The following is a 111,547-nucleotide window of genomic DNA, read 5'->3' on the forward strand; positions in this document are numbered from 1 at the left end:
AATCAATAGTCAAAAAAAGGGCCAAAACTGGCCAGGTCCTTTAAATCAAAAAGTAGGCGGTAAAAGTTCGGAGGGGTCCATGGGTTTGGCGTCGCTGTCGCCGCGCACGAACTTCTGCACGCTGGCGCCCATGCGCAACACCTTTTCAAGTGTGGTGGGCGACAGCCGCAGCATCTCGTCGGCCCACAAGCCCAGGGATTCCATCAGGCGAAGCGTTTCCCGCACCCGGTCCTGGGCATCGGCGGACTCGGCCTCAAAGCCGTCTTCCTTCACCAGCTCCCGCAGCATGCGCACGGTCGGGTCAAACTCGCGCTCCTTGCGTTCGCGCACCACGGTGCGAAAGAGTTCCCAGACGTCGAGCGAGGTTTCGTAATAGTCGCGCCTGTCGCCCAGCACATGGGTCGCACGGATCAGGTTCCAGTTCAGCAGCTCCTTGAGGCTGGTGCTGACGTTGGAGCGCGCCACTTCCAGCGTATCGGCGATGTCTTCGGCATGCAGCGGGCGGCCGTGGAAGAAAAGCAGAGCGTGGATTTGTGAAACGGTGCGGTTCACGCCCCAGGCGGTGCCCATTTCTCCCCAGTGGACGACGAATTTGCGGGCGACGGGGCTGAGTTCCATGGCTTTGAATATACGCCGTCTGAAATTTCTGTCAATACAGAAATAAAAGATTCTGAAAAGAAACAACAGCCAAGGCCCAAGCCCGAGAATACGGCGCATGACAGACATCAAGACCTACGGCATGTCCGAGCGGGCCGACCACCTCGACTTCGACATCCGGTCCCAGCTGGTGCGGCCGCCGCTGGTACGTCCGCACCGGCATGAGTATTTCCAGGTCCAGATCAGCCTGCAGGGCGACACTGAACAGAATGTAGCCGGCACGGTGCGGCCTTTCCGGCGCGGCTATTTGAGTTTTATCCTGCCTTACCGCGTGCATGTGATCCCGCATCCCGAGGGCTCGCGCTACGTCATCATTAACATGTCGCAGCAGTTCCTGCGCCCCGGCCTCGATGTGGATCCGCTGGATCTGGAAGACGTGCCCTTGAGCCGCGCGCCCGAACTCGCGCCCTTCCTGTTCCAGGAATACGCTGACTTCTATTTTTCCGAGGAAGAGTTTCCGGAGATCGAAGTGCTGCTGGAAAAACTTGCGTTGGAGAACGCGCATCGCCGCTTCGGCTCCATCGAGATGATCCGCGGCCTGATGCTGCAGCTGATCGGCATGGTCTGCCGCAAGTACGAAGCCGACTTGCTGCGTTTTTCGGCCAGCCAGGCGCAGCAGGGCAGCCGGCGTGCCAGCCTGCAGCGCGCGGTGCGTTACATCCGTGAGCACCTGGCCGGTGAGGTCACGCTGGCCGACGCGGCAGCGGCCGCTTTCCTCTCGCCCAACTACCTGGCGCACCTTCTGAAGAAAGAAACCGGCAAGACTTTCACCGACCTGGTGACAGAGCGGCGCCTGGAGTTTGCGCAGGAACAGCTGGCGCACAGCAGCCAGCGCATCGCCAGCATCGCCCATGCCTCGGGCTTTGCCGATGAGGCCTATTTCGCACGGCGCTTCCGTCAGCGCTTCGGACAGACGCCCAAGGCCTACCGCGACAGCGTGCGAGCAAAAATCTCCGGCGCCTGATCCATCCGCATCTGCTGCGGTGCAGCAGCACTGCATTGAATCGTCCGGTTAATGCGTAATTGCGTCCTCCCATAGAAGCCATGCCCGTCCTAAGCTTGATGGTTGGAGAAAAAACGCTGACAACAAGCTCCAGCTTTTATCAATCCCAGGAGACACACATGACACAACCAGACATGAGCAAACGCGGAATTCTGCAAACAGGCGCCCTGATGGCGACAGGCGCTGTCGTCGGCTGCGCCACGCCGGGCACGGCGGCCAATGCGCCGGCCACGCCTTTCACGGTGGCTGAGACCTACATCCCCATTGCGGGCAGCGCCGAAATGTTTCCGGTGCGCCGCATTTACTGCATAGGCCGCAACTACGCAGCACATGCAATCGAGATGGGTTCGGATCCGAGCCGTGAACCGCCGTTCTTCTTTCAGAAGCCGACGGACGCCATTCAGGTGGTGCCGCCCGGCAAGGTCGCAGACCACCCGTACCCCACGCTGACCAAAAACTACCACTACGAAGTCGAACTTGTGGCGGCGCTGGCCAAAGGTGGGCGCAACATCCCGATGAGCGAGGCGCTGGATCGTGTTTACGGTTACGCACTGGGCCTGGACATGACGCGCCGCGACCTGCAGCGCGGCATGGGCGACCAGAAAAAGCCCTGGGAAATCGGCAAGAGCTTTGACATGTCGGCTCCCATCGGTCCCATTCACAAGGTTGCGCAGACAGGCCACTACACCAAGGGCGCAATCTGGCTCAAGGTCAACGGCCAGGTCAAGCAGAACGCCACGCTCAACCACATGATCTGGTCGGTGGCCGAGCAGATCTCCAAGCTGTCTGAAGCGTTTGAGCTCTTTCCCGGCGACATCATTTACTCGGGCACGCCTGAAAACGTCGGCCCGGTGGTCAAGGGCGATGTCATCGAATGCCATATCGACGGCCTGCCGGAGCTCAGTGTCAAGATCGTTTGAGTTTGAGTTTGAGTGTGGGGCAGGGCGGTGGGCAAGGGAAAACACCAGCGTCATTGCCTTGCGGTGGCAAGAACTTCCGGGGCCGCATAGACTCCGACTGTTTGCCTTTTGACAACCTCCCACAATCTACCGAGGAAACCGCCATGCTTGAACACGACCAGAAGAAAGACTTCGACGCCCTGCTGCCCGGGCGGTCCACCGAAGCCGGCGCCAGCCGCCGCACCGCGCTCAAAACGGCCCTGGGGGTCGGGTATGCCGCCACCGCCATGCCCATCATGGCGCAGACAGCCATCAAAACTTCCTCAGAAGGCCTGAAGACCGGCGAAACCACCTATGAAGTCAATGGCTTCAAGGTGCCCGCGTTTTTCGCGGCGCCGGCCGGCAAGACCAACCTGCCGGTGGTGCTGGTGATCCAGGAAATTTTTGGCGTGCACGAATACATCGCCGACACGGCCCGGCGCTTTGCCAAAGCCGGCTACCTGGCGATTGCCCCCGAGCTCTATGCGCGCCAGGGCGACCCGAGCAAGTACAACGAAATGGCCAAGCTCATGGCCGAAGTGGTGTCCAAAGTGCCTGACGAACAGGTCATGGCCGACCTGGACGGCGCCGTGAAGTGGGCAGCCGCTAACGGTGGAAACGCCAAAAAGGTCGGCATCACCGGTTTTTGCTGGGGTGGCCGCATCACCTGGCTGTATGCCGAACAAAGCAAGAACGTCAAAGCCGGCGTGGCCTGGTACGGCCGCCTGGTCGGCCAGCCATCAGCGCTGACGCCCAAGCACCCGCTGGACCTGGCAGCCAACCTCAAGGCGCCCGTACTGGGTCTCTACGGCGGGCAGGACGGCGGCATCCCGCTGACCACCGTCAACCAGATGAAAGACGCCCTGGCCGAGGCTGGCGCCAAGGGCAACAAGGCCGCGGCCGCCTCCGAGTTTGTGGTCTATCCGCAAGCTCCCCACGCCTTCCATGCCGACTACCGCCCGAGCTACCGCAAGGATGCGGCTGACGACGGCTTCAAGCGTGCGCTGGAGTGGTTCAAGGGCCACGGCGTAGCCTGACTCCCCGCCTGCAGGCCGCAAGCCGCCAAGCCCGAAAGGGCCGGCGGCTTTTTTATTACGGCCCCACCAGTTGCGCCCAAAGAATTCTTCAAGCCAGCATGAGCCCCGGAACCGGCTTTGCCGGGCCGTAGGGCGGGCGGCCCCCTCGGGGGCAGGGAGTTACGCGAAGCGAACGACCGTGGGGCTCAAGTTCTGCGGCCCCCTCGGGGGGCAGGGAGCTACACGCAGTGAGCGACCGTGGGGGCTAACCACTTGACAGGCTTGATAAGATTGAAACAACCCCGGCCGCAGGCATTGGATGCCGCGCCCGGGGTTTTGTCATCTGTGGTGTAACCTCTGCGGATAATTTTGAGTGATTTCGGGCCTTAGCCCAATAAATACGAGCGCAAGCAGCTATGACTTTGATAGCAATCCTGGTGGGAACCCTGGCCGCCGGCATCGGCAGCGTGTGGCTGGCGGCGCTGCTCAGCTTTGGCGTGCTGGCCCGCTATACCCAGCACATGCTCAGCCTGGCGGCAGGTGCGTTACTGGCCACGGCCTTCATGCATTTGCTGCCCGAGGCCTTTGAAAGCCAGGCGGGTGCGAAAGAACTGTTTGCTACCCTGCTGGTGGGGCTGGTGTTTTTCTTCCTGCTCGACAAGGCCGAGCTGTGGCACCACGGCCATGAGCACCATGGCGGCGAGCACCATGGCCCCGAGGTGGCTGCGCATGCGCAGCATGACCATGCGGAGCACGTCCATGCCGCACACAGCCACCACGGCCACCACAACCATGCGCATGGCGAAGCCAAAAGCGGCAGCTGGGCCGTGCTGGCCGGTGACAGCGTGCACGCTTTCGGCGACGGCATCCTGATTGCGTCGGCTTTCATGGCCGATTTGCGGCTGGGCGTGGTCGCAGCCCTGGCGGTGCTGGTGCATGAAGTGCCCCACCACATGGGCGACCTGGTGGTGCTGCGCCAGACCTCCAACAACCGCCGCGCCGCCTTCATCAAGGTGTCGCTGGCCGGTGCCGTCACCGCGCTGGGCGGCGTGGTCGGCTATGCGCTGGTCGACCAGCTGTATGACTACCTGCCGTTTTTCCTGATCATGGCGTCCAGCAGCTTTATCTATGTCGCGTTGGCCGACCTGATTCCCCAGTTGCAAAAGCGCGTCACTGCCCGGGAAACCATGGCGCAAATCGCCTGGCTGGGCATCGGCATCGGCCTGGTCACGCTGATCAGCGGCCTTGCGCACCACCATTGAGCGGCAAGGCGCAGCTGCGGTTGCGGCTGCTGTCAGACGGCGCCTGACAAGTACAAGGCCTGGCGACCTATAGGCGGGTTTCGGGCGGAGCGGGAAGATAAGGCCAGGCATCTTCCTGATGCCCCGTTGCGTTGTGCAAAACACTGTGCAAAAGGCAGGCCCGCCATGAACTTCCATTCAGACTCCACCACGGTTTCCAGCGCCTTCCGCCCCTCGGCCTACGATGTCAGCGGCGAGTTGGCTCATGAAGCACCACAGCGCAAGCCGCGAAGCTTTCGCCGCCCGCGCGCAGCCGCGTACATCGCCTTTCTCATTACCGTTTTCGCCAGCATGGCGGCCGCCGCTGCGCTGGCAATCCATGACATGCCTTTGATGGTGGTGGGCCTGTGATGAGCGGCACGCGCAAGCGGCCAGGCAATGAAGAGCCCGAACCGACATCGGAGGCGGACCTGCCGTCCGACGGCCGGGACGAAAAAGGTGAAGCAATGATCCGCGACTTGCCCAGACGGGTGGAGCCGCCGCAGTCTCTGCAGTCGCCTGGCAGGGGCCCAACGACGCCGGAAAAGGAAAGCAGGAAGTAGCCATGGCCACCAATCCGAACGTTCCGCCACCCGAGCCGCTGCCGCCCCTGGACACCCCGCCGGACCCGGGCGAAGTGCAGACCACCCCCATGCCAATGACGCTGAAATAGGCGAAAACAGCTCCCCAAGAGATGTTGACGGGTCTGGGCGGTGGCTGCCCCGCCTGGAGCTTGCAAGGGCCATCCAGCCTGGATATGGTCGGAGGATTTTCATCCCCGGGGAGACACCATGGCCGACGTAATGAATGTCCGCTGCTGCATCGCAGGCGGAGGCCCGGCCGGCATGATGCTGGGCCTGTTGCTGGCACGCGCCGGGGTACAGGTGCTTGTGCTGGAAAAGCACGCCGATTTCCTGCGTGACTTTCGCGGCGACACCGTGCATCCCTCCACACTCGAAGTGATCCACGAGCTGGGCCTGCTGGAGAAATTTCTGGCGCGCCCGCACGATGAAGTAAGCGAGTTGCGCGCCGTGGTCGGCAACACCGAACTCGTGCTGGCCAGCTTCAGGCATTTACGCCTGCGCTGTAAATTCATCGCGATGATGCCCCAGTGGGAGTTCCTGGATTTTGTGCGCGATGAGGCGGAGCTGTACCCCGGTTTTCGCCTGATCCAGAACGCCGAAGTGACCGGCGTGATCCAGCAGGGCGGCGTTGTGACTGGCGTGGAGGTCGCCACGCCCGGGGGCGCCTTGCAGGTGATGACGGACCTCGTGATCGGCGCCGATGGCAGGCGGTCCACGGTGCGCAGTTCGGCGGGGCTGGTCGTGCGCGATCTGGGCACGCCTATCGATGTGCTGTGGATGCGCCTGCCCAAGATGCCGGGCGATCCTTCCACGACGGGTGGGCGCATTACCAACGGCATCTTCCTTGCCATGATTGACCGCCGTACCTACTGGCAGTGCGCCTATGTGATTCCCAAGGGCGGCATCGAGGCCGTTCGCTCGCAGGGGCTGGAGGCTTTCCGAACAGACGTGGTGAAAGTGGCGCCACTCTTTGCCGACCGTATCGCCACCCTGGCCAGCTGGGACGACATCAAGCTGCTGAGTGTCACGGTCGACCGGCTGGAGCACTGGTACAAGCCCGGCCTGCTGTGCATCGGCGACGCTGCACATGCCATGTCGCCCGTGGGCGGCGTGGGCATCAATCTGGCGGTGCAGGATGCCGTGGCGGCGGCCAACGTCCTGGCCGCGCCCCTGGCAAATCCGCAGCTTGACCGCGCCGCGCTGACACCCTTTCTGGCGCAGGTGCAAAAACGCCGGCTGTTTCCCACGCGTGTCACGCAGGCGGTTCAGGTCGCGATCCAGAACCGCCTGCTCAGCCCGGTACTGGCGGCGCGGGGGCGCGACGGCCCGCCCATGGCGCTGCCCTGGCCGCTGAAGCTGATGCGGCGCTGGCCCCTGCTGCAGGCGCTACCGGCCTATGCGGTCGGCGTGGGCGTGCGGCCCGAGCATGTGCGCTCGCCTGCGCAGCCGGTGGCTGCCGATACGGACTGAATGGTCGTAGTTGCTATTGATTTGATAGCTGGTTGCGCTCGTCCCATAAGGACGAATGGCAGTTTTTATTTGAATTTGTGAGGATTTTCGGGACGCCCGGCCTTTTCCCTACCTGTCCTTCTTTTTCTACCTTCCATTTTCCAGTGGGGATTTGAACGCTGGTGTCCGAGCGGAAAAGACGGAAGAAGATGGTTTGTAGGTTTGTTCCTACGCAATCCACAGGCATTGCCTACATTCCCGGGCAGGAGCGGTGCCTACAGTGAATAGGGCAGGCACAGGTGCGTAGCAGGTGTGCAAGCGCCGCAAACCACCCCCAATCCCACTCAACAGTCTGCACCTCGCTACGGCTTTCCTGCCGCACGCAGAGGTGACCTTCAGGAGACCGTCATGAAAACCACCGCAGAGACACTTCACTCCCACAGGCCCGAACCCAGCCCTTCGAAAGGACGCCTGGGTGACAGGCCCGACAACGGCTCGCGGAGCAGTCGCGGTGCCGGCCCTTCGTCGGGTTCACGGCTTGACAACCCGCACAAGCGCATCCGGCTGTCCGGCCACGCACGCGCGCATTGATGCGGGTGCTTTTTCATCAAACGTTCGCGTACGTATCAGGCGAAAAACGCTTACAGCCCTGTGGGACACCGTCTCATGGGGTAAGCCCGATGTACCGGGCTAAATTGAATTCCGGCTGACGTTCAGCCACTCACCGTTCAGCCATTTCATCTTCAAAAAAGGAAACCGACATGCACGCATCCAAATTCAAACCTGCTGCCCTTACCGCCGTTGCCCTGGCCGCTTTGCTGGCACTGGGAGCCTGTGGCAAAAAGGTGGAAGACACCGGCGCGTCGCCTTCGACACCAGCCGCTTCACCTTCGACCACACCTTCGCCGTCGACCACGCCATCCCCAACAGGCAGCAGCTCTTCGATGGGTACGTCCACAACCGGTAGCACCCCAATGGGGACCAGCACAGCCCCAATGACGGGTGATGCGGCGACACCTGGTACGGCAGCAAGCGCTCCGGCCAAATAACAGACAGGGAAAGCCGGCAATGGGCCGGCGCTTTTTGAGCGGGTCTTGCGCGGCCGCTTCAACATGAAAAAAACCTGCATGCCGGAAAGCATGCAGGTTTTTGTGTTTCTGGCGGGGCCGTGAAGCAGGGTGGCCTCAGCCCTGCGCGACCGGATGCGCAGGGTCGCTGCACCAGTCGCTCCAACTGCCGGCGTAGAGCCCGCTTCTTCCGAGGCCGGCCAGCTCCATGGCAATCAGGTTGGGAACGGCGCTGACGCCGCTGCCGCAGTGGTGCACCACGGTGGCCGGGTTGCGGCCCGCCAGCAGGGCTTCAAACTCGGCCTTGAGTTGCGCTGCCGGCTTGAACTTTCCGTCGGGCCCGAGGTTCTGGCCGAAGGGGCGGTTCAATGCGCCGGGGATGTGGCCGGCCACCGGATCCAGTGGTTCCACCTCGCCCTTGAAGCGTGGCGTGGCGCGTGCATCAACCAGTGTTTGTGCCGGGCGGCCCAACTGGCTCGCCACGGTCTGGGCCGACACCAATGTGGCTTTTTCCGGCGCCAGGAGGAAGCTGGCCTGGAAATGCGCAGGTTCTTCGCCGCTGTTGACGGCGCCGCCGGCGGCCTGCCAGGCTTGGAGCCCACCGTCGAGCACCGCCACGTTTTCATGACCGGCCCACTTGAGCATCCACCACAGGCGCCCGCAGTAGTTGGCGCCGTTGCGGTCATACACCACCGCCTGCATGTTGTTGGCAAAGCCGACGCTGGAAAGCCAGGTGGCGAACTTCTCGCGGTTGGGCAGCGGGTGGCGTCCACCTGACGCCGGTGCATCAGCGCCGCTGGCCGTGATCACGCCATGGGCGCCCGCCACGCCATGCTTGGCACTCAATGCGGTGTCCAGGTTGGCATACACGGCGCCCGGAATGTGCGAGGCCAGGTACTGCTCCTGGCCGGCGTTGGGCTTCATCAGGTCGAAGGTGCAGTCGAAGATACGCAGGGGCTTGGCCGATGCCATCAGGGCTTGCAGTTGTTCGGCAGAAATCAGGGTGGTGTAGCTCATGGAAAGCTCCTTAGTGTTCTTCGGCGGGGGCATTGGGCGCAGCGCGGGCGCGCAAAACAGTTGCGGCAATCGCGCTGACGATGATGAGGCCCATGCCGGCCCAGCCGATCAGGGGGATATTGTCGCCAAACAGGATCAGGCTGTAGATAGCCGCGAACACAATGCCCGAGTACTGCAGGTTGGCCACCATCAGCGTGCCGCCATGGTTTTCAGACATGGAATAAGCCTTGGTCATGGACAGCTGGCCCAGCGAAGCCAGGATGCCGATGGGCGGCAGCCATAGCGCGTGTTCCCAATTCCAGGGTGTGATGCCCATGACGCACATGCCGAGCGCGCCGGCAACCGCCGTGCCCACGGCAAAATAAAACACGGTGCGCGTTTCGGGCTCGCCCATGCGTGAAATCGCCATGACCTGCATGTAGGCAAAGGCCGCACCCAGGCCCGACATCAGGCCCACCAGCCCGGCAAAGGTCTGGTTCTGGTCGATGGCAGGGCGCAGCAACATGACGACGCCGGCAAAGCTGGCGAGGATGGCCATGACGAGAGGCCCCTGGCTGGGCCCTTTCTGGCCGGCCTTGCCCAGCATCAGCGCGCCACCAACCAGGAAGGCCGCAATCCACACGCTGCTCATGTAGTTGAGCGTCATGGCGGTCGCCAGCGGCAAATGGGCAATCGCATAAAACCAGGCCGACAGCGACATCACGCCGATCACGCTGCGCCAAGCGTGCATGGCCGGGTAGCGGGTGGCCAGGGTGATGCCGCGGGCGCGGGCGTAGGCGGCCATGAAGACGATGCCCAGGATGCCGCGGTAGAACACCAGTTCGGCGCTGTTGAAGTGTTCTGACGCGTACTTGACGCAGACCCCCATCGTGGCAAACAGGAGCGAGGAAAGGACCATCCAGACGGCTTGCATTTTTTTCAGGCAGTTATTTTTGGGTAAAAAGTGGCCGTAGCCCAATGAGTACGTGCGCGAGCAGCTATCAAATTAATAGCATGCGGGCACCCTCAGATCATCTGGGTGGTTTTGCTGGCGCCCATTTCGCGGCGGTACCACTCGTGAAAGTGCTGCATGCCGTCTTCCATGGGGCTTTGGTAGGGGCCGAACTCGTTGTCGCCGCGAACCATCAGGGCCTTGCGGCCGGCGTCCATGCGCAGGGCGATTTCGTCGTCTTCCACGCAGGTTTCCATGTAGGCGGCTTGTTGCGCTTCGATGAATTCACGCTCGAAGGCGCAGATTTCTTCGGGGTAAAAAAACTCGACCACGTTGAGCGTCTTGTCGGGGCCCTGTGGATGCAGCGTGCTGACCACCAGCACATGCGGGTACCACTCAACCATGACGTGCGGGTAGTAGGTGAGCCAGATGGCGCCGTATTTGGGCGGTACGCCCTTGCGGTACTGCAGCACCACGTCATGCCATTTCTTGTAGGTGTCGGTGCCGGGCTTGCCCAGCTTGTCTGACACGCCCACGGTCTGCACTGAATAGTTTGGTTCAAGTTGCCAGCGCAGATCGTCGGTGGTGACAAAGCCGCCCAGGCCGGGGTGGAAGGGGCCGACGTGGTAGTCCTCCAGGTAGACCTCGATGAAGGTCTTCCAGTTGTAGTGGCACTCATGCAGGTGCACCTTGTCGAGCTGGTAGCCGGAAAAGTCGAGGTCGGCGTAGGTGGCCAGCTGCGACATCTCGGCCGCCACGTCGCGGCCGGTGTCCTCGAACACCAGGCCATTCCAGGTCGTGGTCTTGTAGCGGTTCAGGTTCAGGCAGGGGTCGATCTCGAAGTGCGGTGCGCCTATGAGTTCGCCTGAGGTGTTGTAGGTCCAGCGGTGCAGCGGGCAGACGATGTTGCTGCCGGTATTGCCGCGGCCCTGCAGCATGGTGGATTGGCGGTGCCGGCAGACGTTGGAGATCAGCTCGATGCCTGAGGCGTTGCGCACCAGTGCCCGGCCTTCGCCCTCATGCGGCAGGGCGTAATAGTCGCCCAAGTGGGGCACGGCCAGTTCATGGCCCAGGTAGCGCGGCCCGCGGGCAAACAGCTTTTGCTGCTCCCGCTGGTACAGGCCCGCATCAAAATAGCTGGAGATGGGGAGCTGGCTGGTGGCCTGCAGGAGACGGAGGCTGAGATCAGACATGCAAATTTCGGTGAACATGCCTCCGCGCCAGGGCGGTGGAGGCTGTTGACAAGCGGGTAGGCAGGCTGAGCGACAGCCCACGGAGAAAACAAGGCCGGATATCCCGCAGCAGGGGCACTGCTGTTATCGAGAACTGTTATCAATTGTACCCGCGCAGGCTTTTTTACGGGTCTTCGCGCGCTGCCACCGGATAATAGAGATGTATGGATTCGTAGCCTCGGGCGCCGAGGCCGCAACCTGCCTGCAACGGCCTAAAATCAGCCTTCATCCAAATCACCATGGCCAAAAGTCCTTCGTCCACCGCTGCTGCTTCCGCTTCCGTTGTTCCGGCATTGCCCGCCAGCTATGAGGCCGCATTGCAGGAACTCGAAGGGCTGGTTGACAGCCTGGAATCCGGGCAGCTGCCGCTGGACCAACTGCTTACCGGCTACCAGCGCGGTGCACAGCTGCTGAAGTTCTGCAGGGACAAGCTTGAGGCCGTGGAAACCCAGATCAAGGTGCTGGAAGGCACGGAACTCAAACCGTGGGTGCAGGAATAACCGGCGCAGCCGACGCCCGGCGCATTGCAGGCAGAACATTCCTTCACCCCCTAAAAAAGAGACCCACGATTGAACGCCCCTGAAAAACTGCCCCTGTTTACCTTGAGCGCCTGGAGTGCCGGGCAGCTTGCCAATGTCGAGAGCGCTTTGTCGCGCTGGGTTGCCTGTCCCAGCGATGCGCCTGCGCCTGCGGGCCTTGGCGACGCCATGCGTTATGCCGTGCTCGACGGTGGAAAACGCCTGCGGCCGCTGCTGGTCATGGCGGCCTGTGAGGCCGTGCAGGGTAATGCGCAAGCCGCCCTGCGGGCTGCCTGCGCGGTAGAACTGATCCACGCCTATTCGCTGGTGCACGACGACATGCCCTGCATGGACAACGATGTGCTGCGCCGCGGCAAGCCTACGGTGCATGTCAAGTTCGGCCAGGCTCAGGCACTGCTTGCCGGCGACGCCCTGCAGGCGCTGGCATTTGAATTCCTCACGCCCCCCGACGATTCAGTTGATGCGGCCACGCAGGCGCGCCTGTGCCGCATGCTGGCCCAGGCGGCCGGTTTTCAGGGCATGGCCGGTGGCCAGGCCATTGATCTGGCCAGTGTGGGCCTGCCGCTGACGTCCGTCCAGCTGCATGAAATGCACCGGCTCAAAACCGGTGCGCTGCTGCAGGCCAGCGTGATGATGGGCGCGGCCTGTGGCGCTGCGACGCTGGCCGCTCAAGACGCCTTGCGCGATTACGGCGCTGCTGTCGGCCTGGCTTTCCAGGTAGTAGACGACATCCTCGACGTCACCGCCGATTCCGCCACACTGGGCAAGACGGCCGGCAAGGACGCTGCCCAGGACAAACCCACCTTTGTATCGCTGATGGGGCTGGAAGACTCCAAAGCCTATGCGCAGCAACTGCTGGGCAAGGCACTGCGCAGCCTGGACGCCAGCGGGCTGGGCCACACCGATGCCCTGCGCGCACTGGCGGACATGCTTGTGAACCGTCATCATTGAAGCCGTCATCAGGATTGAATACCGCGGACCGGGAAACCGGCCTTGCCATAAACAGCGACACCACGATGTACCCATTGCTTGAAACCATCAACAGCCCCGCCGACCTGCGGAGCCTGCCCCGAGTTGACCTGAAACCCCTGGCTGACGAACTGCGTGCCTACGTGCTTGACAGCGTTTCAAAAACCGGCGGCCATCTGAGCTCGAACCTGGGCACCGTGGAGCTGACGGTGGCTCTGCATTACGTCTTTAACACCCCCGAAGACCGCCTGGTGTGGGACGTAGGCCACCAGACCTATCCGCACAAAATCCTCACGGGCCGGCGCGAGCGCATGGACAGCCTGCGGCAGTTTGGCGGCCTGTCGGGGTTTCCGCGCCGCGACGAAAGCCCCTACGACACCTTCGGCACGGCCCACTCATCGACCTCGATTTCCGCTGCACTGGGCATGGCGCTGGCTGCCCAGCAAAAAGGCGAAGACCGCCATGCGGTGGCCATCATTGGCGACGGTGCCATGAGCGCCGGCATGGCCTTCGAGGCCCTGAACAATGCGGGTGTGCACGACCATTGCAAGCTGCTGGTGGTGCTTAACGACAACGACATGAGCATCAGCCCGCCGGTGGGCGCGCTGAACCGTTACCTGGCCCAGCTGATGAGCGGACGTTTTTATGCATCCGCCAGGCACATGGGCAAGCAGGTGCTGCGCGTGGCGCCGCCGCTGCTCGAGCTGGCCAAGCGCCTGGAGTCGCATGCCAAGGGCATGGTCGTGCCTGCCACGCTGTTTGAAAACTTCGGCTTCAATTACATCGGCCCCATCGACGGCCATGACCTGGAGTCGCTGGTCCCTACGCTTGAGAACATCAAACACCTGATGGATACCAAGGGCGGCCCGCAGTTCCTGCATGTGGTCACCAAAAAAGGCCAGGGCTACAAGCTCGCCGAAGCAGACCCGATCGCCTACCACGGCCCTGGCAAGTTCGATCCGGCCATGGGGCTGCAAAAATCCACCGCACCGGCCAAGCAGACCTTCACCCAGGTGTTCGGCCAGTGGCTGTGCGACATGGCCGAACACGACAGCCGGCTCGTCGGCATCACCCCGGCCATGCGAGAGGGCTCGGGCATGGTTGAGTTTCACAGGCGCTTTCCCGAGCGCTACCACGACGTCGGCATCGCCGAGCAGCATGCGGTAACCTTTGCCGCCGGCATGGCCTGCGAAGGGCTCAAGCCCGTGGTTGCGATTTACTCCACCTTTTTGCAGCGCGGCTACGACCAGTTGATCCACGATGTGGCCCTGCAAAACCTGCCAGTCGTGTTTGCGCTGGACCGCGCCGGACTGGTTGGCGCCGACGGCGCCACGCATGCGGGTGCCTATGACATTCCTTACCTGCGCTGCATTCCCAACATGAGCGTAGCCTGCCCCGCCGATGAAAATGAATGCCGCATGCTGCTGAGCTCGGCTTTCGAGCAAAACCATCCGGTGGCTGTGCGCTACCCGCGCGGCGCCGGCGCGGGTATCCAGCCGGGAACCGGCCTTGAGGCGCTGCCCTTCGGCAAGGGCGAAGTCCGCCGTGAAGGCGCGGGCGTTGCCATCCTGGCTTTCGGCACCTTGCTATACCCGGCCCTGCAAGCCGCAGAAAAACTCGGCGCCACCGTCGTCAACATGCGCTGGGCCAAACCGCTGGACACCGAACTGCTGCTCAAAGTAGCAGCCAGCCATGAAGCCCTCGTCACGGTCGAAGAAGGCGCCATCATGGGCGGTGCCGGCAGCGCGGTCAGCGAAGCGCTGCAAGCCGCAGGCATCAACAAGCCCGTACTGCACCTGGGCCTCAAAGACGAATTCATTGAACACGGCGACCCGGCCAAACTGCTGGCCTTGCAAGGCCTGGACGCCGCCGGCATTGAAGCGTCCATCACGGCACGTTTTGCCTCACTGCTGCAGTCTGGCAAATCCCCCAAGCCCGCACTCAAATCCGTCGCTTGATCACGGATTCAGTCAGACCCTGAAAGGCGCTTAAATCAAGCAGGGGCCGCGGGACTGGCTTTGCCAGACCGCAGGCGCAGCGGCCCCCTCGGGGGGCAGGGAGCGACACGAAGTGCGCGACCGTGGGGGCCACATAGACAGCTTCCCGTCAGCTCTTCAAGGGTAAACCCGGCCGGGTCCCTCTCCCCTCATTTTTAGAATTCCCAAAGACCTGCAAAACGGTCTGGCTGGTGCCTGAGCCCAGTGGAATTTTCATTTTTACCTTTCGGAGTCAACCTGATGGATCGTCGTTCACTCATCAAACACGCCGGCATTGCCGGCGTTTTGGCAGCAGGCGTTGCGCCTGCTGTTCACGCACAGGCCGCTGTTCGCTGGCGCCTGGCATCCAGCTTCCCCAAGTCGCTGGACACGATCTATGGAGGTGCTGAAACATTTGCCAAGCATGTCAAGGCGATTTCAGGCGGCAAGTTTGAGATTTCAGTCCATGCCGCAGGCGAACTGATGCCCGCGTTTGGTGTGGTCGACGGCGTGCAGCAAGGCTCCATCGAGGCAGCCCATACGGCGCCTTACTATTTCTTCGGCAAGGACGAAACCTTTGCCATCGGCGGCGCCATTCCTTTTGGCCTGAACAGCCGCCAGATGAGCGCCTGGACCTTTGAGGGCAACGGCTTGAAGCTGATGCGCGAGTTCTACGCCAAATACAACATGATCAGCTTTCCGTGCGGCAATACCGGCGCGCAAATGGGTGGCTGGTTCCGCAAGGAGATCAAGTCCATTGCCGACATGAAGGGCCTCAAATTCCGCGTCGGCGGTTTTGCCGGCAAGGTCATCGAGCGGCTGGGCGGCGTGCCGCAGAACATCCCCGGCGGCGAGATCTACCAGGCGCTGGAAAAAGGCACCATCGATGCCGCCGAATGGATAGGTCCCTACGATGACCAGAAGCTGGGCTTCAACAAGGTGGCACCCAACTACTACTACCCCGGCTGGTGGGAAGGTGGCCTGCAGCTGGACCTGTACATCAACCAGAAAGCCTACGACGCGTTGTCGCCCGAATACAAGGCGATTGTGGAAGCGGCCAGCGCCGCCGCACACGTCGACATGCAGGCCAAATACGACACCAAGAATCCGACGGCCCTGAAGCAGCTGGTGGGTGCTGGCGCCAAGCTCCGGCCGTTCCCCGCCGATGTCATGAATGCCGCTTTCAAGGAGTCGATGAAGCTGTATGAAGAGCTGTCGGCCAAAAATGAAAACTGGCGCAAGGTCTATGCGGACTATTCGAAATTCCGCGGTGACCAAAACCTGTGGTTCCGTTTTACCGAGGCGACCTTCGACCGTTTTATGCAGAGCCAGAAGCTGTAAAGCCATCAGCTTGATCAGATGGGGGCGAGCGGCTTGCAACTGGCAAGCCGCTCGCTGAAACGTTTTCGTCAAAAAGCCGCCTGCCCAGGCGGCTTTTTTGTGCGCGATCTACGGGTAAAAACGGGGTGTTTTTATGCAAAAGAGTGACAAAGTATCCATGCTCCGCCGATTCAATCTAGGCAATGCAATTCAACTGTTGTAGCAGGCCTAACCGATCTGGCAGATCAACGCAAAATTCGATAACTTCAGGAGAGAGTTTTATGGATCGTCGCTCACTTATCAAAAACGCCGGTATTGCCGGTGTGCTGGCGGCAGGTGTAGCACCTGCTGTTCATGCGCAGGCTGCCGTTCGTTGGCGCCTGGCCTCCAGCTTCCCCAAGTCCCTTGACACCATTTTTGGGGCCGCCGAAGTATTTGCCAAAGCCGTCAAGGCCATGTCGGGCGGCAAGTTCGAAGTGTCGGTTCATGCCGCTGGGGAATTGATGCCCGCTTTTGGCGTGGTCGACGGCGTACAGCAAGGCTCTGTCGAGGCGTGCCACACGGCCCCTTACTATTTCTTCGGCAAGGATGAGACCTTTGCCCTTGGCTGTGCCATTCCCTTCGGCCTGAACAGCCGTCAGATGAGCGCATGGATGTACGAAGGCAACGGCCTGAAGCTGATGCGCGAGTTCTATGGAAAATACAACATCGTCAATTTCCCCGGCGGCAACACCGGCGCGCAGATGGGCGGCTGGTACCGCAAGGAAATCAAGTCGCTGAAAGACATCAAGGGCCTGAAAATGCGCATTGGCGGATTCGGCGGCAAGGTTCTGGAGCGTATCGGCGGTGTGCCGCAGAACATTCCCGGTGGTGAGATTTACCAGGCCCTCGAAAAAGGCACGATTGACGCCGCCGAATGGGTGGGACCTTACGACGACCTGAAACTGGGCTTTAACAAGGTGGCCCCGTTTTACTACTACCCCGGCTGGTGGGAAGGCGGCCCCGAACTGGACTTCTTCATCAACAACAAGGCTTTTGACGCCCTCACCCCTGAGAACAAGGCCATTGTCGAAGCAGCTGCGGCCCAGGCCCATGGCGATATGCAGGCCAAATACGACGCAAAAAACCCGGGTGCGCTCAAGCAGCTCGTGGGTGCGGGTACCAAGCTCCGTCCATTCCCGACCGACGTGATGAACGCTGCTTTCAAGGAGTCCATGGCGCTTTACGAAGAGATCAGCGCGAGGAACGAAAACTGGAAGAAGATCTACGCCGACTACTCCAAGTTCCGCGCCGAGCAGAACCTGTGGTTCCGCTTCACGGAAGCCACGTTTGACCGCTTCATGCAAGCCCAGAAGCTCTGAACCCGGCCCATCGGTCATCCAGAAAGCCGCCTCTTGCAGGCGGCTTTTTTACGTCCGTCCCGATACGGTAAAAACGGGTTGGGCAAGCGGTGGGAAATGCTGACAAAATAGGTCTCTGCCCTCTTGCTCAAAACCGCGGCTTGCAGCCGTCGATTGCCAGCTGGGCGCCCGCAGGTCCATTCGGACCGCAAACCCGACCACCCTTCAGGAGATAGCATTTAATGGATCGTCGTTCACTTATCAAAAACGCCGGCATTGCCGGTGTACTGGCCGCCGGTGTGGCACCTGCTGTTCACGCGCAAGCTGCCATCCGCTGGCGCCTGGCTTCCAGTTTTCCCAAGCCGCTTGACACCATTTACGGCGGTGCCGAAGTGTTCGCCAAGAAGGTCAGCGAAATGACTGGCGGCAAGTTCCAGATCAGCGTCCACGCCGCCGGCGAATTGATGCCTGCCTTTGGTGTGGTCGACGGCGTCGGCCAGGGTTCCGTGGAAATGTGCCACACCGTGCCTTACTACTACTTCGGCAAGAACGAAGCGTTTGCCATCGGCGCAGCGATTCCCTTCGGCATGAACTCGCGCCAGATGTCGGCCTGGATGTACGAAGGCAATGGCCGCAAGCTCATGAATGAGTTCTACGCCAAATACAACCTGGTGAGCTTTCCTGGCGGCAACACGGGCACCCAGATGGGTGGCTGGTTCCGCAAGGAAATCAAGACCGTGGCCGACCTGAAAGGCCTGAAGTTCCGTATTGGCGGCTTTGCCGGCAAGGTGGTGGAGCGTCTCGGCGTGGTTCCGCAGAACCTGCCTGGCGGCGAGATTTACCAGGCCCTTGAAAAAGGCACGCTGGATGCCGCCGAGTGGGTGGGCCCTTACGACGACCAGAAACTGGGCTTCAACAAGGTGGCCCCGTTTTACTACTACCCCGGCTGGTGGGAAGGTGGCCCTGAGATTGATTTTTTCGTCAACAACAAGGCGCTGGAAGCCCTGCCCGCAGAGTACCGCGCGATCATTGACGCAGCCGCCTCACACGCCCATATCGACATGCAAGCCAAGTACGACGCACGCAACCCGACCGCATTGAAACAGCTGGTGGGCGCCAAAACCAAGGTCTTGCCCTTTCCCAAGCCCGTGCTCGATGCCTCGTTCAAGGCGTCGATGGAGTTGTATGCCGAGCTGGCCGAGAAAAACCCTGACTGGAAGAAGATCTACAGCGACTACCGTGCTTTCCAGAAGGACCAGATCCTCTGGTTCCGTTTCGCCGAGTCGCGCTTCGACACCTACATGCAGGGCGTAACTCTGTAAGAGTGGCCCGCGCAAGAAAAAACCGCGATATGTCGCGGTTTTTTTTCGCCTGAAGCAGGTGTCGGAGCTCAGTGCAAGCAGGGTGCCGCGGGACTGGCTTTGCCAGACCGCAGGCACCGCCCCCTGCAAGGGGGGAGGAGGCTACACGAAGTGAGCCTCAACAGGGGTGTGCCAATTATTTACCGCGGGACTGGCTTTGCCAGACCGCAGGCACCGCCCCCTGCAAGGGGGGAGGAGGCTACACGAAGTGAGCCTCAACAGGGGTGTGCCAATTATTTACCGCGGGACTGGCTTTGCCAGACCGCAGGCGCCGCCCTGCAAGGGGGGGAGGCTACACGCAGTGAGCCTCAACGGGGGTGTGCTTACCGCTGGCTGCGAAAGGTCTTTAGTTCGCTGACAAGCCGTTCAAATTCCGCGACCATCTCGGGCGAGGCGGCGTAGAACACCGCGAACTTCCCCATCAAGGTACGCACATACAGACGTGGCGCGATCAGCCATTCGAGTCCGCGTACGCGAATCAGCTTGCCGTAGGCGAGTTCGCGCAGCTCCATGTGCTTGTCCCAGACCCAGCTCTGGTAGAGGCCTTGCTCGTCGAGGCGCGTGACGCTGCGCAGGATGTGCCACCACGTGTAGCCCACCATCAGCAGCCCGGCGATGAACCACCCCCCGCCCGCAGCCGCGCCTGAGGCCCTCCCAGCCAGCCAGGCCTGGACAAAAGCTGCGGCCAGGGCCAGCACGATGGTGGTGGCCAACACCTTGAAGGGCACGGAAAACGCCTGCCCAGAGATGCTCCCACCTGTCGGGGTGAACTTGAAGGGCGGCGGGCCGAAATAGGTGCTGGGGGCGGGTACGGGGTCCATGGAGTGCTCGCGGTATGAAAAGGAAAAACTGACAGTATGGGCTGCCAATAAAAACGCCCCTCGCGAAAGGGGCGTTGGACGCTGGCCTGGAAGGCTGCGATCGGTTATTTGGTCTTGAACAGTTCGTCGAGTTTTTTCTGTTCGTCATCGGCATTCGGCTCCGCTGGCGGGGCCAGCGGGTCTGTGCCTGCTGCACCGCTGGCCCCGCCCGCGGGCGGGGTCGCGCTCTCGTCGACGGGTATCTCGATCTTGACCTTGTCCAGGTCAACCACCTCGGGTTTGTCGAGGAAGATCGTCACCGTTTGCGGCACGAAGATGACGATCGCTACCAGAATCAGCTGCATCGCCACCCAGGGGATGGCGCCCAGATAAATGTCGTTGGACTTGATCGGCTTGGGAATGCGTCCTTCCTTGAACAGGGTGTCGGCGATCCCTCGCAGGTAGAACAGCGCAAAGCCGAAGGGCGGGTGCATGAAGCTGGTCTGCATGTTCACGCACAGCAGCACGCCGAACCAGATCAGGTCAATGCCCAGCTTGTCGGCGACGGGGCCCAGCATGGGCAGGATGATGAAAGCAATCTCGAAGAAGTCGAGGAAAAAAGCCAGGAAGAAGATGAACAGGTTGACGGCGATCAGGAAGCCGGTCTGGCCGCCGGGCAGGCCGCTGAGCATGTGCTCGACCCACTTGGCGCCGTCCACGCCCTGAAATACCATCGAGAAGACGCGTGCACCTATCAGGATGAAGACCACCATGGCTGTCAGGCGCATCGTGCCGCTCATGGCTTCCCAGATCAACGCCGGGGTCAGGCGTTTGTGCATGGCCGCCAGGATCAGCGCACCCACCACGCCCATGGCGCCGGCTTCGGTTGGCGTGGCAATGGCGGTGTTGATGCCGGGCAGGCCACCCATGGAGCCGAGCACGGCAAAAATCAGGATGGCCGACGGGATGATGCCGCGCAGGCATTTACCCCACAGTGCCCAGCCGTTGAGCGTGCGCGCGGTTTTCGGAACGCCGGGAACATGGTGCGGCTTGAACACGCCAAGCATGAAGGTGTAGCCCGCGAAGATCAGCACCTGCAGGATGGAGGGGCCCCAGGCGCCCTTGTACATGTCACCGACGGAGCGGCCCAGCTGGTCGGCCATGACGATCAGCACGAGTGACGGTGGCACCAGCTGGGTGATGGTGCCGGAGGCCGCCAGCACGCCGGTGGCGTAGCGCATGTTGTAGCCATAGCGGATCATCACGGGCAGCGAGATCAGCGCCATGGCGATCACCTGGCCAGCCACCGTGCCGGTGATCGCGCCCAGGATGAAGCCGACGATGATCACCGAGTAGCCGAGGCCGCCCTTGGCGGGGCCGAACAGCTGGCCCATGGAGTCCAGCATGTCTTCGGCCAGGCCGCACTTTTCAAGGATGGCGCCCATGAAGGTGAAGAATGGAATGGCCAGCAGCAGCTCGTTCGACAAAATGCCGAACATGTTGAGCGGCAGGTTGGACATGAAGCTGGCAGGAAACCAGCCCATCTCGATGGCCAGGAAGCCCGAGGCCAGCCCGAGGGCGGCCAGCGAGAAAGCTACGGGAAAGCCGATCAGCATGATCAGCACGAGGCCCGCGAACATGATCGGGGCAAAATTTTCCATCTGCATGGGGTAGTCCTGAAAGTATTTTTATGGGAACGAGCGATGCAAACGGATCACTGAACCGGTTTTTCGTAGTGCGTATCCATCTCGAATTTGCCCTGGAGATAGCAGATGCGCTTGATGATTTCCGAGAGGCCCTGTACGAACATCAGACCGAAGCCCAGCGGCAGCAGCAGCATCGCCGGCCAGCGGATCAGGCCGCCGGCGTTGCCTGAGACTTCACCTGAGCGCAGCATGCTCACGAACAGCGGCCAGCTCAGGTAGGCCAGCAGGCCCATGACCGGGAGCAGGAAGACGGCCAGGCCGAAGATATCCACATACACCGGCCCGTTGCCCTTGAGCTTGCCGTAAATGATGTCGACCCGCACATGCTCGTTGAGCTTGAGGACCACAGGTGCGCCCAGCATCACGGTGGCGGCGAACAGGTACCACTGGATTTCAAGCCAGCCGTTGGAACTGATGTCCAGGCCGTAGCGCACAAAGGCGTTGCCGGCGGAAATCATCGCGGCGAGCAACACCGTCCAGGCGGCGATCTTGCCAAGTCGCGTGGTCAGCCAGTCGTAGGCCAGTGCGAGTTTGAGGAGTGCGGACACGGGATGTCTCCGATAAGTTCTTTTGAATGAGAAAGTACCCACCCGGGTACGTCGAGGCATGAATGGTACGACGGATGCCCGCTCCCGCACTGAATAAAGACTGACAAAAAATTTCCGGGTTTACCCTAGGGTTTTACGGCTTGTACCAGACTCTCGCGCATTTTTTTCAGCGTACGGCCAGCCCGTAGCCGGCGGTGACCTCCCCGATGACCGCTGCCTCGGCAAAGCCCTGGGCGTGGAAAATTGCCAGAACCTCGGCGGCGCTGTCTGCATTGCAGGACACCAGCAGGCCTCCGGAGGTTTGCGGGTCACTGAGCAGGGCTTTGTCTACGTCGGCAAAGGCGGCGGGCAAACGCACTTCATTTCCATAGCTGGCCCAGTTGCGCCCCGAGGCGCCCGTCACACAGCCTTGTGCCGCGAGTTCGCGCGCGCCACTGACCAGCGGCACGCGATGCCAGTCGATACGCAGCTGGACGCCGGCCCCGCGGGCCAGTTCCAGGCCGTGGCCTGCCAGGCCAAAGCCGGTGATGTCGGTGAGTGCATGCACGCCTTCCATGCGTGCCAGCTCGATACCCGGCTTGTTGAGCTGTGTGGTGAGCGCGATCATGCGGGCATAGCCCTCGGCATCCAGCTGTTCTTTTTTCAGCGCCGCTGACAGGATGCCGATGCCCAGTGGCTTGCCCAGCACCAGCACGTCACCGGCGCGCGCGCCGGAATTCTTCTTGACCCGCGAAGGGTGCACCAGGCCCAGCACCACCAGGCCGTAAATCGGCTCGACCGAGTCGATGGTGTGGCCACCCGCAATCGGAATGCCCGCATCGCGGCAAACGTCCTGCCCGCCGCGCAGGATGGCGCCTATGGTCTCCAGCGGCAGCACATTGATGGGCATGCCCACCAGTCCCAGCGCCATGATGGGCGTGCCGCCCATGGCGTAGACGTCGCTGATCGCATTGGTGGCGGCGATGCGGCCGAAGTCGTAGGGATCGTCGACGATGGGCATGAAGAAATCGGTCGTCGCGATCAGCGCCTGCTCGTCATTGAGCAGGTAAACAGCCGCGTCGTCGGCGGTTTCAATGCCCACCAGCAGCTGCGGCGGAATCGGGAGGTTGCTGGAGTTTTTGAGAATTTCACTCAGCACGCCAGGCGCAATCTTGCAGCCGCAACCGCCGCCATGCGACAGGCTGGTGAGCCGGGGTGGGGTGCCCGGAAGTGTTTCAGGGGCGTTCATGGCTTGCTTTCAATGGCGTTCCCGCGGTACCGGCGGTGCGCGAGGCAGCCAGTTTAAAACAAGGGTGTTTTCTCGGGCATTTCACCTGCTGCCCTCAGGCGCAGTCCCGGCCGCGCTCCTGGCGGTTCAGTTGTCCTTGTCTGCCTTCAGTTCGCCTTTCACCGCGTCGTACACAAACAGCTTTTTGGCCAGGCCGGGCTGGTAATTGAGCATGTCAATCAGGAAGCTCAAGGCTCCGAGGTTATTGCCGAGGCGATCGACCGATCCTGCCATGTGGGCCTGCTGCTCATTGGCACCAGGTTTGAGCATCTGTTCCACGAGTTCGCGCATGTGCATTACCGCCAGGGCTGCCTGGTCTACCCCCAGCATGGACAGCACGCCCTGCATCTGCGCGAGTTGCCCTGGTACCACGGCCAGGGGTTTTTTGTCCTCCGGCGTGCGGAAAAAGCTGTCGAGGGATTTTTCCAGCACACCCAGGGCCACGCGCAGTTCACCCACCACGCTTCCCATGGTCTGTTTGTCGTTGACGCGTTGATACAGCTCCTCCATCCACGATTCCGGTGGTTGTGGCTGTCCGCCCGTCCTGGCGCTTTCGAGCCGCTCCGCAAGCCGGGCTGTCCGGGCCCACAGGCGCGGGTCGTTGGGGTCGAAATCGTCAAACACGGCTTCCAGGTACAGCACGGCGGTTGCCACCTCCAGCGCCAGTTCGGGGCTGGGGGCCTGACCCGAACTGACCGTCGAGGCGATCACGCGCGTCAGCGACCGCGCCATCGGCTCGCTCGGCGGATGCAGTTTGACCAGTGAATCCGTCACCAGGCTGAACTGGTCGTTCAAGAATTTGAACTTGCTCAGGTCTCCAGCGGTGGCTGCAGACCATGTTTCCTTTGCCGAGCTGATGCGCTTGCGGGCCTGCGCGATCAGGGCCGGGGCGAAGCGGCCGAACTGGACCGACTCATAGTCAACTGGCTTGAACCGCGTGAGGCCATAACTCGAGCGCACTGCCGACAACACCGGCGCGTCGCTGGAGCGTGGGACTTTCGCCTGGGAACACAGGAAAAGCAGATCTTCCGCAAGCCGGGCCGACGCCTCCGTACCCTTGGCCAGCCAGACATACTGCAGCAGGATGCGCAGGGTTGCACGCTTTACATAGAGATCGATCTTCAGCAGGCCTTTTGCCAGTGCTTCGAAATACGCCGCTGCAATTTTCCAGAAGGTCCTGGGCTCAATGCCGGTCTGACCCTGGGCGAACCCCAGGCACACATCGCTGAGGCTCTGCGCGGCTTCTGCATCACCGGTCCGGATGAGGGTCAGCATCAGCCGGTCCAGCAGTTGCCGGGATTCCCCGCCGTACGCCCTGGCATCGACGGTGATATTGAGGACCGGCTCTATCCAGCGCCACTGGAACACCCAGAGATCCGCCGGATGGACGCGGTCGGCGCCAACCAGGCCCTGGATGTCGCGGTACTGGGGGAAAAGTGACACCGCAGACACCGGTTTGCCGGCCAGCACGTCTTCGAGGTAATGCGTCAGGGAAAAACCGGCCAGTTCGATTTTGGTCGCAGCGTCCTGTGTGCATTGCCCCGGTGTCTGGATGAATTTTTGCACCGCCGTTTCCATGGCCCGCAGCACCAGCGCAGGCGCGCTCATGCCGACCATCTCCAGCGCGCCAACCGCCTGGTGCAACTGCTGGCGGGCGGTGCGTAACTGGCCGGCATCCAGCGCGGCAAGGTCGGAGTTGCTGACACCTTCAGCCTCCCGCAAAAAGCGTTTCAGGGCTTTGTTGGAGCCTTCCAGCGACTTGCGCAGTTCTTCCAGCACCCACGCCAGGGGCCCGAGGTCCAGGAGCGTCATGTCGAGCTCGGCGGGCGATGAGTTCAGATCGTGTGGTTGCATAAGTGGCGTGCTGGTGAGTGAGTCAAGGGGCGGGGTCAAGGGGCAGTCGATGCGTCCTCCAGACACCTGCAGGCATTCTCAAGATACGGGGCGACTGGCCGGAGTCTATCCGTGTACTTGTTGTTACAAAAGGGGGTAAGTCGCCGTGGCGCGACACCTTGCCATCAATATTTCGTCGGGTTGGCAGGCCCCTTGTTTGTCCTGGAGCCCAGTATGCAACCTAAACACTTATGCGCGCCAGCCGGTCGTCCGTCTGCTATTCTGGCCTCAATCGGCGCGCGGCTTTGATGGTGTCTTGTTTGTGTCCATTCGTGTCAGTGCTTGTCAGACTTTGTGCGGGTTCAAGACGCTACACCTTTTCATTACTCCCGCCAGCAATCATTTTTTTCGCGATGGACCGCCAGATCGATTCGCCCCTCATGCGCAGCGCCGGCCGTGACGTCCTGTCGCTGGCGCTGATGGATGCCCGCAATCACACCTTGCGGATTTTTGGCCAGTACCAGCAGGCGCTGGAATCCGTTGGTTTTGCCGTGCCGGCCTCCCCACTGCTGAGCCCTCCGCTGTGGATGCTCGGCCATATCGGCTGGTTCCAGGAATGGTGGATCGGCCGCAATGTGCAGCGTGCACAGGGAATACGCTGCGCACCGGGGCACACCCGCCTCGCTTCGATGGAACCCGATGCCGACCGCTGGTGGGACCCTGCGAGTGTTCCGCACAGCCAGCGCTGGTCGCTTGGCCTGCCCGATGTGGAAGTTTGCCGTGCCTATCTGCTCGACACGCTGGAAAGCACGCTGGAATTGCTGGGCAAAGCCGGGGAGGACGGCGACGCGCTCTACTTCTACCGCCTGTGCCTCTTTTATGAGGACATGCAGGCCGAAGCCTTGACCCATGCGGCACAAATGCTGGGTGTGCCCATGGACAAGGATTTGCTGCAAGCCTTCACACCCCCGCCCATGGCACTGCGGGGCGCGCTGTTGATCCCGGCTACCACCTGGAAAATGGGCTCTGCCGCACCGTCGGACACTGCAGGCTTTGCCTTCGACAACGAACTGGCGCAGCATGACATCAGCGTGCCCGAGTTCGAGATCGACGCGCAGCCGGTGAGCTGGGCGCAGTTCGTGGAGTTTGTCGATGACGGCGGCTATGACCGGCCCGAGTTCTGGCAGCCCGAAGGATGGGGGTGGTTGCAGGCCACCGTGAAAAGTGAAGGCAGGCGCGGCCCGCGTTACGTTGAGCAGATTGGCGTGGCCAGTGGCGCCGTGATGCTGACCCGCTTTGGCAAGGCCATGCGCATGCTCGGCAACCAGCCGGCCATGCACATGAGCTGGTGGGAGGCTGACGCCTGGTGCCGCTGGGCCGGGCGCCGTTTGCCTGCGGAGGTGGAATGGGAAACCGCTGCGTGCACGGCCGCCCACAGGGGCTTTCGCTGGGGCGACGTGTGGGAGTGGACGGGCACCACCTTTCGCGCTTACCCGGGTTTTGTGCCCGGCCCTTTCGCGGCCTATTCCGAACCCTGGTTCGGCAGCCACAAGGTTCTGCGCGGCGGCTCGTTCGCCACGCGTGCGCGCCTGAAGCATCCCCGGTTCCGCAACTTCTGCCTGCCTGGCCGGGATGATATTTTCTGTGGCTTCAGGTCCTGCGCGCTATAAAAAGAATAGCTGCTTGCGCTCGTTCATAAAGGGTTTCAGGCACTTTTCGCCAATTTTTCCTTGCGGTACGTCCACCAGGGCAAGGTGGCGCGCAGGGACAGCACCTTGCCGCTCTGGGCCGTTTCGCCGCTGTAGCCGGGCAACTCTTCCAGCGTGGCCTGCCAGTCGCTGCTCTGGAGCTCCTTGAGCAATGCCTGCACCTGCGGTGTGGGCAGTTCGGACTTCAGGCACACCAGGTGGTAGCGCTCCTGCGCCAAGGGGACGAAGCCCAGGCCTTTCTCGCGCGCTGCCGTTTCAATGCCAAGGCCGGCATCGGCGACGTTGCTGGCAATCGCCTGGGCTACGGCCGTATGGGATGGCTCCTGGCTCTGGTAGCCCTGGATATCTGAAGTCGCCACACCGGCTTTGCCCAGCAGTTCGTCCAGCAACACGCGCGTGCCGGTGCCTTCCGCCCGGTTCACGTAACGCACGCCCGGCCTTGCCAGGTCGGTGATGCCGGCGATCTGCAGCGGGTTGTTTTTTGCCACGATCAGGCCCTGCTTGCGATGGGCGAAACCGATCAGCTTGTGCAGTCCGGGCTTGAGCAGGTTGCGGTAGGTCAGGGCTGTCACGGACTGGCTGCCAGGCTGGTCCAGCGTGTGAAATCCGGCCATCATGCAGCGCCCCGCGTTCAGGGCGGCAATGGCGTCCACGCTGCCCATGAAGCGGATGTCCAGATGCAGCCCGCGCGGGCTGGCCTGCTCCCGCAATGCAGAAAGTGCTGCGTCGTGGCTGGCGTAAAGCGTGAGCACATGGGCGTCGTCGTCAAAGGCGGTGGAAAAAGCCCGCTCGATGTCGCCCCGCAGCGCTTCGATCTGGGGCGCCAGCCGAGCCTGTGCCTGCCGTTCGGCCCAAAGCAGTTTCTCGCCGAATTCCGTGAGCCGTGCCCGCTGGCCCTTGTCCCAGACGATCAGTGTTCGTCCCAGGGTCTGCTCCCAGTCTTTGAGTGCACCCCACACGTGGCGGTACGACAGGTCGAGCGCCTTGGCGGCTTTGGAGATGGAGCCCTGCTCACGCACCGCATGGAGCATGTCCATCAGCGGATTGCGTATCAGGGCATTTTTGCCGCGCTGTGGCGTGAGCAGGTAAGAGAGTTCGACTTTATGCATGGCAGGGCGGAGGGTGCATGGATTATCAGTGCATCGGCTAGGGGAGAAAGATGGCGCGGCGCGCATGGCGGCTCGCCTGGTCAACCTATGCAAATCAATTCATAGCGATGATTCCTGATGCAAATCAAGGACTTAGGCCCTAGGCTAGAGTGCCGCACAGCTTTGACATGAACACCTTCTCAGACAGCGCCGCCACGGCATTCACGCTCATCACCTCGCTCGATCCCATGCTGGCCAGCATCGTGGCCCGTTCATTGGCCGTGAGCGCTTGTGCCTGCCTGATTGCCTGCAGCGGCGGCCTGCTGCTCGGTGCCTGGCTGGGCGTGTCGCGCTTTCGCGGCCGGGGTGCGGTTCTGGCTGTGCTCAACACCGCGCTGGCCCTGCCCTCGGTGGTGGTCGGGCTGGTGGTGTACCTGTTGCTTTCGCGAACCGGGCCGCTCGGTTTCCTGGGCTGGCTGTTTTCCTTCAAGGCCATGGTGCTGGCGCAGGCCGTGCTGGTGCTGCCGGTCGTCACCGCGCTGGTTCGCCAGGCCATTGAAGATGCCGACCGTTCCCATGGCGAGCAATTCCAGTCGCTGGGCGCAGGCCGCTTCGCGCGAGGCCTCATTCTTTTGTGGGACGAGCGTTATGCGTTGCTGACGGTGCTGATCGCCGCGTTCGGCCGGGCAATCTCGGAGGTCGGTGCGGTGATGGTGGTGGGCGGCAACATTGACGGCTTCACGCGCGTGATGACGACCGCGATCGCGCTGGAGACCAGCAAGGGCGATTTGCCGCTGGCGCTTGCGCTCGGTATCGTGCTGCTGGGGGTGGTGCTTCTGCTCAACATCCTGATAGCGCTGGTGCGGCGCTGGCGCGAGCAGTTCGACGACCGCCTGCCGGATGTGGCGCTGGCCGCCGGGGGTGCGCAGCCATGACGCAGGTTTTCAACCTGCATGCCATCGGTGTGCAGTTCGGCCAGGTGCAGGCGCTCAGCGGCTGCAGCCTGCGTATCAAGGCCGGCGAAAGACTGGCGCTGGTGGGCGCCAACGGCAGCGGAAAGAGCACGCTGCTGCGAACCCTCAACGGCCTGGTCCGGCCTTCTACCGGCAGCTTTCAGCACGATGTGCAATTGCGGCAGGCCATGCTGTTCCAGCGGCCCTACATGTTGCGCGCCAGCGTGCTGAACAACGTGGCGCTGGGACTGTGGCTGGGTGGTGTGCGCTGGCAAGAGGCCAAAGTCCAGGCCCTGGCCGCCCTGGAACGGGTGGGGCTGGAAGACCTGGCTACACGCAATGCCAAGGCGCTGTCGGGTGGGCAGCAGCAGCGTGTGGCGCTGGCGCGCGCCTGGGCGCTCAAGCCGCAGGTTCTGCTGCTCGACGAACCCACGGCCAGCCTGGACCCCACGGCCAAGCGCGAGGTCGAGCGCCTGATGGCGGAGTTTGCCGATGCCGGCATGACGCTTATTTTCAGCAGCCACAACCTGGGGCAGGTCAAGCGGCTGGCCAGCCGGGTGATTTACCTGGAGCACGGCCGGCTGGTAGCCGACTTGCCGACTGCAGCCTTTTTCACCGGTCCTGTCCCCGCAGCGGCAGAAGCATTTTTAAAAGGAGAACTTGCATGAACAGCTTGAGCATGGTGTCGGGAATTTTCGGGTCGATCAGGGCTTTGGCGCTTGTCCCGCTTGCGCTGGCAGCTACTGTTTCGATAGCGCAAACCAGCACTATCGTGATGGCGTCAACCACCTCGACCGAGCAGTCAGGCCTGTTTCCCTACCTGCTGCCCGAGTTCAAAAAAGCCACGGGCATTGACGTGAAAGTGGTGGCCGTGGGCACCGGCCAGGCCATCGATATGGGCCGCCGGGGCGACGCCGACGTGCTGTTTGTGCACGACCAGGTGGCGGAAGAAAAAGTCGTGGCTGAGGGCTTTGCCATCAAGCGTTTTCCCGTGATGTACAACGATTTCGTGCTGATCGGCCCCGCAGCTGATCCGGCCAAAACCAGGGGCAGGGACATTGTCGAAGCGCTGAAAAAACTCAGCGCCGCCAATGCCGGTTTTATCTCGCGCGGTGACAAGAGCGGCACGCACGCCGCCGAACTTCGCTACTGGAAAGCCGCAGGCGTCGAGACACCGGCCGACAAGCCCGCCTTCACAAATTACAAAGCCTGCGGCTGCGGCATGGGCCCGGCGCTCAACATCGCGGCCAGCAGCGGCGGCTATGTGCTGGCCGACCGCGGCACCTGGCTGTCCTTCAAAAACCGCGGCGACCTGGTCGTGCTGGTGGAAGGCGATACCAAGCTGTTTAACCAGTACGGCGTGATGGTGGTGAACCCCGCCAAGCATCCGCAGACCAAGGCTGCCGAGGCACAGAAGTTTGTGGACTGGGTGATTTCACCAGCCGGCCAGAACGTGATTGCCGGCTACAGGATCAACGGCGAGCAGCTGTTCTTCCCCAACGCAACCAAATGAGTACCCCCCTGTCCAAGCTCACCGCGTGTAGCTTGTTCTCCCCTCCAGGGGACGGCGCCTGCGGCCCGGCAAAGCCGGTTCCGCGGCGCCTGCTGGTATGGGCTGCTGCGGCGGTGGTTGTTTTTTCAGGAGGCCTGAATATGGCTCATGCCCAGTCGCCCGCAGCATCTGCTGAAGGCGCCGCGCCGCTGCGCGTTTATGCGGCGGGCAGCCTTCGTGAAGCGCTCACTGAAGCGGCACGCGCGTATGAAGCCCGCACAGGCGTGAAAACCCAGCTGACCTTTGGCGCCTCTGGCCTGCTGCGCGAACGCATCGAGAAGGGCGAGCCGGCGCAGGTGTTCGCATCGGCCGACACGCAGCATCCCCTGCGCCTGCATGCCGCAGGGAGAAGTTCATGGGCGCAACCCACGCTGTTTGTGCGCAACCAGCTGTGCGCGTTGGCCGTGCCGCAGCTCAATGCCGATTCGGGAAAGTTGCTCGACCTGATGCTGGACCCCGCCGTCAAACTCGGTACCTCCACACCGAAGGCGGACCCGTCGGGCGACTATGCGTGGGAAGTGTTCCGCAAGGCGGAAGCACTCAAGCCCGGTGCTTACACGGCACTGGACGCCAAGGCACTCAAGCTCACCGGTTCACCCGAAGCGCCCCAGCCTCCAGCAGGCCGGGGGGTTTATGAGTGGCTGGTTTCGGAAGGGCGTGCTGATCTGTTTCTGACTTATTGCACCAATGCTGTGGCGGTTCGCAAAGAAGTGCCGTGGATGAACGTGGTGCAGATGCCGCCGGCCCTGCAGGTGAGTGCTGCCTACGGGCTGACTGCGCGAAGCGGGGATGCTGCTGCTGGGCAGTTTGCTGCCTACTTGTTGACGCCGGAAGCGCAGGAGGTGTTTCGGCGGTTTGGGTTTGGGGCGCCCTAGCAAGACACCCACCCCCGTCCAGTCTCACTGCGTGTAGCCTGTTCCCTCCTCGAGGGGGCGGCGCCTGCGGTCTGGCAAAGCCAGTCCCGCGGCTGCCCGCTTGCACTCATTAATCCAGCATGAGCCGCGGAACCGGCTTTGCCGGGCCGCAGGGCGGGCGGCCCCCTCGGGGGGCAGCGACCCACACGAAGTGGGGGAGCGTGGGGGCTACATATAATCACCCCGTGCCCCACCACCCCGTATCCCGCCCGACCCTTCCCGTATGGGAACGCCTTGCCGCCTGGCTGGCTTTCCTGGCCGTGGCGGCGGCGTTGTGGGCACCGGTGTCCATGCTGGCCCAGGACGTGCGCAGCGGCAAGCTGAGCGGCATTTGCAGCGTCAACACCGCTTCGTCTGATGCCGGCATGGACTCCACCGATGGCAATGCAGCCTCCCCAGGCCAGCGCTGCGACCTGTGCGGCTCAGCAGGGCTGGTGCTGCCACCTCTACCGGTAGCAAGCGTTTCCTGTGTCACCGGTACCACGGTTGCGGTGGCGGATATTCCGGCAACCACCGGCACTGCCATCTCCGGGCTGCCTTTCAGCCGCGCACCTCCCGCACTTTGAACTGAACCGCCTCTCGCTGGAGGCCTCAGGCATCCCGCGCACGGGCCTTGCGGCCGGCGCCGTGCCATCGTTCATTTCAGCGTGCACTTTCACGAGCCTTTTCTGCGCACCCGTGCGCTCCGTTCGGCATGGCGCTCGCTGCGCTGGCTGGCCCTAATTTCAGCCGCAAATCCTGCTGCCTTTAATTTTCAATCCTGTAAGAATCAATCATGAAATACCCAAATGCTATTAAAACCATAGCTGCTTGCGCTCGTCCCTATTGGGCTGGAGCTATCTTTATTGCTGTATCCCTGCCTGCCACCGCACACGTCACCCTGGAATACCAGGTCGCCAATGCAGGCAGCTACTACAAGGGCACATTCAAGGTCGGGCATGGTTGCGGGAATTCGCCCGTTAAACAGATCGTGGTCACCATCCCGGCCGGTGTGCAGGGTGCCAAGCCCATGCCCAAAGCAGGCTGGACGCTGGAGGTCACACGTGAGAAGTTGGCGCAGCCGCTGCTGGACCACGGTAAAACCATCACGGAAGATGTGTCGCGAATCAGCTGGACCGCAAAAACCCCCGCCGACTATCTGCAGAACGACTGGTACGACGAATTTGTGCTGCAGGCCAAACTGCCCGCAAAAGCGGGCGTGCTGTATTGGCCGGTAAGCCAGGTTTGCGAGACCGGCAAGGTTGACTGGGCCGAAGTGCCTCAGCCGGGCCAAAAATTGTCCGACCTCAAAAACCCTGCTGCCGCGCTGGAGCTGATGCCTGCGGGCGGCGGTGAACACAATCACTGAGCGAGCCTCGGCGGCTTTATTTCCGATTCAATTTACTGCTTCAAGGAGCATTTACACATGACATCCGCAAAATTCTCAAAAGCCGTGTTGGCCTTTTCGATGGCACTGGCCAGCATGGCCGCCATGGCCCAGACGGCCGCCGTCAAGGTCGATGGGGCATGGGCGCGCGCCACTGTGCAAGGGCAAAAAGGCACGGGGGCTTTTATGAGCCTCACCGCCAAAGATGGGGCCCAGCTGGTCGGCGTGTCGTCGCCGGTGGCGGGCGTGGCTGAAGTGCATGAAATGAAAATGGACGGTGACGTCATGAAAATGCGCGCCGTGCCGTCGCTTGATTTGCCTGCCGGCAAAAAGGTCGAGCTCAAGCCAGGGGGTTACCACGTCATGCTGATGGACCTCAAGGCGCCGCTGGCCAAAGACAGCACGGTGCCCGTGACCCTGCTGTTCAAGGACGCCAAAGGTGTGGAAAGCAAGCTTGAGCTGAGGCTGCCGGTTGCCACTGCCGCGCCGGGAGCAGCCGGTGCCACGGCCGAGCACAAGCACTGATTTGTGTTTGCCGGGCTAGCTGCGTTTGCCCGAGCCCAGGCGGCGGTAAACCGTGGCCCGGCTGACGCCGAGCGCTTTTGCGGCCTGCAGCACATTGCCGCGTGAATCGGTCACCGCCTTGCGGATCAAGGCGGTTTCGAGTTCCTTCAGCGTTCGCGACGCGGCGCCTGAAGGCGGCAGGCTGGTTGCCGGGGGCGGAGAGTCCCGGCCGGGCAACTGCGGCAGCACATGCAGGCGCAGGCCCGTCCAGAGCGGCACCTCCAGGATGCCGCCATTCACCGGCGCCTGGCGCTGCGCCGCGTCAAACAGCATTTCGAAGGGCATGGCAAAGAGGTCGTTGCAATGCGGCGCCATGCCTGCGGTGAAGCCCATCTGCGAAATCATCTGCCGCGCCGCCTGGTTGGCGCCAGTGACGCAACCATCGGTATCCACGCACACAAGTCCATCGGTTTCATCTCCCAGCGTGCGGCCCGGCCAATTCAGCCGGATCAGCAATGCATGGGGCTTGCCCAAAGTGAGCGCGTTCTCTATGCTGCGCGCGGATTGCGCGACGAGGTGTTTGAGCTCGGGTCTCTCGACCACTTCGATGCCCGTCAGGTCCAGCATGCCGGCGCAGCGGCCGTCGGGGCCGAACAAGGGCGCACCGGCGCAGCTGTAGACCGAGGTGGCATCAAAAAAATGCTCGCCCCGGTGCAGCCACACCGGTTGCAGTTCGGTCAGTGCTGCGCCGATGGCGGTAGTGCCCACTTGTTGTTCCGAAAGGTCCGTGCCGATGCGTGTGATCATGTCGGCACGGCGGTCGCGCCGGTCGATGGGGCCATTCACATTGATGACCACGCCGGCCTGGTTGGTCAGGATGGCGAAGTAACGCGTGTCGGCAATGGCCCGGCCCAGCTTTTCCAGCACAGGTGCCGCAGCCTGCACCAGCCGATGGTTGGCTTCCAGGGTGCGCCTCAGCGCGGCGGCAGAAACCATGTCGAAGGAGGGAGCCTGCTCCGGCCGATGGCCCTGGGCCAGGCACCGTATCCAGGACCGTTCTATCCAGTTCTCAACCAGCGGCGCGGTGCCTGCAGGTAGCGGATCGCCGTGAAGAACTGCCTGGCGAGCGTGTCCGATGCGCGCCAACCGGTCCTGCCCGCCCGTCGCCGGGGCGGAGTGAAAAGGGGTCATGGATGCCATGCTGCATTGTGGCCAATTCCCGCGGCGCGTGCAGCGTGCGATGCGGATGGCCCGTGCCATTGCCGTGCGGGCGGGCAAGCTTGTGCTTTGCCGCTTTTTCTGGCTAAAAAATAGCTTTAACCGGCTCTCAGCGTGCGCCAGCAGCTATAAAAAACATAGCGGTTTTGAGGCCGGCCACGGTCATCAACAGCGATCCCAGCACGTGCACGGTGGCCGTAAGCGCGGCCAGCCCGTAGCGCGCTTCCATCAGGAAAATCACCACTTCGGCCGAAAACGAGGAAAACGTGGTGAGGCCGCCCAGGAACCCCGTCACCAGCGCCAGCCGCCACACCGGGTCCAGCTGGGGCATGGACTGGAAGCCCGCGATGCAGATACCGATCAGGTAGCCGCCAATCAGGTTGGCCGCAAGGGTGCCCCAGGGAATGAGGCCGCCCGGCGTCAGCCACAGGCCGAGGCCCCAGCGCGCCAGCGCACCGATTGAGGCTCCAATGGAAATCGCGATGACGTTCAGCATGACGGTGGTGGCGGCGGTGAGTTGGTTGTTTGGCGGGAGAATAGAGCCATGACTTTAACCTCAGCACCCGCTTTCAGCGAGCCTTCGGGCTTTCTGGGGGTGGTAATGCTCGACACGCGCTTTCCGCGGCTGCCGGGTGACATCGGCCATCCCCATGCCTTCGGCGTTCCGGTTCGCCAGTACGTGGTGCAGGGCGCCTGGCCCGGCAAGGTTGTGCAGAGCGGTGCCGGTTTGCGGGCTGCAGGCGTGGTGCCGGCTTTTGTGCAGGCGGTGCAGGCCCTGGCGAGCGAGGGCGCGCTGGCCATCACCACCAGCTGCGGTTTTCTGGTGCTGTTGCAGGACGAATTGCAGGCGGCCGTGCAGATTCCTGTTGTCACGTCCAGCCTGCTTCAATTGCCGGTACTGCTTGCGCGCCACGCCAGGGTGGGCGTACTGACCATCAGTTCAACTGCGCTGGGCGCGGAGCATTTGCGCGCGGCGGGTGTGGCCCATGAGCGTCTGGCGGATGTGGTGGTGCAGGGGGTGGATCCTGAAAGTGAATTTGCTACTGCCATTCTGGGTAACCGCCCGACCATGGACAGGGAGAAGGCGTGCGGCGATGTAGTGGCGGCCGCGGTGGCCCTGAGGCAGCGAGAGCCTTCGTTACAGGCGGTGGTGCTTGAATGCACCAACTTGCCGCCATACCGCCAGGCGATTGAAGAGGCCACCGCCTTTGAGACCTGGGCGCTGACTGACGATGAGAGACTCCTGTCGCCCTGGCGCGTCCGCTGAGCCGCTATCTATTTATCTTTGCCCATGACGAGATCAGGCAAGCTCGTCACGATCTGCGGGAACACCGTGATCAGCACAATGCACACCACCAGGCAGGCGAAGAAGGGAATGGCCGCGCGCGCAATGGTGTTGCTGTCTTTGCCCGTCATGTTTTGCAGCACAAAAAGATTGAAGCCCACCGGCGGCGTGACCTCGGCAATCTCGACCAGCAGGATGATGAAGATGCCGAACCAGATCAAATCGAACCCGGCCTTCTGGATCATCGGCAGCACTACGGCACTGGTCAGCACGATCATGGAGATGCCGTCGAGCGCGGTGCCCAGGATCAGATAGACGATGGTCAGCACACCGATCAGCGCAAACGGTGAGAGGTTCATGCTGTTGACCCACTCGGCCAGCTCACGCGGAATACCGGTGAACGCCATGGTCTTGGTGAGGAACGCCGCGCCAGCCAGGATGAACATGATCATGCAGCTGGTGCGCGTCGTGCCCATCAGGCCCTCTTTGAAGTTTTGCCATGTCAGTGACCGGCTCCACAGTGCCAGGCCCAGCGAACCGGCCACACCGTAAGCCGCGCATTCGGTGGCCGTGGCATAGCCGCTGATCAGCACCCAGCAGATGAAAACGATCAGCGCAGCGCATGGCAGCAGGTTGCCCGACTGCCTGATTTTCTGCATGAACGTGGAAGGCGGGTCGGCGGCGGGCACCTTGTCGGGATGGCGCAGGCTCCACCAGATGATGTAGCCCGAGAACAGCGCCATCAGCAGAAAGCCCGGGAAAAAACCCGCCAGAAAGATGCGGATGATGGACGCGTCGGCCGCGACGGCATACACCACCATGGTGATGGACGGGGGAATCAAAATACCCAGCGTGCCGGCGGTGGCGAGAGAGCCCAGGGCGATCTTCTCGTCGTAGCCGCGCTTGAGCAGCTCAGGCAGCGCAACTTTGGAAATCGTGGCGCAAGTGGCAGCCGACGAACCCGAGACCGAGCCGAATATGCCGCAGCCCAGGATGGTGGTATGCATGAGGCGACCGGGCACGCGGTTGAGCCAGGGGCGCAGGCCCTCAAACATCTCCTCGCTGAGTTTGGTGCGAAACAGAATCTCGCCCATCCAGATAAAGAGGGGCAGGGCCGCCAGCTCCCAGCTGGCATTGCTTTCCCAGAAAGCACTGAAGAGATTCTTGCCCGGTTGGGTTGTTGTGAAAAAGGCCTGTCCGACCCAGCCGCAAATGGCCAGGGTCATCGCAATCCACACGCCGCCCGAGAGCAGCAGCATCATGAGCAGCAGCAAGATGCCGCCCACCATCAGGATATCCATGTCGTTGTCTTTGTAGTCTGGAAAATAAACGGGAATGAAAGAGACGCAGGCTGCAGCTCAAACTTCCGAAGAGAAGTCGCCGCGCGCATGGCGTTCTTCGACTTCACGGACAAAGGTCGGAACCCCGCCCCGTATCACGATGATGAATTCATCGACCACGGCGACCAGCAGCAGGATGGAGCCCAGCGCAAAGCTCAACTGCGGAATCCACATCGGCATGGGCAAGAGGCCTTGCGAGATGTCGTTGAACTCCCAGCTTTCATAGGTGAAGAGGCATGCCGACCATGCCAGGTAGGCCACCGCCACGCTACCGATAAAAAGCGAGGCCAGCTCCAGCACGCGGCGGGTCTTTGCATTCACCGAATCGAGCAGCAAAGTCACCCGCACAAAGTCGCCGTGCTTGAAGGCATGCGCCATGGCAAAGAAAGCGGCCGCCGCGCAAAACCAGGCCACCACGTCGTTCACGGCTCCGGTGTTGACACGGAACTCGCGCAATATGCTTTGCGCGATCATCAGCACCGCGATGAGGGCGATGAAGGCGGCGCCCAAGGCGCCGCCTGCCAGATAAAGTTTGTCGAGAAATTTGCGCACGGCCTGCCTTGTTGTATGCCTTACTTCTTCGCGGCTCTGAGCTTGTTGAAGTTGGCGATGATGGCTTCGCCGTCAGGGCCGGCCTTTTTCACCCAGTCGGCCTGCATGATGGTGCCGACCTGCTTCATGTCGGAGACCAGCTTGGCCGGCGGCGTGACGATCTTCATGCCTTTGTCGGCCAGGGCCTTTTTGTACCACTCGTTCTTTTCCTCGCTGAGCTTCCAGCCGCGCACTTCGGCATCCGCCGCCGCCTTGGTGAGGGCCGCCTGTGTGGCGGGGTCGAGCGCATCAAAGGCTTTTTTGTTCACGATGACGGCATTCTTGGGCAGCCAGGCCTGGGTGTCGTACCAGTACTTGATGCTTTCATAGGTCTTGGAGTCATAGCCGGTCGAGCCCGAGCTCATGTAGCTTTCCACCACACCAGTGGCCAGCGCTTGCGAGAGTTCAGCCGCCTGGATGGTGACCGGCTGCGCGCCGATCAACTCGGCAATCTTGGCGGTGGCGGGGCTGTAGGCGCGCCATTTGATGCCGCGCAGGTCAGCGACCGAGGCCAGCTCTTTCTTGCTGTAAATGCCTTGCGGTGGCCATGCCACGGTATAGAGCAGCTTCATGCCCTGAGTGCCCAGCAATTTGTCGAGCACGGGCTTTTGGGCTTCGTAGAGTTTTTTGGAGTCAGCGTAGGAGGTGGCCAAGAAGGGAATGCCATCGACCCCGTAAATCGGGTTTTCGTTTTCAAAATTGACCAGCAGCACCTCGCCGATCTGGGCCTGGCCGCCTTGGACCGCACGCTTGATTTCGTTGGCCTTGAAGAGCGAGGCGTTGGCGTGCACCGTGATCTTGAGTTTGCCGCCGCTGGCTTTGTCGACGTCTGCCGCGAACTGCGTCAGCGTTTCCGTGTGGAAGTTGCTGGCCGGGTAGGCCGCGGGCAAATCCCACTTGGTCTGGGCGAAGGCGTTGGCGCCGAAGGCGAGAGCGGCGGCCACCAGGGTGACTTTGAATTTCATGAAAAGCTCCAGGACAAGGAATTAGTAAGTAGTAATAGGATAGACGCAAATCCCGCGCCAGTTCACCGGGCATACCCCGAAAATCCGGCGCCTATCTGTTTTGCGACCTTGAGGCCCCGCCATGAACCTGCGTTTTGTTGAAGCTTTCTATTGGGTTGCCTCGCTCAAAAGTATCTCGCGCGCCGCGGAGAAGCTCTACCTGACGCAGTCGGCCATGTCGAGCCGCATTGCCACCCTGGAAGAAGAACTGGGCATCCTGCTGCTGGACCGGCGCGACAAGCAGTTCAAGCTCACCGTCGCGGGGGCGCGTTTTCTGGTCTACGCGCAAAAGCTGCTGGAGCTACAGCGCGAGGTCAAGCATGAGATGGGTTCCGGTGCGGCCATGGCGGTATCGATGCGCATAGGCGCCATCGAATCGGTGCTGCATTCCTGGCTGATCCCGTGGCTCGAAAAACTCCGGGTAGACCATCCGGGCCTGGAGCTGGAGCTGACGGTGGAAACCACCCCCATCCTGATGGACCAGGTGCAACGCGGCACGCTGGACTTGGTGTTTGCCGCATTGCCCGCGTCGGCGGACGGTGTGCGCAACCAGGCCTTGCCGCCCATGGACATGGCGTTTGTGGGAAATCCGGCACTGCATAAAAAGAGAAATTACCGGCTGGATGAACTCGCGGAAATGGAGTTACTGACGTTCCAGAAAGGCTCGCAGCCTCATGTCACGCTGGTTGACCTGTTCAAGCAGAACCGCATGGAGCCCAAAAAGGTGCATGCCATTTCATCCATTTCCGCGATGGTCCAGCTGGTGCAGGGCGGCTTTGGCGTGGCCCTTCTGCCGCGCATCGCAGTGCAGCGCCTGACGGGGTTCGCCAGCCTGAAATTGCTCACCTGCGACACCCGTGTGAAGTCGTTGCCGATCCACGCGAGCTACCGCACCGACCCGACTTCATCGGTTGTCGAGACGGTGGTCAGGTCGGCCGTGCAGTTTGCCGCGGAGAGCACGGGAGCCGGCACCAAAACGGGTCGCAAGCCGGCGGCCAGGGTTGCAAAAACAGGCAAAAAAGGTGCATCAGGGTAAATACCAATCATCGAAAAAATCGATGACGTAAGCAAAAAATTACTTGTTTGATTTCGTCATTTGCTAATCGCACACTTCGTCACATGTCATCCAACCGTCATGTTTTTACGAGGAGTGCGTCATGAAGAAATCTTGGTGGGCCAAAGTGGCCGCAGTGTTGCTATCAACCGGCATGGCCTTTGGCGTGCATGCACAGCAAGAGATAAAAATCGGTGTGCTTTATCCGCTCACCGGGCCTGCCGCATCCGTGGGTGCCGAGCTGCGCAGCGCGCTGGAACTCGCCGCCGACATCATCAATAACGGTGCGCCCGGTGTTTCCGAGCTGCCGCTGTCTGCCGGCAAAGGCTTGCCCAACCTCAAGGGCGCAAAAATCAAGCTGGTGTTTGCCGACCACCAGGCCAACCCGCAGACTGGCGCTACGGAAGCCGAGCGCCTGATCACGCAGGAAAAAGTCGTGGCACTCGTGGGCGCCTATAACAGCGCCGTCACCGCCACGGCCAGCCAGATCGCCGAGCGCGCCGGCATCCCTTTCCTGAACCCCGAGTCGTCGTCGGCGTCGCTCACGCAGCGCAACTTCAAGTGGTTCTTTCGCACCACGCCGCACGACGACCTGTTTGTGCACAACGCCTTTGATTTCCTGAAAGAACTCGAAGCAAAAAAAGGCATCAAGGCGGGCGTGGTCGCCAGCCTCAACGAGAACGGCTTGTGGGGCACGGAAACCACCAAACTGCAGACCAAACTCGCGCCCGAGTTCAAGCAGAACCTGGTCAAGCAGGTGATGTACCCGGCCAAGACCACGCAACTGACTTCGGAAGTGCAGACGCTCAAGGCCGCCAATCCCAACCTGGTGCTGCAGTCGTCCTACACGGCCGATGCCATCCTGTCGATCAAGACCTACAAGGAACTGGGCTTTTCGCCGGACATGATCCTGGCGAACAACGCGGGCTTCACCGATACCGATTTCATCAGGACACTGGGCAAGGACGCCGACTACATCATCACGCGTGAAGTCTGGGCGCTGGACCTGGCCAACCGCAATCCGCTGATCAAGCAGGTCAACGACCTGTTCAACAGCCGCTACAAGATCAACTTCACCGGCAATTCCTCGCGCACTTTCACCGGCCTGATGGTGATGGCGGACGCTATCAACCGCGCTGGCTCCACCGAGCCCGAAGCCATCCGCAAGGCATTGGCCGCCACCGACATGCCCGGCAGCAAGCTGATCATGCCGTGGAAAGGTGTGAAGTTCGATGCGACCGGCCAGAACACCCTGGGCCAGGGCATCCTGGTGCAGATCATCGGCGGCAAATACAACACGGTCTGGCCTTTCGACATGGCCTCGCGTGAAGTGACCTGGCCCATGCCCAAGTGGGACCAGCGCAAATAAGCCGCGAGTTTTGACCTAAAAGCCAAGAGACAACCATGACTACGGAAATATTGCTTCAGACGCTGGCCTCCGGCGTGCTGATTGGGCTGATTTACGCGCTGGTGGCTATCGGCCTGACCATGATTTTCGGCGTCATGGACATCGTGAACTTCGCGCACGGGGAATTCCTCATGCTGGGCATGTACTCGGCCTTCTGGCTGTTTTCCCTGTATGCGCTGGACCCCATGCTCACCTTGCCGCTGACAGTGATCATGCTGTTCGGCTTCGGCGTGCTGCTGTACAAACTGGTGATTGTGCGCATCATCAACGCGCCCATGCTGTCGCAGATCTTCACGACCTTCGGCATCATGATCCTGCTGCGCGGCGTGGCCCAGTTCCTCTGGAAACCGGATTTCCGCTCCATCGAGAATTCGGCGGTCAGCGGAACCGTCAAGCTGTTGGGCGTGCAACTGGGCAAGCCGCAGCTGGTCGCTGGTGTAGGGGCCGTCGTGGTTACCGGGTTGATTTACTTCTTCTTGAACAAGACCCGGCTCGGTGCGGCGCTGGAAGCCACCGCCTCTGACAAGGAAGCGGCCCGTCTCATGGGCATTGATTCGCACAAGATGTTCTCGCTGGCCTGGGGCATAGGTGCGGCCTGTGCCGGCGCGGCCGGTGTGCTGCTGTCAACCTTCTTCCCGATTTTTCCGGACGTTGGCGCGAGTTTCATCCTGCTGGCTTTTGTGGTGGTCAACCTGGGCGGTTTCGGCAGCGTCTCGGGCGCCTTCTGGGCTGGCATCCTGGTCGGCGTGATCGAGGTCATGGGCGGCCTGCTGCTCGGCCCGCAGTACAAGACGGCCATCGTGCTGGTGCTGTTCCTCGGCGTGCTGATGTTCCGCCCCCAGGGTCTGATGGGCAAGGCATGATCATGAAGCAACTCATTTTTGCCGTCGCCGCTCTGGCGCTCGCCCTGGCCGTCCCCGCGTTCACGGATGCCTCGCATCTGAACATGGCAATCCTCATTCTCATGGCGGCCCAGGTGGGCGTGGCCTGGAACATCGTGGGCGGCTATGCGGGACAGGTGTCCCTCGGCCATGCGGCTTTCTACGGACTTGGCGCCTATGTCTCGACACTGCTGCTGATCAAGTTCGGCATCAATCCCTGGATAGGCGTGCTCGCCGGCGGTTTGGTGGCAGCCTTGCTCAGCCTGGGGTTTGGCTGGTCCTGCTTCCGGCTCAAGGGCCACTACTTTGCGATGGCCACCATCGCGGTGGCCGAACTGGTGCAGATTTTCTTCACTGAGTGGGATTACGGCGGTGCGGCGGTCGGGCTTTACGTGCCGATGGACAAACAAGGCTGGCTCTGGCTGAACTTCGCCACCAAATTGCCGTACTACTGGCTGGCGCTGGGCCTGCTGATCATCACCTTGGGCGCGAACTGGTGGATAGAGCGCAGCTACCTCGGCTACTACTTCAGGGCCATCAAGGATGAGCCCGACGCGGCCCGCAGCATCGGTGTGAACATCGCCCGCTACAAGCAGGTCGCACTGTCGGTCAGTGCTTTCCTCACGGCGGTCGGCGGCAGCCTGTATGCACAGAAAGAGCTTTATATCGATCCGAATTCGGTGCTCTCGACGGCGCTTTCCATCAAGATGGCGCTGGTGTCCATCCTGGGGGGCGTGGGTACCCTGTTTGGGCCGGTCGTGGGTGCCGTGGTGCTGACCAGCATCGAGGAGTTCACCCGCATCGCCTTCGGTGGGACGGGCCGCGGCACTGACGTCATCATTTATGCGAGCCTCATCATCGTGATCGCAGTCTTTTATCCCACGGGCCTCATTGGCTGGCTGCGCAGCTTCCGGGAGCGCCGCGAGGCACGCGCCGATGCATCGCGGCAGATGGCGGTGCCCACCGCCGCCGTGCAGAACGCCGGCGAGGAGGCCATATGAAGTTGCTGGAAGTCAAACAGGTCAGCAAGCGTTTCGGCGGGCTGGTCGCCAACCAGGATGTGTCCTTTAGCGTGGACACCGGGCAGGTGGTGGGCCTGATCGGCCCCAACGGAGCCGGAAAGACCACGATGTTCAATTGCGTGGCGGGGTTTTTCGCCCCCACATCGGGCAGCATCATGCTGGGCGGACGCGACATCGCAGGCCTGCCGCCCGAAACATGCGCCCGCGCCGGTGTGGCACGGACTTTTCAGATTGCGCGCACCTTCACCAGCATGACGGCCTGCGAGAACGTGATGACCGCGGCCATGCTGCTGCAGCACAACGTTGCGAAGGCACGCCAGGCTGCCATGGACTGGCTGGCTTTTGCCGGGCTTGAACGCTTTGCCGACCGGCCTGCCGCCAGCATGACCATCAGCGAGCAGCGGCGCCTGGCCGTGGCGCGTGCGCTGGCCATACAGCCGCGCATCCTGCTGATGGATGAAGTGATGGCGGGCCTCAACCCGTCGGAAGTTCGCGAAGCGGTCGACGTGGTTCTCAAGATCCGGGACAAGGGCATTGCGTGCCTGATCGTTGAACATGTGCTGGAAGGCATCATGCCGATCGCCGACAAGATCGTCGTGCTGGACCGCGGCGTGAAGATCGCCGAAGGCACGCCGCAGCAGGTGTCGAACGACGCTGCCGTGATTACCGCCTACCTCGGGGACTGAAGATGCTGGAAATCAAAAACCTCAAGGTCTGCTACGACGACGTGCTGGCCATCTCCGACGTCAGCCTCCAGGTCGAGCCCGGCAAGATCGTCGCGCTGGTAGGCGGCAACGGCAACGGCAAGTCCACCACCTTGCGCGCCGTGGCAGGCCTCAATGCCGCCGCAGCGGGCAGTATTACTTTCAACGGTGAGCCGGTTCACCGCATGCCGGCGCACAAACGCGTCCCGTTAGGTCTGTCGCTGGTGCCGGAAGGCCGGCGCCTGTTTCCCCGGCTGACAGTGCTTCGCAACCTGGAGCTCGGTGCCTTTACGCGCACGGACAAGCACGAGGTGGCGCGGGGCATTGAAGAGATGCTGCAGCTGTTCCCCATCCTCAAGGAGCGCGCCACACAACTGGCCGGTACCATGAGCGGCGGTGAGCAGCAAATGCTGGCCATCGCCCGCGGGCTGATGGCCCGGCCCAAGCTGCTGATGCTGGATGAGCCTTCGTGGGGCATCGCGCCCAAGTTTGTGACCAAGGTGCTGGAGGTTATCCAGCAGGTCAATGCCACAGGTGTCTCGATATTGCTGGTGGAACAGAACCTGCAAAAGGCCTTGGGCATCGCGCATTACGGCTATGTCATCCAGACCGGCCGTATCGTGATGCAGGGCAAGGGTCATGAGCTCCTCAATGATGACCGGATCAAAAAGGCCTACCTGGGCCTTTGACGGAAAAGCCGCTGTATCACCCTATTTTTTCCAATCAAGCTTTACCCAGCCATGAACAAGATTTTTGATCGTCCCGCTGACCTCCGGATGGCCAGCCGTTGCGGCGAGTTTGCCCTGCCTACCGCGGGACACGCCAACGGCCATATCCAGGCCAACCTCATGATCGTGCCGCAGGCCCAGGCCTTTGACTTCCTGTTGTTTTGCCAGCGCAACCCCAAACCCTGCCCACTGGTGGAGGTTCTGAAGCCGGGCGCCACGGAGCCTTTGTGTGCACGGGGGGCGGACATCACGACCGACATTCCGGGCTATCGCGTTTACCGTGACGGCGAGTTTGTCGAAGAGCGGGGCGAGATCCGTTCGATCTGGAAGGACGACTATGTCGCCTTCCTGATCGGCTGCAGTTTTTCTTTCGAGGCCGCGGTCACCCAGGCCGGCATTCCCCTGAGGCATGTCGAGCAGGGCCGCAATGTCTCGATGTTCCGTACCAGTCTCCAGTGCCAGCCCGCTGGTGTGTTCAGCGGCGAAATGGTCGTCACCATGCGGCCCATCAAGAGCCGCGATGTGGCAAAGGTGGTGGAGATTTCTGGCCGGTTTGACGTTGCGCATGGTGCGCCCGTTCACATCGGCAATCCGGAGGTGATCGGCATCACCGACCTGTCGCGACCGGATTACGGCGATGCAGTCGACATCAAGGATGATGAAATCCCGGTGTTTTGGGGTTGCGGCGTCACGCCGCAATGGGTTGCCCAGAAGAGCCGACTGTCGATGTGCATCACCCATGCGCCGGGCAAGATGTTTGTGACGGACCTGAAAGGGTGAGTTCCATGCACCCGCCGCCGGGCTAATTCTCAACTCCCAAGGAGTTCCCATGAAAGCAGTTTTAATAGCCGTGCTCGTCACGGCGGGGGCAGCGCACGCCCAGACAACCTGGAAGCTGGCCACGGGCTACCGGGCAGAGTCCTTCCATACGCAGAACCTCCTGCAATTTGGGCGCGATGTGGATCTGGCCACGCGCGGACAGCTGGTCATACAGGTGTACCCCAACAACACCCTGGCCAAGCTGGCGGACATCAGCGCGGCCGTGCAGCAGGGAAAGGCCGAAGCGGGCGAGACCATCATGGCGGGCATGGTCAAGGAAATTCCGCTGGCTGGCGCGGACTCCATTCCCTTCGTCGTGGCCTCCTACAAGGACGCACAACGCCTCTGGAAACTGCAGCGGCCAGGCCTTGAAAAGCATTTCACCGAGCATGGTATGAAGCTCCTCTACGCAGTGCCGTGGCCGCCGCAAGGCCTGCATTCGAACAAGCCGGTGCGGGGCCCGACAGACTTTCGCGGTACCCAGATGCGCACCTACAACCAGACCACCATGCGTATCGCCGAAATGCTGGGCGCCAAGCCTGTGGATGTGGCCATGGTCGATGTGGGCAAGGCATTGGCCGAAGGCCGGATGGACAACATGATCACTTCGGCGCTGACTGGTGTGGAGAACAAGGTGTGGGGCCCGATCAAGTATTACTACGAGATCAATGCCTGGTTCCCCAAAAATGCGGTGTTTGTGAACAGCAAGGTCTTTGATGCACTGAAGCCCGAGGTGCGTGCCGCCGTGCTCAAGGCGGCGGGCGAGGCGGAAGTCCGCGGCTGGCAGGCCAGCCAGGCGCTGGCGACCAGCGCGACCGAGGAATTGCGCGCCAACGGCGTGAAGATAGAACGCATTCCCCCCGAGCTGGACACTGAGATCAAGCGCATGGGCGAGAAGTTCTCGCGCGAGTGGATACGATCGGTGGGCAATGAAGCCAATGATATTTTCGTGCCGTACTACATGCCGCAATAAGCGCAGGCTTCGAATCGCATGAAAACTCCTTCCGCATCCATCGCCGCCTACCTTCATGCCAAGGATGGCAACCGGCCTCAGCTGCTGGCGCAAGCCTTTACGGACGATGCCCTGCTGCAGGTCACCGTCCACACCAGTGCGATCTCGTTTCCCCCGGTGTCACGGGGAAGGGATGCCATCGGTGAGGTGCTGGTGCGCCGGTTTGGCCAATCCTACGAAAATGTCTACACCTTCTGCCTGAGCTCGCCGCCGGAGGCCGACGCGCAGGTGTTTTGCTGTGACTGGCTGGTTGCCATGACGGAAAAGGACAGCCGCGCCGTGCGGGTCGGGTGTGGTCGCTACGATTGGTGTTTTTCGCCGCCCTCATGTCTGGCGGAAAGCCTTTCAATCACCATCGCGAGCATGCAGACCCTGCCGGCCTCGCACACAGACGAGGTCATGGATTGGGTCGCCGGTCTTCCCTATCCCTGGTGCCCGGCTTCCACGGCCCTGCGGGGCGCGCCGGACATCCAGCACCTGGCGCCGGTACTTGGGTACATTGGCAGGGAGAAGATGGCCAACTTTCCGGACAAGAGATCCCGGCTGGCAACGCCTCACACCGTCGTGCCAAGCCAGGTCTGACAGCAGCAAGATCAATAAGATCCATAGAGATCAGCAAAGAACACGTTAACTCTGAAATCAAAAAAATTATGCAAGACACCACTTCAAAACCGGGCGGCGACCGTTGGCAATTCTGGATAGACCGCGGCGGCACCTTCACGGACATCGTGGCCAAGAAGCCCAATGGCTCGCTGGTCACGCACAAGCTGCTGTCGGAAAACCCGGAGCAGTACCGCGATGCGGCGGTCGCCGGCATCCGCCACCTGCTGGGCCTGAAAACGGGCGAGCCGATACGCGCCGACGTGGTGGACTGCGTGAAGATGGGAACGACCGTGGCGACCAATGCGTTGCTGGAGCGTAAGGGTGAGCCGACGTTGCTGGTCACCACACGAGGCTTTCGGGACGCCCTGCGCATTGCCTACCAGAACCGCCCCCGTCTGTTTGACCGCCACATCGTGCTGCCAGAATTGCTTTACAGCGCGGTGGTGGAGGCCCAGGAGCGTGTGGGCGCGCAAGGCGAGGTGCTTCAGGCGCTCGACGAAGTGCTATTAAAAAAGGAGCTGCTTGCGCAGTACCAGAAAGGGCTGCGAAGCCTTGCAATTGTTTTTATGCATGGTTACCGGTTCACGGAGCATGAAAAGGCCGCCAAGCGCATCGCGACCGAGGTGGGTTTTACCCAGATCAGCACCTCGCATGAAACCAGCCCGATGATGAAGTTTGTGAGCCGCGGCGACACCACGGTGGTGGACGCCTACCTCTCCCCCATCCTGCGCCGTTATGTGGAACAGGTCGCCAGTGAGATGCCGGGGGTACGGCTCTTTTTCATGCAGTCTTCCGGTGGGTTGACCGATGCGCATGTATTTCAGGGCAAGGACGCCATCCTGAGCGGCCCGGCCGGCGGCATTGTGGGCATGGCCCGCACCGCGGCCATTGCCGGCCACGCCAAGGTCATCGGTTTTGACATGGGCGGCACGTCCACCGACGTGTCGCATTACGCCGGGGAATTCGAACGCGAATTCGAAACCCAGGTGGCCGGCGTGCGCATGCGCGCCCCCATGATGAGCATCCATACCGTGGCTGCGGGCGGCGGCTCCATCCTCAAATTTGACGGCGAGCGCTTCCGGGTTGGTCCACAGAGCGCAGGCGCCAACCCAGGCCCCGCCAGTTACCGGCGCGGCGGCCGCCTGGCGGTGACCGATGCCAACGTGATGGTCGGCAAGGTGCAGCCGCGCTACTTTCCGAAGGTATTTGGTCCCAATGCCGATGAGCCGTTGAGTTACGAGGCGGTAGAGGCCCAGTTCAACGAACTGGCGGGGCAGACCGGGCGCAGTGCCGAGGTGGTGGCTGAAGGTTTCATCAACATCGCGGTGCAGCAGATGGCCAACGCCATCAAGAAAATTTCGGTGGCGCGCGGCTATGACGTGACACGCTACACGCTGCAATGCTTTGGCGGTGCGGGCGGGCAGCACGCCTGCCTGGTGGCTGATGCGCTGGGCATGACCAAGGTGTTTGTGCATCCGCTGGCGGGTGTGCTGAGCGCTTATGGCATGGGCCTGGCCGACCAGAATGTGATTCGTGAGCAGGCGGTGGAGCTCAAGCTCTCGGCCGCCGTGCTTCCGGAAATTGCCGACAAGCTCAACGCGCTCGCCGCGACGGCAGAGGCCGAGCTGCAGCGCCAGCAGGTCAGCACCGGCAGCATCACCACGCATCACCGCGTGCATGTGCGTTATGAAGGCAGCGACTCTGCGTTGATCGTGCCCTTCGGTACGCTGGACGAGATCGAGTCCGGGTTCGAAGCCGCTTACCGCCAGCGCTTTGCCTTCCTGATGCAGGGCAAGGGCCTGGTGGTTGAGGCCGTGTCGGTAGAGTCGGTGGTGGCGGGCGACGCGCCTGCTGAGCCGCGCCATGCCACGCATGAGCCGCGCGAGGTGCCGCGCCGCGAAACCGTACGCATGTATTCCGGAGGCCAGTGGCATGACGCAGCGTTGGTGGTGCGTGAAGACCTGCGGCCGGGCGACATCATCTCGGGGCCGGCCATCATTGCCGAGAAAAACGCCACCACGGTCGTGGAACCGGGCTGGGAAGCCGCGCTGACGGCGCTGGACCACCTGGTACTGGACCGCCGGGCTGAACGCGCCGTGAAGTTTGCGGCGGGAACGACGGTAGACCCGGTGCTGCTGGAGGTCTTCAACAACCTCTTCATGAACATTGCCGAGCAGATGGGCCTGCAGCTGCAAAACACCGCTTACTCGGTCAACATCAAGGAGCGCCTGGACTTCAGCTGCGCGCTGTTTGACACCGAAGGCAACCTGATTGCCAATGCGCCGCATATGCCGGTACATCTGGGTTCCATGGGCGAAAGCATCAAGACGGTGATTCGCGAGAACGCCGGAAAGATGCAGCCTGGCGACGTGTATGTGCTGAACGACCCCTACCATGGCGGCACGCACCTGCCCGACATCACCGTCATCACACCGGTCTACCTTGGTGCGGCGACACAGCCGACGTTTTATGTCGGTTCGCGCGGCCACCATGCCGACATCGGCGGCACCACGCCGGGCTCCATGCCGCCGTTCTCTACATTGATCGAAGAAGAGGGCGTGCAGATCAACAACGTCAAGCTGGTGGAACGTGGCGTGCTGCGCGAGGCAGAAATGATTGCGCTGCTCAAAAGCGGCAAATACCCCAGCCGTAACCCGCAGCAGAATATGGCCGACCTGAAAGCGCAGATCGCCGCCAATGAAAAGGGCGTGCAGGAGCTGCGCAAGATGGTGGACACCTTCAGCCTGGAGGTGGTGCTGGCTTACATGCGTCATGTGCAGGACAACGCCGAAGAGTCGGTGCGCCGCGTGATCACGCGCCTCAAAAATGGCGAGTTCACCTTGCCTCTGGACAACGGAGCCCAGATCAAGGTCGCCATTCGCGTTGACGTCAAAGGACGCAGCGCCGAGATCGACTTCACCGGTACATCGCCGCAGCAGACCAATAACTTCAACGCGCCGACGGCGGTGTGCATGGCGGCGGTGCTGTATGTGTTTCGCACCCTGGTTGACGACGACATTCCGCTGAACGCGGGCTGCCTGAAGCCGCTCAAGGTCATCATCCCGCCGGGCTCCATGCTCAACCCGAATCCCCCGGCTTCGGTGGTGGCGGGCAATGTGGAAACGTCTACCTGCATCACCAATGCGCTTTACGGCGCGCTGGGTGTGATGGCCGCCGGCCAGTGCACGATGAACAACTTCACCTTCGGCAATGCGCGCCACCAGTACTACGAAACCATTTCGGGGGGCTCGGGTGCGGGCGGCAAGCTTGATGATGCGGGCAAGCTGGTGTCTGGTTTTGACGGAACCTCTGTGGTGCAGGCGCATATGACCAATTCGCGGTTGACCGACCCGGAGGTACTGGAATTCCGCTTCCCGGTGCGGCTGGAAAGCTATGAGATTCGCCAGGGCTCCGGCGGTGCAGGCCGATGGCAGGGCGGCAACGGCGGTGTGCGCCGTGTGCGCTTCCTGGAGGCCATGACGGCCAGCATCCTGTCGAACGGGCGCAAACACGGCGCCTTCGGCATGGCTGGCGGCCAGGCGGGGCAGGTTGGACAGAACGTTGTGGTCCGGGCGCAAGGCCAGATTGAAACACTGGGCCATATCGGGCAGGCCGAGATGCAGCCCGGTGATATTTTTGAAATCCATACGCCGGGCGGCGGCGGCTTCGGGAAAGCTTGATGCCAATCACGGGCCGGTGTATGCCGGCCTGCTTCCCAAGCGGAGCGACCGCGCAGCTGTGACGGGTGGGTAAAGCGCCTGCCCGTTCACGCGTGCGCCTGATCGTCATTCGCAAAGTCATCTGCTCAGCCGCCCGTAACACTTGGGGCTGGCTTTAGTACCTGCAAACGGCTCGACGCTGTGCATCGCGGACGCGCCGTAAACCGGACCTCCCTCCCGTTTAGCACTATCTTTTTTTGCACGGCAACGATCGGCCATCGCCAGGACAGTGGAAAATCTGCAGTGGAGCCAGCGCACCTTGTGACGGGGGCAGGCAGGCTTTTAGGGGTGCGGAATGCCGTAATTTCAAATGAAATCCGGCCCTGGGCCAATCAGCACGAGCGCGAGAAGCTATCAATTCAGGAGCATGTATGACCGCTTCGTTTACCGACAACTACCGGCTTCTGGCCCAGTACAACCGCTGGATCAATGAACGGCTGTATGGCGCGTGTGAAACCCTGTCGGATGAGGAGCGCAAGCGTGACCGTGGTGCCTTTTTCGGCTCGATCCATCACACGCTGGGCCATCTTGTCCTGGCCGACCAGGTCTGGCTCAGGCGCTTTGCGCAGTGCGGTAATGAGAACGGAATCCATTTCACGTCGCTGGGCGCTGAAGTGCTGGACATGCCGGAGGCCTACACACTGGACATGGTGCTGTACGAAGACTGGGCCGGACTGAAAGCCAAACGGCAGCAGCTCGATGGCGCCATCGAGCAGTGGGCTGCGGACATGCCTGAGGCTTACCCGGCCATGACCATGCGCTACGCCAACTCCAAAGGGGTGCAGCGCGAACACGGGGTCTGGAAGGCCCTCACGCATTTTTTCAATCACCAGACACACCATAGAGGGCAAGTGACGACACTGGTCACGCAGGCTGGTGCAGGGGTGGGAGTGACGGACCTGATTGCGCTGGTGTAGAGGTCTTTAAATTGCTATGAAATAGATAGCTGCTTGCGCCCGACCCTAAAGGGTTGGAATTCAAAATGACATAAAAAAACCCGCTATGAGCGGGTTTTTTATGGGTGCGGGCCAATTACTTCTTGGCAGCGCTTGCGGCAGGCTTGGCTGCCTCAACCTTGACTTCGGTCTTGGTTTCTTTTTTGGTGTCTTTCTTGGCGTCTTTCTTGGACGTTACCGCCTCTTTGGCATCTTTGGCCGATTCCACCACGGCGTCTTTGGTCGCGATAGCCGCGCCCTTGACGGCATCCTTGGTGGCGATGGCTGCGTCTTTGGCCTTTTCGGTGACCGGCTTGTCAGCCTTCTTGCCGGCTTTGGCATCCGCTTTGGCTTCGGCCTTGGTTTTTGCCTTCGCATCTGCGGCGGCCGGGCCGGTATAGGCGGCACCGCCAACGGTCAGCCCTGCGGCGGAGAACTCGGCTGCGCGTTTTTCTCCCACGCCTTTGACGCGGGTGATGAAGTCATCCCAGTTTTTGAACTCGCTTTTCTTGCGCTCGGAGATGATCAGCTTGGAGGTGACGGGGCCGATGTGTTTGATGCCGTCGAGTTCGGCCTCTGTGGCTTTGTTGACGTCGACCGCAGCAAAGGCTGCAACGAGAGACATGGCGGCGAAAAACGCCAGTACTTTCTTGAACATGGAAATCTCCTCAGTGGTGAGTGGCGAAGCGCGTTATGCATCCTGTGAATAAGAATGCTGTGTTTATAACGGCCCGGTTTCACACGGGGTTGACCTGCCTGATGCGATTGGGTTGGGGAACCCCAAGCCTCAGCGATTCTTGCCCAGCCACTGCATGTAAGCAGTTACACCCGCTTTCACATCAGCAAACACATGGTCACACCCAGCGGCACGCAGGGCGCCGAGGTCGGCCTGCGTGTAGCTTTGATATTTACCCACCAAGGCTGGCGGGAAGGTGATGTAGTCGATGAGCCCGCCGCGCACGGCATCTTCCAGGCTCAGCGCCGCAGCATCCTGCCCTTTGCGCAAGGTGTTCACGACGGCGAGCGCGACATCGTTGAAGGGCTGGGCCTTTCCGGTGCCAAGATTGAAAATGCCGGATTGTTCTGGATGGTCAAAAAACCAGAGGTTCACGGCCACCACATCGTCGATGAAGACGAAGTCGCGCATCTGGCCGCCGGCGCCGTAGCCGCCGTATTCGCCAAACAGCTTGACCTTGCCTTCGGCCTGGAACTGGTTGAACTGGTGAAAGGCCACGCTGGCCATACGGCCCTTGTGCTGTTCGTGGGGGCCGTAGACATTGAAGTAGCGAAAGCCCGCAACCTGGGTGGCTGCGCCTTCAAACCGGTTGCCGAGTTCACGCCGCAGGCGCTGGTCAAAGAGCAGCTTGGAGTAGCCGTAGACGTTGAGTGGTCGTTCGAATTCGGGCGATTCCCTGAACGTGTCGGATCCGCCGTAGGTGGCGGCCGATGAGGCATACAGCAGACGTGTTCCCTGGTCCTGGCAGGCATGAAACAACTCGCACGAAAGCGTGTAGTTGTTGTCCATCATGTACTTGCCATCGGGCTCCATCGTGTCGCTGCAGGCGCCTTCGTGGAACACGGCCTCGACCTGACCGTAGGCGCCTTCGGCGAACAGGTCGTAGAAGTCGTCGGCGTCCACGTAGTCGGCGATCTGCAGGCCGGCCAGGTTGCGGAACTTGTCGCCTTCGGTCAGGTCGTCGACCGCGATGATGTCGTCGATGCCGCGGGCATTGAGGCCCTTGATGATGTTGCTGCCGATAAAACCTGCAGCACCTGTAACTACTATTTTCATGATTCGTTCCAGCAGGTTTCAGAGAAGACTAACTTGCTTTGGCAAGTTATGTCGGAGCAAAAACCTGCAGCACCCGTGACAACTATTTTCATGATGAATCCTTTAACCTGAGCCGCAATTTAATGCGCGGCAAACAGCTCGTCGTAACTGACCGTTGCGGTACCAAACTTGCCGACCACAATGCCACCGGCACGGTTGGCGATGGGCACCGCATCGCGAAGGCTCATGCCCGTAGCCGCCATGGCTGCCAGTGTGGCGATCACCGTATCGCCGGCGCCGGTGACGTCGAACACTTCACGTGCCACGGCCGGTACATTCAGCTCACCCTGGGCGTCAAACAGTGTCATGCCTTCCTCGCTGCGGGTCAGCAGCAGGGCATCAAGATTGAGTGTGGTGCGCAGGTTATGGGCTTTGGTGCGCAGCTCGGCTTCGTTGTTCCAGGTACCGATCACGTGCTCGAGCTCGGCGCGATTCGGCGTGATGACGCTGGCGTTTTTGTAGCGTGCGTAGTCCGCCCCCTTGGGATCGACCAGCACCACTTTGCCGGCAGCGCGCGCCTGGGCGATCATCAGCACGATATGCGCGAGGCCGCCTTTGCCGTAGTCTGAAAAGAGCACGGCATCGTGTTGTGTGTGCAGTTTTTCAAAGGTGGCGGACTGCGAGGCGAGCACCTCGTTTTCCGGCGTGTTCTCGAAGTCGAGCCGGATCAGCTGCTGCTGGCGGCCAATGACGCGCAGCTTGACCGTTGTTTTGAGCCGTGCGTCGCGGCCGAAGTAAGGGGCGATGCCGGTTTTGGCGACCAGCGCCTCCAATTGGTGGCTGGCCTCATCGTCGCCCACCACGGTCAGCAGCGAGGCCTGTGCGCCCAACGTGACGATGTTGTAGGCCACATTGGCAGCGGCGCCTATGCGCTCTTCGGTGCGTGTGACACGCACCACGGGCACCGGTGCCTCAGGTGAAATGCGGTCTACCGCGCCGTACCAGTAGCGGTCCAGCATGGCGTCGCCCACCACGAGGACACGGGCCTTGGCGATTCGTTCTGCGGATAGTGTGGGGATAGTGGTCATGAATGTCTATATTCAAGCAAGGAACAGCGTGGAACCGGCTTTGCCGGGCCACAGCTGTTGCCCCTGCAAGGGGGAGGAGGCGAAGCCTCCACGGGGTGTGCCGAAACTCTCCACGGGGGTGTTCATAATTCTTCTATTCGGCGCGTCGGGTAGCTGTCCCAGGCCTGGCAGCCAGGGCAGTGCCAGAAGTGCTGCGTGGCTTCAAAGCCGCACGCGGCACAACGATAGCGCATCAACGGTTTGGTTGCCTGACCCAGCGAGCACTGCACCAGGGCGTGGTGATGTGCATCCTGGAGTTGTTCCCCTTCTATCCACTTGCCGGCGGCGACCAGCGACGCCTGGCGTTCCATGTGCCTGGCATACCACTGGCGTGCCGACGCGGGGTCTTTTTCCAGTTTGACGATGGCTTCAACCACGTCGATGGACGGTGTGTTGGCGTAACTGGTCTTCAGCAACTCCAGTGCGACGGCTTCCTGGCCGCTTGCCTGGGCGATATTGGCGAGCAGGCCGGCGGCAAGCGGAAGCCCTTGCGGTGCCAGGTCTTCCAGCTTCTGCAATGTGCGCAGGGCATCTTGTGGCCTGCCGAGCTGGTGTTGCAGTTTGGCCAGGTCAATCAGCGGCCGGGCCGACACCGGGGCCATGGCGACCGCCTGCTGCAATGTCTCCAGGGCCTGGCCTGTGTCGCCCGCCGCTGCGGAAGCAATGGCCTGCTCGCAGAGGTAATGCGCCTGCCGGGCACTGAAGCTGCCATGGCTGGAGGTGCCCAGCCTGGCTGCGATTTCGGTTGCGTTAGGCCAATCGCGCGAGCGTTCATAAATGGACAGCAACGCAAGCCGGGCTTCTTCCTCGAACGGTGTTCCCTCCAGTTTGCGCAGCGCGATCTCGGCGCGGTCCAGCAGGCCGGCCTTGAGGAAATCCAGGGCCAGTGCATGCTGGGCGCGGTCGCGTTCCGGTTGCGTCAGGTCGCCGCGCGACATCAGGTGTTCGTGTACGCGCACGGCGCGTTCGTATTCGCCGCGGCGGCGAAACAGGTTGCCCAGGGCGAAGTGAAGCTCGGAAGTGTCGGGGTCGTTCTGTACGGCTTCTATAAAGGCGTCTATGGCCTGGTCCTGCTGCTCATTGAGCAGAAAATTCAGGCCCTTGAAGTAGGCTTTGGGTGCCTGGCGGTTTTCGATGCGCAGTTGCCGCAAGTCCAGTCGCGAAGCCAGCCAGCCCAGGGTAAAGGCGATCGGAAACCCGAGCAGGACCCAGGTGAAATCAAATTCCATGGTGAAGCGTGGAGGGGTCTTCGGTCACGGTGTGGGGGCCCATGGTGGAGGAGGCATATTTGGCCGATCTGCGCTTTTTCCACCAGCGCGGCATCATGACAAGAATACCGAGCGCCAGCCCACAGGCGAAGACACTCAGGACAACCAGCACCAGAGGTGCTCGCCACATCGTGCCAAAGAAAAAATTCACCGAAACCGTTTGTTGGTTATTCAGTGCAAAAGCAAACAGCGTAAAAAAAATGGCTGCCTTGAGCAGCCACATGAGGTATTTCACTTGGTCGTCCCCCCGTGGTGGTCTCGCGATTGTAGCCAGACCACCGGGGGAAAACAGCAAGACCTTACTTCGGATCCGTGACCGCCAGGAGCTCCTGGGTCCGGGCATCCACCGTTTCCCGCAACGCCTTGCCCGGCTTGAAATGGGGCACCCGTTTTTCAGGGATGGCCACGCTTTCACCGGAACGCGGATTGCGGCCCATGCGAGGCGGGCGGCGGTTGATGGAAAAACTGCCAAATCCCCTGATTTCGATCCGGTGGCCGCGCACCAACGCGTCGCTCATGGCATCAAGAATCGTCTTGACGGCATATTCGGCGTCGCGGTGCGTCAGCTGGCTGAATCGGGCTGCCAGTTCTTCGACAAGATCGCTTCGGGTCATGGATAAAGTAGCTGTACAGCGATGCAATCCGCCGGGGGCGTATCACACCGCTGCACGGTCGCCTTACTTCTCGTTGTTGTCCAGCTTGGCGCGCAACAGGGCGCCAAGGTTGGTCAGGCCGGCGCTTTCGCGCGAAGACTGCTGGCTCAGGGTTGCCATGGCTTCCTGCTGGTCAGCGTTGTCCTTGGCTTTGACCGACAGTTGGATGTTGCGGGTCTTGCGATCCACATTCACCACAACTGCGGACACTTCGTCGCCTTCTTTCAGCACGTTGCGCGCATCTTCGACGCGGTCACGGCTGATTTCGCTGGCGCGGAGGTAGCCGATGATGTCTTCGCCGAGATCGATTTCAGCGCCCTTGGCATCAACAGTCTTGACCTTGCCGGTCACAATCGCGCCCTTGTCGTTGATCGACACGAACGTGGTGAACGGATCGGAATCCAGCTGCTTGATACCCAGGGAGATGCGTTCGCGGTCGACGTCGACTGCCAGAACGATCGCTTCGACTTCCTGGCCCTTTTTGTAGTTGCGAACGGCGGCTTCGCCGGGTTCGTTCCACGAGAGGTCGGACAGGTGCACGAGGCCGTCGATGCCGGCAGCCAGGCCCACAAAGACGCCGAAGTCGGTGATCGACTTGATCGGGCCCTTGACGCGGTCGCCGCGCTTGGTTTCCTGTGCAAATTCTTGCCATGGGTTGGCCTTGCACTGCTTCATGCCCAGGCTGATACGGCGCTTGTCTTCGTCGATCTCGAGGACCATGACTTCGACTTCGTCGCCCAGTGCCACGAGCTTGCTCGGCGCCACATTCTTGTTGGTCCAATCCATTTCGGACACGTGGACAAGGCCTTCGATACCTGGCTCGAGTTCAACAAATGCGCCGTAGTCGGCGATGTTGGTGATCTTGCCGAACAGGCGCGTGCCTTGTGGATAGCGGCGGTTCACGCCCATCCATGGGTCGTCGCCCATCTGTTTCAGACCCAGCGAGACACGGTTCTTTTCGGTGTCGAACTTCAGGATCTTGGCCACGATTTCCTGGCCAGCCGTCACCACTTCGCTTGGGTGACGCACGCGGCGCCATGCCATGTCGGTGATGTGCAGCAGGCCGTCGATGCCGCCCAGGTCAACGAACGCACCGTATTCGGTGATGTTCTTGACGACGCCCTTGACGGAGGAGCCTTCCTTCAGGGTTTCCATCAGCTTGGCGCGTTCTTCGCCCATGCTGGCTTCGACCACGGCACGGCGTGACAGCACGACGTTGTTGCGCTTGCGGTCCAGCTTGATGACCTTGAATTCCATGGTCTTGTTCTCGTACGGAGACAAGTCCTTGATGGGGCGGGTGTCGATGAGCGAGCCGGGCAGGAAGGCGCGTATGCCGTTGACGAGGACGGTGAGACCGCCCTTGACCTTGCCGCTGGTCTGGCCGGTGACGAATTCGCCGGATTCCAGGGCTTTTTCCAGACTCATCCACGAGGCCAGGCGCTTGGCCTTGTCGCGGGACAGCAGGGTGTCGCCATAGCCGTTTTCGACGGAGTCGATGGCCACGGAGACAAAGTCGCCGACCTGGACTTCGAGTTCGCCCTGGTCGTTCTTGAATTCTTCGAGCGGCACATAGGCCTCGGACTTCAGTCCGGCGTTGACGACGACGTGGTTGTGGTCGATGCGAACGACTTCAGCGGTGATGACTTCACCGGTGCGCATTTCAGAGCGCTGGAGCGATTCGTTAAATAGATCGGCAAAAGATTCAGACATGATTTTCCTCATCCACACAACAGGGTTCCAATAGCGGAATTGCTATTGTTTTTATAGCTGCTTGCGGCGGTTGCTTGCGGCCAGACGTTGAATAAGGCTGCGGGTTACGTTAATGAACCTGCTGACCAAGCGCAGGGTGCGCGTCGGGGGTCAGAAGGGCCGGGTGCCTTGCCACCAGTCAATCACCTGATCAACCGATTTTTCAATCGACAGATAGGAATTGTCCAGGGGACGGGCGTCATCAGCAGGCTTCAAAGGGGCGGCCTTTCGCGATGAATCGCGGGCGTCACGTGCCTCTAAATCTTGCTGAATCTCGCTGATTATAGCTGAATTTCCCTTTGAAATCAACTGCTTATGCCGTCGTTCAGCGCGGTGCCGGGCGCTGGCCGTCAGGTAGATTTTGAGCGGCGCATCGGGAAAAATGACGGTTCCCATGTCCCGCCCGTCTGCTACCAGACCGGGCAACTGCCGGAAACTGTGTTGCAGGGTCAGCAGCGCAGCGCGAACCTGGGGATGGGCCGAGACCCGGGAAGCGGCCATTCCGGCAGCTTCGGAGCGGATGGCCTCTGACACATCTTCCGCCCCGAGGAAAATCCGGTCGCCCTGAAAACGAACCGGCATGGTACTGGCGATTTGCGCAACAGCCGCCCCGTCGTCGAGCGAAACGTCGGCACGCAAGGCGGCAAATGCGCTCAAGCGATACAGGGCGCCGGAGTCAAGATAGTGGTAGCCGAGTCGTTGTGCCGTCAAAGCTGCCAGGGTACCCTTGCCCGAGGCAGTGGGGCCATCGACGCAAATCACCGGGATATGGTTGACATCTGCTTTGGCCACCATGAACAGGGCCTCGAAGTAATCCGGAAATGTTTTGCCGACACATTTGGGGTCAAGAATCCGGATGGGCAACCGGGCCGGGTTGAAAGCGGCCAGCGAAAAACACATGGCTACGCGGTGATCGTCGTAGGTGTGAATGGGCGCGGTTTTCCATTCGCCGGACAGGGGCGGGGTAATTTTGAGATAGTCCACCCCTTCTTCCACCGTGGCGCCGAGCTTTTGCAACTCGCAGGCCATCGCGGCGATGCGGTCGGTTTCCTTGACGCGCCAGCTGGCAATGTTGCGCAAGGTGGTGGTCCCCTCGGCATACAGCGCCATCACGGCCAGCGTCATCGCGGCATCGGGAATATGGTTGCAATCCAGATCAATCGCCTTGAGCGGCCACGCACCGCGCGAGATGCGCAATGAATTGGGCGTGCTGTCGATTTGCGCGCCCATCATTCGTGCGGCCTCCACGAAACGGATGTCGCCCTGGATGGAGTCTGCCCCGACCCCCGAAACTTCAATGCCATTTTGGCCTGCAGCGACCGATGCTATTGCGCCAAGCGCTATGAAATAGCTAGCAGAGGAAGCGTCGCCTTCAACATGGATTTCTCCGGGCGACTGGTAGCGGCTGCCGGCGGGGATGACGAACTGCTCCCAGCCTTTGCGCTGCACGTCAATGCCGAAACGTTTGAGCAGCTTGAGCGTGATTTCAATGTAGGGCCGTGAAATCAGCTCCCCCACGACCTCAATGCAGATGTTGTCAACAGCCACAATGGGCAGGGCCATCAGCAGGGCGGTCAGGAACTGGCTGGAAACATCTCCGCGTACCCGGATGGGTTCTTTCAGGTTCAATTGGCCGGAACGCAAGCGCAGGGGCGGAAAACCTTCATTTCCCAGGTAATCGATGGAGCAGCCCAGCTGCCGGAGGGCATCAACCAGGTCGCCGATAGGCCTTTCGTGCATACGGGCCACGCCCGACAGCTCAAATTCCCCACCCAGCAAGGCCAGAGCGGCCGTCAATGGACGCATGGCAGTACCGGCATTGCCCAAAAACAGCTTGACCGGTGTATGAACGTTGCGGCCGCCAAGGCCGGTGATTATCGCGGTACTGCCCTCTTGTTTTACTTCGCAGCCAAGCTGCCTGAGCGCTGTCAGCATCACGGCGGTGTCGTCAGACGCCAGGAGATCGTGAACTGTGGTTTCCCCGTGGCTCAGGGCAGCCAGCAACAAGACGCGATTGGAAATGCTTTTGGATCCGGGCAGGCGGACAGTGCCTCCCGCTCCACTGAGGGGCGGGATGTCCAGGAACTCGATGTCGAACATGAATCGCAGGTTTATTTATGCGATTTTTGAGAAGAGATGCGCCAGTTGGCGCGCGTCTCGCTGGCTTGCTCAATGAGCGCTTCCAGGCCGTCGCCGTTGCTGCTCGAAATGAGTACTTCGAGGGACTGCAGGGTCTGCTGGAAGATCTTGGACTGCGCCAGCAACTCTTCGCGGTTGGCAATCAGGATGTCGCGCCACATTTTCGGATCGCTCGCAGCAATGCGTGTGAAGTCGCGAAAGCCGGGCCCGGCCAGGGACATGTAATCCTTCCCGTGCTCCTGTCCGGTAATGCCATTGATCAGTGCAAAGGCGATCAGGTGGGGCAGATGGCTGACTGCGGCGTACGCAGCGTCATGTGCCTGCGGCGACATCTTGAGGACATGACAGCCCATGGCGGTCCATACGTCGGTGGCTTTTTGCAGCTGGACCGTGAAAGTCCGCTCTATGGGGGTCAGGATGACCTGCTTTCCGTTGTAGAGGTCGACATCGGCGTGTTCGACACCCGACACCTCTTTGCCGGTAATGGGATGGCAGGGAACGAAAGAACCGACGTTGCCCTGCAGGACCCGCCGTGCGGCATCGACCACGTCGCGCTTGGTGGAGCCGACATCCATGATCAGGGTGTTTGGGCCAACAAGATGCCGGATCGCCTTGAAGGTGGCTTCGGTTGCAGAAACCGGTACCGCCAGCAGGACAATGTCAGCTCCGGAGACTGCCAGCAAGGCGGAAGGCGCCTCTACGTCGATGACACCCATCTGGCGTGCGCGCTCGGTCGTCGAAGGCGACTTGCTATAGCCCACCACGCGTTTGACCAGACCGGCGCGTTTGAGAGCCAGCGCAAAAGAACCGCCCATCAGGCCGCATCCAATGAGACCTAATTGTTCAAACATGTCGTGGTACCAGGGGTTTTGTGAGTTCGTGCATTAATCGCTGACAGGATAGGTTCCGAGAACCTTGTAAAAGGCGCACATTTGCTGCAGGTCAGCCAGTGCCGCCTTGACGTGGTCCTGCGACGGATGGCCTTGCAAATCGATATAAAAATAATATTCCCACTGGCCGGAGCGTGCCGGGCGCGATTCAAAGCGGGTCATGGAGACGCCGTGAGCTTTCAACGGCATCAGGATGTCATGGACGGCGCCGGGGCGGTTGGGTACGGAGACCACCAGGCTGACACAGTCTTTGCCGGAGAGGGGCGGGGAGGGCAGTGTTTGCGGCAGGCACACCACGGCAAAGCGCGTGCGGTTAAACGCGTCGTCCTGAATGGCGTGGGCGGCCGTATACAGGCCAAATTGGGTGGCGGCCCGGTCACTGGCAATGCCGGCCCATGCCGGGTTGGTGGAAGCAAGGCGTGCACCTTCCGCATTGCTGGAGGCTGCCCGGCGCTCCACATTGGGCAGGTGCGTGGTCAACCAGCCCTGGCATTGGGCCAGGGCCTGGGGGTGTGCATACACGGCTTCGATACCTTCCAGGGACTCGGAAAGCCGTAGGAGGTTGTGGCGCACCATCAGGCTGATCTCGCCAACGATGTGCAGGGGGGAGTTCAGGAACAGGTCGAGAGAGCGGGACACGACGCCCTCGGTCGAGTTTTCGACCGGCACAACCCCGTAGCTGGCGCTGCCGGCAGCCGTTGCGCGAAAAACCTCGTCGATGCTGACACAGGGAACATGCTCGATGCTGGCGCCAAAAAACTGCAGTGCTGCCTGCTCGCTGAAAGTGCCGGCGGGACCGAGGTATGCCACACGCACCGGAGATTCCAGTGCCAGGCAAGCCGACATGATTTCACGCCACACGGCCGCAACATGCTCATTTTTGAGCGGCCCCTGATTGGCTTGCTGGATCTGCTCAATGACCTGGGCAACGCGATCCGGGCGAAAGAAGGGAGTGCCTTCGCGTTTTTTGACTTCGCCGACCTGCTCGGCGACCAGGGCGCGACGATTCAGCAGGGCGAGCAGTTCTCGGTCCAGTGCATCAATCTGTACGCGTAAATCTGCAAGATGGGTGGTCATGTCAAAGACCACCCGGCCATGCGGCGGGTGCTGCAAACCTGCTGGAAAGGCGAACCATAATGAGGGCGAAAAAACATTTCATCCTAGGCGTGTTTTTGTTCGAATTCTCGCATGTACTCCACCAGTGCCTGGACACCGGCCAGTGGCATGGCGTTGTAAATGCTGGCGCGCAGCCCTCCCACTGACTTGTGACCCTTGAGCTGAAGCAAGCCCCGTGCCTTGGCACCTGAGAGAAACGCGTCGTTCCGTGACTCATCGCGCAAGAAAAATGGAACGTTCATCCGGGACCGGCAGTTTTTGTCGACCTTGTTGAGATAAAACTGCGAGCCGTCAATGGCGTCATACAGAAGCCGCGCCTTGGTTTTGTTGCGCGCTTCCATTGCGGCAATGCCGGTAGCGCCGCCTTCTTGCTGGCACTTGAGCCACGCGAAGGTAAGGCCTGCAATGTAGATTGCGTACGTGGGGGGCGTGTTGTACATGGACTGGTTGTCCGCTACGGTCTTGTAATCAAAGGCGCTGGGGCAAATCGCCAGCGCACGGCCAAGCAGGTCTTCCCGGATGACCACCAGCGTGACACCTGCAGGCCCCAGGTTTTTTTGTGCACCACCAAATGCCAGGCCAACGAGAGACCAGTCAACCGGCCGCGATGCTACATGAGAGGAAAAATCGATGACCAGTGGCGCATCGCTTCCCAAGGCCTTAAGGTCTGGAAGGCTTTGAAACTCCACACCGTGGATGGTTTCATTGGTGCACAGGTGGACGTAGCTTGCGTCCGACCGCAGCTTCCAGCCGGACGGAGGTGGTAGCAGCGTGTGCCCGTTGTCTGCATTGCTCGCAGCGATCTGCGCATCGCAATACTTGCGTGCCTCTTTTTGCGATTTTTCACTCCAGCTGCCTGTTACCACGAAATCGGCCGAACGACCCTCCGAGACATTGATGGGAACAATGGCGTTTTCGGCAAGTCCGCCGCCCTGCATGAACAGGATCTTGAAGTGGGCCGGAATGGCCATCAGCTCACGAAAATCAGCCTCCGCGTTTTCATAAATGGAAATGAACTCTTTTCCACGATGACTCATCTCCATCACGCTCATGCCGCTGCCGTGCCAGTCCAGCATTTCGCCCGCCGCCTGCCGCAAAACCTCTTCGGGCAGGTTCGCCGGGCCAGCGGAAAAATTGAAAGGACGGGTCATTTCTTGGCGGGCGGCTTGCCTGCTCCCGGCGCGGGGCCGGTACCAATGATCTTCAGCGCCACGTCGTCGAACTGCTTGGCACGTGCGAGGACGTCGGCACGGGTGGCCTCCACCAGTTTTTGTACAAAGACATTGCCCAGATCGGGCGCCGTAGCCTGGTATTTCTTGACGGCAGGTGATTCAAAAAAAGCAGCAAGCTGCTGGAGTTCTTCCTGTGTGAACCGTTCTGAATACGCAGGTACCAGCGATTCGGCGCTGACTTTGCTGACCTGCTTGCTGATCAACTTGCTCGCATCATCAACATATTTCTTGAGTTCGGCGTTAAGTTCTTCAGACGCTTTTGGCTGCTTGGCTTTGGGAACATTTTCTTCCATTTTTGGAGCCCATTTAACAATGAGTTCCTGCGCCGTGGTGCCCGCAAGCTGGTTCACCAGCCGGTCAAGCTCCGGTCCTTGCTGTAGCGCGACCACTTTTTTGGCCAGCTCTGTTTTTGGATCTGCGGCCTGCGCGTGAACAGCCGTGGCGCCGCAGGCCATGGCAGCGATCGTGATAGCGGTAAGGAAGATTTTCATCAGGTACTTTCGATGTTGGGGGTGTCTGTGCCGGTACCGGTTTCAGTATCGGGTTCATCCAGCGTGGCATCGTTTTCGACGATGCGCTGGAGGCCGCTTAATTGTGAACCTTCGTCAAGGCCGATGAGCGTAACGCCCTGTGTAGCCCTTCCCATTTCCCGGATTTCGCTGACGCGCGTACGGACCAGCACGCCCTTGTCGGTGATCAGCATGATTTCATCGTCCACGTGAACCAGCGTGGCCGCAACGACCTTGCCGTTGCGCTCACTCTGCTGGATGGCGATCATGCCCTTGGTGCCGCGGCCATGACGCGTGTATTCGGTAATGGACGTGCGCTTGCCATATCCGTTCTGGGTGGCTGTCAGCACACTTTGCTGCTCGTCTTCGGCCACCAGCATGGCGATCACGCCCTGGCCGTCTTCCAGCATCATGCCGCGCACGCCGCGCGCATTGCGGCCCATGGGCCGCACATCGTTTTCGTCGAAGCGCACGGCCTTGCCGCCGTCGCTGAACAGCATCACGTCGTGCTTGCCATCTGTCAGTGACGCGCCTATGAGGTAATCGCCCGCATCGAGGTCCACGGCGATGATGCCGGCTTTGCGCGGGTTGTTGAACTCGTCGAGGGCGGTTTTCTTCACGGTGCCCATGGAGGTGGCCATGAAGACGTACTGATCAGCCGGGAAGCTGCGCTTTTCGCCCGTGAGAGGCAGGACGACGGTGATTTTTTCACCTTCCTGCAGGGGGAACATGTTGACGATGGGACGCCCGCGCGAGCCGCGCGAACCGGCGGGTACTTCCCAGACTTTGAGCCAGTAGAGCCGGCCGCGATTGGAAAAGCACAGGATGTAATCGTGCGTGTTGGCGATGAAGAGCTGGTCGACCCAGTCGTCTTCCTTGGTGGCGGTGGCCAGCTTGCCGCGGCCGCCGCGCTTTTGCGCCCGGTATTCCGACAGCGGCTGACTCTTGATATAGCCGGTGTGGGAAAGTGTCACCACCATATCTGTGGGGGTGATCAGGTCTTCAGTGCTGAGATCGAACGAGCTGTGCTCGATCTGGCTGCGGCGAGCGCCGAGCTTTGTCTGGCCGAATTCCAGTTTGATCGCTGACAGTTCTTCGCCAATGATGATGGAAACCCGCTCCGGTTTTGCCAGGATGTCGAGCAAGTCGTCGATCTCGGCCATGACTTCCTTGTACTCGGCCACGATCTTGTCTTGCTCCAGGCCGGTCAGGCGTTGCAGGCGCATCTGCAGGATTTCCTGTGCCTGCGTTTCCGAGAGGCGATACAGCCCGTCGTTGCCCATGCCAAACATCTTCTCAAGGCCGTCGGGGCGGTAGTCATCGGCGTTGACCACGCCGCCATCGGCACGCGTGCGGGTAAGCATTTCGCGCACCAGGCTGCTGTCCCAGGGGCGCAGCATCAGCTCAGCCTTGGCGACGGGAGGCGTGGGGGCGTTGCGGATGATGGCGATGAAATCGTCAATATTGGCCAGGGCCACTGCCAGGCCTTCCAGTACGTGTCCGCGTTCGCGTGCCTTGCGCAGCGTGAACACGGTTCGGCGCGTCACGACTTCACGGCGGTGCGACAGGAAGACCTGGATCAGGTCCTTCAGGTTGCAAAGCTTGGGCTGGCCATTGACCAGCGCCACCATATTGATGCCGAAGGTGTCCTGCAGCTGGGTCTGCTTGTACAGATTGTTCAGCACCACTTCGGGCACTTCGCCGCGCTTGAGTTCAATCACCAGGCGCATGCCCGACTTGTCGCTCTCGTCCTGGATATGGCTAATGCCTTCGATTTTCTTCTCGTGCACCAGCTCGGCCATGCGCTCCTGCAGCGTCTTTTTGTTGACCTGGTAGGGGAGTTCGTCGACGATGATGGACTGGCGTTGGCCCTTGTCGATGTCCTCGAAGTGGCACTTGGCGCGCATGACCACCTTGCCGCGGCCGGTGCGGTAACCGTCCTTGACGCCGTTGATGCCGTAAATAATGCCGCCCGTGGGGAAGTCTGGGGCGGGCACGATCTCCATCAATTCGTCAATGGAGGCCCCCGGGTTCTTCAGCATGTGAAGGCAGGCATCGACAACCTCATTGAGGTTGTGGGGAGGAATGTTGGTCGCCATACCCACAGCAATGCCGCCTGACCCGTTGACCAGCAGGTTCGGCAAGCGGGTCGGCATGACCAGCGGTTCCTGCTCGCTGCCGTCGTAGTTGGGGCCGAAATCGACGGTTTCCTTGTCAAGGTCGGCCAGCAGCTCATGGGCAATTTTCGACAGACGGATTTCGGTGTAGCGCATGGCCGCAGCGTTGTCACCGTCGACAGAGCCGAAATTCCCCTGGCCGTCAACCAGCAGGTGGCGCAAGGAAAAGTCCTGGGCCATCCGCACAATGGTGTCGTAGACTGACTGGTCGCCGTGCGGATGGTACTTACCGATCACATCGCCGACGATACGCGCTGACTTCTTGTAAGGGCGGTTCCAGTCGTTGTTCAGCTCGTGCATGGCAAAAAGCACGCGCCGGTGTACCGGCTTGAGGCCATCCCTTGCATCAGGCAGGGCCCGCCCAACGATCACGCTCATCGCGTAGTCGAGGTAGCTTCGCCGCATTTCCTCTTCAAGACTGATGGGCAGGGTTTCTTTAGCGAACTGGGTCATGAGCGGCCTGGTTGGGATTTCGAGATTCTTGAAGGAAACCGCTGATTTTAAGGCCGGAGTTTAAAGCGATGGCCTGTGGCGGGACAGCAACAAATGCTGAAGAATCTTAAGTCTGTGTCAGACGAAGCCGATAGCGTGCTTGAAGGTTCAGGCAGGTGTGGCACAATCGATGTAACGCTTTGAGTGATGGTCACTCACGGCGTGTAAATTACTAATCGCAGCCAGTCTGCGGCTTTTCTCTAGAGGAGAACCATGAAGAAACTCAACAAAGTGGCAATGTTGTTTGCTTCCGCAGCGCTTGTTACCGCCGCTGGTGCACAAACTATCGACAACTGGAAAAACGGTTCCAACGAACTGGTCTGGAAAAACGGTACCAACGAACTGTGCTGGCGTGACGCCAACTGGACGCCTGCTACTGCAGCGCCTGGTTGCGATGGCGCAATTGCCCCTGCGATGGCTCCTGCTGCTCCTGCAGCCGCTGGTGCTCCTGCTGCCGCTGCAAAGCCAGCTGCTCCGGTTGCTCCTCCTGCCGCAACGAAAGTTACCTACGCTGCTGACGCATTCTTTGACTTCAACAAGTCAGTGATCAAGCCAGAAGGCAAAGCTAAGCTGGATGACCTGGTCGGCAAGATCAAGGACATCAACCTGGAAGTCATCATTGCCGTGGGTCACACCGACTCCGTTGGTAGCGATGCTTACAACCAGAAGCTGTCGGTCCGCCGTTCGGAAGCCGTCAAGGCATATCTGGTGTCCAAGGGCATCGAGAAAAACCGCGTCTACACTGAAGGCAAGGGCGAAAAACAGCCAGTTGCTGACAACAAGACCGCCGAAGGCCGCGCGAAGAATCGCCGCGTGGAAATCGAAGTGGTTGGCACCCGCGCCAACAAGTAATCCTCTGGGATCGCTTAAAAAACCGCGCTACGGCGCGGTTTTTTTATGCCTCAACGATAATGCCTCATGTCTATCAGCGATAACTTCGACCCTGCCGAGCTGGCGAAATTCTCAGATCTGGCCCACCGCTGGTGGGACACCGAGAGTGAATTTCGCCCCCTGCACCAGATCAATCCGCTCCGCCTGGGGTGGATAGAAGGCCTGGTTCCCCTCAAAGGACTGCGCGTATTGGATGTTGGATGCGGTGGCGGCATTCTGGCCGACGCCATGGCGCGCAAAGGCGCCGATGTCCTGGGCATTGATCTGGCCACCAAAGCCCTCAAAGTCGCCCAGCTTCACGCTCTTGAGGCTCAAACCGAGGGGGTTCAATACCGCGAAATCAGCGCAGAAGCTCTTGCGGCTGAGAAACCTGGCAGTTTTGATGTGGTGACCTGCATGGAAATGCTGGAGCACGTGCCTGACCCGTCCTCCATCGTCAAGGCCTGCGCAGCACTGGTTAAACCCGGCGGATATGTGTTTTTCTCCACCATCAACCGCAACGCCAAAGCCTTTCTGTTCGCCATTGTGGGTGCTGAATATGTGCTGAACATGCTGCCCCGAGGTACCCATGAGTACGCCAAACTCATCAAACCCAGCGAACTCGCTGGCTATTGCCGTGCTTCGGGCCTTTCGTTAGAGCAAACCCGGGGCATGGAGTACAACCCCCTGACGCGTCACTACTGGCTGAGTGCGGACACCAGCGTTAATTACATGCTGGCCACGCAGAAAGACTGAAATTCGGGCTGGGTTTCGCGCCCAGACCCCGAATCCTGCCCTGATCCCGTCTTTGTCCTCTCATTAGTTAGTGTCCCAGACATGTTCAACAACATAGCCGCCGTCCTGTTCGATCTGGACGGCACTTTGATCGACAGCGCCCCCGACTTGGGCGCCGCCGCCGACAAAATGCGCACAGACCGGGGGCTTGAGTCGCTCCCCCTGGCGCTTTACCGCCCCATGGCCGGCGCCGGTGCACGCGGCATGATCGCCATCGCTTTCGGCCTCACACCCGACGATGCCCGTTTCGCCGACCTCAGGGAAGAGTTTTTCCGCAACTACGAGTCACGCATGACCGAAAACACCTCGGTGTTTGACGGGGTGGCCGAACTCATTGCGCAAATCAGGCAGGCTGGCCTGAAATGGGGAGTGGTCACCAACAAATCAGCCCGGTTTACCGTGCCGCTGACCAAAGCCATGCCACTCTTTAACACCGCCCAGACCATCGTCAGCGGCGACACCACCCCGCATGCCAAGCCGCACCCGGCGCCGTTGCTGGAGGCTGCCCGCCAGCTTGATGTCGCGCCTGAACGCTGTATTTACGTCGGCGATGATGAGCGCGACATCGTCGCAGGCCGCGCGGCGGGCATGCCTACCGTGGCCGCCGCCTACGGTTACCTCGGCAAAACGGCTGACACCGACGGCTGGAAAGCCGATGCCACCATCGCCGCGCCCGGCGCCCTCTTGAATTTGCTGCGAATGGCGTAAACTAGGCCTCCTGGGGCTGCATTGGTTTCGACGTGGGTTCGGACGCGGTGTGGTGCATGTCGAGCTGAGTGTGCTCGTAAAACAGATTCAAACAAACTAACTGCAAACGACGAACGTTTCGCACTCGCTGCTTAATTGCCAGTGAGCTTTACAACAGCAGGCCGATGGGCTGGGCAAGGGGTGTTTAGCGCAAGTTAAACGCTCCCGGCTGTAAAGATAATTTCATCGGCTGGCTCCGGGCTGGGTACCTTAACCCGGGGCAAGAAAATAGGGTGCTGGCGTCCTGTGTAGCGTGCGACTGCGCGACACAGGTGGCGAGACTCAAATCAGACCGCTAAACATGTAGATCTGCCCGAACAAGGCTTGCGGACGGGGGTTCAAATCCCCCCAGCTCCACCATATATCAATCTGGCGTAGTCCAGAGAAGTCCAAAAAGACCGGTTTTCTCCTCTAAAGCCGGTCTTTTTTTGTCTGTACTCGTCCAATACGATTTATTGACATCCCGATTCAAAAGGGGGAACAATGCGGGGAACAAAACCCGATTTTCGGGTGTTCAAGGATTCTGTTCCCCCATGTTGACTGAAATTCAATGCCGTAACGCGCAGTGTCCCCCGGAGCGCGCGCGTGTCCGCTTTACTGATTCGGGGGGCCTGTACCTCGAGGTTGCGCCGAACGGGTCCCGCCGCTGGTTTTGGAAGTACCGGCGCGACGGAAAAGAGGGGCGGATGGCCTTTGGCAGCTATCCGGACGTGTCCCTTAAAGCCGCACGAAACGCTCGCGACGCAGCGAAGGCGCAGAAGGCAATCGGGGTCGATCCTGTCCAGGCCCGAAAGGTCGCTAAGTTGACGGCAGGCAATCCGAGCGGCGAGTCCTTTAAGGTCGTGGCCCTGGAATGGTTCAACAAGCAGAAGCCGTTGTGGAGCGAAGGGCACGCGACCAGGTCTCTACGCCAGCTCGAGCGCGATTTGTTTCCCTGGGTGGGGGAACGACGGATGAGGGACATCGGCCCGACCGAACTTCTCGCGACGCTGCGCAAGACCGAGGAGCGCGGCGCCATTGAGACTGCCGACCGGGGCTTGATGCTCTGCCGGCAGGTCTGGCGGTACGCCGTCGCAACCGGCCGGGTGGACCGAGACATAACGGGCGACCTAAAAGGAGCTCTAACCCCTTACCGCGGAACTCACTTTGCTGCCATCACAGACCCAGTCCAGTTTGGCGACCTGCTGCGTGCCATCAAACTTTACAAAGGTGGACCGATTGTGCGTGCAGCCCTGCAGCTAGCTCCGCTGCTATTCCAGCGCCCAGGTGAGCTGCGCGCAGCGACCTGGTCTGAAATTGATCTGGAAGAGGCTCTTTGGACCATTCCGGCGGAGCGAATGAAGCGCGGAAAAGACGGCAAGGAGTTTGGCGACCCGCACTTGGTGCCGCTGTCACGCCAGGCCGTAGAGATTCTGAAAGGCCTTCATGGATACACCGGGCACGGCGTGATGGTGTTCCCAGGTGAGCGAAGCCACGAGCGGCCTATTTCTGAAAACAGCGTGCGCACTGCGCTGATCACCATGGGCTATTCATCAGACATTCACACTTGGCACGGCTTTCGAGCAACGGCGCGCACCATGTTGGCTGAGCGCCTCGAGATCGACCCGCTGATCATTGAAGCCCAACTCGCGCATGCCGTGAAAGATGCAAACGGTCGGGCCTACAACCGCACTCAGTACCTGAACCAACGACGGAACATGATGCAGGCTTGGGCTGATTACCTAGACAAGCTGCGAGAGGGGGTCAAAATCGTTCCCCTGCTGGCGGCTTAGCCGCTCGCTAAGTCGGGGATATCTAGGGAGTCGTGAGGTCCTTGCGACAACCGCTTCAGCGACCGCAGCGATTCTACTTTCGCGGAACTAATACCAACAATGGCATGGGAAAGCAGGCAACCAGCACTGCCACAATGAGCGCATACTGGTTGATGATCTACACCACGACATGAATGCGGCGCAGCGCCTTCGCTTGCGCAAGCCCGGCATCCTGCCACCGCCATGACCTCACCAGCTATTAAGCTGGGGTTCCGCGCGCGGATCATTCTGCTGCTGGTGGCGCTCACCGCGCTGCTGCCGGCTACAGTCGCAATGGGCTTCTTGTTCCAGCAGCGCGACCATGACATCGCCCAGGCCGGGTACAGCCTCGCCGCGCTCGCGCGCAGCGCGAGCAATGACCTACGGGCCAAAATTCAGGGCACCCACCAATTGCTGTTCGGGCTTGCCCAGTCGCGCGAGCTTGATGTGGAGGAGCGCGGCGCCTGCTCGGCCTACCTTGCCGAAGTGCTGAAGCAGCATCCGCAATACACCAGCATCCTCACGATCAAGCCGAATGGCGACTTGCACTGCGACTCGCTGCGCACCGGCCGCAAGCTCAACCTGGCCGACCGCGCCTATTTCCAGCAGGCCATGGTGTCCACGGCACCGGCGCTGGAGCCGGTCATTGGCCGTCTCACCGGTATCGGCGTGGCGCAGGTGGCCCAGGCCTCGCGCGACCCACAAGGCAAGGTGCGGTTCGTGCTGCTTGCGTCCATCAACCTGGACCAATTCTCGCGTGATGTCTTGGCGGCACAGCCCTATTCCGACACGGCCATCACCCTGTTTGACCGCGCCGGTGTCGTGCTGGCTTCCCGCAGCACGCGCGTCGGGGTGCCACGCACCAACCGGCCCATGCCAGGAATATCTTTGGCCGATACCACCCTCGGCCGGTTCGCCGTCAAGGGTCATAACGGCGATATAGCCGAGTTCGCTGGCCCGGCGGGGGTGCGGCGGGTCTGGGCCCTGGGTACGCTGCCGCCGCCATGGGACGCAGGGATACTGATCGCGCTGGGCGTGCCGACCCAGGACCTGGCAGCCGACGCGGAGCACCGCGCGCGGACTGTGCTTGCGGGCGTTGTGGGTGCAGCGCTGCTGGCGCTACTGCTGGCCTGGTCGCTTGTAGAGCTGGGGGTCCGCCGCCCGCTGGGCCGGATCGTGAAGGGCACGGCCCGGTTCAGGAACGGTGACTTGGGCGCGCGCATCGGACCGCCCTACCCGCGCGGCGGAATCGGCGATTTGATGCGCGCCCTGGACAACACTTCCAACGAAGTTCAGACGCACCAGCAGGATATCCAGCATCTCAATGACGGGCTGGAAGAGCGTGTCAGGGTCCGCACGGCGGAGCTGGAAACCGTCAACCAGGAGCTGCAGGCGTTCTCGTACTCGCTGGCGCACGACCTGCGCCAGCCGCTGATCACCATCAGCGGGTTCTGCGGTCAGTTGCGCAGCACGTTGCAGCCCGGCGCAAGCGAGTTGCAGGACCACTACCTGAGCCGCATCCAGGCCGGTGTGCAGAAGATCAACGAATTGTCAGACGCCATGGCGTCCCTGGCTCGTCTCTCACTCCCCCACCTGGCGAGTGGCGCGGTGGACGTCAGCGCGATCGCCAGCGCCGCGCTTGCGGCCTGCCAGCAGCGTGATCCCGACCGCCTCTCCGACATCCATGTTCAGGCCGGCCTTCAGGCCACCGCGGACCCGGCTATGCTGACGCTCGCCATCGATCATCTGGTCGACAACGCCTGGAAGTTCACGCGTGGACAGGACCGCGCGAAGATTTCCGTCGGTTGTGCGCGCTATCCTGACGGCACACTGATCTACCATGTCAAGGACAATGGCATCGGGTTCGATATGGCGCATGCCGGCAAGCTGTTCAGCGCCTTCCAGCACCAGCATCTCGGGTCGGATTTCCCGGGCACCGGGATCGGTCTGGCGAGCGTGCACAAGATTGTCACGCGGCACGGCGGTAAGGTCTGGGCAGACTCCGCGCCGGGAGAAGGCACCACGTTTTACTTCACGCTGGGTACTGCACCACGTAGCCCTCCGGCGGCTATGTCGGACCCGGTCTCGGCCCTCGAATGAGAAAGTCAAATGGCCACCAGCTGCCGCACGCCGTTGGCTTCCATGTCCTTACCCTGGCCGCGCGCCCCCGGTGGACGACAAGCAGGTGGCCAAACTGCTGGCCGGCGTTGTGCTGGATGACGACCCCAAACCCGTTCGAGCTGCGGCCTGCGAGAAAACCGGCGACAACCAGTTAAGCCTGACCTTGACGGAAGGCAAATACCACCAGGTCAAGCGCATGGTCGCCGCCGTGGGCAACCGGGTGGAAGAGATCGGCGGCTTGCACCGCTCGCGTATCGGTTCGCTGGATCTGCCGATCGACCTGAAAGCGGTGAATGGCGCTGGTTGACGGTGCAAGACCTGACCCGCATCGCGGCCTGAGTACCGCCCTGCGCCAAATGCCGTCGGGGGGGTGAAGCAGCAGAGCCTGGCATTCCTTTGCCAATGCAGGATGCCCGGCACATCCACTGGCTCTGCCTATCGCAGTTCGGCTGGGCGGGTGTTGGACTGTATGAGAAACGAGTCATGCCAGTGATTGGGCATGCTGCTGGTGTGATCCTGGTCCCTGAGTGTGCGGATGCGGCGCTGTTGCGCCAGCGTTTTTTTCAGGCTGATGCGGGCGACTTCGAGGATCGCTTCTTCACGCTTGAGATGCCGGGCTTTTGTGGCCTCTTCGCCGAAAAATTCATTGCGAAGTACGTCGGGGTCCGGCAGCATGGACGGGTTGAGCACCGCGTAGGAAATGCCGCACTGCGCCAGCAAATTCCTTTTCAGGCTTCTGGCTTTTTGGGGGAGTCCGAAGGACTTGGGTACGTCCACGCAGCCGACTACGTGGCCGTCGCTCGCGCAAACTGAAAATGTGCAGGTGGTGTTCTGAAGCAATTCATACCAGTACAGGCTGTTTTCACTGGCATTGGGCCTGGTGAAACGAGTTACCGGCGTCTTGACCAGGACATGGTGATCGTCAAAAGTGCTGTTCATCCAGTGCCAGGTTCGCAGTTCTTCGCTATTCATCAACACTCGCGCATGCAGGGGCCAGTGTTTGGGAATGCGGCGTTTCCCCGGGTTTACCCATCGCGACCACAACCTGTACCATTCGTAGATGCGCTCCATACGGGGCTGCTCTACTGGCGACCATTCTGAGTTTCTGTGCATGACGAACTCCTGGTTGTTACGGGTTTTTACAATGTGCGCTTATTTACGTACCTTGTATTCAAATTCATCAGATTAATTGGCAATTTGTTACCAATTATTAAGATTGCGTGACTTATTGAACATAGGCCCATCGCTGAATTGGCCCCGTGAAACTTGCAAAAAGAGGAGTGCAATCAATGGATAAACGCAAATTTATGGGTGTGGCGGCATGGGGAGCCGTCGCTTTGCCTGAGCTGGCGCAGGCACAGCTGGCGCCCAAGGCGCTCCGAGGTCCGACATTGTTGACCGTCAGTGGGCTAATAGGTGCGGGCAACCGCGGCGCCCTCGATACCGCGCTTGACCAGATGATGGCCAAGCAGAAGATCAAATTCGACAAGGCGCACGCCTTTGACTTTGCCGCACTCACCGCGCTGCCGGCCGTCACCATCAAGCCGACGCTGGAATACGACAGCAAGCCGCACACCCTCAAGGGCCCCTTGCTGGCCGATGTGATGAAGGCCGCCGGCGTGAAGTTGACTGACAGGACGACGCTTTTCCTGCGCGCGGTAGACGGTTATGCCGCCCAGGTCACCGCCGCCGAGGCCGGCAAATACCGCTTCATCGTTGCCACTCACCTGGATGGTCAGCCCATGGCGCCGGCTCCCACTGGGTTGAAGAGCGAGAGGCGTAGCCCGGTTCTTTACCGCGTAGGTGTGGCGCCCGCAGCCGACTTGACATAAAGCGCAGCGACTGGCACCAAAGGGTGCAGCCAGGCCGGGTTACGCTAGTGTGGATGAATACAACTCTCTGTTTAATCTATTCAGAGGATGTGATCGTCAAGCTCGCTGCCTAGAATCGCCTGCTGGGGCTTCCTGTCTATTCTGTTGGCTGAATTTCCTGTTGCTAGCCCCTCGCTCCAACTGGCCGCTTTCGTGGTAGTTGAATTCAAACACTAGGTGCTTACCGCGCTTAAGCACCTGTTGCTACTTTTCGAGCGCGCCAACTAGGAGAGTTACATGAAATTTTCATTTGTAATGGCAATTTTCTTTGGGCTTTTCTTGTCAGCCTCAAGTAGCTTTGCCGATGCAGTTGATGTATGAACTTCATCGTTTCCCCGAGTAAGGGGTTGCTGGTAGTTCAACAAGAAAAACCGGGATGACCCGGTTGCCGCTGTATTACAAGTCCCCTCACACCGGGATGGGGCCTTGTGGAGGGATTCAGCGGCTATCGCCTCCTCAATATGGACGAATATGGACAAGCTGTTTTGCCTTCCGGGGAGTGCGCCGCTAGAAATCGTCGTAACGGTTTCGCACTTGTCTAAACCTATGGTTCGGAAAATACTCGTTCTAAATAGCGGGGGAACAAAAGGGGGAACTGACGATGGTTGATCGAATAGAAATGTAGATGGAGCGAGGGCTCCAAGACATCTTGCGGTAGTCCCCAGCCATAACGACCAAGGCCGCTTGCTGAATTTCAGCAAGCGGCCTTTTTCATGGCCTGGCGCACATTCGCGACACAGGGTATGCCGACGGCTTTTCATTTGGGCGTCAGCGGCCCCAAAAAAAACTCCATCGCCAGCGCCACCACAGGAGGCTCAATCCGGTGCGGGCCATTGAAGTCCACCGTGGTGACGTCATAACCCGCAGCTTTGAGCTTTTCCGCGTGGGGGTGTGCGCTGGTCTCTATCGGCAATTGCGCGTCTTGCAGGCCATGCGCGATGAAGATGCGGGGCGTGCCTTCTTGTGTGAATACCGACATGAAACCGCCTGAGAAAACAATCACATGGCTGGCGATGTCGCCATTGGTGACGCCTGACGAGAGTGCGTAACTTCCGCCGTCGGAAAATCCGGCGAAAGCCAGATGGGTCGGGTCTATCGCAAACCTTGAAGCGACTTCCGCCAGGGCCTTGTCCAACCGTTCCAGGTCAGGGCCGTTGCCGCCTATGACGATGTCCCAGGTCGGAAACTGCGACTGCGGCAGCAACAGCAAGAACCCCCGCTGCTGTACATGCTCGATGAGGAAGGGCAGCACCTTGTCGGCGCTGCCGCCTGCGCCGTGGAACATCACCAGCAGAGGCGCAGGCGCATCGGGCCTCAGGCCGTCGGGCACGATCAGTACGGCGTCGCGCTCTTCGGCAATGCCCAGGTTGTACCGGCCCGCAGGCAAGGGGTTTTGATGGGGCCGTGGGCCGGGGCGAAATGCAAGCCGTCCCAACAGCGCGCCACCCAGAAGCGACATGTCCAGCATGGTTAGTCTTTAAGGTGTCTGACCGATGCAGCGAAAAGCCGCGCACTGCGCAAACGCGTCTTCGCTTAGCGGCTCGCTTTTGCCCTTGCAGAACTTCGAAGTCAACTTGAGCAACTCCTTGATATCGCGCCCGCTGGCGGCGGCGTAGGTCACGGTCAGCTTGGCGACCAACTCGTCGGGCAACTCGGCGTTGAACTGCTGCCCCAGCGACTTCCACAGTTGCGCGGCCTTCTCTTTCGTCGGCGTCTCGAACTGGATGATGGCAATGCAGCGCGACAAAATGGCATCGTCAATATCGGCCACGCGATTGGTCGTCATGAAGAGCAGGCCGTTGAAGTACTCGAGCGTGCGCAAAAACTCGGCCACGATGGCGTTGTGCTGCAGGTCGTTGTCGCGTCGGCGGATGTAGACATCGGCCTCGTCCAGCAGCAACACCGAATCCCAGCGGGCCGCACGCTGCAAAATCTTCGACAGATTGGCTTCAACCGAGCCGGCCGTCACGCCGAGCTGGCCTGAATGCACGCGGTACAGCGGCTTGCCCACCACCTCGGCGTACACCTCGGCCGTCAGCGTTTTGCCCAGGCCCGGTGCGCCCTTGCACAAGATGGTGGTGCCGCCAGATTTGCCCTCGACGATGTCTTCCATCAGGAAGTTGCGGTCGGCCGTGAGGATGTCGATCAGGTCGCGGTGCGCCTGCGGCAGCACCAGCTTGTCGCGCAGCTGCGGCTTGTAGCGGTACTCACGCACGTTCTGCACATGCACCCACAGATTGCGATGCCAATCCAGGTGAAAGAGATGCAGGTAGCAGTGCAGCGGCACCCGCTCAAAGCCCTCGGCGATGCCGCTTTCGCGCCAGAAGGTCGCGTCGGCCGTGGTGTCGAACTGCCGCTCCAGCAACTCCTCGTCGTTCACGCAGCGCGCGTTGGTGCCGGCCTGCAGCCGCCGGCATTCCAGTTGCGGCCGGGGGCTGTCGTCCGACATCCAGGCCGCGCCCGAGATGGTGAACTGCGCGCCGAACTTCGGCTGCAATTGCATGAAGCGTTTGGCGTGCGCTTCGTATTCGGCCTTGAACTCGGCACATTCCTTGTAGAAACCGTCGCCGGTCATCAGTTCGGGGATGGTGTGGTTCTCGATGTCGTCAGCATAAAAACTGATGCCGTAGGTCATACCGGTGCGCCGCATGCGCGGGTCGGTGATGGGCTCGCGCCCGGCGGCCTGCACGGTGTTGGCCAGAAGGCCGATGACCACGTAGGCCGAGCCGTCGGTGGGCTGCACATAGCGCATCGAATGCACCAGCCAGGGCAGCAGCACGCCGTCTTTGCCGCGTTTGTAAAGCCAGCCATCGATCATGTCGCGCGATAGCCAGGCGATCAGGCCCGGGATCAGCAGCTCCAGGCTCGGGATCTTGCGCGCAGCCGGCGCGGCGTGGATGTTGTCCAGCGCCAGCATTTGAAACATCAACTCGCGCTCGTTGGCCGCCCGGCACAGGCCGTACAGCGTATTCAGCGTGGTGAGGTCAAAAAGGCGGCTGGGTACCACGCGTTTGCCGCGCGACATGCCGTGCTCGCTCAGGCGCCGGGCCAGCGGCGACTCCGCGTTGATCATCCCCAGCAAGGTGTTGGCCAGGGATTCCGGTATTTCAAATTCCATGAGTCTCTTTCGCCGTCTCTCTGCCGTTGTCTGTTTTTGACCGTTTTCCGAAAAAGATCATAGGACGCCGGCCCCTGGAATCGCTTGACCGCAGTCAACAGGCAGGGCGATCTGGCTTGACTTGGGGGGCAATGGCTGAAAACGCGCGCACAGCTGGCCGGTGTGGCTCGAAACGGCCAAAGTGGCAATTCTGGCCATTCGACCTGCGGTTTCCCCGGCTGCCTGCCCGTCGCTGCCTCCCGGCGACAATACGTCCCATGGCAAGCATGCAACTTCAAGAAATTCTCTTCTCTCAGGGCTTTGGCACGCGGCGCGTGTGCGCGGGGCTGGTTCAACAGGGTTTTGTGGCTGTAGCGGGCGTCCCTTGTGCGGAACCAGCTATGGAATTTATAGCGGAAGGCCTGCACTTCACGGTGCAGGGCGTGGCCTGGGAGTACCACGAGAAAGCCTACCTGATGCTGCACAAACCGGCCGGCTACGAATGCTCGCAAAAGCCCAGCACCTACCCCAGTATTTACACCCTGCTGCCCGCGCCGATCCGCCAGCGCGGCGGTGGCGCAGCGGCCGGCGTGCAGGCGGTGGGCCGACTGGACCAGGACACGACCGGCCTCTTGCTGCTGTCGGATGATGGCAAGTTCATCCACCGCATGAGCTCGCCCAAGCGCCATGTGCCCAAGGTGTATGAGGTGCGGGCCAAACACCCGGTCGATGACAAGCAGGTGGCAAAACTGCTTGCCGGCGTGGTGCTGGACGACGACCCCAAGCCCGTGCGCGCCGCAAGCTGCGAAAAGACCGGCGAGAACCAGCTCAGCCTGACGCTTACCGAAGGCAAATACCACCAGGTCAAGCGCATGATTGCCGCGGTGGGCAACCGGGTCGAGGACGTGGGTGGCCTGCACCGTTCACGCATTGGTTCGCTGGATTTGCCGCCTGACCTGAAACCCGGCGAATGGCGTTGGCTCACAGCGCAGGACATGGCCAGCATTTCAGCGCCTGCAGTCAAAACCCCCTGAAACCGGTAAAAAACCTGATCCAGACGCGGCGGCAAGCGGTTACGCTGCCAGCTTCGCAAAAAGCAAACCCGGAGGAAACATGAACCCACGTCGTCAATTCCTGAATGCCGCCGCAATCGGTGCCGTGGCCGCACCGTCGCTGGCCTTGGCGCAACACGCGCCCAAAGCGTCGCGAGGCCCGATCCTGTTGACCGTCAGCGGGCTGATCGGTGGGGGCAACCGCGGCGCCTTCGATCCGGTGCTCGACCAGATGATGAGCAAGCAGAAAATCCAGTTCGACAAGGCCCATGTCTTTGACTTTGCCGCACTCACGGCGCTGCCGGCCGTCACCATCAAGCCGACGCTGGAATACGACAGCAAGCCGCACACCCTGAAAGGCCCCTTGCTGGCCGATGTCATGAAAGCTGCCGGCGTGAAGTTGACCGACAAGACGACGCTTTTCCTGCGCGCCGTGGACGGCTATGCAGCCCAGGTCACCGCCGCAGAGGCCGGCAAATACCGCTTCATCGTTGCGACCCACCTGGATGGCCAGCCCATGGCGCTGGGCGGGCTGGGCCCCCTTTGGGCCGTGTATGACGCGGACCGTTTTCCCGACATGGCTGTCAAGCCGCTGCCGGCGCGCTTTGCCTGGTGTCCCTGGGCGACGTACCACATCGAAGTCAAAGAGGCTTGAGCAGCACCTGCGTCGCGTTGAAATGACGGTTCAGGCCTTGTTTTTAAATGAAATCGGCCTGTAAACCAATAGGGACGAGCGCAAGCAGCTATGAAAAACGTAGCGACTACCAAACGGCTCAATCGATGTCTTTGAGAAAGTCAGCGATCGCTTCAACCGTTTTTTCAGGCTGATCGCGCTGGGGTGAGTGCCCGCAGGCGGCCAGTCTCAGTTGCCGGGCATGGGGTGCTGCCAGTGCAATCTCGTCCAGCTGCCGCATGCTGCCGTACTCATCCTCAAGCCCCTGGATGAGCAGCAGCGGGGCCGCAATGCGCGCGCAGTCCGGCCGGATGTCAAAGCTGCGAAAGGCCGGCGACAGCCAGACATCGTTCCATTGCCAGAAAGCGACGTCCACATCAGCGTGGTAACGAGCCAGGCGCTCGCGCAGGCCGCCAGACTCGAATGCAGCAGTCGCTTGGGCGATCGCCTGCACCGCGATGTCTTCGACCAGCACGTGTGGCGCCATCGCGATGCAGGCCGAAACCGGATGGCGGCTGGCGTGGAGCAGGGCGATGCTTGCGCCGTCGGAATGGCCGAGCAACACGGGGTTTTCAACCCGCAGCATACCCAGCAGCGCGGGCAACACCTCCCAGGCCTCGCGGTGCATGTAGTCGGGCAGCAGGCGGCCGGTGCGTTGGCCGTTCTGCTCTGCCGGTTCACCGCGTACGTTTGGTACGGGCTCTGACTGCCCGTAGCCGCGTCGCGAATACACAATACCCGCCCGTCCRGTTGCCGTGCACACCGCCTGGGGCCAGTCCAGGCCGCGCTGCGTCCAGAGGCTGACCGAGCCCAGGCCTTCATGCAGGAAAACCACCGGAGCGAGGTCGGTGCGCCCGGCGATGTGCCTGACTTCCAGGCGCATGCCGTTGATCTCCATCAAGTTCATCGTTGCATCGTAAAGGATGTAAACGATTGGGCGAATCTGGCGTTGGGAAAAGGGGCCGCAGAGGACTTTTGGGTATCTTTAGGCATTTGCCACGGCTGACGCCCGGTACACTAGCCGGTTGCACGTAGAAAGACCGTTTTTGTGAATGTTTTCGTCCGTTTTGCCGCCGCCTGGCTGCTTGCCCTTGCCGGTTTGGCATGTTCCACCGCCTTTGCCCAGACGGCCGCCGCTGGTGCCGCACTTTCGGGAATCACAACGCCTGTTTTTGTGCTGAACTCGCTCGAAGACAGTGTCAGCGTGATCAACCCGGCCACCTGGACGGAAACCAAACGTATTGCCACGGGCAAGCAGCCGCATCACCTGTACCTCACACCCGATGAAAAATCGGTGATCGTCGCCAACGCGCTGTCGGATTCGCTTACCTTCATCGACCCGAAAACCGCTGAAGTGCAGCGCACGGTGCGCGGCATCATCGACCCGTACCAGTTGCGCTTTTCACCCGACATGAAATGGTTTGTCACGGCCGCCAACCGCCTCAACCACATCGACATCTACAAGTGGGACGGCAAGGACATCACGCTGGCCAAGCGCGTGGCCACCGGCAAGACGCCGAGCCATCTGTGGATCGACACCAAAAGCACCACGATTTATTCGACCATGCAGGACAGCGACGAGCTGATCGCCATCGACCTGCCCAGCCAGTCCGTCAAGTGGCGTGTCAAGACCGGCTCCATCCCGGCCGACGTGTACGGCACAGCCGACGACAAGCACCTGCTGGTGGGCCTGACCGGCGGCGACGCCGTCGAGGTGTATGACGTGAGCGGCGCGCAACCGCAGCGAACCAAGGTCATCAAGACCGGTGCCGGCGCGCACGCGTTCCGCGCCTTCGGCGACAAACGCCATGTGCTGGTCAGCAACCGCGTGGCCAACAGCATCAGCAAGATCGACCTGCAGACCCTGGAAGTGGTGGACAACTACCCCGCACCGGGCGGCCCTGACTGTATCGACGTGAGCCGTGACGGCAAGCAGATACTGGTCACATCGCGCTGGGCACGCAAGCTCACGGTGATCGACGTGGCAAGCCACAAGATCGTGCGCCAGGTCAATGTTGGAAAGAGCCCTCATGGCGTCTGGACGCTTGACCACGCACCACGCTGAGCCCCCACGGTCGCTCACTGCGTGTAGCTTCCTGCCCCCCGAGGGGGCCGCTGCGCCTGCGGTCTGGCAAAGCCAGTCCCGCGGTCCCGGCTTGCTTGAAGAGTCTCCGCTGACCACCGCTACGGCTCGTCTGCTGCAGACATTGGTTGCTATTCTTTTGATAGCTGCTTGCGCTCATCCTGTATGGGCTGCGGGCAAAAACAATGCACAAAAAGCCGCACAAAATGCACCGCAGCCGGTCGAAGCGGCCTGCAAACCCGTCTACCTGACGCTGGACACTGGCCACATGGCGGTTGCGCCGCTGATGGCTGAGGTGCTGAACAAGCACAAGGTCAAGGTCACCTTTTTTGCCGCCAACGAGCGTACGCAAACCGGCGATGGCAGCCTGGGCACACAGTGGGCGGGCTGGTGGAAGGCACGGGCGGGTGAAGGCCACGAATTTGCCTCGCACACCTGGGACCACGTTTATTGGCGGGGCGATGTACCTGGCGCACCCGGTGCACCGGTGCAGTTCAGGATGCGGCCTTCTGCGGGCCCGCAGGAAGGCAAGGACTTCACCTGGACGGCGAAGCAGTATTGCGAAGAAATCGGCAAGTCCAGCAAACGCCTCGAAGAAATAACCGGCAAAAAAACACTGCCGCTTTTTCGCGCGCCGGGCGGCAAAACCTCGCCCGCGCTGCTGGCGGCGGCCAAGTCCTGTGGCTTTGAGCATGTGGGCTGGTCGCCCGCCGGTTTCCTGGGTGATGAGCTGGCCAGCGAGAGGTTCGGCAATGATTTCCTGCTGAAGAAGGCGCTGCGCGACATCCGCTCCGGCGACATCCTGCTGGCCCACCTGGGCATCTGGTCACGCAAGGACCCCTGGGCACCTGCCGTGCTGGAGCCGCTCATCACCGGCCTGCAGTCGCGGGGCTTTTGCTTCAAGACCCTGGCTGAACATCCCCAGTACAAAGACTGGATTGCGTCGCAGGCCGCCCCGGCGCCTGCCAGGCCTTCAAAATAAGCCACATGGACTGGTTCAGCGATCTCTTTTCGATGGCGCAGCAGTGGCTGTTTGAGTCCGCCGTACAGCCGGCCATGTTTGCGCTGGGCATGGGCAACCTGCTGGAAGACGGCTACGACGCCACCGCCTGGTTCATGGTGGGCGTGATCCAGGTACTGATATTGCTGGCCATCGTCGGCCCGCTTCAACGCTGGCGGCCGGTAGAGCCCGTGCTGGACCGGGCCACCATACGCACCGATGTGCTCTACACCCTGATCCACCGGCTGGGCCTGTTTCGCATCGCGCTGTTTTTCACGCTGGACCCGTGGTTTGACGAAGCATTTGGCGCGCTGCGCACGGCCGGCTATGGCACCCTTCACCTGGACCAGCTCTGGCCAGGCGTGACGGACAACGCCCTCGTCAGCTTCGCGATTTATCTTGTGGTGTTTGACTTTGTGGCGTACTGGACGCATCGCGGCCAGCACCAGATCGAGTGGTGGTGGCGCCTGCATTCGCTGCACCATGCGCAGCGGCAGATGACGATGTGGAGCGACAACCGCAACCACCTGCTGGACGACATCCTGGTCGACTCCATCGTCGTGCTGGTGGCCCAGCTCATCGGCGTGGCGCCGGGGCAGTTCATTGCCATCGTGGCCTTTACCCAGCTCAGCGAAAGCTTTCAGCATGCCAATGTGCGGATGTGGTTCGGGCAGGTGGGCGAGCGCCTGTGGATCAGCCCGCGCTTTCACCGCTTGCACCACAGCATCGGCATTGGCCACGAAAGCCATGGACCCAAAACGCTGGGGGGCCACAACTTCGGCGTGCTGCTCCCTTGGTGGGACATGCTGTTCCGCACGGTCAATTTTGAGCAGCGCTATGACCCGACGGGCATTCGCGACCAGGTCGAAGCCAATCGCGACTATGGCAAAGGCTTCTGGTCGCAGCAATGGCTTGGCTTGAAACGCCTCGTCGGCAAAGCCTGAACTTGCTGAGCTCTTAAGCCAGCATGAGCCGCGGGACTGGCTTTGCCAGACCGCAGGCGGGCGGCCCCCTCGGGGGGGGGGAGTTACACGCAGTGAACGACTGTGGGGGCTACACTTTCAGCATGAGCAAACTTCTTGACGCCTTCTGGCGCGCTGCGATGTATTGCCTGCACCCGCGGGTCATTGCGTTGTCGGTCCTGCCGCTGATCATCATGGTGGTGATCTCCCTGGGCCTGGGGTATTTTTTCTGGAACGATGCCGTGGAAGCCATCCGGTCGCAGATTGGCAGCTACGAGCTTGTCAGCACGCTGGTGCGCTGGCTTGAGGGCTTGGGCCTGAGCGACCTGCGCATGGTGCTGGCACCTGCGTTGTTGCTGTTCCTGGCAATTCCTGTGATCGTGATCGTGGCACTGCTCTTTGTGGCGCTGCTCATGACGCCGGCCATGGTGGCCCTGGTGGCTGAACGGCGCTTTCCCCAGATGGAACGCAAACGCGGCGGTTCCCTGTTCACCAGTTTGTTCTGGTCGCTGGGATCGACCTTGCTGGCTGTGGTGGCGCTGGTCATTTCGATTCCGCTTTGGTTGATTCCACCGCTGATCCTGGTGCTGCCCCCGCTGATCTGGGGCTGGCTGACTTACCGTGTCATGTCTTATGACGCCATGGTGGACCACGCCAGCAGTGAAGAGCGGCGCCAGATATTCAAGGAGCATCGCCTGCCGCTGCTGGCGATCGGTGTGTTCAGCGGCTACCTCGGCGCGGCTCCCAGCCTGCTGTGGGCCTCGGGCGCGATGTTTGTAGCCATGGCACCCATCCTGGTGCCGGTGGCCATCTGGATCTACACCCTGGTGTTTGCGTTTTCCTCGCTCTGGTTTGCGCACTACACGCTGTCGGCCCTGGAGCAACTCCGCAAGAAGAATAATGCCCTGGCGCCCGACCCGCTTGCGCAAGCAGCTATCCAATCGATAGCAAGTGAGCTGGCCCCCGATGCCCTTCCCGGGCCGGCGCCCAGCTTCGGTTCGCTGGGCGGCAAGCCCGAATCACAACCCTGAACCCGTTACCTGACAAGCCTGAACATGACCCCACAATTCGGCCTCATCATCGTCGGCGACGAAATCCTTTCCGGCAAACGTGCCGACAAGCACCTGCCCAAAGCCATCGAACTGCTGGGCGCGCGTGGCTTGCAGCTGGCCTATGCCGACTATGTGGGCGACGACCCTGCCCGCATCACGGCCACGCTGGCGCGCGCTTTTGCCGCCGCGCGTGAACATGGCGACGTGGTCTTTTCCTGCGGCGGTATAGGTGCCACTCCGGACGACCACACCCGGCAGTGCGCCGCCAGAGCGTTGGGCGTTGACCTTGCGCTGCATCCCACGGCCAAAACACTGATCCTCGAACGCATGGCAGATGTGGCCAAAGAGCAGGGCACGCCCTACGAGCCTGACCGGGACGACAACATCCATCGGTTGAACATGGGCGTGTTTCCGGTCGGCGCAGAGATCATTCCGAATCCGTACAACAAGATTCCGGGCTTTACCTGCCGGGCGGGGCAGGGGGCGGTTCACTTCGTTCCGGGCTTTCCTGTGATGGCTTGGCCGATGATCGAATGGGTGCTTGACAACAGCTATCCGCACTTGCACCAAAAGTCGGCTTACACCGAAAAATCAGTGATCATTTTTGGGTCCATGGAGGCCATGCTCACGCCCTTGATGCTCGATATTGAAGCGGCACATGCGGGTGTCAAAGTGTTCAGCCTGCCGAGCGTGGACCACCCTGAATATGGCCGGCATATTGAATTGGGAGTGAAAGGCGCCCCCGAAGCGGTGAACCGCGCCTATCCCGACATGCTGGCGGGGCTGCACAAATTTGACCTGAAATTCGGCCCCGAATTGGTGCGTTAAATCAGAGCCCCAAATATGTGCGGTTTGTGATTTGCACCTAATTGGTGCATTTGTTACTACCAGGTGTTTTTTGTATTTTCGGCTGTGCCAAGGCGGGAAGTGAAGCCAGATCACGGCACAATCAGCGGCACAATCCGGGGCTTGGCAGGAAACTCAACCGCCAATGTCTGTGGCACAAAAAGTGCATTCGACAGCCCGAATAGATTTTTCAACCACCCATCCAGCAACAGGAGATTTTGATGGCAAAGACCGTCGCAGACGTCATGAAAATGGTCAAGGAAAACGAAGTCAAGTTTGTTGACTTCCGTTTTACCGATACCCGGGGCAAAGAGCAGCACGTGACCGTGCCCGTGTCCCACTTTGACGAAGACAAATTCACGTCGGGCCATGCATTCGACGGCTCCTCAATTGCCGGCTGGAAGGGCATTGAAGCCTCTGACATGCAACTGATGCCTGACCCAAAAACGGCCAACATCGATCCGTTCTTTGAAGAAACCACGCTGTTCATGAGCTGCGACGTGCTCGAGCCCGCCGACGGCAAGGCCTATGACCGCGACCCGCGCTCCATCGCGCAGCGCGCAGAGGCTTACCTCAAGGCTTCCGGCCTGGGCGACACCGCTTACTTCGGTCCTGAGCCAGAATTCTTCATCTTTGACGACGTGCGCTGGAACACCGACATGTCGGGCACCTTCTTCAAGATCGAAGAATACGAAGCACCCTGGAACTCCGGCGCCAAGCTCGAAGGCGGCAACCGCGGCCATCGTCCTACCGTGAAGGGTGGTTACTTCCCCGTGCCTCCTGTCGACAGCACACAAGACATGCGCGCCGAGATGGCCCTGATCCTCGAATCGCTGGGCATCCCCGTTGAAGTGTTCCATCACGAAGTGGCTGGCGCCGGCCAGAACGAAATCGGTACCCGTTTCAGCACGCTGGTTCAGCGCGCCGACTGGACCCAGGTCCTGAAATACGTGGTGCAGAACGTGGCCAACGCCTACGGAAAAACCGCCACCTTCATGCCCAAGCCTGTTGTCGGCGACAACGGCTCCGGCATGCACGTTCACCAGTCCATCTGGAAAGACGGCAAAAACCTGTTTGCCGGCGACGGCTATGCGGGCCTGTCTGATTTCGCCCTGTACTACATCGGCGGCATCATCAAGCACGCACGTGCCCTGAACGCCATCACCAACCCAGGCACCAACAGCTACAAGCGTCTGGTTCCCGGCTATGAGGCACCGGTCAAGCTGGCTTACTCGGCCAAAAACCGTTCGGCATCGATCCGCATTCCTTACGTTGCCAATCCAAAGGGCCGCCGTATCGAAGCACGTTTCCCCGATCCACTGATGAACCCTTACCTGGGCTTCTCGGCCCTGATGATGGCGGGTCTGGACGGCGTGGAAAACAAGATCCACCCGGGCGAAGCCGCCACCAAGGATCTGTACCATCTGCCGCCCGAAGAAGACGCAAAAGTGCCAACCGTGTGCCACAGCCTGGACCAGGCGCTGGACGCACTCGACGTGGGCCGCAGCTTCCTGACCAAGGGCGGAGTGTTCACCGACAGCATGATCGACGCCTATATTGAACTGAAGATGGGTGAAGTGACCCGCCTGCGCCAGGCGACCCACCCCATCGAATTCGAGATGTACTACTCCCTGTAATCAGGGAGCGAAAGCTCAACTGCCTACTGTTTACTTGTACAGTTTGTGGTCAAAAAGGGACGGCATATGCCGTCCTTTTTTATTGCCCCGGCAGGTTGTGGGTTTGCTGGCTTTGTATTTCGGCACCTTTGCCGCATACTGATAGACCGTCCTCGCCCTTCCTGGGCATCAGGAGTTCCTATGAAACACACCTTATTGCTTTCTACCTTGTCGTTGCTGCTGGCTGGCGCGGGGAATGCTGCATGGGCGCAGCAGATATACCGCTGCGCGGGCATCGGAGGCGCGGCCCCTGAATACATCAACAACGCCAAAGACGCCCAAACCCGGAGCTGCAAACTGCTGTCCGGCGGCAATGTGACGGTGATGCAGAGCACGCCGGTGCCCAAAGCCGCGGTTCGTGTGGCTGCGGCTGCAGGCTCCAGTGGCCCGCGCACCGATGGCAGCTCCGAACAGCGGGCCCGCGACAACGACTCGCGCGCCATTCTTGAGGCCGAATTGAAAAAGGCCGAAGCCAAGCTGGCCGAGCAGCAAAAAGAATTCAACAACGGTGAACCTGAAAAACAGGGCATTGAGGGCCGCAATTACCAGCGCTACCTGGACCGCGTGGCCGAGCTCAAGGACAGCATCGCCCGCAATCAAAGCGACATTGCCGGCCTGAAGCGCGAAATCTCCCGGCTGCCTGCCCCGGCCTCAGCGGCTGTCGTCAATTAAACCAAGGCGATAAGCCGCGACAAGCCGGCTTCTGGAGGAAAATGGATGGCTTGAACAAGCCCTCCATCCGCGTCGCTTTATCGTCCGTCCCGGTCAAAGGACTTCCCCCGCGCTTTCAGGCGTTTGACCTGCTGGCCACGCTGGTGGCTGTGGTGCGCACCAACGGCACCGTGGTGTTTGCCAATGCCGCGCTGGAAGACGCACTAGGCACCTCGCGGCGGACCATTGAAGGCTCGCAGCTCCCCGATTGCTTTACCGAGCCGCTCATTTTGCAAAATGCGCTGGAGGGCGCGGGCAGCAATGAATTTGCCGCCCTGCGTTACGACGCGTGGCTCAGGCGCCTGAACCACGAACCGCTGCCCGTGCATGTGGTGGTGGCGCAGACCGACACCCCGGGTGAGGCGATTGTGGAGCTGCTGCCGCTGGAGCAGCAAGCCAAGCAGGAGCGCGAAGAACGCCTGATCGACCAGGCGCAGGCCAACAAGGAGTTGATCCGCAACCTGGCCCACGAGATCAAAAACCCGCTGGGCGGTATTCGCGGCGCTGCGCAGCTGCTGCAGATGGAAATCGGCAAGGACCTGACCGAGTACACCCAGGTCATCATCCATGAGGCAGACCGCCTGCAGACGCTGGTAGATCGCCTGCTGGCCCCGCACCGCCGCCCGCACCTGGTGGGCGATGTCAATATTCACGAAGTGTGTGAGCGCGTCCGCTCCTTGATCCTGGCGGAGTTCCCAAAAGGTTTGAGGGTTACGCGCGACTACGACATCTCGATTCCTGATTTCCGCGGAGACCGCGAACAGCTCATTCAGGCGGTGCTGAACATCGCGCACAACGCCGCGCAGGCTTTGGCGGAACGGGTGGCAGCGGGCAATGCGCACATCACTTTCAGGACAAGAATCGCCAGGCAGGTAACTTTTGGCAAGCAGCGCTATCGCTTGGCATTGGAATTGCATGTTATCGACAATGGACCGGGTGTGCCGGACTCCATCAAAGACCGCATCTTCTATCCGCTGGTATCCGGGCGGGAAGGTGGTTCGGGGCTGGGGCTGACATTGGCGCAAACCTTTGTCCAGCAACACCACGGTTTGATTGAGTGCGACAGTGTGCCGGGCCGTACAGATTTCAAGCTGCTTATACCGCTGCCTTGAAATGTGTTCTCAGCCATGATTGATACATAACGCGATCGTGCAGAGGGTTCCAGAAAGCCCTGCATTGAAAGCACGAAAAAAGGGACTGCACTACATGAAACCGATCTGGATCGTTGATGATGACCAGTCCATCCGGTTTGTTCTGGAAAAGGCCCTGCTCCGCGAGGACCTTCCTACGCGCAGTTTCACCAATCCCCGCGAAGTTCTTGCCGCACTGGAAAGCGCGACGGAGGACGAGGGGCCGCAAATTCTTGTGAGCGACATACGCATGCCGGGCGGCTCTGGTCTGGATCTGCTCGAAAAGGTCAAGGAAAAACTCCCCGGCCTGCCGGTCATCATCATGACCGCATTCTCCGACCTCGACAGCGCGGTGTCCGCCTTCCAGGGCGGCGCCTTCGAATACCTGCCCAAGCCGTTTGACCTGCCAAAGGCGGTAGAACTCATTCGCCGCGCAGTGGAAGAAAGCCAGCGCGAAGAGGTGGCTGAAGAGCGCATGGCCTCCGCGCCCGAAATGCTGGGCCAGGCACCTGCCATGCAGGACGTTTTCCGCGCCATTGGGCGCTTGAGTCAGAGCATGGTGACCGTGATGATCACCGGTGAGTCAGGCTCGGGCAAAGAGCTGGTGGCGCGTGCGCTGCACAAGCATTCGCCGCGCGCCAATGGGCCTTTTGTGGCCATCAATACCGCGGCCATCCCCAAGGATTTGCTTGAAAGCGAGCTGTTCGGCCATGAGCGCGGCGCGTTCACCGGCGCGCAGACCATGCGGCGCGGCCGCTTTGAACAGGCCGAAGGCGGCACGCTTTTTCTCGATGAAATCGGTGACATGCCCTTTGACCTGCAGACGCGGCTTTTGCGTGTGCTGAGCGACGGCCACTTCTACCGCGTCGGCGGGCACAACGCCGTCAAGGCCAATGTGCGCGTGATCGCCGCCACCCACCAGGACCTGGAGCAGCGCGTCAAGGAAGGCGGCTTTCGCGAGGATTTGTTCCACCGCCTCAACGTGATCCGCCTGCGCCTGCCCGCACTGCGTGAGCGGCGCGAAGACGTCTTCATGCTGACACGCCACTTCCTGCAGCAAAGCGCCAAGCAGCTTGGTGTAGAGCCCAAGCGGATTTCCGACCTGGCGCTGCAGCAGCTCAGCAACTTTGGTTTCCCCGGCAATGTGCGCCAGCTCGAAAACATTTGCCACTGGCTCACCGTCATGGCGCCGGCGCAGGTGATTGAGCCCAAGGATCTTCCACCCGAAGTGCTGGGCGTTATCCCTGAGTTGGGCAAAACCCAGGCGCTGGCCGAGAAAGCGGGTGCTGCCAAAGTAGAGTGGACAGCAGGCACCGGCGCCGAAAAAACGCCTGCCAGCCATGCCGCCGAAGCCGCAATGCCGGTGCCGTCAGGCCCTGGCCTTGAGCAAAGCTGGGAAAGTGGTCTTGAAGCAGAAGCCCTGGCATTGCTGGCGACCGGTCGTAGTGACGTGTGGGATGTGCTGACCCGGCGCTTTGAATCCAAACTGATCCAGACCGCACTGGTCAATACACGCGGGCGCCGCATTGAGGCCGCTCAAAAGTTAGGCATAGGCCGCAACACCATCACGCGCAAGATCCAGGAGCTCAATCTGGAGTGAATGTGGCCCCCACGGTCGCTCACTTCGTGTAGCTCCCTGCCCCCCGAGGGGGCCGCCCGCCTGCGGTCTGGCAAAGCCAGTCCCGCGGCTCATGCTGGCTTTAAGAGTTCAGTGCGTAAGCAGTGAGGGCTGGTATTCACCAGTGGGCAGCCGCGGAACCGGCTTTGCCGGGCCGCAGGCGCCGCCCCCTTGAGGGGGGAACAAGCTACACGCAGTGAGCTTGGACAGGGGTGCATCACTTTTTGGGGAGCAGGCTACACGCAGTGAGCCTGGACGGGGGTTAGCTCAATTCCACGGTCACCGGCGCATGGTCGCTGGGCTTTTCCCATTTGCGGGGCACGCGGTCTATGGTGCAGCCTTTGACTTGCGGCTTCAGGGCGTCGCTGACCAGGATGTGGTCGATGCGCAGGCCGCGGTTCTTCTGGTAGCCCAGCATGCGGTAGTCCCACCACGAAAAGCTTTTGAGCGGCTGCTCGAACATGCGGAAACTGTCGGTCAGGCCCAGCGCCACCAGCTGGCGGAAATGTTCACGCTCTTCCTTCGTGTGGTGAATGGTGTCGCGCAAGCCCTCCGGGTCGAACGAGTCCTGGTCTTCGGGTGCGATGTTGAAGTCGCCCAGCAGCACCAGTTGTGGGTGGGCTGCCATCTCCGCGCGCACATAAGCCTGCAGACCTCCCAGCCAGCGCATCTTGTAGGCGAACTTTTCGCTGCCGGGCTCCTGCCCATTGACGAAATAGCCGTTCAGCACGCGGATGGGTCCCGCAGGGCCATCCACCGTGGCGGCAATGACGCGTGAATGCTCGTCTTCAAAGCCGACGATGTTCTTCACCACGTCGCGCAGCGGCGTGCGCGACAGGATGGCCACGCCGTTGTAGGTTTTCTGGCCAAAAGCAACGGCTTCATAGCCGGCGGCCTTGAGCGCCTCCAGCGGGAACTTGTCGTCCGTCATCTTGAGCTCTTGCAGGCACAGCACGTCGACAGGATTGGCCGCGAGCCAGTTCAGCACATGCGCAAGCCGCGCAGTGAGGGAGTTCACGTTCCAGGTGGCAATTTTCATGATTTAGTGCTCCAGCCCAATAAGGACGTGCGCAAGTAGCTATCAAATATGTAGCAAGGCAAATACGCCAATGACCAGCCCCACACCGGCCACGACGAACATGCCATATTCAAGCCACTTCTTGCGGGTCAGCAGCGCGATGGCCGCCAGGGCAATGGCGACCTGCAGCACGGTGGTGGCCTGCGCCCATCGGTGGTGCTGGTGCATCTGCTCATCGGACGATTTGTCCCAGGTGGTGGCTTCGGCTTCTAGCTTCTCCGCGCCGACCTTGATCTCGTTTTTTTCTTTTTCGTAGCGGTCTATCTTGCCCTGGTAGCCGGCTTTTTTATCCTCAGGCGCCAGGTCGCGAGCGAGTTCGGCCAGCGACTGCTTGGTGCTTTTCGACTGGAAGTAATTCCACTGATTGGAGGCCTCGGTCTTCTTGATGGCCGCATTGTTTTTGTAGAGGCCCGCATTAGCCTGCGTGGCGCCGCCCATGTAGGCAAAGATGGCGCCTATGGTGGCAATGATGGCCGTGATGACTGCGATCTGCGCAATCATGCCGCTGTTGTCGTGGCCGCCGTGGCCACCTTGAGCCGCATGCTCGAGCTCATGGTCGTGGGGCCCGTGTACGTGAAATCCGCCTCCTGACATATCTTTTCCTAGTGTGTTGTTATGCGTTGTGGTGTGTGTTGCGATGGGAGCAGGGCCTATTTTCGGTAGGTGATGAAGCTGAACTTCATCCCGTTGGCCGACACGTGGTCTTCACGCGCGGCCTCCCGCCATTCGGGCCCCAGTGTCGGCGCATAGGCGTCGCCTTCAATCGTTTCGGCAATCTCGGTGACTTCAATGCGATCTGCCAGCGGCATCGCCTGCGCGTAAATCTGCGCGCCGCCCAGGATCCACACCTCGGCTGAAGATGGGCATAGCGCCAGCGCGTCAGCCAGGCTCGCGGCCGTTTCGGCGCCAGTGTCTTTCCAGTCAGGCTGCCGCGTGATGACGATGTTGGTGCGGCCGGGCAGCGGCCGGAATTTCACCGGCAATGAATCCCAGGTCTTGCGGCCCATGATGACCGGCCAGCCGGTGGTCAGGCGCTTTAAGCGCGCCATGTCTTCCGGCAGGCGCCAGGGGATGGTGTTGTCGCGGCCAATCACGCCGTTGGCGGCGCGGGCGAAGATCATGTGGATTTTCATGGTGTTCAGAGGGAATCGATCCGGATGATATCCAGATTCAGGGGCCTGGCCGGCGCGATGATCGCGCTGCCGGGAACTGCTTGCAGTTGCTTGAGCAGGCGTGGATTGAGCGCCTCGGAGGTATAGACAGTGTGCACCATCGCCAGTTGGTCGGGCGGTGTGACGGCCTGAAGGTAGTCCTGGTAACGCGAGCGAAGCGCGTCTTCGCCAAGGCCGGTTGTGTGGGCTTGCTCATGGTCAATCCGCACCACGAGGATATTCACGGTATGAGACAGGCCTGCCGCGTCGGGCAGGTCCAGCTGCACGGCCCAGCAGCCGTCGGTCAGTGATTCACCCGCCAGCACCTCCGCCAGAAGCGGCGCCGCACCGGGTGCGATGGCGCGTACAGGGCGGCACAGGAGGGCCTCCCACAACTGCTCGTACAGCGGCGTCAGCCTCCTGTGCGTGTAGCGGCGGCGTATGACGGCTTCACGTGCGGCCTTCGGGTCGCCATGCGATGCGAGATAGCCGCAAATAACGTTCTGCGCCCCGAGGGCGATGCGTTTGTCCAGCCGGATCGATTGCCGCAATTCCTCGACGCCGGCGTTGTCGCCTCTTTCGAGCAACGCCAGGCCGAAGTAGAACCGGGCCATGGCCATTTCGGGATGGCGGGCGGCCGCTGCAGACAGCAGGGCCAGGCTTGAGTCGTCGCTCTGCAACTGCTCTTGCACAATCGCCGTCGCCAGTTCGGTCTGGGCGGGCGTTTGTTCGGAGAAGAGCACATGCACCCCACCGGCCACCAGCCACCGCATCCGCAGGTGGTCGAATCGCCAGTCGGCCTGCGTGTTTTTCTGCCAATCCTCATTGCAGGCCGACAAAACCCGGGCCCATTCCTTGCCGAGAAGCATGTCTCCGGCGCAGGGCGAGCTTTCAACCGGCGGTGGCTCGACCTGCAGGCCGAGCGCCGCCGCACGTTCATGCAGCGGCGGGTGGGTGTCTTGCGCACGCCGTGGGCGGCTGGCTCCCTCCGCGAGCGCCTGCGGCATGAAGCTGCCATGGGCCTCGACAAGATCGGATATCAGCCCCCAGAAGTTGCCGGGCGCGTGTGCCGATTGCATGCGCAGGCTGCTCAGTTGTGTGGGCAGTTTCCGGGCCAGAAGAAAAGAAATAAATTCCAGCCTGGCAAGAGCGTCGGTGAGGTGGCGCGCTGAGGAAGTCCGCGCTGCGACGGCGTCGGCCTCGAATTCACACTGACGGGACCAGCTGGATGATCGCGAGACAAAGTAGGGAACAAACCAGGACGCGATGGCCTTCAGCCCCCCATCCACGAAGCTGTCGTTGCCTTGCATGTGAAGGTAGTGGTCCCATTTGGCCCGCACCCTGTAGATCCAGTGACCCAGACGCCCGTGGTTGCGGGAAAAGTGCCCCAGCTCGTGCGCGATGACGGCTTTCACTTCGTCCTTGTTCAGCATCTTCAGCAAGGGGACACCCAGTATGAGAGTGCGGCGGCTGCCAAACAACGACAGGAAGCCGCCGGTTTGATAAGCCGCCGCGTTCAGTTCGTTGTCCAGCACGATGCGGTGGATGCGCGGCGCCGCGGCGCTGGTACACAAGCCGTCCACCATCTCAAAGAGTGCGGGTGCTTCTTCACGGCGAATGGTGTGCCGGCCAACCGTGCCGGGCGAGGGCTGGACCAGCCACCACAGGAAGAGAAAGGCCGCGAGGCCAAACACCGCGGCAAAACCGGGTCCCCAAATGGCGGCCTGAAGCATCACGAAGGGCGCGATCGGCAAGATGACCACCGTCACAAAGATCAGCTCCGAGGCCAGAGCCAGCAGTGTGAGTGAAAACCGTTGCCGCGAATTGAACGTGGAAGCCGGCGCTGCGGAGGGAGCGCCTGCCTGCACGGATGTCACACCGCTACCGGCGCCTTGATGGCGTCGTGATGCTGATACTCGAGAAACTCAAAATCTTCAAACTGATAGTCAAAGATCGATTCGGGTTTGCGCTTGATCTGCAGCGTGGGGTAGGCAAAAGGCTTGCGGCTCAGCTGCAGCGCCACCTGCTCATGGTGATTGCTGTAGATGTGGCAGTCGCCACCGGTCCAGATGAAATCACCCACACCCAGGCCGCATTGCTGCGCCACCATGTGGGTGAGGAGAGCGTAGCTGGCAATGTTGAAAGGCACGCCCAGGAAAATGTCAGCGCTGCGCTGGTAGAGCTGGCAACTCAGGTTGCCGGGCTGACCCTGGACTTCAGATGGCGCCACATAGAACTGGAAAAACGCATGGCAGGGCATGAGCGCCATCTTGGAGAGGTCGGCCACGTTCCAGGCGCTCACGATGATGCGGCGCGAATCAGGGTTGGTCTTCAGCGTCTTGATGACTTCGCTGATCTGGTCGATGTGGCCGCCATCCGGCGTTGGCCAGCTGCGCCATTGCACGCCATAAACCGGGCCCAGGTCACCGTCTTCGCGCGCCCATTCGTCCCAGATCGTGACGCCGCGTTCCTTGAGCCAGTTGTTGTCGCTCGATCCCTGCAGAAACCACAGCAGCTCATGCACGATGGATTTGAGGTGAACCTTTTTGGTGGTCACCAGCGGAAAGCCCTCATTCAGGTCAAAGCGCATCTGGTAGCCGAACACGCTTTTCGTGCCGGTGCCGGTGCGGTCGGCCTTGAAGGCGCCGTGGGTGTCCACATGGCGCATGAAATCTTCATATTGAGAGCGGATGGGGCGGGTCATTTACAACCAGTCGGCTTGGGGTCAGGGGGGGGCGGGGGCCGGCGGGGCGGCGTGCGGCCAAAGGTTTAATTATGCCTTTAGCACCCGTCCCGGGTTCATCAGGTTATGAGGGTCCAGGCCCTGTTTGATGGCGCGCATCATGTCCAGTGCCACGGGTGATTTGTGCTTGGGCAGCGTATCAACCTTGAGGCTGCCGACGCCGTGCTCGGCCGATATCGAGCCCCGGTAGCGGTCCACCGCTTCGTAGACCAGGGCATTCATGGGCGTCTCCTGCTCGTTCAGGAAACGTGCCTGGTCTTCATTCTCCGGCGCCTGCACGTTGTAGTGCAGGTTGCCGTCGCCCAGGTGGCCGTAGACGACCATGCGCGCGCCGGGAAAACGCGCGAGCAGCAGGGCATTGGTTTCAGTCACGAATTCGGGGATGCGCGACACGTTGATCGAGATGTCGTGTTTGATGTTCAGGCCCTCTTCGGCCTGCGCCATCGGGATGCTTTCACGGATGTGCCACAGTGCGTGCGCCTGCGCCATGCTCTCGGCGACGACCGCATCGGCGACACAGCCTGCTTCCATGGCGGCTTCCAGCAAGCGTTCGAAGCATTCACGCGCATGGGCTTCGGATTCGTTGTCCGAGTTCTCCAGAACCACGCACCAGGCGTGCTCTTGCCAGAAAGGCACGCGTTGTTGCGGGAAGTGCCTGGCCACCAGGCCCAGTGCGAACTGGCCCATGACTTCGAAACCGGTCAGGCCGGAGCCCAGGTGCTCATGCGCCAGGCCCAGCAGCTGTACGGCGGCCTCAAGCGACGGCACGGCCGCAAAGGCGGTGAGCTGGGATTTGGGCATGGGATACAGCTTCATGATGGCGCCGGTGATCACGCCCAGCGTGCCTTCGCTGCCGATGAACAGGTGGCGCAGGTCGTAGCCGGTGTTGTCTTTTCGCAGGCCAGAGAGGCCGTCCCAGATTTCACCCTGTGCGGTCACGACTTCCAGCCCCAGGCAGAGGTCGCGGGTGTTGCCGTAGCGCACGACCTGGGTGCCGCCGGCGTTGGTGCCGAGGTTGCCGCCAATGGTGCAGCTTCCTTCCGAGGCCAGGCTCAAGGGAAACAGGAAACCGGCTTTTTCGCAGGCTTCCTGCAGGTTTTGCAGCACGCAGCCGGCATCGACCGTGATGGTCAGGTTGCCGGCGTCCAGCGTGCGCACCTTGTTCATGCGTGTCAGGCTGAGCACGACCTGCGTGCCGGTGTCGTCGGGTGTCGACCCTACCACCATGCCGGTATTGCCGCCTTGCGGCACGATGCTTACGCGTGCTGCGGCGCAGGCTTTCACCACGGCCGCGACTTCAGGCGTGGAGCCAGGACGCACCACGGCCAGGGCCTTGCCGGTTTCGCGCCTGCGCCAGTCCTGTACCCAGGGCGTCAGGTCGCCATCAATCAGGACATTGGGTGCGCCGACGATCTGGCGCAGGGACTCAATCAGTTGGGTGTGTGTGCTCACGATGTTCGGCTTCAGGTTAAGGGGTTGATGGATTTGAGGCGCTGGAAGCGGTGGAGGCGTTTTTCAGCCGCACCCGCACATGCATCGCGCAGGCGACAAACAGCGTGAGGCACAGCAGTACCTCGATGAAGGCCAGGTAGTTGCCGGGGGCGCGGTCGCTCCAGGCCCGCACCACGCCTTCGGTGAAATAAAGCCACACCAGCAGGCTGACCCAGCGGTAGGTGTACATGCGGTTTTTCATGATGCCGGCCAGCGGGATGCACAGCGGCAGCACTTTGAGCGCCAGTAATGAGCCGCCCGGGCGTATGGGCGCCAGCCACATTTCCCAGGCCAGGCCCAGGACGATAAGGCCCAGCAGACTGGCCAGCGCGAGCCGGCGGGTGATGTCAATTTGCGTTGTTTTGTTCATGGTCATGGGAACCCGCTGGACCGTCAACACGTCCAAGGTCAGTGGCATGATACCGGGGATGAAATTTCAGCAATATCTGGAGGACCTCTTGGGCAACCTGTCGCGCTTTCCGTGGCGCGGCACAGCGCTCACGCTGCGCGACCGGTTCCGCGAAGATCACATGGGCCTGACCGCCAGCAGCCTGACCTTCACCACGTCGATCGCGCTGGTGCCGTTTTTTACGGTGGCGCTGGCCATTTTTACGGCCTTCCCGATGTTCTCGAAGTTGCAGGGTGCCCTGCAGGCCTGGCTGATCCAGAGCCTGATCCCCGACAACATTGCCCGCCAGGTGCTGGGTTACCTGACGCAGTTCAGCCGCCAGGCCAACAAGCTGGGCATCGCGGGCCTGGCCGTGCTGCTGGTTACCGCCATCGCGCTTATTTTGACGATCGACCGCACGCTCAACGGTATCTGGCGCGTCAAGAAGGCGCGGCCACTGACGCAGCGTGTGCTCATTTATTGGGCTGCCATTACCCTGGGGCCGCTGCTGCTGGCGGCCAGCCTGGCGGTCACCTCTTATGTGCTGTCCGCCTCGGGCGGCCTGGTGGGCGCCTTGCCGGTCAGCCTGCGTTTTCTGCTCAGCGTCCTGCAGTTTTTCCTGGTGGCAGGGGGCATGGCAGCGATGTACCGCTATGTACCCAATACCTACGTGAAGTGGTCGCATGCCTGGGTAGGGGGCCTGTTTGTGGCTGCGGGCATTGAGGTGGCCAAACGCGTGCTGAGCCTGTATCTGGGCGCCGTGCCGACCTATTCGCTGGTGTATGGCGCGTTCGCTACCTTGCCCATCCTCCTTGTATGGATTTATGTGTCCTGGGTCATCGTACTGATGGGCGCTGTGATTGCCGCGTACCTGCCCAGTCTCCTGGCCGGAGTGGCCCGTCGCGGCAGCGCACATGGCTGGCATTTCCAGCTGGCCATTGAAGTGCTCCAGCAGTTGCACCGGGCACTGGCTACCCCGCGCAAGGGCGTCAGCGCTTCGCAGCTGGCCGAGCTGCTTCAGGTGGACGGGCTGCAGCTGGAGCCGGTACTGGAAACACTGGTTGCCCTGGACTGGGTAGGCCAGCTCAATGAAGCCGAGGGCGAGGTAGAAGCCCGTTACTTGCTGCTGGCCGATCCAGACGCCACGCCGCTGGAGCCGCTGATACAGCAACTTCTGCTGGACAAAGCCGAAGCGGTCCAGGGCCTCTGGGAAAAAGCCCGGTGGCCGGCCATACGGCTGCGCGACGCGCTGTAAACCGCCAACTCCGACCCGCCAACCCCCGCACATCGGCAGGTTTCGAGGCTAGTCCATCCGGACTAAAAACCAATCACGGCTTAGGGATATTTGTGCCTGCCGGCGTGCTGTAACAAAATCTGTTTTTTTGATTTTTTCACGCACTGACAATGCCATCAAAAACACCAGCCAGGGAAAAATTGGACGGCGCCATCGCGCATGAACGGCAGGCGCACCAGGAAGCCAGGCAGATCTACGAAGAGTTGACTGCAAAAATGTGGGCCTATCAGACCGGCCAGGGCCCGGCGCCCACCAATAAAGACTTCGAAATGTGGAGTCAGGCCGTGGAGCAGCGTGTCAAGGTCAAGCAGTTGGGCATCCGGGTAGACGGCGAGTCCAGCCCTTAATTTTTTGCGTTGCGCCTTCGCGGCGGTTCAGGCGCGCACCCGCGTCAATCTGGCCTTTGACGTGGCCTCCTTGCGATTCGGCAGGCTCTGCCTTCAGCCCAAACGCCGTGCCGGGAAGCAGGTTTGAGCCTGTTTTCCAGCCAGATTGCCTGATCCTGCAACAGCCGTTCGGGTGACGTAAGCCTTGTAAGAATTTTTATGCTGCACCGCACAAATTTTCGCCCGTTAGGCCTTCAGGCGCGCGGGAGGAATTCTTACAAGACCATCTTTATGCTTACGCCACGATTCTCTCCATCTGCTGCAATCCCCTCAATTGACAACCAAGCTGGAGAGAACTGTGACATCACCATCGAACCTGATCGCCGACCCGGCCCTGACAAACGAGCCCATCAACATCAACGAGGAAGCCTCCCTGAAATACTGGGTCAGCGCACTCGATTGCAGTGAGCTTGAACTGCGTGTTGCCGTGGCGGAAGTAGGCCCTGCCGCCAAAGACGTGAGCACTGAACTCGGGCGGTCTTTATGAGTGCCGCTGTTCCCGATGCGCCCGGGCCGCTGGCGGTGCGGGTGAAGGAGCCGTCAGCAGGTCTTTTTTACTGGGTGGTCACGCAGCTGTCTGCGCAGGAGCATATGGCGGACCTGCGCATTGAAGGCTCCGACCACCCGTATCCCACGCATGAAGCGGCGTTGCAGGCAGGTGCTGCATGCCTCAAGGCGTTAAAAACTGGCCCTTTGCAGTCACTGGACTCCTGATACAGCCCGTTAAGGGTTTGGGGACTGCAACGTGGAAAACAGGGTTCAGCTGCTTTTGCTGCGCCGCAAGGCCCGGACCCACATGTCGCGGTACATGACCCAGTCTCCCATGAAGCTGTAGAGCGGCCGTTTGAACGAGGCGGGCCGGTTCTTCTCGAACCCAAAATGCCCGATCCATGCAAAGCCGTAGCCGCACAGCAAGCCTGCCAGCAGCCACCACGGGTTGCGGGTGGCCAGCAGTGCCGCCAGGCAGAGCAGCGTGAGGCTTGAGCCTGCAAAGTGCAGGCGGCGGCAGATCGGGTTGCGATGCTCGCCCAGGTAGAAGGGGTAAAAATCCGCGAAAGACGCAAAGCTGCGGGGATCAACGGGTGTCGTGACGCCGGTTTCGGCCGCATCGGGGCTGATGGCATTCATGGGTTTGTCTCCTGCGCCGGATATCCGGGGGTGCTCCTCATTTTGCGACGCTGGCCATAATAGTCAATCCATGGCCGCCCAGCCTCGTCACACCCTTTCCGCGCTTCTGCCTGCATGCCAACCGATTTACTTCCAGAAACTCCCCATGATGAGCCGCCTGTGACGACGCCCCACGCGCGCTGGGTGATTTGCCTCTGCGCGGACTGGTGCGGCCTTTGCCGCGACTACGGCGTCGTCTTCTCGGAAATGGCCTTGCGCTATCCGGAAAGCCGGTTTGTCTGGCTGGACATTGAAGATGAAGCCGCGCTGGTCGGAGACCTGGAAGTGGAGACCTTTCCCACGCTGCTGATTGCCGATGCGGGCGGCACGCACTTTCTGGGCCCCTTGACGCCGCATGCGCAAACCCTTTCCCGCCTGCTGGACTCGATGGAGCAGACCGACAGCAGGGCCGTGCCTCATTTGCCATCCACGCAGGCGTTGTTGCGGGCGATGGAAGCGGCGCCGCCACACCGTTGGGGCGCGCAACGCCAGGTCAGGTAGCCGTCGTTGAAAACGGCGCCTTCAGAAAACCCCTGAAGCGCGCACGGCCGCCGCGTGTGGGGCTGGCGGTCAGGCGGTAGTGCGGAAAGCGCTGCAGAAAGCGGCCAATGGCAATGCGGCCTTCAAGCCGCGCCAGGCTGAGCCCGGCGCACTGGTGAATGCCGAAGCCGAACGCCAGGTGGCGGTTGTCCTGGCGTGCCGGGTCCAGCGTTTCCGGGTGCGTAAACTGCGCCGGGTCGCGGTTTGCGGCCCCAATGCACAGTGTCAGCAATGCGCCTTCCGGCAAGTCCACACCGCCCACTTGGCAGGCCTTGAGCGCACGACGGTTGCCCAGCTGATTGGATGACTCAAAACGCAAAAATTCATCGATTTCAACAGCCAAATCGGCCTGCATCCCTTTATCTACGGGCGCTAGCAGCTCCAGTTTTGATAGCAGTTGCTGCTTTGCCTGCGGCCATTCCTGCAGCAGCACCAGCGCGTTGCCGATGAGATTCGTCGTGGTTTCGTGGCCGGCGTTGAGGATGAACACGCAGTTTTGCAGCAACTCGGTTTCGCTGAGCCTTTCACCCGACACTTCTTCGCCGATCAGCCGTGTCAGCACATCGTGTTCCGGGTCACCCGGGTGTTTGCGCCGGTCGGCCACCAGGTCCTTGAGGTAGCCGGTGAAGTCCCGCACGCTACTGTTGCCCAAGGCATCCTGTTCGGGCGTCAATTTGGGCTCCAGAGCGCCGAGTATGGCCAGCGACCAGGCGCGAAGCGGCGCCCGGTCGGCATGCGGCACGCCCAGCAGGTTGCCGATGATCTCCACCGGGATCGCCGAAGCGAAATCCTCAATCAAATCACCGCCGCCCCGGCTTTCGATCACGTCCAGCAAGCCATCGACCAGCGTGATGAGACCAGGCTCCATGTCGGCGATGGCGCGCCGCGTGAGAGCGCCCATGATCAGTTTGCGAACGCGCGTGTGAAGCGGCGGGTCGTTGAACACCAGGCTGGTGGTGTGGTGTTCAAACAGGGCCGAGCCCGCTCCGTACTTGGGCTCGAACTCCACCTTCTTGTCCGAGCTGAAGGTCTGCGCGTCGCGGTACACCGCCACCAGGTCGGCATAACGCGTGAAGAACCAGGAACCGTCCGGCATGCGCTTGACAGGTTCGGTTTCTCGCAACACTGCATAAACCGGATAGGGGTTGGCGTAAAAATCCGGCGGCAGCGCCCGCAGGTCGAAGCTGGCGGCGATTTCCAGCGCACGCTGCTGCGTCATCGGTGGCGTGGCCATCGGCACGCTCATGGCTTGATGAAATCCTTCAGCGCAAACAAGACCCCTTCGGGTGCCTCGGTCATCATCTGGTGGCCGGCCTGCAGCATCACCGTCCTGGCATTTTTGACTTTGACCTGCAGCGGCGCGGCCATTTTGGGCAAGGTCATGGCGTCGTTCTTGCCCAGGATGAACAGCACCGGGCACTGTACTTTTCCAATGGCCGCTTCACCGCCGGTGTAGTCGTCGCAGGCCTTGAAGCCGCGGTGGAACAGGTTGACTTTGGTATTGCTGGCCAGCACCCGCTTCATGAGCGCCTTCGACCCTCCATACAGCCAGGTGCCCGGGCCCAGCGACGAAGGCGGCGGCGCCAGCATGGAATGCGAGAAGGTGTTGACCATGTCGATGGCCTTCATCGGCTGGTTCAGTGCGTTGTCCAGCAGCGCGGGAGAAACCTTCATCGGTGCGGCGGTTCCCAGCAGCGCCAGGTGCGTCACCCTTTGCGGCGCGACGGACGCCGCGTGCAGCGCCGTGAGGGAGCCGAAGCTGTGGCCCACCAGTGCGGCGGTTTTGATGCCGGCCGCATCGAGCAACGCGATGATGAACCCGGCAGCCTCTTCGACCGACTGCGGCGGCTCGCCTTCGCTTTTGCAGTGGCCGGGCAAGTCCGGCGCCAGCACGTTGAAGCCGTGGTGCGCGAAGTAGCGGGTCTGCAAAATCCAGATGCTGTGGTCGTTGAGCACGCCATGGGTAAACACGACAGTGGGTTTGGCCGCATCAAAAGATTTGCCGCCGGTGTAGCAATAAGTTTTATGGCCGTTGACGTCGAGGTACATGCTTCAGGCCCCCGCTTTCACGCCGGCTTTTTCTGCCGCCTTGAGTGCGCGCTTGAGGTCGTCCAGCAGGTCGTCCGGGTCTTCCAGTCCAATCGACAGGCGGATCGTGCCTTGTGTGATGCCGCCGGCCGCCAGCGCTTCGTCGCTCATGCGGAAATGCGTGGTGCTGGCGGGGTGGATCACCAGGCTGCGGCAGTCGCCCACGTTGGCCAGGTGGCTGAAGACTTTCAGCGCCTCGATGAAGGCCTTGCCCTGTTCGCGGTTGCCCTTGATGTCGAAGCTGAACACCGAGCCGGCGCCGCGCGGCAGCAGCTTTTTGGCCAGTGCATGGCTGGGGTGCGACTCGAGCATGGGGTGGCCCACGCGTGAAACCAGCGGGTGGCTGGCAAGAAACTGCACCACCTTTTCGGTGTTGCCCATGTGCCGCGCCATACGAAGCGGCAGGGTTTCAATGCCCTGCAAAATCAGCCATGCCGTATGCGGGCTCATGCAGGCGCCGAAGTCACGCAGGCCCTCACGCCGCGCGCGCAGCAGGAAGGCGCCCACGGTGCTTTCCTCGCTGAACACCATGTTGTGAAAGCCTTCGTAGGCTTCGGTCAGCTCGGCAAATTTGCCGGATTTTTCCCAGTCGAAACTGCCGCCGTCCACCACCACGCCGCCAATCACCGTGCCGTGGCCGCTCAGGAACTTGGTGGCCGAGTGGTAGACCAGGTCGGCGCCGTGGTCAAAGGGCTTGATGAGCCAGGGTGAGGTGAGGGTGGAGTCCACCAGCAGCGGCACGCCGGCATCATGGGCAATGCTCGAGACCGCTTCGATGTCCAGCACATCGAGGCCCGGGTTGCCCACGGTTTCGCCGAAGAAAAGTTTGGTGTTGGGCCGTACAGCGGCGCGCCAGCCGTCCAGGTCACCGGGCTTGACGAAGGAGGTGTCAATGCCGAAACGACGCAAGGTGTAGTGCAGCAGGTTCTGGCTGCCGCCGTAAAGCGCGGTGCTGGCGACGATGTGCGAGCCGGCGCCCATCAAGGTGGCAATTGCCAGGTGCAGTGCCGCCTGCCCGCTGGACGTGGCGATCGCGCCTATGCCGCCTTCCAGAGCCGACACGCGCTGCTCCAGCACCGCGTTGGTCGGGTTGCTGATGCGCGAATAGACGTGGCCTGCGCGTTCGAGGTTAAAGAGGCTGGCCGCGTGGTCGCTGGATTCGAAGACAAAAGAAGTCGTCAGGTGAATCGGCACGGCACGCGCGCCGGTGGTGGGGTCGGGCGCGGCGCCGGCGTGCAACGCCAGGGTGTCGAAGCCGGGGTCTGAGTAACCGGGCATGGGTTTGTCTCCAGTCAGAAAAAAGTGGCGGTGCGCCGGGCAATCGCAGGAGCCCGAACAGATTCTTGCAACCTGCCGTTTGATTGTGGGCTATATTTAAACTGAATTCCCTGTTGCCGCGCTGTGGTGGGACAATGAGGGCCGGCAAGCAGCACAACCGAGGAGATGGCCATGAAGGTTCTAGACATACTGCGCGTGAAGGGCAACACGCTTTACACCGTCCAGCCTGACGAACCCCTTGCCAAGGCGGCGCAGATCATGGCCGAAAAAGACATCGGCTCACTGGTCGTCATGGAGCACGGCGACCTGGTCGGCATGCTGACATTTCGCGAAGTGATTGTCTGCATCGTCAAAAACGGCGGTGAGATCGGCAGCACGCTGGTGCGCACTGCCATGGACGACCACCCACTCACCTGCACGTCGGAGACCGAACTCGACGAAGTCCGCCGCATGATGCTGGAACGCCACGCGCGTTACATGCCTGTGATGAACCAGAAAGTCATGATGGGCGTCATCAGCCTTTACGACGTGGCCAAGGCCGTGGTGGACAGCCAGAACTTCGAAAACAAGATGCTCAAGGCCTATATCCGCGACTGGCCGGAAGAAGACGGCGCCGACCGCAGCTGAACACAAGGGGTACGGACCTGATGGCGTTCTTTGCGTAAAAGATGCCGCCTGCCCAATCAGCCCAATCAGGAAGAGCGCAAGGCGCTATCAAAATAATAGCCAGATACGCAAGGCATCTGGCCTGCTTTGCGAGGCAAGGCGATGGGAGCAGGAGTGCGCGACAACGCCAACAACGCCAACGGCCAGCTGTTTTATAGCTCCTTGTTCCTTTCCAGGCTTGCCGACCAGATACTGCTGTTCCTGGTTCCTCTGGTGGTTTTCGAAACCACAGGAAGTGTGGCCTGGTCCGGTATCGCCTTCACGGTAGAAACGCTCCCCCGCTTCCTGGCTTTTCCCGTGTGCGGCGCGCTGTGCGACCGGGTTTCGCCTCTCAAGCTTTTGCGCATCAGCCAGCTCTACCGCGCGCTCGTATGCATCGGCGGGGCGGCCGCTTTTCAGTGGCTGGGCGGCATTGGCTGGCTGATTGCCCTGTCCGCGGTCTGCGGTGTGCTGACCACCCAGGGCCTGATGGCCCGCGAGGTCATGCTGCCGCAGATATTCAGGCAGCACCGCTTTGAAAAAGTGCTGGCCCATGCGCAGATTGCCGACCAGCTCGGCATGGTGCTGGGCCCCGTGCTGGCGTCACTGCTGTTGCGCTGGATGCCATGGCCCGCGGTGGTGGCAGCCACCGCGGCACTCTTTCTGCTGGCCGATGGCGCCGTGACCTTGTGGCACCGGAAGAACCCGGTTGAGCTGGCCGCGCCCGAGACCGCCCCGGACCATTGGCTGCGGCCCATCCGCACCGCGTTTTCGCAGGTGCTGCACCTGCCGGGCCTGAAAAAAGTGATTGCGCTGGCGGCCGGCGTGAACCTGGTTATCGGTGTGACGCTCGCCACCTCGGCCGCGATGGTGACCGGGCTGCTGCAGCGCACGGCGGGCGATTACGCGTTGCTGCAAACGGCCGGCGCCATTGCCACCGTCATCATCCTGCTGTTCATCGCCCGCACCGTGCTGCCCTTGCGCACCCTGGGCCTGGTGTCATACAGCGTGATGTTGGCCGGCGGCTTGCTGACGGGGCTGGCCGGCAGCTTCTGGGTGTATACCGCCGGTTTCTTGCTGGTGATCGGCTTTGACAAGATGTTCAACGTCTACATCCGCAGCCTGCGCCAGAAGATCATTCCACCGGGAGACCTTGGCAAGACTACTGGCGTGATCGTGATGCTCAACAATTTGTCGCAGCCGCTGGCAGGCATGCTGGTGGGGGTGTTTGCGGGGGTGATGGAGGGGCGTGGGGTGATTTTGGGATTGGTCGGGGTGATGGGTTTGATTGGGGTTGGGGTGGCACGGATGAGGCCGGCGCAGTGAGCTTTTGGCGTGAGGTGAGAACCTTCGCTGCGCTTAGACTCTCTCAGCTTTGGAATTGACGTGCTCCTGCGCCATTGGCATGGGTTCGTCCCTTTCGGTGAGACATCTAACAGGCGACGCCCTTGGCCGCCTGCCGTTCAACGCTAAGACTTAAGGAGTTCTGTATGGGTGCTTGGGCAATTGACGCGCTGGGTAATGACGATGCATGCGATTGGGCCTACGGCCTTGATGAATGCCGTGATCTCTCACTCGTTGAGGAAACGCTGAACAAAGCGCTTTCAGACGGATTGGAGTACCTGGAATCTCCAGATGCTTGCGAGGCTCTCGCGGCAATCGAAGTCATCGCAAGGCTCCAGGGTAATTGGGGAGTGAAGAACTCTTACAGTGAGTCAATCGATATCTGGGTCGAAAAAATCAGACTCATTCCGAGTAGCGCACTGGCAGAAAAGGCTCACAAGGTTATCGAACGAATCCTGGCGGATGGTTCTGAATTGAAAGAGCTTTGGGAAGATTCGGACGAGTTTGATGCGTGGAAGGCATCGATAAAAGACCTTGCTGACCGCGTGCAAATATAGACGCGAAATCCTTGATGAATGCCTACGAAGAACTCCGGCGAAGATTGGAGTCAAAAGGTGTCGGGATGAGTGCGCTCCGAATCAACGACACGCCGTCTGATAACACTTACTGCATCCTCAACCATGGCGATGCGATTGAAACTTTTTACTTTGAGCGTGGAGGGAAGTTCGAGCGGAGAGCGTTCACGGAAGATGCAACTGCGACGGCAATTGCACATTTTGAGGAATGGGTTCTGGCAGATCAATCGATCCGCAGAGATTGGGATGGTGTCGTCCGATAAGGCTCGAGTCCTGAAGGATAGGTCAACTGATTGCTATTAATTCAGGAGCTGCTTGCGCCCGATTCCATTGGCCTGGAGGCCGATTTCGTATGAATTTCAGCCCATGCTCGAGTGAATCATCTCCCGAACCCGCGGATAAATCTGCTGGTTCCACTTGCGCCCGCTGAACACCCCATAGTGCCCCACGCCGGTCTGCACATGGTGGGTTTTCATGTACGGCCGGATGCCGGTGCACAGGTCCTGCGCCGCAACCGTTTGCCCTACGGCGCAGATGTCGTCGCGTTCCCCCTCAACAGTCATGAGCGCCGTGCGGCGAATGGCGGCAGGTTTGACAAGGCGGCCGCGGTAGCTGAGCTTGCCCAGCGGCAGGTCGTAGGTCTGGAACACCTTTTCCACTGTTTCCAGGTAGAACTCGGCGGGGAGATCGTTCACGGCGAGGTACTCGTCATAAAACACGCGGATGATGTTGGCCTTTTCCACATCACCGTCCACCAAGTGCTGGTACATGTCCTGGAAGGATTTTTTGTGCCGGTCCAGGTTCATGCTCAGAAAAGCGCTCAACTGCACAAAACCTGGATACACGCGGCGCATGTAGCCGGCGTGCGGAAGCGGCACATGGCTGATCAGGTTTTTCTCGAACCACTCAATCGGCTGGCTGGTAGCCAGGGTGTTGACGCCGGTGGGGTTCACGCGGCAATCCACCGGGCCGGCCATCAGGGTCAGGCTGCGTGGCTGGGCCGGGTCGTCGTCTTCAGCCATGATGGCGGTGGCCGCCAGCGCCGCCACGCAAGGCTGGCACACCGCCACCACATGGGTGCCCGGGCCAATGGCCTGGGTGAAGCGGATCATGTGGTCGATGTAGTCGTCCAGCGCAAACGGGCCGTGGCTTAGGGACACATCGCGCGCGTTGTGCCAGTCGGTGATGTACACGTCGTGGTCTTGCAGCAGGGTGCGCACGGTTTCGCGCAGCAGCGTGGCAAAGTGGCCCGACAGCGGCGCTACCAGCAGCACCGGCGGCTGGAAGGGCAGGCCCGAGGGTGTTTCCTTGCGAAAGCGCAGCAGGGTACCAAAGGGCATGGACAGAACGGTTTCTTCCGTCACGGCAAGTTCGCGCTCGCCCACCTTCACTGAGCTGATGCCATAGGCCGGCCGTGTATGCGTCAGCCGCAGGCGTGAAAACACCTCCATGGACGCCGAAATCTTGCGCAGCAGGCTGCCTTCGGTTTTACCCAGCCAGAATGCCGCGCTACCGCTTTGGGCGAACAGGCGAAACGGCGACAGCAGGTCGGACTGGGTTTGGTAGGCCTGGTAAAGCATGGTTGTCCTGACATGAATCGGAATTCGTTGTCTCTTTGTCTCTGCCAGTCCATGCAGGCAAGTTACGGGCCAGTCGGAGCCGAAAAACGCAGGCTGGCATAAGCCTTGCGGGAGTTCAAGCATCCATCCTGCTAGCCAGCAGGGCCTTTCCGGTTCAAGGAGCATGTGCATGGCCAAAGCCATCCTGACGATCAGCAGCAAGAACTACGGAGCGTGGGCCCTGCGCGGCTGGCTGCTGGCGAAGTTCGCGGGGCTGGAATTCACCGAAAAAGTGATTTCACCGGATGACCCGGCGATGAAGGCCGAAATGCTGCTGCTTTCGTCCAGCATGCTGGTGCCGTCGCTGCAGCACGGCAACGTCAAGGTGTGGGACACCCTGGCGATTGCCGAATACCTCAATGAAATCAAGCCTAAAGCCCAGTTGCTGCCCGTGGACATCAAGGTGCGGGCGCATTGCCGTGCGGTGTGCGGCGAAATGCATTCGGGCTTTGCCTCCATGCGCGCGGCGCTGCCGATGAACATCAAGGCGCATTTTTCGGGCTTCAAGGTCTGGTCCCGCGCGCAGGCCGACATCGACCGTGTCCTGGAAATCTGGAAGGAATGCCTGGCCACCTATGGCGGCCCCTATCTGTTCGGCAAGCAGCTGTCGGTGGCCGATGCCATGTATGCGCCGGTGGTTACCCGGTTTTTGACCTACGACGTGCCGCTGGACAAGGCTTGTACCGCGTATTGCAAGCGCATCATGGAGTTGCCGGCGATGAAGGAGTGGGTGGCTGAGGCTCGGAAGGAGCCGGATGACATTGATGAGTTGGATGCGGAGTTTTGAGCTGACTGACGGCGATGTCTGTTGGTCTGATGAGGGCTGGGTTCTCTGCTGAGGGCTCTGGCCGGGGGTTGCCCGGCATGCAACTCACTTTCTTTTGCTTCGCCAAAAGAAAGTAAGCAAAGAAAAGGCGACCCTGGTTCCTGCGTCCCTCCGCTGCGCTGCGGGCAACCTGCGGTGCTCGGTCCAGCCGGGGTCAAAAACAACTCGCTTCGCTCAAACAAGTTTTTGCCCTGATCCGTCTGAACCTCCGCTCCTCGGCGCATCCACAAGGGGCAATCGGGAGCGGGTGCGGGGATGGGGGCGGCCAGGGCCGGTTACTTCCWGGGCGTGGGGGGCGGGATCTCGCAGACCGGGTCGACGTCGATCGATTTGAAGTCCGCCGGCCCGACGATTTCGAGGTATTCCATGTCGGGGGAGTAGTCGAACAGGAAATGCTTGATGCCCGGGCGCTGGTGCACCACGTCGCCGGCCTCGACCAGGGTTTCCTTGTCTTCGTACATAAAGCGGGCCCAGCCCTTGGTCATGATGACGATCTGGAAATCTGCCTCATGACGGTGCCATCCCGTGCCTGTTTCTGGTGCCATATTCGCCTTCACAAGGTGCGCGATGACCTTGCCGTTGGTCGCGTCGGCAATGCCAAGGTCGCGGTACAGGAAAAAGTCGCGCAAACCACCGGAGACAAACTGCGTGTCACCGGGCTTGACATGGGAAAACTTGGTCGCGGTGCGGTCCAGCATGGGGTGCTCCTGTTCAATCAAGACATCCAATTCGGGGTTGGTGCAGTGCAGCAAGCATGAAGTGTTCCACAGTGTGTGCGGCGTGCGCTACACCGCATGGCTGCACAGCCAGGGCGACAAAGAGGGGGGTGGTTGCAAAGCTATAGTTCAGGAACGCCTAAACCACACCCATACGGGTCAAAGGCGTCTGACCCTGTGGCTCAAGCGCATCCGCTTCCTCAAGGGGGAGCAGAGGCCTGCCCCTTGCTTCAAGCGAATGCCGGGCTTGTTCGGCTTTGTTGACACTTTCACCTTGGAAGACACTGTCCATGCGTCCATCGTTGAAGACCCGAAAGCCCATTGACCAACTCAAGCCGGAAGACCTCATCGCTTTTCCCGTCTGGGAGTTCGCAAGCGACGAGGAAGAGGATGAAGAGCAGGACGAAACCTGGGTTCGCCCTCATCTGGCGAAGATGATGGGTCCGGACCTTTACGACCTGTCCGTTGCTGCTGATTTCCTTGCTTCCTCAGGCCAGACGTTCACCGGCTTTATTGGCGTGACCACGGCTGGCGATCTCGAGTTTGGGCATGGGGTGCTGCTGCACGAAAACACCCACATCTTCGTTCCCTCGGCCGAGTACCCGCAGGCAAAAAAGGAACGCAAGGCGGTTGCGGCCGCGCTGCGCGTGAAAGAGTCTCAGGTCTTCCCGCTCAAGTTCACATTACGTGTTCTTCTGCAGGGCGAAGTTGCACCGCGCCACGGAGAGTTCGCGTAGCCGCAGTGCCGGCAAGCAACAAAACGTTCGCATCATGTCTGTTCTGGATCGCCCATTCTTCAATCTGTCTGTGATCAAGGCACCGGTGACCGAGGTTGCCCAGGCGTTTGATCGCTATCCGCCAATGCGGGTTCATAGCAGCCCAACCCCGTTTGTCTTGCCAGAACAGCCGTACACGGAAGACAAAGACGCGTCGCCGCTCATTCTCTGGTCACCGGCTAACGCCCCTGGGCTAACGGTTTTTATGCCTCACCTGTCTGCGGGAGATGATTACGTACCAGCTTATGCGCAGTTGACGTTTCGCTTTGATGTGATTTCAATTCGAAGTACGACTGATGATTGCAAGAAGGACGCGCTCAATGAGTTCTCGGCTTATTCCCAAGGCGCTTTGTTGCGCTTTGTACGTGTAATGAGTGACAACCCGGGTTGGGACTTCTATCAAAAGGGAGATCCTTTGTCCTTCGAAAACCTGGAAAAGTATCAGTTGCGATTAAAGCGGAAACGATTGCAGCGAGGCGATGTGCTTGCCTACGTTGAATCCTGGGGAGATCCAATCACATCGGCAATGTTCTGGCGCAGCGACTTTTCCGCTGTTACCTTCTTGCCGAAAGGACCGGCCCCTTCGGCATCGGTCTGACATGACCACGAGAAACCAGCGCTACCCACACTCCGGGTTTGTCCGGGCTTGTCAACGGCGGGCCTGAATCAGGCTGTCCGTGCCCCCTCAGCCCCCCTCTGGGATAATCCCCCCATGAGCGGAAATACCTTCGGAACCCTATTCGCAGTCACCAACTTCGGTGAATCCCACGGCCCGGCCATTGGCTGCGTGATTGACGGCTGCCCGCCGGGCATGGACTTGAGTGAGGCTGACATCCAGGGCGACCTGGATCGCCGCCGGCCCGGCACCAGCCGGCATGTCACGCAGCGCAATGAACCCGACGCTGTCGAGATCCTTTCCGGCGTGTACGAGGGCAAGACCACGGGCACCCCTATCTGCCTCCTGATCAGGAACACCGACCAGC

109 protein-coding genes, 1 other RNA gene and 1 pseudogene (1 of these 111 only partly in view) are annotated in these 111,547 nt (G+C 61.0%); 65 read left to right on the forward strand and 46 right to left on the reverse strand.

The genetic code is table 11. The annotated features are described in order from the left end of the window. Positions 1–45: 45 nt before the first annotated feature. Entirely contained in the window at positions 46–618 is a 573-nt protein-coding gene (locus tag AC1DYQ_RS00545; protein WP_477685137.1) for a GbsR/MarR family transcriptional regulator, read from the reverse strand. Positions 619–715: 97 nt separating this feature from the next. Between AC1DYQ_RS00545 and AC1DYQ_RS00550 the strand changes: the two genes are divergently transcribed. The 7 genes from AC1DYQ_RS00550 to AC1DYQ_RS00580 all read left to right on the forward strand — a co-directional run bounded on the left by AC1DYQ_RS00550 (position 716) and on the right by AC1DYQ_RS00580 (position 7,518). After that, on the forward strand, positions 716–1,621 hold the full coding sequence (locus AC1DYQ_RS00550; protein ID WP_477685138.1) for a helix-turn-helix domain-containing protein: 906 nt from the start codon (positions 716–718) through the stop codon (positions 1,619–1,621). A gap of 158 nt (positions 1,622–1,779) precedes the next feature. Next, positions 1,780–2,580 carry a fumarylacetoacetate hydrolase family protein gene (locus AC1DYQ_RS00555; RefSeq protein ID WP_477665594.1) on the forward strand — a complete coding sequence of 267 codons (801 nt, stop codon included), beginning with the start codon at positions 1,780–1,782 and terminating at the stop codon, positions 2,578–2,580. 143 nt (positions 2,581–2,723) lie between these two features. Then, complete coding sequence (locus AC1DYQ_RS00560) at positions 2,724–3,635, forward strand: dienelactone hydrolase family protein (protein WP_477665595.1); 912 nt, start codon at positions 2,724–2,726, stop codon at positions 3,633–3,635. Between the two features lie 395 nt (positions 3,636–4,030). Next, positions 4,031–4,876, forward strand: a complete 846-nt coding sequence (locus AC1DYQ_RS00565; RefSeq protein WP_477685139.1) for a ZIP family metal transporter — start codon at positions 4,031–4,033, stop codon at positions 4,874–4,876. A gap of 165 nt (positions 4,877–5,041) precedes the next feature. Continuing rightward, on the forward strand, positions 5,042–5,266 hold the full coding sequence (locus AC1DYQ_RS00570; RefSeq protein WP_457280005.1) for a hypothetical protein: 225 nt from the start codon (positions 5,042–5,044) through the stop codon (positions 5,264–5,266). 419 nt (positions 5,267–5,685) lie between these two features. Continuing rightward, positions 5,686–6,948, forward strand: a complete 1,263-nt coding sequence (locus AC1DYQ_RS00575) for an FAD-dependent oxidoreductase (protein WP_477685140.1) — start codon at positions 5,686–5,688, stop codon at positions 6,946–6,948. Positions 6,949–7,335: 387 nt separating this feature from the next. Beyond that, on the forward strand, positions 7,336–7,518 hold the full coding sequence (locus tag AC1DYQ_RS00580) for a hypothetical protein (RefSeq protein ID WP_457280007.1): 183 nt from the start codon (positions 7,336–7,338) through the stop codon (positions 7,516–7,518). Between the two features lie 130 nt (positions 7,519–7,648). On the opposite strand, the gene AC1DYQ_RS00585 is transcribed toward AC1DYQ_RS00580, so the two are convergent. The 4 genes from AC1DYQ_RS00585 to AC1DYQ_RS00600 form a co-directional block, all read right to left on the reverse strand. Beyond that, positions 7,649–8,068 carry a hypothetical protein gene (locus AC1DYQ_RS00585; RefSeq protein ID WP_477685141.1) on the reverse strand — a complete coding sequence of 140 codons (420 nt, stop codon included), beginning with the start codon at positions 8,066–8,068 and terminating at the stop codon, positions 7,649–7,651. A gap of 43 nt (positions 8,069–8,111) precedes the next feature. After that, complete coding sequence (locus tag AC1DYQ_RS00590) at positions 8,112–9,011, reverse strand: sulfurtransferase (RefSeq protein ID WP_477685142.1); 900 nt, start codon at positions 9,009–9,011, stop codon at positions 8,112–8,114. Positions 9,012–9,021: 10 nt separating this feature from the next. Next, entirely contained in the window at positions 9,022–9,924 is a 903-nt protein-coding gene (locus AC1DYQ_RS00595; protein WP_477685143.1) for a DMT family transporter, read from the reverse strand. Positions 9,925–10,016: 92 nt separating this feature from the next. Beyond that, entirely contained in the window at positions 10,017–11,135 is a 1,119-nt protein-coding gene (locus tag AC1DYQ_RS00600; RefSeq protein ID WP_477685144.1) for an aromatic ring-hydroxylating oxygenase subunit alpha, read from the reverse strand. A gap of 278 nt (positions 11,136–11,413) precedes the next feature. On the opposite strand from AC1DYQ_RS00600, the gene AC1DYQ_RS00605 reads away from it, so the two are divergent. From AC1DYQ_RS00605 to AC1DYQ_RS00630, 6 genes are all read left to right on the forward strand, one after another. Continuing rightward, positions 11,414–11,674 carry an exodeoxyribonuclease VII small subunit gene (locus AC1DYQ_RS00605; RefSeq protein ID WP_477667991.1) on the forward strand — a complete coding sequence of 87 codons (261 nt, stop codon included), beginning with the start codon at positions 11,414–11,416 and terminating at the stop codon, positions 11,672–11,674. 69 nt (positions 11,675–11,743) lie between these two features. Next, on the forward strand, positions 11,744–12,664 hold the full coding sequence (locus AC1DYQ_RS00610; RefSeq protein ID WP_477685145.1) for a polyprenyl synthetase family protein: 921 nt from the start codon (positions 11,744–11,746) through the stop codon (positions 12,662–12,664). Positions 12,665–12,729: 65 nt separating this feature from the next. Beyond that, positions 12,730–14,640, forward strand: a complete 1,911-nt coding sequence (dxs, locus tag AC1DYQ_RS00615; RefSeq protein WP_477685146.1) for a 1-deoxy-D-xylulose-5-phosphate synthase — start codon at positions 12,730–12,732, stop codon at positions 14,638–14,640. A 279-nt stretch (positions 14,641–14,919) separates the two neighbouring features. Further along, the gene (locus tag AC1DYQ_RS00620) at positions 14,920–15,999 is read left to right on the forward strand and encodes a TRAP transporter substrate-binding protein (RefSeq protein ID WP_477685147.1); all 1,080 of its coding nucleotides are present in this window, start codon (positions 14,920–14,922) and stop codon (positions 15,997–15,999) included. Between the two features lie 260 nt (positions 16,000–16,259). Further along, on the forward strand, positions 16,260–17,339 hold the full coding sequence (locus AC1DYQ_RS00625) for a TRAP transporter substrate-binding protein (RefSeq protein ID WP_457280016.1): 1,080 nt from the start codon (positions 16,260–16,262) through the stop codon (positions 17,337–17,339). A gap of 221 nt (positions 17,340–17,560) precedes the next feature. After that, positions 17,561–18,640 (forward strand): TRAP transporter substrate-binding protein, encoded by a 1,080-nt coding sequence (locus tag AC1DYQ_RS00630; RefSeq protein ID WP_477685148.1) that lies wholly within the window; start codon positions 17,561–17,563, stop codon positions 18,638–18,640. A 362-nt stretch (positions 18,641–19,002) separates the two neighbouring features. Here the strand turns inward: AC1DYQ_RS00630 and AC1DYQ_RS00635 are convergent, their stop codons facing one another. The 5 genes from AC1DYQ_RS00635 to AC1DYQ_RS00655 form a co-directional block, all read right to left on the reverse strand. After that, positions 19,003–19,500, reverse strand: coding sequence for a hypothetical protein (locus AC1DYQ_RS00635; protein ID WP_477685149.1), 498 nt, complete (start codon positions 19,498–19,500; stop codon positions 19,003–19,005). Positions 19,501–19,604: 104 nt separating this feature from the next. Then, the gene (locus tag AC1DYQ_RS00640) at positions 19,605–21,146 is read right to left on the reverse strand and encodes a TRAP transporter large permease (protein WP_457280019.1); all 1,542 of its coding nucleotides are present in this window, start codon (positions 21,144–21,146) and stop codon (positions 19,605–19,607) included. 47 nt (positions 21,147–21,193) lie between these two features. Beyond that, a complete protein-coding gene (locus tag AC1DYQ_RS00645) occupies positions 21,194–21,733 on the reverse strand; it encodes a TRAP transporter small permease subunit (protein ID WP_477685150.1) in 540 nt (179 codons plus the stop codon). Positions 21,734–21,899: 166 nt separating this feature from the next. After that, positions 21,900–22,961, reverse strand: a complete 1,062-nt coding sequence (gene selD, locus AC1DYQ_RS00650; protein WP_477685151.1) for a selenide, water dikinase SelD — start codon at positions 22,959–22,961, stop codon at positions 21,900–21,902. Between the two features lie 126 nt (positions 22,962–23,087). Continuing rightward, entirely contained in the window at positions 23,088–24,854 is a 1,767-nt protein-coding gene (locus tag AC1DYQ_RS00655) for a FimL-related protein (RefSeq protein ID WP_477685152.1), read from the reverse strand. Positions 24,855–25,246: 392 nt separating this feature from the next. On the opposite strand from AC1DYQ_RS00655, the gene senA reads away from it, so the two are divergent. Then, positions 25,247–26,503, forward strand: a complete 1,257-nt coding sequence (gene senA / locus AC1DYQ_RS00660; RefSeq protein ID WP_477685153.1) for a selenoneine synthase SenA — start codon at positions 25,247–25,249, stop codon at positions 26,501–26,503. A 35-nt stretch (positions 26,504–26,538) separates the two neighbouring features. On the opposite strand, the gene AC1DYQ_RS00665 is transcribed toward senA, so the two are convergent. Then, on the reverse strand, positions 26,539–27,651 hold the full coding sequence (locus AC1DYQ_RS00665) for a substrate-binding domain-containing protein (protein WP_477685154.1): 1,113 nt from the start codon (positions 27,649–27,651) through the stop codon (positions 26,539–26,541). Between the two features lie 167 nt (positions 27,652–27,818). Between AC1DYQ_RS00665 and AC1DYQ_RS00670 the strand changes: the two genes are divergently transcribed. The 7 genes from AC1DYQ_RS00670 to AC1DYQ_RS00700 all read left to right on the forward strand — a co-directional run bounded on the left by AC1DYQ_RS00670 (position 27,819) and on the right by AC1DYQ_RS00700 (position 32,940). Continuing rightward, on the forward strand, positions 27,819–28,565 hold the full coding sequence (locus AC1DYQ_RS00670; protein WP_477685155.1) for an ABC transporter permease: 747 nt from the start codon (positions 27,819–27,821) through the stop codon (positions 28,563–28,565). Continuing rightward, entirely contained in the window at positions 28,562–29,251 is a 690-nt protein-coding gene (locus tag AC1DYQ_RS00675; RefSeq protein ID WP_477685156.1) for an ABC transporter ATP-binding protein, read from the forward strand. The genes AC1DYQ_RS00670 and AC1DYQ_RS00675 overlap by 4 nt, the downstream gene beginning before the upstream one ends. Continuing rightward, a complete protein-coding gene (locus AC1DYQ_RS00680; RefSeq protein ID WP_477685157.1) occupies positions 29,248–30,096 on the forward strand; it encodes an ABC transporter substrate-binding protein in 849 nt (282 codons plus the stop codon). Before AC1DYQ_RS00675 ends, AC1DYQ_RS00680 begins: the two co-directional genes overlap by 4 nt. 140 nt (positions 30,097–30,236) lie before the next feature. After that, on the forward strand, positions 30,237–31,010 hold the full coding sequence (locus tag AC1DYQ_RS00685; RefSeq protein ID WP_477685158.1) for a molybdate ABC transporter substrate-binding protein: 774 nt from the start codon (positions 30,237–30,239) through the stop codon (positions 31,008–31,010). Positions 31,011–31,234: 224 nt separating this feature from the next. Next, positions 31,235–31,615: a DUF2946 family protein gene (locus AC1DYQ_RS00690; RefSeq protein ID WP_477685159.1), complete on the forward strand. Its 381-nt coding sequence runs from the start codon at positions 31,235–31,237 to the stop codon at positions 31,613–31,615. Positions 31,616–31,824: 209 nt separating this feature from the next. Beyond that, the gene (locus tag AC1DYQ_RS00695; protein ID WP_477685160.1) at positions 31,825–32,397 is read left to right on the forward strand and encodes a YcnI family copper-binding membrane protein; all 573 of its coding nucleotides are present in this window, start codon (positions 31,825–31,827) and stop codon (positions 32,395–32,397) included. Between the two features lie 57 nt (positions 32,398–32,454). Continuing rightward, positions 32,455–32,940, forward strand: a complete 486-nt coding sequence (locus tag AC1DYQ_RS00700; RefSeq protein ID WP_477685161.1) for a copper chaperone PCu(A)C — start codon at positions 32,455–32,457, stop codon at positions 32,938–32,940. A gap of 15 nt (positions 32,941–32,955) precedes the next feature. Here AC1DYQ_RS00700 and AC1DYQ_RS00705 read toward each other — a convergent pair whose 3' ends face one another. Next, on the reverse strand, positions 32,956–34,119 hold the full coding sequence (locus tag AC1DYQ_RS00705; protein WP_477685162.1) for a helix-turn-helix domain-containing protein: 1,164 nt from the start codon (positions 34,117–34,119) through the stop codon (positions 32,956–32,958). A 127-nt stretch (positions 34,120–34,246) separates the two neighbouring features. After that, positions 34,247–34,633: a fluoride efflux transporter CrcB gene (gene crcB / locus AC1DYQ_RS00710; protein WP_457280033.1), complete on the reverse strand. Its 387-nt coding sequence runs from the start codon at positions 34,631–34,633 to the stop codon at positions 34,247–34,249. A 48-nt stretch (positions 34,634–34,681) separates the two neighbouring features. On the opposite strand from crcB, the gene AC1DYQ_RS00715 reads away from it, so the two are divergent. Continuing rightward, positions 34,682–35,404 carry an aspartate/glutamate racemase family protein gene (locus AC1DYQ_RS00715; protein ID WP_477685163.1) on the forward strand — a complete coding sequence of 241 codons (723 nt, stop codon included), beginning with the start codon at positions 34,682–34,684 and terminating at the stop codon, positions 35,402–35,404. A gap of 8 nt (positions 35,405–35,412) precedes the next feature. Here the strand turns inward: AC1DYQ_RS00715 and AC1DYQ_RS00720 are convergent, their stop codons facing one another. From AC1DYQ_RS00720 to AC1DYQ_RS00730, 3 genes are read right to left on the reverse strand one after another with little or no spacing between them, the layout of a single operon-like run. Beyond that, positions 35,413–36,723 (reverse strand): TRAP transporter large permease, encoded by a 1,311-nt coding sequence (locus tag AC1DYQ_RS00720; protein WP_477685164.1) that lies wholly within the window; start codon positions 36,721–36,723, stop codon positions 35,413–35,415. 57 nt (positions 36,724–36,780) lie between these two features. Next, on the reverse strand, positions 36,781–37,314 hold the full coding sequence (locus AC1DYQ_RS00725) for a TRAP transporter small permease (RefSeq protein ID WP_477667968.1): 534 nt from the start codon (positions 37,312–37,314) through the stop codon (positions 36,781–36,783). 20 nt (positions 37,315–37,334) lie between these two features. Then, the gene (locus AC1DYQ_RS00730; RefSeq protein WP_477667967.1) at positions 37,335–38,318 is read right to left on the reverse strand and encodes a TRAP transporter substrate-binding protein; all 984 of its coding nucleotides are present in this window, start codon (positions 38,316–38,318) and stop codon (positions 37,335–37,337) included. Positions 38,319–38,439: 121 nt separating this feature from the next. Here AC1DYQ_RS00730 and AC1DYQ_RS00735 point away from each other — a divergent pair, with 121 nt between their 5' ends. The 11 genes from AC1DYQ_RS00735 to AC1DYQ_RS00785 all read left to right on the forward strand — a co-directional run bounded on the left by AC1DYQ_RS00735 (position 38,440) and on the right by AC1DYQ_RS00785 (position 51,224). Beyond that, entirely contained in the window at positions 38,440–39,393 is a 954-nt protein-coding gene (locus AC1DYQ_RS00735; protein WP_457280038.1) for a LysR family transcriptional regulator, read from the forward strand. 121 nt (positions 39,394–39,514) lie between these two features. Continuing rightward, complete coding sequence (locus tag AC1DYQ_RS00740; protein WP_457280039.1) at positions 39,515–40,780, forward strand: ABC transporter substrate-binding protein; 1,266 nt, start codon at positions 39,515–39,517, stop codon at positions 40,778–40,780. A gap of 35 nt (positions 40,781–40,815) precedes the next feature. Next, positions 40,816–41,682, forward strand: coding sequence for a branched-chain amino acid ABC transporter permease (locus AC1DYQ_RS00745; RefSeq protein ID WP_457280040.1), 867 nt, complete (start codon positions 40,816–40,818; stop codon positions 41,680–41,682). A 2-nt stretch (positions 41,683–41,684) separates the two neighbouring features. Next, positions 41,685–42,701, forward strand: a complete 1,017-nt coding sequence (locus tag AC1DYQ_RS00750) for a branched-chain amino acid ABC transporter permease (protein WP_477685165.1) — start codon at positions 41,685–41,687, stop codon at positions 42,699–42,701. Further along, positions 42,698–43,408 (forward strand): ABC transporter ATP-binding protein, encoded by a 711-nt coding sequence (locus tag AC1DYQ_RS00755; RefSeq protein ID WP_457280042.1) that lies wholly within the window; start codon positions 42,698–42,700, stop codon positions 43,406–43,408. Before AC1DYQ_RS00750 ends, AC1DYQ_RS00755 begins: the two co-directional genes overlap by 4 nt. Before the next feature lie 2 nt (positions 43,409–43,410). Next, a complete protein-coding gene (locus tag AC1DYQ_RS00760; protein WP_477665614.1) occupies positions 43,411–44,115 on the forward strand; it encodes an ABC transporter ATP-binding protein in 705 nt (234 codons plus the stop codon). Between the two features lie 51 nt (positions 44,116–44,166). Next, positions 44,167–44,934, forward strand: coding sequence for a putative hydro-lyase (locus AC1DYQ_RS00765; protein WP_477685166.1), 768 nt, complete (start codon positions 44,167–44,169; stop codon positions 44,932–44,934). A 49-nt stretch (positions 44,935–44,983) separates the two neighbouring features. Next, a complete protein-coding gene (locus AC1DYQ_RS00770) occupies positions 44,984–45,946 on the forward strand; it encodes a TRAP transporter substrate-binding protein (protein WP_477685167.1) in 963 nt (320 codons plus the stop codon). Positions 45,947–45,964: 18 nt separating this feature from the next. Further along, entirely contained in the window at positions 45,965–46,567 is a 603-nt protein-coding gene (locus AC1DYQ_RS00775; RefSeq protein ID WP_477685168.1) for a nuclear transport factor 2 family protein, read from the forward strand. A 68-nt stretch (positions 46,568–46,635) separates the two neighbouring features. Beyond that, positions 46,636–50,268, forward strand: a complete 3,633-nt coding sequence (locus tag AC1DYQ_RS00780) for a hydantoinase B/oxoprolinase family protein (protein ID WP_477685169.1) — start codon at positions 46,636–46,638, stop codon at positions 50,266–50,268. A 410-nt stretch (positions 50,269–50,678) separates the two neighbouring features. Beyond that, positions 50,679–51,224 (forward strand): DinB family protein, encoded by a 546-nt coding sequence (locus AC1DYQ_RS00785; protein ID WP_477685170.1) that lies wholly within the window; start codon positions 50,679–50,681, stop codon positions 51,222–51,224. A gap of 115 nt (positions 51,225–51,339) precedes the next feature. Here AC1DYQ_RS00785 and AC1DYQ_RS00790 read toward each other — a convergent pair whose 3' ends face one another. The 13 genes from AC1DYQ_RS00790 to gyrA all read right to left on the reverse strand — a co-directional run bounded on the left by AC1DYQ_RS00790 (position 51,340) and on the right by gyrA (position 66,326). After that, positions 51,340–51,900, reverse strand: coding sequence for a ComEA family DNA-binding protein (locus AC1DYQ_RS00790; RefSeq protein ID WP_477685171.1), 561 nt, complete (start codon positions 51,898–51,900; stop codon positions 51,340–51,342). Positions 51,901–52,029: 129 nt separating this feature from the next. Beyond that, complete coding sequence (gene rfaD, locus AC1DYQ_RS00795) at positions 52,030–53,034, reverse strand: ADP-glyceromanno-heptose 6-epimerase (protein ID WP_477685172.1); 1,005 nt, start codon at positions 53,032–53,034, stop codon at positions 52,030–52,032. A gap of 119 nt (positions 53,035–53,153) precedes the next feature. Continuing rightward, the gene (gene rfaE1 / locus AC1DYQ_RS00800) at positions 53,154–54,101 is read right to left on the reverse strand and encodes a D-glycero-beta-D-manno-heptose-7-phosphate kinase (protein WP_477685173.1); all 948 of its coding nucleotides are present in this window, start codon (positions 54,099–54,101) and stop codon (positions 53,154–53,156) included. Between the two features lie 122 nt (positions 54,102–54,223). Beyond that, positions 54,224–55,369, reverse strand: a complete 1,146-nt coding sequence (gene lapB, locus AC1DYQ_RS00805; RefSeq protein WP_477685174.1) for a lipopolysaccharide assembly protein LapB — start codon at positions 55,367–55,369, stop codon at positions 54,224–54,226. Next, complete coding sequence (locus AC1DYQ_RS00810; protein WP_457280053.1) at positions 55,359–55,643, reverse strand: LapA family protein; 285 nt, start codon at positions 55,641–55,643, stop codon at positions 55,359–55,361. Before AC1DYQ_RS00810 ends, lapB begins: the two co-directional genes overlap by 11 nt. 64 nt (positions 55,644–55,707) lie before the next feature. Then, the gene (locus AC1DYQ_RS00815; protein ID WP_477667953.1) at positions 55,708–56,022 is read right to left on the reverse strand and encodes an integration host factor subunit beta; all 315 of its coding nucleotides are present in this window, start codon (positions 56,020–56,022) and stop codon (positions 55,708–55,710) included. 63 nt (positions 56,023–56,085) lie between these two features. Then, positions 56,086–57,771 (reverse strand): 30S ribosomal protein S1, encoded by a 1,686-nt coding sequence (gene rpsA / locus AC1DYQ_RS00820; RefSeq protein WP_457280054.1) that lies wholly within the window; start codon positions 57,769–57,771, stop codon positions 56,086–56,088. Between the two features lie 150 nt (positions 57,772–57,921). Beyond that, on the reverse strand, positions 57,922–59,910 hold the full coding sequence (locus AC1DYQ_RS00825; protein WP_477685175.1) for a bifunctional 3-phosphoshikimate 1-carboxyvinyltransferase/cytidylate kinase: 1,989 nt from the start codon (positions 59,908–59,910) through the stop codon (positions 57,922–57,924). Positions 59,911–59,921: 11 nt separating this feature from the next. Next, positions 59,922–60,800, reverse strand: a complete 879-nt coding sequence (locus tag AC1DYQ_RS00830; protein ID WP_457280056.1) for a prephenate dehydrogenase — start codon at positions 60,798–60,800, stop codon at positions 59,922–59,924. Positions 60,801–60,833: 33 nt separating this feature from the next. After that, positions 60,834–61,916: a prephenate dehydratase gene (gene pheA, locus AC1DYQ_RS00835; protein WP_477685176.1), complete on the reverse strand. Its 1,083-nt coding sequence runs from the start codon at positions 61,914–61,916 to the stop codon at positions 60,834–60,836. Positions 61,917–61,999: 83 nt separating this feature from the next. Beyond that, entirely contained in the window at positions 62,000–63,106 is a 1,107-nt protein-coding gene (gene serC / locus AC1DYQ_RS00840) for a 3-phosphoserine/phosphohydroxythreonine transaminase (RefSeq protein ID WP_477685177.1), read from the reverse strand. Continuing rightward, entirely contained in the window at positions 63,103–63,678 is a 576-nt protein-coding gene (locus AC1DYQ_RS00845) for a DUF2059 domain-containing protein (RefSeq protein WP_477685178.1), read from the reverse strand. Before AC1DYQ_RS00845 ends, serC begins: the two co-directional genes overlap by 4 nt. Continuing rightward, positions 63,678–66,326, reverse strand: coding sequence for a DNA gyrase subunit A (gyrA, locus tag AC1DYQ_RS00850; RefSeq protein WP_477646286.1), 2,649 nt, complete (start codon positions 66,324–66,326; stop codon positions 63,678–63,680). Before gyrA ends, AC1DYQ_RS00845 begins: the two co-directional genes overlap by 1 nt. Before the next feature lie 252 nt (positions 66,327–66,578). Here gyrA and ompA point away from each other — a divergent pair, with 252 nt between their 5' ends. The 7 genes and pseudogenes from ompA to AC1DYQ_RS00885 all read left to right on the forward strand — a co-directional run. After that, the gene (gene ompA / locus AC1DYQ_RS00855) at positions 66,579–67,217 is read left to right on the forward strand and encodes an outer membrane protein OmpA (protein ID WP_457280061.1); all 639 of its coding nucleotides are present in this window, start codon (positions 66,579–66,581) and stop codon (positions 67,215–67,217) included. A gap of 66 nt (positions 67,218–67,283) precedes the next feature. Beyond that, complete coding sequence (gene ubiG / locus AC1DYQ_RS00860; RefSeq protein WP_477685179.1) at positions 67,284–67,991, forward strand: bifunctional 2-polyprenyl-6-hydroxyphenol methylase/3-demethylubiquinol 3-O-methyltransferase UbiG; 708 nt, start codon at positions 67,284–67,286, stop codon at positions 67,989–67,991. A gap of 81 nt (positions 67,992–68,072) precedes the next feature. Then, a complete protein-coding gene (gph, locus tag AC1DYQ_RS00865) occupies positions 68,073–68,738 on the forward strand; it encodes a phosphoglycolate phosphatase (protein ID WP_477685180.1) in 666 nt (221 codons plus the stop codon). 12 nt (positions 68,739–68,750) lie between these two features. After that, positions 68,751–69,137: a transfer-messenger RNA gene (gene ssrA, locus AC1DYQ_RS00870) on the forward strand. Positions 69,138–69,310: 173 nt separating this feature from the next. Further along, the gene (locus tag AC1DYQ_RS00875) at positions 69,311–70,549 is read left to right on the forward strand and encodes a tyrosine-type recombinase/integrase (protein WP_457280064.1); all 1,239 of its coding nucleotides are present in this window, start codon (positions 69,311–69,313) and stop codon (positions 70,547–70,549) included. A gap of 222 nt (positions 70,550–70,771) precedes the next feature. Continuing rightward, positions 70,772–72,667, forward strand: a complete 1,896-nt coding sequence (locus AC1DYQ_RS00880) for a sensor histidine kinase (RefSeq protein WP_477685181.1) — start codon at positions 70,772–70,774, stop codon at positions 72,665–72,667. A gap of 67 nt (positions 72,668–72,734) precedes the next feature. Beyond that, positions 72,735–73,027: pseudogene (locus AC1DYQ_RS00885) on the forward strand (pseudouridine synthase family protein); the annotation flags it as partial. A 96-nt stretch (positions 73,028–73,123) separates the two neighbouring features. Here AC1DYQ_RS00885 and AC1DYQ_RS00890 read toward each other — a convergent pair. Continuing rightward, the gene (locus AC1DYQ_RS00890) at positions 73,124–73,801 is read right to left on the reverse strand and encodes a hypothetical protein (protein WP_457280066.1); all 678 of its coding nucleotides are present in this window, start codon (positions 73,799–73,801) and stop codon (positions 73,124–73,126) included. Positions 73,802–73,977: 176 nt separating this feature from the next. Here AC1DYQ_RS00890 and AC1DYQ_RS00895 point away from each other — a divergent pair, with 176 nt between their 5' ends. Then, positions 73,978–74,520 (forward strand): putative pterin-binding protein, encoded by a 543-nt coding sequence (locus AC1DYQ_RS00895; RefSeq protein ID WP_477685182.1) that lies wholly within the window; start codon positions 73,978–73,980, stop codon positions 74,518–74,520. Positions 74,521–75,316: 796 nt separating this feature from the next. Here AC1DYQ_RS00895 and AC1DYQ_RS00900 read toward each other — a convergent pair. Together AC1DYQ_RS00900 and AC1DYQ_RS00905 are read right to left on the reverse strand one after the other, a co-directional pair. Beyond that, entirely contained in the window at positions 75,317–76,027 is a 711-nt protein-coding gene (locus AC1DYQ_RS00900) for an alpha/beta hydrolase (RefSeq protein ID WP_477685183.1), read from the reverse strand. Between the two features lie 9 nt (positions 76,028–76,036). Beyond that, positions 76,037–77,677: an AAA family ATPase gene (locus AC1DYQ_RS00905; protein WP_477685184.1), complete on the reverse strand. Its 1,641-nt coding sequence runs from the start codon at positions 77,675–77,677 to the stop codon at positions 76,037–76,039. 266 nt (positions 77,678–77,943) lie between these two features. On the opposite strand from AC1DYQ_RS00905, the gene AC1DYQ_RS00910 reads away from it, so the two are divergent. Then, positions 77,944–78,690, forward strand: a complete 747-nt coding sequence (locus tag AC1DYQ_RS00910) for a pseudouridine synthase (RefSeq protein WP_477685839.1) — start codon at positions 77,944–77,946, stop codon at positions 78,688–78,690. Between the two features lie 79 nt (positions 78,691–78,769). After that, positions 78,770–79,363, forward strand: a complete 594-nt coding sequence (locus tag AC1DYQ_RS00915; RefSeq protein ID WP_477685185.1) for a putative pterin-binding protein — start codon at positions 78,770–78,772, stop codon at positions 79,361–79,363. 118 nt (positions 79,364–79,481) lie between these two features. On the opposite strand, the gene AC1DYQ_RS00920 is transcribed toward AC1DYQ_RS00915, so the two are convergent. Continuing rightward, positions 79,482–80,288, reverse strand: coding sequence for an alpha/beta fold hydrolase (locus tag AC1DYQ_RS00920; protein ID WP_477685186.1), 807 nt, complete (start codon positions 80,286–80,288; stop codon positions 79,482–79,484). 141 nt (positions 80,289–80,429) lie between these two features. On the opposite strand from AC1DYQ_RS00920, the gene AC1DYQ_RS00925 reads away from it, so the two are divergent. The 9 genes from AC1DYQ_RS00925 (at position 80,430) to ntrC (ending at position 90,441) form a co-directional block, all read left to right on the forward strand. Further along, positions 80,430–81,446: a YVTN family beta-propeller repeat protein gene (locus AC1DYQ_RS00925; protein WP_477685187.1), complete on the forward strand. Its 1,017-nt coding sequence runs from the start codon at positions 80,430–80,432 to the stop codon at positions 81,444–81,446. 109 nt (positions 81,447–81,555) lie between these two features. Then, a complete protein-coding gene (locus AC1DYQ_RS00930; protein WP_477685840.1) occupies positions 81,556–82,446 on the forward strand; it encodes a polysaccharide deacetylase family protein in 891 nt (296 codons plus the stop codon). A gap of 5 nt (positions 82,447–82,451) precedes the next feature. Continuing rightward, on the forward strand, positions 82,452–83,408 hold the full coding sequence (locus AC1DYQ_RS00935) for a sterol desaturase family protein (protein WP_477685188.1): 957 nt from the start codon (positions 82,452–82,454) through the stop codon (positions 83,406–83,408). Positions 83,409–83,530: 122 nt separating this feature from the next. Continuing rightward, a complete protein-coding gene (locus AC1DYQ_RS00940; RefSeq protein ID WP_477685189.1) occupies positions 83,531–84,457 on the forward strand; it encodes an EI24 domain-containing protein in 927 nt (308 codons plus the stop codon). Between the two features lie 24 nt (positions 84,458–84,481). Continuing rightward, positions 84,482–85,306, forward strand: coding sequence for a competence/damage-inducible protein A (locus AC1DYQ_RS00945; protein ID WP_477685190.1), 825 nt, complete (start codon positions 84,482–84,484; stop codon positions 85,304–85,306). 239 nt (positions 85,307–85,545) lie between these two features. Continuing rightward, entirely contained in the window at positions 85,546–86,961 is a 1,416-nt protein-coding gene (gene glnA, locus AC1DYQ_RS00950; protein ID WP_431097519.1) for a type I glutamate--ammonia ligase, read from the forward strand. Between the two features lie 180 nt (positions 86,962–87,141). Beyond that, the gene (locus tag AC1DYQ_RS00955) at positions 87,142–87,672 is read left to right on the forward strand and encodes a hypothetical protein (RefSeq protein WP_477685191.1); all 531 of its coding nucleotides are present in this window, start codon (positions 87,142–87,144) and stop codon (positions 87,670–87,672) included. Between the two features lie 41 nt (positions 87,673–87,713). Further along, a complete protein-coding gene (gene glnL / locus AC1DYQ_RS00960) occupies positions 87,714–88,823 on the forward strand; it encodes a nitrogen regulation protein NR(II) (protein WP_477667926.1) in 1,110 nt (369 codons plus the stop codon). A gap of 94 nt (positions 88,824–88,917) precedes the next feature. After that, entirely contained in the window at positions 88,918–90,441 is a 1,524-nt protein-coding gene (ntrC, locus tag AC1DYQ_RS00965; RefSeq protein WP_477685841.1) for a nitrogen regulation protein NR(I), read from the forward strand. A 280-nt stretch (positions 90,442–90,721) separates the two neighbouring features. Here the strand turns inward: ntrC and xth are convergent, their stop codons facing one another. The 7 genes from xth to AC1DYQ_RS01000 form a co-directional block, all read right to left on the reverse strand. Beyond that, positions 90,722–91,498, reverse strand: coding sequence for an exodeoxyribonuclease III (gene xth, locus AC1DYQ_RS00970; RefSeq protein WP_477685192.1), 777 nt, complete (start codon positions 91,496–91,498; stop codon positions 90,722–90,724). A gap of 42 nt (positions 91,499–91,540) precedes the next feature. Beyond that, positions 91,541–92,131, reverse strand: coding sequence for a DUF4337 domain-containing protein (locus AC1DYQ_RS00975; RefSeq protein WP_477685193.1), 591 nt, complete (start codon positions 92,129–92,131; stop codon positions 91,541–91,543). A gap of 56 nt (positions 92,132–92,187) precedes the next feature. Beyond that, positions 92,188–92,670 (reverse strand): dihydrofolate reductase, encoded by a 483-nt coding sequence (locus AC1DYQ_RS00980; protein WP_477685194.1) that lies wholly within the window; start codon positions 92,668–92,670, stop codon positions 92,188–92,190. A 5-nt stretch (positions 92,671–92,675) separates the two neighbouring features. Further along, positions 92,676–94,565 (reverse strand): M48 family metallopeptidase, encoded by a 1,890-nt coding sequence (locus AC1DYQ_RS00985; protein ID WP_477685195.1) that lies wholly within the window; start codon positions 94,563–94,565, stop codon positions 92,676–92,678. Beyond that, complete coding sequence (locus AC1DYQ_RS00990; protein WP_477685196.1) at positions 94,562–95,392, reverse strand: thymidylate synthase; 831 nt, start codon at positions 95,390–95,392, stop codon at positions 94,562–94,564. The genes AC1DYQ_RS00985 and AC1DYQ_RS00990 overlap by 4 nt, the downstream gene beginning before the upstream one ends. Before the next feature lie 69 nt (positions 95,393–95,461). Next, on the reverse strand, positions 95,462–96,883 hold the full coding sequence (locus tag AC1DYQ_RS00995; RefSeq protein WP_477685197.1) for an FAD-binding oxidoreductase: 1,422 nt from the start codon (positions 96,881–96,883) through the stop codon (positions 95,462–95,464). A gap of 16 nt (positions 96,884–96,899) precedes the next feature. Further along, positions 96,900–97,292, reverse strand: coding sequence for a DUF2069 domain-containing protein (locus AC1DYQ_RS01000; protein WP_457280087.1), 393 nt, complete (start codon positions 97,290–97,292; stop codon positions 96,900–96,902). Positions 97,293–97,350: 58 nt separating this feature from the next. On the opposite strand from AC1DYQ_RS01000, the gene AC1DYQ_RS01005 reads away from it, so the two are divergent. From AC1DYQ_RS01005 to AC1DYQ_RS01020, 4 genes are all read left to right on the forward strand, one after another. Next, complete coding sequence (locus tag AC1DYQ_RS01005; RefSeq protein WP_477685198.1) at positions 97,351–98,565, forward strand: YihY family inner membrane protein; 1,215 nt, start codon at positions 97,351–97,353, stop codon at positions 98,563–98,565. Between the two features lie 149 nt (positions 98,566–98,714). Further along, entirely contained in the window at positions 98,715–98,951 is a 237-nt protein-coding gene (locus AC1DYQ_RS01010; RefSeq protein WP_477685199.1) for a hypothetical protein, read from the forward strand. Positions 98,952–99,288: 337 nt separating this feature from the next. Beyond that, on the forward strand, positions 99,289–99,477 hold the full coding sequence (locus tag AC1DYQ_RS01015; protein ID WP_457280090.1) for a DUF3606 domain-containing protein: 189 nt from the start codon (positions 99,289–99,291) through the stop codon (positions 99,475–99,477). Beyond that, entirely contained in the window at positions 99,474–99,704 is a 231-nt protein-coding gene (locus AC1DYQ_RS01020) for a hypothetical protein (protein WP_477685200.1), read from the forward strand. Before AC1DYQ_RS01015 ends, AC1DYQ_RS01020 begins: the two co-directional genes overlap by 4 nt. Positions 99,705–99,749: 45 nt before the next feature. Here the strand turns inward: AC1DYQ_RS01020 and AC1DYQ_RS01025 are convergent, their stop codons facing one another. After that, entirely contained in the window at positions 99,750–100,118 is a 369-nt protein-coding gene (locus AC1DYQ_RS01025) for an Mpo1-like protein (RefSeq protein ID WP_477685201.1), read from the reverse strand. A 159-nt stretch (positions 100,119–100,277) separates the two neighbouring features. Here AC1DYQ_RS01025 and AC1DYQ_RS01030 point away from each other — a divergent pair, with 159 nt between their 5' ends. Continuing rightward, a complete protein-coding gene (locus AC1DYQ_RS01030; protein ID WP_477685202.1) occupies positions 100,278–100,658 on the forward strand; it encodes a thioredoxin family protein in 381 nt (126 codons plus the stop codon). On the opposite strand, the gene AC1DYQ_RS01035 is transcribed toward AC1DYQ_RS01030, so the two are convergent. From AC1DYQ_RS01035 to AC1DYQ_RS01045, 3 genes are read right to left on the reverse strand one after another with little or no spacing between them, the layout of a single operon-like run. Then, positions 100,651–101,943, reverse strand: coding sequence for a cytochrome P450 (locus AC1DYQ_RS01035; protein WP_477685203.1), 1,293 nt, complete (start codon positions 101,941–101,943; stop codon positions 100,651–100,653). The two genes, AC1DYQ_RS01030 and AC1DYQ_RS01035, sit on opposite strands and share 8 nt — an antisense overlap. Next, entirely contained in the window at positions 101,940–102,746 is an 807-nt protein-coding gene (locus AC1DYQ_RS01040) for an alpha/beta fold hydrolase (RefSeq protein WP_477685204.1), read from the reverse strand. Before AC1DYQ_RS01040 ends, AC1DYQ_RS01035 begins: the two co-directional genes overlap by 4 nt. Before the next feature lie 3 nt (positions 102,747–102,749). Further along, positions 102,750–104,063 (reverse strand): O-acetylhomoserine aminocarboxypropyltransferase, encoded by a 1,314-nt coding sequence (locus tag AC1DYQ_RS01045; RefSeq protein ID WP_477685205.1) that lies wholly within the window; start codon positions 104,061–104,063, stop codon positions 102,750–102,752. 171 nt (positions 104,064–104,234) lie between these two features. Here AC1DYQ_RS01045 and AC1DYQ_RS01050 point away from each other — a divergent pair, with 171 nt between their 5' ends. From AC1DYQ_RS01050 to AC1DYQ_RS01065, 4 genes are all read left to right on the forward strand, one after another. Then, on the forward strand, positions 104,235–104,690 hold the full coding sequence (locus tag AC1DYQ_RS01050) for a CBS domain-containing protein (protein ID WP_457280097.1): 456 nt from the start codon (positions 104,235–104,237) through the stop codon (positions 104,688–104,690). A gap of 141 nt (positions 104,691–104,831) precedes the next feature. After that, complete coding sequence (locus AC1DYQ_RS01055) at positions 104,832–106,034, forward strand: MFS transporter (protein WP_477685206.1); 1,203 nt, start codon at positions 104,832–104,834, stop codon at positions 106,032–106,034. Between the two features lie 164 nt (positions 106,035–106,198). Beyond that, positions 106,199–106,609 (forward strand): DUF4259 domain-containing protein, encoded by a 411-nt coding sequence (locus tag AC1DYQ_RS01060; RefSeq protein WP_477685207.1) that lies wholly within the window; start codon positions 106,199–106,201, stop codon positions 106,607–106,609. 14 nt (positions 106,610–106,623) lie between these two features. Then, positions 106,624–106,890, forward strand: a complete 267-nt coding sequence (locus AC1DYQ_RS01065; RefSeq protein ID WP_477685208.1) for a hypothetical protein — start codon at positions 106,624–106,626, stop codon at positions 106,888–106,890. A 96-nt stretch (positions 106,891–106,986) separates the two neighbouring features. On the opposite strand, the gene AC1DYQ_RS01070 is transcribed toward AC1DYQ_RS01065, so the two are convergent. Beyond that, positions 106,987–108,207 (reverse strand): polyhydroxyalkanoate depolymerase, encoded by a 1,221-nt coding sequence (locus AC1DYQ_RS01070; RefSeq protein ID WP_477685209.1) that lies wholly within the window; start codon positions 108,205–108,207, stop codon positions 106,987–106,989. Positions 108,208–108,376: 169 nt separating this feature from the next. On the opposite strand from AC1DYQ_RS01070, the gene AC1DYQ_RS01075 reads away from it, so the two are divergent. Beyond that, entirely contained in the window at positions 108,377–109,033 is a 657-nt protein-coding gene (locus tag AC1DYQ_RS01075) for a glutathione S-transferase (RefSeq protein WP_477685210.1), read from the forward strand. A 314-nt stretch (positions 109,034–109,347) separates the two neighbouring features. On the opposite strand, the gene AC1DYQ_RS01080 is transcribed toward AC1DYQ_RS01075, so the two are convergent. Continuing rightward, positions 109,348–109,770, reverse strand: a complete 423-nt coding sequence (locus tag AC1DYQ_RS01080) for a cupin domain-containing protein (RefSeq protein ID WP_477685211.1) — start codon at positions 109,768–109,770, stop codon at positions 109,348–109,350. A gap of 308 nt (positions 109,771–110,078) precedes the next feature. On the opposite strand from AC1DYQ_RS01080, the gene AC1DYQ_RS01085 reads away from it, so the two are divergent. The 3 genes from AC1DYQ_RS01085 to aroC all read left to right on the forward strand — a co-directional run. Then, on the forward strand, positions 110,079–110,525 hold the full coding sequence (locus AC1DYQ_RS01085; protein ID WP_477685212.1) for a hypothetical protein: 447 nt from the start codon (positions 110,079–110,081) through the stop codon (positions 110,523–110,525). A 34-nt stretch (positions 110,526–110,559) separates the two neighbouring features. Beyond that, complete coding sequence (locus AC1DYQ_RS01090; protein WP_477685213.1) at positions 110,560–111,162, forward strand: hypothetical protein; 603 nt, start codon at positions 110,560–110,562, stop codon at positions 111,160–111,162. A gap of 114 nt (positions 111,163–111,276) precedes the next feature. Next, a protein-coding gene (gene aroC, locus AC1DYQ_RS01095; protein ID WP_477685214.1) for a chorismate synthase crosses the window boundary here: on the forward strand, positions 111,277–111,547 show its beginning. Its footprint extends 827 nt past the window's final position; the window shows 271 of its 1,098 coding nt (coding positions 1–271); the start codon lies at positions 111,277–111,279; the stop codon falls past the right edge of the window.

The organism is Polaromonas sp. P1_F4, from assembly GCF_056405675.1.

What these genes read in the sequence shown, in the direction of transcription:
- xth (WP_477685192.1), bottom strand. Translation starts at nt 91,498, where the DNA reads ATGAAAATTGCCACCTGGAACGTGAACTCCCTCACTGCGCGGCTTGCG.
- gyrA (WP_477646286.1), bottom strand. Translation starts at nt 66,326, where the DNA reads ATGACCCAGTTCGCTAAAGAAACCCTGCCCATCAGTCTTGAAGAGGAA.
- AC1DYQ_RS00580 (WP_457280007.1), top strand. Translation starts at nt 7,336, where the DNA reads ATGAAAACCACCGCAGAGACACTTCACTCCCACAGGCCCGAACCCAGC.
- AC1DYQ_RS00890 (WP_457280066.1), bottom strand. Translation starts at nt 73,801, where the DNA reads ATGCACAGAAACTCAGAATGGTCGCCAGTAGAGCAGCCCCGTATGGAG.
- AC1DYQ_RS00770 (WP_477685167.1), top strand. Translation starts at nt 44,984, where the DNA reads ATGAAAGCAGTTTTAATAGCCGTGCTCGTCACGGCGGGGGCAGCGCAC.
- AC1DYQ_RS01070 (WP_477685209.1), bottom strand. Translation starts at nt 108,207, where the DNA reads ATGCTTTACCAGGCCTACCAAACCCAGTCCGACCTGCTGTCGCCGTTT.
- AC1DYQ_RS00630 (WP_477685148.1), top strand. Translation starts at nt 17,561, where the DNA reads ATGGATCGTCGTTCACTTATCAAAAACGCCGGCATTGCCGGTGTACTG.
- AC1DYQ_RS00700 (WP_477685161.1), top strand. Translation starts at nt 32,455, where the DNA reads ATGACATCCGCAAAATTCTCAAAAGCCGTGTTGGCCTTTTCGATGGCA.
- crcB (WP_457280033.1), bottom strand. Translation starts at nt 34,633, where the DNA reads ATGCTGAACGTCATCGCGATTTCCATTGGAGCCTCAATCGGTGCGCTG.
- AC1DYQ_RS01020 (WP_477685200.1), top strand. Translation starts at nt 99,474, where the DNA reads ATGAGTGCCGCTGTTCCCGATGCGCCCGGGCCGCTGGCGGTGCGGGTG.
- AC1DYQ_RS00590 (WP_477685142.1), bottom strand. Translation starts at nt 9,011, where the DNA reads ATGAGCTACACCACCCTGATTTCTGCCGAACAACTGCAAGCCCTGATG.
- AC1DYQ_RS01010 (WP_477685199.1), top strand. Translation starts at nt 98,715, where the DNA reads ATGCCATCAAAAACACCAGCCAGGGAAAAATTGGACGGCGCCATCGCG.
- AC1DYQ_RS00735 (WP_457280038.1), top strand. Translation starts at nt 38,440, where the DNA reads ATGAACCTGCGTTTTGTTGAAGCTTTCTATTGGGTTGCCTCGCTCAAA.
- gph (WP_477685180.1), top strand. Translation starts at nt 68,073, where the DNA reads ATGTTCAACAACATAGCCGCCGTCCTGTTCGATCTGGACGGCACTTTG.
- glnA (WP_431097519.1), top strand. Translation starts at nt 85,546, where the DNA reads ATGGCAAAGACCGTCGCAGACGTCATGAAAATGGTCAAGGAAAACGAA.
- AC1DYQ_RS00765 (WP_477685166.1), top strand. Translation starts at nt 44,167, where the DNA reads ATGAACAAGATTTTTGATCGTCCCGCTGACCTCCGGATGGCCAGCCGT.
- AC1DYQ_RS00775 (WP_477685168.1), top strand. Translation starts at nt 45,965, where the DNA reads ATGAAAACTCCTTCCGCATCCATCGCCGCCTACCTTCATGCCAAGGAT.
- AC1DYQ_RS00625 (WP_457280016.1), top strand. Translation starts at nt 16,260, where the DNA reads ATGGATCGTCGCTCACTTATCAAAAACGCCGGTATTGCCGGTGTGCTG.
- ompA (WP_457280061.1), top strand. Translation starts at nt 66,579, where the DNA reads ATGAAGAAACTCAACAAAGTGGCAATGTTGTTTGCTTCCGCAGCGCTT.
- AC1DYQ_RS00990 (WP_477685196.1), bottom strand. Translation starts at nt 95,392, where the DNA reads ATGACCCGCCCCATCCGCTCTCAATATGAAGATTTCATGCGCCATGTG.
- dxs (WP_477685146.1), top strand. Translation starts at nt 12,730, where the DNA reads ATGTACCCATTGCTTGAAACCATCAACAGCCCCGCCGACCTGCGGAGC.
- AC1DYQ_RS01025 (WP_477685201.1), bottom strand. Translation starts at nt 100,118, where the DNA reads ATGAATGCCATCAGCCCCGATGCGGCCGAAACCGGCGTCACGACACCC.
- AC1DYQ_RS00745 (WP_457280040.1), top strand. Translation starts at nt 40,816, where the DNA reads ATGACTACGGAAATATTGCTTCAGACGCTGGCCTCCGGCGTGCTGATT.
- AC1DYQ_RS00940 (WP_477685189.1), top strand. Translation starts at nt 83,531, where the DNA reads ATGAGCAAACTTCTTGACGCCTTCTGGCGCGCTGCGATGTATTGCCTG.
- AC1DYQ_RS01060 (WP_477685207.1), top strand. Translation starts at nt 106,199, where the DNA reads ATGGGTGCTTGGGCAATTGACGCGCTGGGTAATGACGATGCATGCGAT.
- AC1DYQ_RS00935 (WP_477685188.1), top strand. Translation starts at nt 82,452, where the DNA reads ATGGACTGGTTCAGCGATCTCTTTTCGATGGCGCAGCAGTGGCTGTTT.
- AC1DYQ_RS01065 (WP_477685208.1), top strand. Translation starts at nt 106,624, where the DNA reads ATGAATGCCTACGAAGAACTCCGGCGAAGATTGGAGTCAAAAGGTGTC.
- senA (WP_477685153.1), top strand. Translation starts at nt 25,247, where the DNA reads ATGGACCGCCAGATCGATTCGCCCCTCATGCGCAGCGCCGGCCGTGAC.
- AC1DYQ_RS00905 (WP_477685184.1), bottom strand. Translation starts at nt 77,677, where the DNA reads ATGGAATTTGAAATACCGGAATCCCTGGCCAACACCTTGCTGGGGATG.
- AC1DYQ_RS00635 (WP_477685149.1), bottom strand. Translation starts at nt 19,500, where the DNA reads ATGGACCCCGTACCCGCCCCCAGCACCTATTTCGGCCCGCCGCCCTTC.
- AC1DYQ_RS00975 (WP_477685193.1), bottom strand. Translation starts at nt 92,131, where the DNA reads ATGTCAGGAGGCGGATTTCACGTACACGGGCCCCACGACCATGAGCTC.
- AC1DYQ_RS00785 (WP_477685170.1), top strand. Translation starts at nt 50,679, where the DNA reads ATGACCGCTTCGTTTACCGACAACTACCGGCTTCTGGCCCAGTACAAC.
- AC1DYQ_RS00900 (WP_477685183.1), bottom strand. Translation starts at nt 76,027, where the DNA reads ATGCTGGACATGTCGCTTCTGGGTGGCGCGCTGTTGGGACGGCTTGCA.
- AC1DYQ_RS00895 (WP_477685182.1), top strand. Translation starts at nt 73,978, where the DNA reads ATGGATAAACGCAAATTTATGGGTGTGGCGGCATGGGGAGCCGTCGCT.
- AC1DYQ_RS00655 (WP_477685152.1), bottom strand. Translation starts at nt 24,854, where the DNA reads ATGCAACCACACGATCTGAACTCATCGCCCGCCGAGCTCGACATGACG.
- AC1DYQ_RS00875 (WP_457280064.1), top strand. Translation starts at nt 69,311, where the DNA reads ATGTTGACTGAAATTCAATGCCGTAACGCGCAGTGTCCCCCGGAGCGC.
- AC1DYQ_RS00730 (WP_477667967.1), bottom strand. Translation starts at nt 38,318, where the DNA reads ATGAAATTCAAAGTCACCCTGGTGGCCGCCGCTCTCGCCTTCGGCGCC.
- AC1DYQ_RS01075 (WP_477685210.1), top strand. Translation starts at nt 108,377, where the DNA reads ATGGCCAAAGCCATCCTGACGATCAGCAGCAAGAACTACGGAGCGTGG.
- AC1DYQ_RS00760 (WP_477665614.1), top strand. Translation starts at nt 43,411, where the DNA reads ATGCTGGAAATCAAAAACCTCAAGGTCTGCTACGACGACGTGCTGGCC.
- rfaD (WP_477685172.1), bottom strand. Translation starts at nt 53,034, where the DNA reads ATGAAAATAGTAGTTACAGGTGCTGCAGGTTTTATCGGCAGCAACATC.
- AC1DYQ_RS00945 (WP_477685190.1), top strand. Translation starts at nt 84,482, where the DNA reads ATGACCCCACAATTCGGCCTCATCATCGTCGGCGACGAAATCCTTTCC.
- AC1DYQ_RS00675 (WP_477685156.1), top strand. Translation starts at nt 28,562, where the DNA reads ATGACGCAGGTTTTCAACCTGCATGCCATCGGTGTGCAGTTCGGCCAG.
- AC1DYQ_RS00640 (WP_457280019.1), bottom strand. Translation starts at nt 21,146, where the DNA reads ATGCAGATGGAAAATTTTGCCCCGATCATGTTCGCGGGCCTCGTGCTG.
- AC1DYQ_RS00680 (WP_477685157.1), top strand. Translation starts at nt 29,248, where the DNA reads ATGAACAGCTTGAGCATGGTGTCGGGAATTTTCGGGTCGATCAGGGCT.
- AC1DYQ_RS00750 (WP_477685165.1), top strand. Translation starts at nt 41,685, where the DNA reads ATGAAGCAACTCATTTTTGCCGTCGCCGCTCTGGCGCTCGCCCTGGCC.
- AC1DYQ_RS00565 (WP_477685139.1), top strand. Translation starts at nt 4,031, where the DNA reads ATGACTTTGATAGCAATCCTGGTGGGAACCCTGGCCGCCGGCATCGGC.
- rpsA (WP_457280054.1), bottom strand. Translation starts at nt 57,771, where the DNA reads ATGTCTGAATCTTTTGCCGATCTATTTAACGAATCGCTCCAGCGCTCT.
- AC1DYQ_RS00560 (WP_477665595.1), top strand. Translation starts at nt 2,724, where the DNA reads ATGCTTGAACACGACCAGAAGAAAGACTTCGACGCCCTGCTGCCCGGG.
- AC1DYQ_RS00755 (WP_457280042.1), top strand. Translation starts at nt 42,698, where the DNA reads ATGAAGTTGCTGGAAGTCAAACAGGTCAGCAAGCGTTTCGGCGGGCTG.
- AC1DYQ_RS00695 (WP_477685160.1), top strand. Translation starts at nt 31,825, where the DNA reads ATGAAATACCCAAATGCTATTAAAACCATAGCTGCTTGCGCTCGTCCC.
- AC1DYQ_RS00595 (WP_477685143.1), bottom strand. Translation starts at nt 9,924, where the DNA reads ATGCAAGCCGTCTGGATGGTCCTTTCCTCGCTCCTGTTTGCCACGATG.
- AC1DYQ_RS00955 (WP_477685191.1), top strand. Translation starts at nt 87,142, where the DNA reads ATGAAACACACCTTATTGCTTTCTACCTTGTCGTTGCTGCTGGCTGGC.
- AC1DYQ_RS00620 (WP_477685147.1), top strand. Translation starts at nt 14,920, where the DNA reads ATGGATCGTCGTTCACTCATCAAACACGCCGGCATTGCCGGCGTTTTG.
- pheA (WP_477685176.1), bottom strand. Translation starts at nt 61,916, where the DNA reads ATGACCACCCATCTTGCAGATTTACGCGTACAGATTGATGCACTGGAC.
- AC1DYQ_RS01050 (WP_457280097.1), top strand. Translation starts at nt 104,235, where the DNA reads ATGAAGGTTCTAGACATACTGCGCGTGAAGGGCAACACGCTTTACACC.
- AC1DYQ_RS00910 (WP_477685839.1), top strand. Translation starts at nt 77,944, where the DNA reads ATGCAACTTCAAGAAATTCTCTTCTCTCAGGGCTTTGGCACGCGGCGC.
- AC1DYQ_RS00980 (WP_477685194.1), bottom strand. Translation starts at nt 92,670, where the DNA reads ATGAAAATCCACATGATCTTCGCCCGCGCCGCCAACGGCGTGATTGGC.
- AC1DYQ_RS00585 (WP_477685141.1), bottom strand. Translation starts at nt 8,068, where the DNA reads ATGCTTTCCGGCATGCAGGTTTTTTTCATGTTGAAGCGGCCGCGCAAG.
- AC1DYQ_RS01040 (WP_477685204.1), bottom strand. Translation starts at nt 102,746, where the DNA reads ATGTACCTCGACGTCAACGGCCATAAAACTTATTGCTACACCGGCGGC.
- AC1DYQ_RS01055 (WP_477685206.1), top strand. Translation starts at nt 104,832, where the DNA reads ATGGGAGCAGGAGTGCGCGACAACGCCAACAACGCCAACGGCCAGCTG.
- AC1DYQ_RS00570 (WP_457280005.1), top strand. Translation starts at nt 5,042, where the DNA reads ATGAACTTCCATTCAGACTCCACCACGGTTTCCAGCGCCTTCCGCCCC.
- AC1DYQ_RS00780 (WP_477685169.1), top strand. Translation starts at nt 46,636, where the DNA reads ATGCAAGACACCACTTCAAAACCGGGCGGCGACCGTTGGCAATTCTGG.
- AC1DYQ_RS00845 (WP_477685178.1), bottom strand. Translation starts at nt 63,678, where the DNA reads ATGAAAATCTTCCTTACCGCTATCACGATCGCTGCCATGGCCTGCGGC.
- AC1DYQ_RS00600 (WP_477685144.1), bottom strand. Translation starts at nt 11,135, where the DNA reads ATGTCTGATCTCAGCCTCCGTCTCCTGCAGGCCACCAGCCAGCTCCCC.
- AC1DYQ_RS00880 (WP_477685181.1), top strand. Translation starts at nt 70,772, where the DNA reads ATGACCTCACCAGCTATTAAGCTGGGGTTCCGCGCGCGGATCATTCTG.
- selD (WP_477685151.1), bottom strand. Translation starts at nt 22,961, where the DNA reads ATGAACGCCCCTGAAACACTTCCGGGCACCCCACCCCGGCTCACCAGC.
- AC1DYQ_RS01090 (WP_477685213.1), top strand. Translation starts at nt 110,560, where the DNA reads ATGTCTGTTCTGGATCGCCCATTCTTCAATCTGTCTGTGATCAAGGCA.
- lapB (WP_477685174.1), bottom strand. Translation starts at nt 55,369, where the DNA reads ATGGAATTTGATTTCACCTGGGTCCTGCTCGGGTTTCCGATCGCCTTT.
- AC1DYQ_RS00705 (WP_477685162.1), bottom strand. Translation starts at nt 34,119, where the DNA reads ATGGCATCCATGACCCCTTTTCACTCCGCCCCGGCGACGGGCGGGCAG.
- AC1DYQ_RS00545 (WP_477685137.1), bottom strand. Translation starts at nt 618, where the DNA reads ATGGAACTCAGCCCCGTCGCCCGCAAATTCGTCGTCCACTGGGGAGAA.
- AC1DYQ_RS01000 (WP_457280087.1), bottom strand. Translation starts at nt 97,292, where the DNA reads ATGAACAAAACAACGCAAATTGACATCACCCGCCGGCTCGCGCTGGCC.
- AC1DYQ_RS00720 (WP_477685164.1), bottom strand. Translation starts at nt 36,723, where the DNA reads ATGGATATCCTGATGGTGGGCGGCATCTTGCTGCTGCTCATGATGCTG.
- AC1DYQ_RS00825 (WP_477685175.1), bottom strand. Translation starts at nt 59,910, where the DNA reads ATGTTCGACATCGAGTTCCTGGACATCCCGCCCCTCAGTGGAGCGGGA.
- glnL (WP_477667926.1), top strand. Translation starts at nt 87,714, where the DNA reads ATGGATGGCTTGAACAAGCCCTCCATCCGCGTCGCTTTATCGTCCGTC.
- AC1DYQ_RS00555 (WP_477665594.1), top strand. Translation starts at nt 1,780, where the DNA reads ATGACACAACCAGACATGAGCAAACGCGGAATTCTGCAAACAGGCGCC.
- AC1DYQ_RS00665 (WP_477685154.1), bottom strand. Translation starts at nt 27,651, where the DNA reads ATGCATAAAGTCGAACTCTCTTACCTGCTCACGCCACAGCGCGGCAAA.
- ntrC (WP_477685841.1), top strand. Translation starts at nt 88,918, where the DNA reads ATGAAACCGATCTGGATCGTTGATGATGACCAGTCCATCCGGTTTGTT.
- rfaE1 (WP_477685173.1), bottom strand. Translation starts at nt 54,101, where the DNA reads ATGACCACTATCCCCACACTATCCGCAGAACGAATCGCCAAGGCCCGT.
- AC1DYQ_RS01035 (WP_477685203.1), bottom strand. Translation starts at nt 101,943, where the DNA reads ATGAGCGTGCCGATGGCCACGCCACCGATGACGCAGCAGCGTGCGCTG.
- AC1DYQ_RS00790 (WP_477685171.1), bottom strand. Translation starts at nt 51,900, where the DNA reads ATGTTCAAGAAAGTACTGGCGTTTTTCGCCGCCATGTCTCTCGTTGCA.
- AC1DYQ_RS00575 (WP_477685140.1), top strand. Translation starts at nt 5,686, where the DNA reads ATGGCCGACGTAATGAATGTCCGCTGCTGCATCGCAGGCGGAGGCCCG.
- AC1DYQ_RS00715 (WP_477685163.1), top strand. Translation starts at nt 34,682, where the DNA reads ATGACTTTAACCTCAGCACCCGCTTTCAGCGAGCCTTCGGGCTTTCTG.
- AC1DYQ_RS00815 (WP_477667953.1), bottom strand. Translation starts at nt 56,022, where the DNA reads ATGACCCGAAGCGATCTTGTCGAAGAACTGGCAGCCCGATTCAGCCAG.
- AC1DYQ_RS00685 (WP_477685158.1), top strand. Translation starts at nt 30,237, where the DNA reads ATGGCTCATGCCCAGTCGCCCGCAGCATCTGCTGAAGGCGCCGCGCCG.
- AC1DYQ_RS00830 (WP_457280056.1), bottom strand. Translation starts at nt 60,800, where the DNA reads ATGTTTGAACAATTAGGTCTCATTGGATGCGGCCTGATGGGCGGTTCT.
- ubiG (WP_477685179.1), top strand. Translation starts at nt 67,284, where the DNA reads ATGTCTATCAGCGATAACTTCGACCCTGCCGAGCTGGCGAAATTCTCA.
- AC1DYQ_RS00670 (WP_477685155.1), top strand. Translation starts at nt 27,819, where the DNA reads ATGAACACCTTCTCAGACAGCGCCGCCACGGCATTCACGCTCATCACC.
- AC1DYQ_RS00915 (WP_477685185.1), top strand. Translation starts at nt 78,770, where the DNA reads ATGAACCCACGTCGTCAATTCCTGAATGCCGCCGCAATCGGTGCCGTG.
- AC1DYQ_RS01005 (WP_477685198.1), top strand. Translation starts at nt 97,351, where the DNA reads ATGAAATTTCAGCAATATCTGGAGGACCTCTTGGGCAACCTGTCGCGC.
- AC1DYQ_RS01085 (WP_477685212.1), top strand. Translation starts at nt 110,079, where the DNA reads ATGCGTCCATCGTTGAAGACCCGAAAGCCCATTGACCAACTCAAGCCG.
- serC (WP_477685177.1), bottom strand. Translation starts at nt 63,106, where the DNA reads ATGACCCGTCCTTTCAATTTTTCCGCTGGCCCGGCGAACCTGCCCGAA.
- AC1DYQ_RS00605 (WP_477667991.1), top strand. Translation starts at nt 11,414, where the DNA reads ATGGCCAAAAGTCCTTCGTCCACCGCTGCTGCTTCCGCTTCCGTTGTT.
- AC1DYQ_RS00740 (WP_457280039.1), top strand. Translation starts at nt 39,515, where the DNA reads ATGAAGAAATCTTGGTGGGCCAAAGTGGCCGCAGTGTTGCTATCAACC.
- AC1DYQ_RS00550 (WP_477685138.1), top strand. Translation starts at nt 716, where the DNA reads ATGACAGACATCAAGACCTACGGCATGTCCGAGCGGGCCGACCACCTC.
- AC1DYQ_RS01045 (WP_477685205.1), bottom strand. Translation starts at nt 104,063, where the DNA reads ATGCCCGGTTACTCAGACCCCGGCTTCGACACCCTGGCGTTGCACGCC.